We start from the raw sequence: 115,343 nt of genomic DNA, 5'->3' as shown, positions 1-115,343 counted from the left end.
CACTGAGGTCGGCATCCCGAGCGCGCGGCCGACGGCCTTCAGTTCCTGAAACACCTTGGCCGAAGCGTCGGTGAACACCGCCAGGTGCGTGAGCTTTTCGTCGTCGAGGAACTTCTTCGGTTTGGCGGGGTCGCGGGTGTCGATGTTGATCGCCACCACGTCGAAGTCCGGGCTGCCGAGCTTGGCCTGCAGATTGTCGAGCGCCGGCATCTCCTTGCGGCACGGCACGCACCAGGTCGCCCACAGATTGACCAGCACGGTGCGGCCACGGAAATCCGACAGCTTCTTGGGCTGGCCGGCGTCGTCCGTGAACATCAGATCAGGCAGCCGCAGCGGCGCCGTCGCCGGCGTCAGCGCCGCGACCTCGCCGCGCAGCAGCGGCTTGAGTTGCTGCGCCAGCGCCACCGCCGGCCGGCACACCGGATCGCCGCCCGCATTGCGTTGCAGCCCGGCAATCCCGTATACCCCGGCGGCGCCAGCGACGACGAGCACGGCAATCGTGGCCAGGATGATGGTCAGACGGCCGGCGCGGCGCGTCGGGGCAGGATTCGGCTGGGATTCAGTCATCGAGCAATCGAGGTCGGCAAGCCGTGCAGGTTCGCGGGCGGCTGCTGGTGATGAGATGTGATTGAGACGCGAGCATGATCGTGAGCGGCGACAAATGAGCAACAAGATGTGGGGCGGCCGATTCACCGATCGCCCCGACGCGATCATGGAAGAGATCAACGTCTCGATCGACGTCGATCGTCATCTGTATGCCCAGGACATCACGGCGTCCAAGGCTCATGCGGCCATGCTCGCCGCGCAGGGCATTATCACCGCGAACGATGCGAAAAATATCGGCAAGGGTCTAGACACGATCCTGTCAGAAATCGGCGCCGGTAAATTCACCTTCAAGCGTGCGCTCGAGGACATTCATATGAATGTCGAGAGCCGGCTCGCCGAACTGATCGGCCCTGCCGCCGGCCGGCTGCACACCGCGCGCTCGCGTAACGATCAGGTTGCCACCGATTTCCGGCTCTACGTCCGCGACGTGCTCGACGAGACCGATGCGGCGCTGGCGGCGCTGCAGCAGGCGCTGGCCGAGCGCGCGCTCGAGCAGGCCGATACCGTGATGCCCGGCTTCACCCATCTGCAGACCGCGCAGCCGGTGACGTTCGGCCATCACCTGATGGCCTATGTCGAGATGGTGGCGCGCGATCGCGGCCGGTTCCAGGACGCCCGCAAGCGGCTCAACGAAAGCCCGCTCGGCGCTGCAGCGCTGGCCGGCACCTCGTTCCCGATCGACCGCCACGCCACCGCTGCCAAACTCGGCTTCGACCGGCCGATGGCCAATTCGCTCGATGCGGTGTCGGACCGCGACTTCGTGCTGGAGACGCTGTCGGCGGCGTCGATCTGCGCGGTGCATCTGTCGCGCTTCGCCGAGGAGATCGTGATCTGGACTTCGCCGCTGGTCGGCCTGATCCGGCTGTCGGACAAGTTCACCACCGGCTCGTCGATCATGCCGCAGAAGCGCAATCCGGACGCGGCCGAACTGGTCCGCGCCAAGACCGGCCGGGTGATCGGTGCGCTGAACGGCCTGTTGATCGTGATGAAGGGCCTGCCGCTCGCCTATCAAAAGGACATGCAGGAAGACAAACAGGGCGCGATGGAAGGCTTCGCGGCGCTGTCGCTGGCGATCCGCGCGATCACCGGCATGGTCCGTGACCTGGAGCCCGAGCCGGAGCGGATGAAGGCGGCGGCCGGCGAGGGCTATGCCACCGCAACCGATCTGGCCGATTGGTTGGTGCGGACGCTGAAGATGCCGTTCCGCGAGGCGCATCACGTCACCGGCCGGATCGTCGGCCTTGCCGCCAAGAAGGGTGTGGCGCTGCACGAGCTGCCGCTCGCCGATATGCAGTCGGTGGAAAAGCGCATCACCAAGGACGTGCTGGCCGTTCTCAGCGTCGAATCCTCGGTGAAAAGCCGCACCTCCTACGGTGGCACCGCGCCGAAGAACGTTCGCAGCCAGGCCAAGGCCTGGCTCAAGCGGCTGGCCAAGGACCACAAATCTCGCTGAAGCGGCTGCCTCGGGTGATTTTCGGGGGCTCGCCAGCGCGGCGCAATCTCGGTATGGTGCCGCGCCAATTGGGGATATTCGACGTGAATCGCGTGACCAACCCATCGCGATGGGCGCTTCTGGTGATCGTGGCGGCGACGCTGGCTCTTGCAGGCTGCGGTCGTAAAGGCGGTCTGGATCTGCCGCCGGGCGCTGCCGACACGCCATCGGCCGCGCCGGCGAGTACGCCGGAGGCCAAGGGCGACGTGTTCGACTCGTCCTACGGCACCAACGCGCCGCCGTCCGCCGCCAAGGGGCGGAAGCGAACCACCATTCTCGATCCGCTGCTGGACTAAGCGCCAAGATGCGTCATTTCGACTATCGCGACGGCGTGCTGCACGCCGAAGGCGTCAGCCTTGCCTCGATCGCGCAAGACGTTGGCACGCCGTTCTACTGCTACTCGTCCGCCACGCTGGAGCGGCACTACCGGGTGTTCACCGAGGCTTTCGCCGGTACCGATGCACTGGTGTGCTACGCCATGAAGGCCAACTCCAACCAATCGGTGTTGCGCACGCTGGCCAAGCTCGGCGCCGGCGCCGACGTGGTGTCGGGCGGCGAATTGCAGCGCGCGCTGGCCGCGGGGATTCCGCCGAGCAAGATCGTGTTCTCCGGCGTCGGCAAGACCGAGGCCGAGCTGCGCGCCGCGCTCGCCCACGACATCAAGTGTCTCAACGTCGAATCCGAGCCCGAGCTCGAACTGCTGTCGCGGCTTGCGGTAGAGACCGGCCGCACCGCTCGGATCTCGCTGCGGGTCAATCCGGACGTCGATTCCGGCACCCACGCCAAGATCTCCACCGGCAAGTCCGAGAACAAGTTCGGCATCCCGATCCGCCACGCCCGCGAGGTCTATGCCCGCGCCGCCAGGCTGCCGGGCATCCAGGTCACCGGCGTCGACGTCCATATCGGCAGCCAGATCATCGACCTGGCGCCGATGGAAGCGGCGTTCCGCATCGTCGCTGAATTCATCCACGTCCTGCGCAGCGACGGCCATAATGTCAGCCACGTCGATTTCGGCGGCGGCCTCGGCATTCCTTACTACGAAGATCGCGAAGCGCCGCCGGAGCCGTTCGCCTATGCGGAGATGGTCAAGCGCGTCACCCACAATCTCGGCTGCACGCTGCTGTTCGAACCGGGCCGAATGATCGTCGGCAACGCCGGCATCCTGGTCGCCAAAGTGATCTACGTGAAGCACGGCGACGGCAAGACCTTCGTGATCATCGATGCGGCGATGAACGATCTGATCCGCCCCACTTTGTACGAAGCGTATCACGAGATCCTCGCCGTGCAGCAGCCGGCGCCCGGCGCAGCCACGATGGTGGCCGATGTGGTCGGCCCGGTTTGCGAGACCGGCGATTACCTCGCGCTCGATCGCAAGCTACCGGAGCTGAAATCCGGCGATCTGATCGCGATCATGACCTCGGGAGCCTACGGCGCGGTGCAGGCGTGTACTTACAATACGCGCGCGCTGGTGCCGGAAGTGCTGGTGAAGGAGGATCAGGTCGCGGTGGTGCGTCCACGCATCGAGGTCGAGCAACTGATCGCGATGGACAAGCCGGCGCCTTGGCTGTGAGCAGGTCCTTCCCCTGAGAAAGGGGGGGACCGCCAGACGCGGCGTACAAATTCCTGGCGGTCCCGGCCGCGCTTGAAATCCGTGGCCGTGAACATGCGGCTTCGCCGGCCACGCGCGCGACGGCCGACCGTAGCGTTCCGGCAGATCAGAGCAATTTGAAGTGCTTTTTAACCTAACCGATCAACCTTAACGGAGCAGCGCCGGCTCCGATTGGAGCGCGCTGGCTGCGCATCATCGGTGGCTACTGCGATGAATCAGCCTTAGTTCGGCCCTCAAGGCATCCCAACAGGGGGGCGGCGTGGCTACGTGCCGGATCGCCACCGACCCTCGGCGAGACCATACCACCATGACGGACCTGACTGCCGCGAATGTACCCACCGGGCCCGACAAGTACCCGGTCGTCCTCCGCATCCTGCATTGGCTGCGCGCGATTCTGATCCTTGGACTGATTGCCGCAGGCTGGACGATGACTTCGCTCGACGACGGCACCGAGGCGAAGTTTGCCCAGCTCTATCCACTGCACAAATCATTCGGCGTCCTGGTCTTCCTGATCGTGCTGGTTCAACTGGCGATTCGGAGTGCGGTGCGTCTGCCCTCAGAGCCGGTGCTGCCCGCACACGAGCGAGTACTGTCGCGCGTCGTTCACATCGCGATCTACGTGCTGCTGTTGGCCGTTCCACTGATGGGTTACGCGATGTCCAGCACCTATCCGGATAGCGACGGTGTGACACTGTTCGGCCTCCCTCTCCCCGAACTGCTACCCAAGAGCGAGTCGTGGTTCCGCGTGTTCCAATTCCTGCACAAGGTCTTTGCCTACAGCCTGCTGGGGCTGGTCGGATTGCACATCGCGGGCGCTTTGAAGCATCGCTTTGTCGATGCCGATCCGAACGCCGACGTGTTGCGGCGGATGTGGTAGGGCCTGCGCGCTCGCGCGGCGGCTGAGCAGGTTCGAGCCGGCAGTGGTCGGCACTGTGACGAGGTCCGCACGACGTCGTCACGTCTTTGTGTCGGGGCCGGTCTGTTCGGGCTCTGGCCTGCTGTGCCTCATTGCCGCCGTTGTGCTACGCTGCTGTGAGCAACAATCCGGAGAGATGGTTGAGCGGCAGCATTCCCGATCCGTCGCAGGCCCCGCACGATGAAGAGGCGGTCGCGCGGCTGCACCTGGACAAGGCGATCGGGCGCGCGACGCTGGCGATTGCCTGGGAACGGGCATGGCCGCATCTGGCGCGACTGATCAGCGTCGTCGGGCTGTTCCTGGCGCTGTCGTGGGCCGGCCTCTGGCTGGTGTTGCCGTTTTCCGGTCGCATCGTCGGCATGGTGCTGCTGGCCGCGCTCGCGCTCGCCGCCCTGATCCCCGCCATCAAGTTCCGATGGCCGAGTCGCGACGAGGCGCTCGCGCGGCTCGACCGGAACACCGGCCTTAAACACCGCCCGGCCACCGCTCTCGGCGATACGCTGGCGACCGGCGATCCGGTGGCGCGGGCGTTGTGGCAGGCACAGCGTGACCGCACCCTGGCGACGATCCGCGGGCTCAAGCCGGGGCTGCCGTCGCCGCGGCTGCCGCTCCACGATCCGTGGGGGCTGCGGGCTCTTGTGGTGATCCTGTTGGTCGCGACCTTCTTTGCGGCCGGTGAAGAACGGACCGCGCGGGTGATGGCGGCGTTCGACTGGAACGGCGCGATGGCGCCGTCCAACGTGCGGGTCGACGCCTGGGTCACGCCGCCGGTCTACACCAACAAGCCGCCGATCATTCTGACCTCCGCCTCCAACAAGGATCTCGCCACGCCGAGCAGCGGCGCGTTGGCAGTGCCGGTCGGCTCCACCTTGCTGGTCCGGTCGAGCGGCGGCGACCTCGATGTCGCTGTCAGCGGCGGTGTGGTCGAAATCAAGCCGGACAACGAAGTGCCGAAAGGCATCAACGAGCGGCATTTCCGCATCACCGGCGACGGCACCGCGCGCGTGCGCGCGCCGGCGAGCGAAGCCCCGTGGAGCTTCACCGCGACGCCGGACAAGCCGCCCGCAATCGCGCTCGCCAAGGAGCCGCAGCGCCAGGCGCGCGGCTCGTTGCAACTGTCATACAAGCTCGAAGACGACTATGGGGTCACCGAGGCCGAGGCGCAGTTCGCCGCCGCGCCCGCCAAGGCACCGGACGCTAAACCGGCGGATGCGCCGCGGCCGCTGTTCGAGCCGCCGCAGTTCAAGCTGGTGCTGCCGAATGCACGCACCCGTGCCGGTGTCGGCCAGACCGTCAAGGATTTCAGCGAAGATCCCTATGCGGGCGCCGAAGTGGAGCTGACGCTCACCGCCAAGGACGAAGCCGGCAACCAGGGACACAGTGAGCCGTTCGCAATGCGGCTGCCGGAGCGGCTGTTCACCAAGCCGCTGGCGCGCGCTTTGATCGAGCAACGCCGCATCCTGGCGCTCGACGCCAACGCCAACAAGAAGGTCCACACCGCGCTCGACGCGTTGATGATCGCCCCTGAGGCGTTCACCCCGAATGCTGGTCAGTATCTCGGGCTCTATACCATCGCCGATCAGCTCGAACGCGCCGGCACCGACGACCAGCTCCGCGACGTCGTGAGCAATCTGTGGTCGCTGGCGGTGTCGATCGAAGACGGTGATGCGTCGGATGTCGAGAAGGCATTGCGTGCCGCGCAGGACGCGCTGAAAGACGCGTTGGAGCGTGGCGCGCCGGACGAGGAGATCAAGCAGCTCACCGACAAGCTACGCGCGGCGCTCGACGCCTATATGCGCCAGCTCGCGCAGCAGCTTCGCAACAATCCGCAGCAGCTCGCCCGTCCGCTCGATCCGAACACCAAGGTGATGCGGCAGCAGGATCTCGACGCGATGATCCAGCGGATGGAGCGGCTGTCTCGCTCCGGCGACAAGGAGGCCGCCAAGCAACTGCTCGATCAGCTCGCGCAGATGCTCGAGAACCTGCAAATGGCGCAGCCCGGCCAGGGCGGCGACAACGACATGGAGCAGGCGCTCAACGAACTCGGCGACATGATCCGCAAGCAGCAGCAGCTCCGCGACAAGACTTACAAGCAGGGCCAGGACCAGCGTCGTGACCGAATGCGGGGCCAGGACGGCGAGCAGAATCTCGGCGATTTGCAGCAGGATCAGCAGAATCTGCACGACCGGCTGCGCAAGCTGCAGCAGGAGCTTGCCAAGCGTGGCCTCGGCCAAAACCAGCCCGGCGACAAGGGCGAACAAGGCCAGCAGGGTCAGCAAGGCGAGGGCGGTCTCGACCAGGCCGATTCGGCGATGGGCGATGCCGAAGGACGGCTCGGTGACGGCAACGCCGAGGGCGCGGTGGATTCGCAAGGCCGTGCGCTCGAAGCGCTGCGCCAGGGCGCGCAGAAACTCGCCGAAGCGATGCAGCAGGGCGACGGCGAGGGGCAGGGCGAAGGTCAGGGCAATCGCCCGGGCCGGCAGCAGAGCGGCGCCAACCAGACCGATCCGCTCGGCCGTCCGCTCCGCGGCCGCGATCTCGGCGACGATCTCACCGTCAAGATCCCCGGCGAAATCGACGTCCAGCGCGTCCGCCGTATTCTCGAAGAACTCCGCCGCCGCCTCGGCGATTCCGGACGTCCGCAGATCGAGCTCGACTACATCGAGCGGCTGCTGAAGGATTATTAGGGCGATTAGCTAACGACGAGCACCGCGCAACGGGTGAGGGCACTCCTCTCCGCGAGTCGCTGACTCTCTGCGCGCGTCGCCCTCACCCCAGCCCTCTCCCGCCGGCGGGAGAGGGGGCGCGCTGCGGCTTGGGGCGGGCGTTGATCGTCCCGCCGCGAGGGGATCAACTACTCTTCTTCGCCGCCAGAGCGTCCGCGACCGCGGTGCGGATGTCGGCCACCGAGAATGGCTTGGTGACGACGTCGTGGACGATGGCGTCGAGGCCGGAGGCGCGTTCGCGTTGATCGGCGAAGCCGGTCATCAGCAGGATCGTCAGCTCGGGGAAGTCGCGCGCCGCGGCGAGTGCCAGCGCGATGCCGTCCATGATCGGCATCTTGATGTCGGTCAGCAGCAGGTCGAACCTGCCGTTCTGGTTGGTGAGGATCTCCAGCGCTTCGCTGCCGTCTTCGGCTGTGACGGTTTCGTGGCCGTCCATGCCGATCGCGCGTGCGACCAGCAGGCGCATCGATTCTTCGTCGTCGGCGATCAGGATGCGCGCCATCGTTCTATTTCCCCGTCGCGGCCGGCGCTGGGCCGCGTGCAACTCGTCTCATCATGGCTTCAGGCGCCGCCCGCGGCAATGTCGCGCCGGTTGAAGAATCGCACGTCGATCGATCGCGCTTCGGCCGGCGGCGACGCCAGCCGCGTCCGGAACCAGGCGATCTCGCCGGGCCGCAGCGCCTGCTGCTCCAGCACCGCGTTCCAGGCGTAGATCTCGGTGCCCTTGCCGTCGCGCACCGAGAACCGCAGCCGCGGCACATCGACCGCGCGCTTGGCTTGGCCGACGATCACGCCTTCGATCACCAGCACCGGCTTGGATTCCACCGTCTCGCGGCTGATCTTGACGTCCTTGATCGCCAGCCCGCGCAGGTTCACGTCGAAGCCGATCATCTCATAGAACGCCGCCGTCTGCGGCATCAGTCTGACGATGTCGACGCGCCAGATCAGCAGGCCGAGCGCCACCGATCCGAACACCGCGATCGCAAGCTGCGCGTTGAGCAGCGATTTGACTGCCTTCATCGGCTCCTGCCGCAGTTCCGTCAGCCGATCCTTGATGCTGCGCGGCCGGCGCCTGGCGCCGAACGACGGCTTGCGCTTGCGTCGCCGCGGCAATGGCTCGTCGTCGTCGCCTGGCGCGGGCTCGTTGGCGAGCGCACGCACGAATGGATCGAAGTCGCCCTGCCCGGGCAGATCCGCGGTGATCGGCGGACTTTCGACGACGGGCGTGTCCTGCTCGTCCTCGGTCACGCCCCAAGCGGGATCATTGGCGAGATCATCGGTGGCCGGCTGCTGCTCTTCGACCGTCATTGCGGCGACACGGACGTCGCTCTGCACGTCCTCGGGTCGCGCCAGCCAGACTTCCTTGCACCGGGAACAGCGCACCGTCCGGCCGGCATCTCCCAGTTTGGCCGGATCGATTGCATAGGATGTCGTACAATGCGGGCAGACGATATGCATGGCGAATCGCTGGCTATAAGGTTCGTCCGATCGTACCGGCCTTCCGTTAACGAATCGGAAACCATAGCCGCCTCACAACGGGCGGCACGGGCAGATGGCGTGGCGTGCCCTTTCTCCCCGCGCCGATCGAAATCGGAGCTGAACGTGGTCCGCTTCGAAAATGTCGGCCTGCGCTATGGGCTTGGTCCGGAGATTCTCCGCGACCTCAACTTCGCAATTCCGGCCCACTCGTTTCAGTTCCTCACCGGGCCGTCCGGTGCGGGCAAGACCTCGCTGCTGAGGCTGCTGTTCCTGTCGCTGCGGCCGACCCGGGGGCTGGTCAATCTGTTCGGCAACGACGTGTCGCTGCTCGGCAAGGACGAGGTCGCGGCGCTGCGGCAGCGCATCGGCATCGTGCTGCAGGACTTCCGCCTCCTCGACCACATGACCACCTACGAGAATGTGGCGCTGCCGTTCAGGGTCACCGGGCGTGACGAGTCGAGCTATCGCAAGGAGGTCATCGACCTGTTGAAATGGGTCGGGCTCGGCGACCGGATGGATGCGCTGCCGCCGGTCCTGTCGGGTGGCGAGAAGCAGCGCGCCGCGATCGCCCGTGCGGTGATCGGCCGGCCGCATCTGCTGCTCGCCGACGAGCCGACCGGCAACGTCGACCCGACGCTCGGGCGCCGGTTGCTGCGGCTGTTCGTGGAATTGAACAAGACCGGGACCGCGGTGGTGATCGCGACACACGACATCAACCTGATGGATCAATACGAAGCGCGCCGGCTGGTGCTGCACCAGGGGCGGCTTCACGTTTATGAATAGGCTGGGGCCGGTGCGCAGAGCCGACGAACGCGACATCATGGTCGACCTCGGGCACGAGCGCCCGCAGGTGCCGCCGAAGGCGCGCAACGCCTCGCCGATCGTGCCGCGGGCTTCGATCTCCGGCCGCGCGCTGGTCGCCGTGGTGGCGATCATGACGTTCCTGGCGTCGATGACCACCGGCGTGGTGATGTTGATCAGCGCGTCGGCGGCGGAGTGGCAGTCGGAGGTCTCCAGCGAGCTGACCGTGCAAGTGCGCTCGGTGCGCGGCCGCGATCTCGATCGCGACGCCGAGCAGGTCGCCGAGGTGGTGCGCAGCCAGCCCGGGATGGTCGAGGTGCGGACTTTCACCAAGGAAGAATCCGCCAAACTTCTGGAGCCGTGGCTTGGAACCGGCCTGTCGCTCGACGACCTGCCGGTGCCGCGGGTGATCGTGGCGCGCACCGTCCCAGGCCGCGGTCTCGATTTGGCCGAACTGCGTCGCCGCGTCGCCGAAGCGGCGCCGAGCGCGACGGTCGACGATCATCGCGCCTGGATCGAACGGATGCGGTCGATGACCGGGGCGACGGTGTTCGCCGGGCTCGGCGTGCTCGGCCTCGTGATCGTCGCCACCATCATCTCGGTGTCGTTCGCCACTCGTGGCGCGATGGCGGCCAATCGGCCGATCGTCGAGGTGCTGCATTTCGTCGGCGCCAGCGATCGCTACATCGCCAACCGCTTCTTCCGCCACTTCCTGCTGCTCGGCCTGCAGGGCGGGCTGATCGGCGGCGGCGCGGCGATCTTCGTGTTCGGCTTTTCGGAATCGGTGGCGACGTGGTTCTCCGGCACCCCGGTCGGCGACCAGTTCGCGGCGCTGCTCGGCACCTTCTCGCTGCGCCCGACCGGCTATCTGGCGCTCGCCGGCATGGCGGTGTTGATCGCCGGGATCACCGCTCTGGCCTCGCGGCGCACGCTGTTCAGCACGCTGAATTCGATCGAATGAGCCGCCGATGACCGCCGATCTACCGCCGCACCGCTGCGGTCGTTCGACCATCCGGCGGACTCCCTTTCGCCCGAAATCGCATTAGAGTCCGGGCATCTTTCGCGGGTCGCCAACGGTGGCCGCGAAGCGCCCGCCAAACGAGGCCTATCGCACGTCCCATGCCGTCGTCGTCCGATCACAACCCGATCTCTTTGCCGTCTGACCGTCCGGTTCGGCGCGGCGGGCGGCTGCGTGCGACGATCGTGGCGATGCTGGCGCTGGGCTTCGTCGCGGTGGCGGGCGGCTTCGTGGTGTTTCTGGCGCAGTTGCACGGCGCTGAGCAGCGGCCGCGCCACAACGCCGACGGCATCGTGGTGCTGACCGGCGGCTCGTCGCGGGTCTCGGACGCGGTGGAGCTGTTAGCCGCAGGCTATGGCAAGCGGCTGCTGATCTCGGGCGTTCATCGCACCAATGGGGCCCGCGACATTTCGCGCTCGGTGCCGGAAAGCCGGGATTTGTTCAGTTGTTGCGTCGACCTCGACCGCTCCGCGGTCGATACCCGCAGCAACGCCGCCGAAACCCGGCGCTGGGTCCAGGAGCGCGGCTTCCGCTCGTTGATCGTGGTGACGTCGAATTACCATATGCCGCGTGCGATCGCCGAAATGTCGCACGCCATGCCGGACGTCGAATTGATTCCGTTCGCCGTGATCGGCGACAAGTGGCGCGACGAGCCGTGGTGGACCAGTAGCGGAACGCTGCGGCTGTTGCTATCGGAATACGCCAAATATCTCGCGGTCGAGCTGCGGGTGCGACTGTCGAAGTTCGGCATCGAGCTGATGCCCGAACCGGCCGAACAGGCTGAGCCGACCGGCGCCCGCAAGTCAGCGACAGCCGCCGTCAACTGATCGGACCGTTCCGATGTTCGTGATCTTTCTGCGTTCGCTGATTTTCAACGTGCTGTTTTACCTGTTGCTGGTGGGTTGGCTGATCGTGGCGATCCCGACCTTCCTGTTGCCGCGCCGGGCGCTCATCAAGGTCGCCAAGATGTGGGGCCAGAGCAGCATCTGGCTGATGCGCTTGGTGTGCGGCACACGGGTCGAATTTCGCGGACTGGAGAAGATCCCGCCGGGGCCGCTGATCGTCGCGCCGAAGCATCAGTCGATGTGGGAGACCTTCGCGCTGCTGCAGTTCTTCGATGCGCCGCTGTACATCCTCAAGCGCGAACTGACCTGGATTCCGGTGTTCGGCTGGCTGCTGGTCAAGGCGGACATGATCGCGATCAATCGCCGGAAGGGTGGTCGGATCCTGATGGAAATGGCGAAGAGCGCCAGCGAAGAGGTCAATCGCGGCCGTCAGTTGATCATCTTTCCGGAAGGCACCCGGACCCCGGTCGACGCGCCGCCGCACTACAAGGCCGGCGTCGCTCAGATCTATGCCGATTGCGACGTGCCGTGTCTGCCGGTCGCGCTGAACTCCGGGCTGTTCTGGCCGCGGCGCCAGTTCATGCGCTATCCCGGCACGATCGTGGTCGAGTTTCTCGATCCGCTGCCGGCCGGCCTGGAGCGGCGGGAATTCCTCACCCGCGTCAGTGCCGCGATCGAGACCGCCAGCAACCGGCTGATCGCGGAAGCGCGCAAGGAGCAGGCTGCACTGTTCGGCCGGGTGCCGAGCGTCAAGCCGCATCAGGCGAAGCCGGCGCCGAAGCCCGAACGCGGTCCGGCCGGCTGATCGCGCCTCGATCCGGCGTCAGCGCGGCGCCGGTGCGTCGTCGCGCAGCGCCTCGGCGAGCTGGTGCAATTGCGGATCGCGGCAGCCCTGCGCCTCCAATGATCGGACGGTCGCGATCACGTAATCGCGGTTCGGCCCGGAGCGGCCATGGCCCTGTCGGACGTGGCGGAGCTGTTCGGCAGGCGTCAGCCGCCCGGCATATTGCGCATGACCGCGATCGACCACGTAAGCCAGCGCGCTGACGCGGCGGCGGGCGTCGTCCTCGAGCCAGACCGATCGTTTGACCTCGCGATACACGCTGGTCACCTGCTCGCGCTCGCGCAGGTAGGCGACCGTCGCCATCCGCTGGGCATCGGCGATGCGGAACGCGATGCCGCGGCAGGCGCCGCCGCGATCGAGCCCGAGCACCAATCCCGGCTGCTCCGGCGTTCCGCGGTGCACGAAGGAGTATACGCACAGCGCCCGGTGTTCGCCGATCAGCCGTGCCGGCACCCGCTCGACGAAATCGAAGCCGGGGTGCCACATCAGTGAGCCATAGCCGAACACCCAGAGATCGCCCTCGGACAGTTCGGATTCGGTGAGAGTCTTGGCGGACATGGCGACGGGACTATCGTGCAAATGACAAATTCAGTCCTTACCGCATCGGGTTCGGAAACGTGAGCGGTTTGCTGCGCGAGCCGGCCACGTTTCCGGTATGAGCTGCGGCACCCGGTCGCGGATTCACTTTCCCGGCTTCTCCTTCTAAGTTGGCTCGATGGCAAATTCCCCGATCCCTCACCGTCGCCCGCTGTGGCCGCTTCTGGTGTTGCCCGGGCTGGTGGTGGTCGCCGCGCTCGGCTGGAGCGCGTTCTGGCTGTTTTCGGCCAGTCAGGTCGATCAGATCGTCGATCAATGGCGAGCCCGCGAAGCCAAGGCCGGCCGAAGTTATGATTGCGGCCAGCGCTCGGTCGCGGGCTTTCCGTTCCGGCTGGAAGTTCGCTGCGAGAACGCCAGCGTCGCGCTGACCTCGCAGACGGCCGAGCAGGTCGCCAGCCAAACCCCGATGACGGCGAAGCTCGGTGAAATCCTGGTGGTGGCTTCGCTGTATCAGCCGAGCCTTCTGATCGCCGAATTCAAGGGCCCGGCGACCTTTGCCGATCGTGGTCAGCCGGTGTCGATGGAGCTGAACTGGAAGACCGCCCGCAGCAGCGTCGCCGGACTGCCGGGCGCGCCGGAGCGCGTCGCCCTGGTGTTCGACGAGCCGGTGCTCGACGGATTGAGCGGTGCGACCCGCGTGCCGCTCGCCCGCGCCCGGCACGCCGAGCTGCATGGTCGTCAGCGCGAGGCCGCCGGCACCGAACCGCGCCAGCTCGAAGTCGATCTCAGCCTCGACGGCACCTCGGTGCAGAACCTGCATCCGCTGCTCTCCGATCCGTTCGACGCCCATCTGCGCTTGCTGCTCAGCGGCCTGAAGGATTTCCGCCCCAAGCCGTGGCCTCAGCGCTTTCGCGAGATCCAGGCTGCCGGCGGTCGTATCCAGTTCGAGCAGGCGCGGATTCAGCAGGGCGACATGGTGGCGGTCGCGACCGGCTCGCTCGGGCTGACGCCGCAGGGCTATGTCGACGGCGAATTGCAGATGGTGGCCACCGGGCTCGATAAGGTGATTCCCAAGCTCGGCATCGACAAGATGCTGGAGCAGGGCGTGTCGCAATCGACGCTCGACCGGCTGGCGCCCGGCGTTCGCGCCAACGCCGTCAACAACGTGCTCGGCGCCCTCGACCGCGCCATTCCGGGCCTCGGCCAGGTGGTGCGCAAGAACGCCAATGTCGCGGCCGTCGCCGGCATCGATGCACTCGGCCAGGAAACCACGCTGGAAGGCCGCCCCGCCCGCGCCTTCCCGCTGCGCTTCGTCGAAGGCGCCGTAATGCTGGGGCCGATGAAGGTGGGGCAGACGAAACCACTGTTCTGAGGAGACGCTTAGTAAGCGTCTCCCCGCGGGCCATTTGAAGTAAGCGTTCCCGCGATCCGCAGCGCGCTCCCTCTCCCGCAAGCGGGAGAGGTGACAGACGTGCTGCCCTGCCAATAACTAACTAGTTTAATGCAACCCCGGCGCCTCGTGGCCGGTGCGGGCGACGTATTCGGTGTAGCCGCCGCCGTATTTGTGGACGCCTTCGGGAGTCAGCTCCAGCACGCGGTTCGACAGCGCGGCGAGGAAGTGGCGATCGTGCGAGACGAACAGCATGGTGCCTTCGAAATCGGCGAGCGCCTTGATCAGCATTTCCTTGGTGGCGATGTCGAGGTGGTTGGTCGGCTCGTCGAGCACCAGAAAGTTCGGCGGATCGTACAGCATCTTGGCCATCACCAGCCGCGCCTTCTCGCCGCCGGACAGCACCCGGCAGCGCTTCTCGACGTCGTCGCCGGAGAAACCGAAGCAGCCGGCGAGCGCGCGCAATGAACCCTGGCCGGCCTGCGGAAACCATTCTTCCAGTGACTGAAACACGGTGAGTTCGCCGTCGATCAGATCCATCGCGTGCTGGGCGAAGTAACCCATCTTGACGCTGCCGCCGATCGTGACGCTGCCCTCGTCGGGCGCAGTGCTGCCAGCGACCAGCTTGAGCAGGGTCGATTTTCCGGCGCCGTTGATGCCCATCACGCACCAGCGCTCGCGGCGGCGGATCGCGAAATCCAGATCCTCGTAGATGACGTGATTGCCGTAGGCCTTGCGGACATGGCTGAGGCTGGCGACGTCTTCGCCCGAGCGCGGCGCCGGCAGGAAGTCGAACGCGATGATCTGGCGGCGGCGCGGCGGCTCGACCTTCTCGATCTTCTCCAGCTTCTTGACCCGGCTCTGTACCTGGGCTGCGTGTGAGGCGCGCGCCTTGAAGCGCTCGATGAACGCCACTTCCTTGGCCAGCATCGCCTGCTGCCGTTCGAACTGCGCCTGCTGCTGCTTGTCGGCGAGCGCGCGCTGGCCCTCGTAGAATTCGTAGTCGCCGGTGTAGCTGGTCAGCGTACCGGCATCGATCTCGACGATCTTGTTGACGATCCGGTTCATGAAAGCGCGGTCGTGCGAGGTCATCAGCAGTGCGCCCTCGAAGCCCTTGAGGAACTGCTCCAGCCAGATCAGGCTTTCGATGTCGAGGTGGTTCGACGGTTCGTCGAGCAGCATCACGTCGGGCCGCATCAACAGGATGCGGGCGAGCGCCACGCGCATCTTCCAGCCGCCCGACAGATTGCCGACGTCGCCGTCCATCATCTCCTGCGAGAACGAGAGACCCGCCAGCACCTCGCGGGCGCGGCCTTCGAGCGCATAGCCGTCGAGTTCCTCGAAACGGTGCTGGACCTCGCCGTAGCGTTCGAGGATCTGCTCCATTTCGTCGGCGCGGTCCGGATCGGCCAGCGCGTGCTCCAGCTCCTTGAGCTCGGCGGCGACCTCGCTGACCGGGCCGGCGCCCTCCATGGTCTCGGCGACCGCGCTGCGGCCGCTCATCTCGCCGACGTCCTGGCTGAAATAGCCGATGGTGAGGCCGCGATCGACCGACACCTGGCCCTCGTCGGGCTGTTCCTGGCCGGTGATCATCCGGAACAGCGTGGTCTTGCCGGAACCGTTCGGCCCGACCAGCCCGATCTTCTCGCCCCGCAGCAGCGTTGCGGAGGCTTCGATGTAGAGGATCTGGTGGCCGTTCTGCTTGGAGATGTTGTCGAGACGGATCATGGGCTCACGCGGGGGGAGAAATGCTGCGGCGCGTTTAGCCGATCGGAGGCCGCAGCGGAAGGGCTGGAAGGCAGGACGCGCCGCAGTGCGCTCCCTCTCCCCGTGCGCGGGGAGAGGTGAAGGAAGCTCACCCCTCCGGTAGCACGGCGTTGCTCGGCGTTACCCGGTCGGTGATCTGCATGCCGAACAGGCTGCCGAGCAGCTCGACCGCGACGCGGGCGGTGCGGCCGCGTTCGTCGAGGAACGGGTTGAGCTCGACGATGTCGACCGAGCGGACCAAGCCGGAGTCGTGCAGCAACTCCATCACCAGATGCGCTTCGCGATAGGTGGCGCCGCCCGGCACGGTGGTGCCGACGCCGGGCGCGACCGAGGGATCGAGCACGTCGACGTCGAACGACAGATGCAGCACGCCGCCGGCTTTGCTGACGCGGTCGATGACGCGGCGGATCAGCACGCCGACGCCGAACTCGTCGATCGCCCGCATGTCGACCACCGGGATCGCGCGCTGACGCACCAGCTCCTTTTCGAGCGGATCGATCGAGCGGATGCCGAACAGGTCGAGCCGGCTCGGTGGGACCGACACCCGCGGCTCGTCGCCGAGCAGATGATCGAGCCCCGGCTCGCCGCACAGGAACGCCGCCGACATGCCGTGCATGTTGGCGGTCAGCGTCGTGGCCGGCGTGTTGTAGTCGGCGTGGGCGTCGAACCACAGCACGAACAGCGGCTTGTCCTGGCACTGCCAATAGCGCGCGACACCGTTGACCGAGCCCATCGACAGGCTGTGATCGCCGCCCATGAACAGCGGCACCGCGCCGGACTGCGCCAGCTCGTAGGCGCGCGCCGAGATCGCCCCGACCCAGCTTCGCACCTCGCTGTAGTAATTGGCGTTGGCCGGCACCGGATCTTTGCCGCCGTCCAGCGCCGGGCGCGTCATGTCGCCGTGATCCTCGACCGCAAAGCCGAGCTGATCGAGCACGCGGCCGATGCCGGCGGTGCGCAGCGCCGCCGGCCCCATCAGCGTGCCGCGAAGTCCTGCGCCAATCTCGATCGGTACGCCGAGCAGCGCGACGCGGCGCACGGAATCGCTGTGAGCGACTTCGGTCTGCGACATGAGAGTGACGCCCCTTCAAATGCGCGCGTGACGCGCGCCGGAGCGCTGCGTCAACTCAGGCTTTGAAATAGGTGATCTGATGCGTGGTCGCCAGCAGCCGCCCGCTCGGCGACCACAATTCGCCGGTCTGATCGGAGAAGCTCTTGTGAAACACATTGGCGTCGGCGACGCCGAGCACCGCGGTGATCGGCTCGGCGGCGAGATCGGCGGCGTCAACGTGGAAATAGGTCGTCATCGACACCGTGCCGATCGGCAGCAGCTCGCCGCGGACGTGGAAGATTCGGGCAAAGAACGCATCCGCGATCGCCGACAGCGACAGCAGGTCAAGCGTGCGCGGCACGGCGTGGCCGATCCACGCTTTGGTGTGCGGGCTCGCCGGCTCCGGCAGCGGCCCGCCGCCGAAGTTCGGCTCGTTCTCGACGAAGCGAAACTCGAACTGCCGGATCCAGGATGCTGCGACACCGGCGCGCTCATAAACCGGCGCTTCGTCGTAGCCGGCGGTCTTCGGCATTTCGGCCGGTCGGTGCGTCCAGGTCTCGCGGCGCTGCGCGAACACCGCGGTGGCGAATGCTTCGACCCCGGCGTCGCCCTGGCTGACCTCGATGCCCCAATGCTGAGTCGAGCGGGTCGCCTTGATCAGGCGAGGCGTCAGCTCGAAGCTGCCGGCGTTGATCGGCGCGCAGAAGTTCACCGTGAAGGCGAGCGGATCGCCGGCGCGCTCCGGCTGCAGCATCAGCGCGCGCAGCAGCGTCGCGGCGGTGGCGCCGCCGAACTGGCCGACGAAGGCGTGGTAGTCGTCGCTGGTCGCGCCCTGCCAGCGTCCCCCGTCGACTTCCACCCGCGTCGCGGCGTCGAACGGATGCGGAGCGTGCTCGACTTTGGCGTCCATGGTGCGCTTCCCGTGTTGTTGTTGGTTTTGTGCGCCGCCAGCTTGCACCGCGGCGCAGCCGGGCGCAATGGCTGTCGATCATCATGTGATGAAAGGGCTGGGCCGGCCCGCGGCCCGCAAGCACGTCATTCCGGGGCGCGTGTGAAACGCGCGAGCCCGGAATCTCGCAGTTGATGGAAAAGAGTGCCCTGAACCTCGGGCTTCCGGGTTCGCGAGCTAACGCTCGCGCCCCGGAATGACGGGCTTGGGGAGACCGACCGTCGGTTATCCCGCCTGGCGTGCGGAGGAAGGCTGGGTCGCCGGCTTGGTCGGCACGTTCCAGATCTCTTCGGCGTATTCGCGGATGGTGCGGTCCGAGGAGAACCACGCCATCCGGGCAACGTTGAGGATGCCGGCGCGGGTCCAGGCCGGGCCGGCGCGCCAGCGTGCGTCGATGCCGCGCTGGGCCTCGTAGTAGCTGTCGAAATCGGCGCTGACCATGTAGTGGTCGAGGTGCCGCAGCGCATGCGCGACGGAGGCGAACCGCGCCCGGTCGTCGGGCGAGAATGCGCCGGAATCGATCGCGCGGATCGCGTTGGCGAGCGCCGGCGAGCGGTTGATGACGTCGGTGGCGTCGAGCCCCTGGGCGCGGCGCGCCACCACTTCGAGCGCTTCCATGCCGAAGATCGCGATGTTCTCCGCCCCCACCAGGTCGCGGATTTCGATATTGGCGCCGTCGAGCGTGCCGATCGTCAGCGCGCCGTTCAGCGCCAGCTTCATGTTGCCGGTGCCGGAGGCTTCCATGCCGGCGGTCGAGATCTGCTCCGACAGGTCGGCGGCCGGAATGATCACCTCGGCGAGGCTGACATTGTAGTCGGCGAGGAACACCACTTTCAGCTTGCCGCCGATCGAGGCGTCGTTGTTCACCACCTCGGCGACGTCGTTGATCAGCTTGATGATCAGTTTGGCGTAGCGATAGCTCGCCGCCGCTTTGCCGGCGAAAATCTTGACCCTCGGCACCCAGTCGCGGTTCGGATCGTCCTTGATCGCCTGATACAGCGCGATGGTCTCGAGCACGTTGAGCAGTTGTCGCTTGTATTCGTGAATGCGCTTGATCTGGACGTCGAACAGCGCGCTCGGGTCGATCCGGATGTTGTTGCGCTCGCCGATCAGCCGCGCCAGCGCCACCTTGTTGCGGTGCTTGACCGAGCGGAACTGCTGCTGAAACGCGCTGTCGCTGGCGAAGGCTTCGAGCCGTTCCAGCCGGGTCGGATCGTCCAGCACTTCGTCGCCGGCAACCGAGCGGATCAGGTCGGTCAGCCCCGGATTGGCCAGCGTCAGCCAGCGCCGGAAGGTGATGCCGTTGGTCTTGTTGGTGATGCGGCCGGGGTAGAGGAAGTTGAGATCGTGGAACACGGTCTCCTTCATCAGGTCGGAATGCATCGCCGAGACGCCGTTGATGCGGTGCGAGCCGATGAAGGCGAGGTGGCCCATTCGTACCCGGCGACCGGCCTTTTCGTCGATCAGCGACACCGAGGCGCGGAATTCGATGTCGCCGGGGCTGCGCGCCTCGGCGAGGCCGAGATGCGCCTCGTTGATCCGGTAGATGATTTCGAGGTGCCGCGGCAGCGTGCGCTGGAACAGATCGAGCGGCCAGGTCTCCAGCGCCTCGGGCAGCAGCGTGTGGTTGGTGTAGCTCAGCGTCGCGACCGTGATCTGCCAGGCATCGTCCCAGCGCAGCGCGTGGACGTCGACCAGGAGCCGCATCAGCTCGGCGACCGCCAGCGAAGGGTGGGTGTCGTTGAGCTGGATCGCCGCCTTCTTGGCGAGGTTGCGGATCTGGCCGTCGGAATCCAGGTGCCGCTTGATCAGATCCTGCAGCGAGGCGGAGACGAAGAAATACTCCTGGCGCAGCCGCAGCTCGCGGCCCGCCGGGCTTTCATCGTTGGGATAAAGGAACTTGCAGATCGCTTCGGCGCGCGCTTCGTGCGCGGTGGCGCCGAGATAGTCGCCGGTATTGAACACGTCGATCAGCAGCGGGTCCGGTGCGCGCGCCGACCACAGCCGCAGCGCGTTGACGTGCTGGCCGCGCCAGCCGACGATCGGGGTGTCGTAGGCGATCGCCTGCACGGTTTCGCCCGGCGTCCACACAGCGCGGGTGAAGCCCTTGGCGTCGGTGACCTGATCGACATGGCCGCCGAACTTGACCTGATACACCACCTCGGGCCGCTGCAATTCCCACGGGTTGCCGAAGCTCAGCCACTCGTCGGGGAATTCCTGCTGCCAGCCGTGATTGATGATCTGGCGGAACAGGCCGTAATCGTAGCGGATGCCGTAGCCGTAGGCCGGGATCTCCAGCGTCGCCATGCTCTCCATGAAGCAGGCCGCGAGCCGGCCGAGGCCGCCATTGCCGAGCGCTGCGTCCGGTTCGCATTTGCGCAAATCGTTGAGGCCGACGCCGAGGTCGCCGAGCGCGGCGGCGAATTGGGACAGCAGACCCATATTGTTCAGCGAATCGGTGAACAGCCGGCCGATCAGGAACTCGAGCGACAGGTAATACACCCGCTTGCGGCCAGCGTCGTAGCTCTCTTTCTCGGACACCAGCCAGCGGTGCACGATCCGGTCACGCAGCGCCAAGGCGGATGCCTTGTACCAGTCGTGCTTGGTCGCGTGCGCGGCTTCCTTGCCGATCGCCAGCGTCAGCTTGGCGAGGATCGCACTTTTGATCTCGGCGAGCGCCAACTCGTCGAGGGGCGCAGGCTGGGAGTTTTTTTCTGGTAGCGATTGCACGGGCAAGTGACCATTCCAAGCGGACGAGACCACGACCATACAAACAATAGTCCCGGATCGAAACCCGTGACGAGGGCATCGTTGCGGCGCGGTGCCCGGGTTTTGTGCAAAAAGCCGCGACTCCGAGTGCCTGCAAGCGTGGCGACCGCCTGATTTTGCGATCTGAGCGCCCGGATCGGAGGCCGGTCGGGCCGAATTGCGCGCGAGCCGAGGCAGGGTGTTGAGAACAAAATTAGAACATTATGCAAAGTCTTGAGTTATCATTCCGATTCGGCGCGCGGCGCCGTCTATATCTATCTGTTCAAGCTTTCGAGGACGAGATGTCCACCATCGCCTTCGACCAGACGGCGCTCACCCGGATCGCCGATTTCGCCCGCTCGCTGTCGCGGCTGCACCAGCTCGCCCGCCGCCAATGGGTCGATGACGACCAGCTCGACCGCGAGTTCAACGCGGTGTGCGTGTCGATCTGGGGGTACTGCCCGGACGATCTGGTCGACCAGATGTTCGATCCTGCCGATCTCGCCTGGCTGGATACGCTGGACGAGGCCACCGCGCGGATCTTCGCCGCCGAGCACGGCTACGATCTGGTCGACGACACCGGCATGCTCACCGACTGGTGGGGCTATTGCTGGATGATCCTGGCCGAAGCCCGCGGCCTGCTCACCCCCGAAAACCGCGCCGCCGCCCGCGCGCGCCTCGAAGAATGCTACCGCACCGCCCCGAACGTGATCGGCGTGATCGTCGGCCGGTAGGCGTACCGAGGCATTGCGGAGCAGAAGAGGCCTCAAGCCCCGGAATGACGGTGAGCCTCAATCGACCGCGGCGCGGCGACCGTGCGGGATCGGCTTGGGTGGTTGGATCGGCAGGGAGACATCGCCGCCGAGAGCCGGCGGCGCCTGCTCGGCGATCTGGTCGTGGACGGGGGCGACCTTCATCTCGCCGAGCCGGGCGCGCAGGCTGGCGGTCAGGCCGGGATAGTCGGCGACCGGGGTGAAGTCCGGCGTCTGCTCGACACCCAGTCGCACGCCCGTATAGGCGGCGAGGCCGTCGGCCGTCGCCACGATGTCGCCGGCGCGCAGCGAGGTGTCCTGCGACAGGTCGATCTGCGCGAGGCCCGCCGGGTCGCGGCCGTTGCAGGTGCAGTCCTGTTTCAGCGCCTTGCGATAGGCGAAGGCGTTCGGCGAATCGGCGTAGCGCTCGCCATTGGCCGCGCGGGCGCCGTCGATCTGGCTGCCGTAATACACCTTGGCGTTGCCGGCCGGGCAGAACGCCTGGCACATCTGGGCCGGGCTGGCGCCGCTCCGGAGTTGCAGCGGGAAGTACTTGCCGTCGCAGCTGCGCACGCAGAACGCCGGCCCACCGCCGGCGGACGCCTGGCGCTGCGGTTGTGGCTGCTGGGGCTCCTGATTGAGCCCGAACGGGTCGGCGAAGAAATTGGCCTGCGCCGGGGCTCCGCGCTGCTGCGGCCGTTGCGGGCCGGCGCCGCCGAACAGGAAATCCAACAGGTTCTGCGCCGAGGCGATGTCGGGCGCGGCGGTCAGCGAGATGGCGATCACGGCGCCGAGGGCGAGCGTGCGGCGCCGCAGGCGCGAACTGGTAAGCAAATGACGCAAACGCCCACTCCACCGACGCAACCACGCAGCGGCAACGCCGCTGTCGGTTGGACTTTAGGATGGGATGGTAAACGCCGGGTTTCCGCCGGCGCCGGCCGCACTCAGGCGTTGAGGAACTCGCTGGCCTTGTACAGCGACCGGAACGGCAGTCCGGCTGCGGCGAAGGCTTCGGTGGCGCCTTCTTCGCGGTCCACCATGGTCAGCACCAGCACGATCTCGGCGCCGGATTCCTTCACCGCCTCGACCGCCTTGATCGCCGAACCGCCGGTGGTGGTGACGTCTTCGACGATCACGCAGCGCTTGCCGGCCAGGCTCTCGCCCTTCGCCAGCCCTTCGACCGACAGCCGGGCGCCGTGCTCCTTCGGCTTCTTGCGCACGAAGAACGCCGCGATCGGATGGTTCTTCAGCCAGGACAGCTGGGCGATCGCGCCGGCCAGCGGCACCGCGCCCATCTCCAGCCCGCCGACATAATCGACCTTCTCGTCGCGCAGCGCCTCGTAGGTCAGCTCGGCCAGCAGCGCCGCACCCTCGGGGTCGAGCATCGTCGGCTTCAGATTGAAGTAGAAGTCGCTCTTGCGTCCCGACGCGAGCGTGATCTCCCCCCGGCCGAACGAACGGGTGCGGATGATGTCGGCAAGGCGGGCTCGGGCGGCGGATTTGGACACGGGCGATCTCTAGGCTGTTGGAAGCTGCCGCAATCTAGCCGCGCCAGCGCGCCGATGCCAGCGGCGCGGTAAGGTATCAACGAACGCATACAGCGCCCGTCGTTTGTCCGCAGCAGTGCCCCTGGCACAGCGCGCACCCTCTCCCGCAGGCGGGAGAGGGTGCGCGGCGCACGCTGCGGATCAGTGCGCCACAACGAAGGGCTGGCACTAATGCGCCTCGTCCCAATTGTCCGCCGCCCGTGCATCGACCTGCAGCGGCACATTCAGCAGCACCGCCGGGAACGGCGCGTCCTGCATCACCGCGCGGACCACCGGCAGCGTCGCTTCCACCTCGGCCTCCGGCACTTCGAAGATCAGTTCGTCGTGGACCTGCAGCAGCATCTGCGCAGAGAGCTTCTTCTCGGCGAGTGCGTCCTCCATCCGCACCATGGCGCGGCGGATGATGTCGGCGGCGGAGCCTTGCAGCCGGGCGTTGATCGCGGCGCGCTCGTTGAAGGCGCGGATCGACGGATTGGACGCCTTGATGTCCGGGTAGTGGCATTTGCGGCCGAACAGCGTGGTGACATAGCCGTGCGACCGGCAGAAATCCCGCGTCTCGTCCATATAGGCGCGGATGCCGGGGAAGCGCTCGAAGTAGCGCTTGATGTAGGCGCCGGCTTCCTCGCGCGGGATGCCGAGCTGATTGGCGAGGCCGAATGCCGAGATGCCGTAGATGATGCCGAAATTGATCGCTTTCGCCCGGCGGCGGATTTCCGACGGCATGCCCTCGACCGGCACGCCGAACATTTCGGACGCTGTCATCGCGTGAATGTCGATGCCGTCCTGGAACGCTTTTCGCAGCGCCGGCACGTCGGCGACTTCCGACAAGAGCCGCAGCTCGATCTGCGAGTAGTCGGCCGACACCAGCTTGTTGCCGGGCGTCGCCACGAAGGCGCGGCGGATCTTGCGGCCATCCTCGGTGCGCACCGGGATGTTCTGCAGGTTCGGCTCGTTCGACGACAGCCGACCGGTGGTGGTGGCGGCGAGCGCATAGGTGGTGTGAACGCGGTGGGTCTGCGGATGCACGTAATTCGGCAGCGCGTCGGTGTAGGTCGAGCGCAGCTTGCTGACCTGCCGCCAGTCCAAAATCTTGCGCGGGAATTCGTGGCCCTGTTCGGCGAGCTCGTCCAGCACCTGCGCCGAGGTTGACCACGCGCCGGTCTTGGTCTTGCTGCCCCCCGGCAGGCCCATCTTGCCGAACAGGATGTCGCCGAGCTGCTTCGGGCTGCCGATGTTGATGTCCTCGCCGGCGAGCTCGCGGATCTCGGCCTCGATCCGCGCCGCGGTCTGGGCGAAGTCGGCCGACAATCGCGACAGCACCTGGCGGTCGATCGAGATGCCGCGCCGCTCCATCCGCGCCAGCACGCCGACCAAGGGACGTTCGAGCGTCTCGTACACCGCGGTCATGCTGCCGGCGACGAGCCGCGGCTTCAGCACGCGCGCCAGCCGCAAGGCCACGTCGGCGCGTTCGGCCGCATAGGCGGTGGCGCGATCGATTGGCACCTGATCGAAGCCGATCTTGTTTTTGCCGGTGCCGATGAGTTCTTCCTGCGTGTGCAGGGTGTGGCCGAGATTGCTTTCCGACAGCGCTTCGATCTTGTGGCTGCCGCGGCCGGCATCGAGCGCGTAGGACATCAATTGCGGATCGTCGATGTTGCGCAGGGTCAGGCCGTGCTGCGCCAGCAGCACCGCGGCGAATTTGATCGTGAAGCCGACCTTGGCGACGCCGGCGGATTCCAGGATCGGCTTCAGCGCATCGAGCGCGTCGCGGGGGCCGATCTGGTCGGGCGCGAGGCCGGCGGCGAACAGCCCGTCACCGTCGCCGGCCTGCTTGTGGGCGAGCGGAATGTAGCAGGCGTCGTTCGGGCCGAGCGCCAGCGCCAGTCCGATCAGCTCCGCCTGCATCGGATCGATCGAGGTCGCGGCCGCCTCCAGCGCCACCACGCCGGTGTCGTGGATGCGGGCGATGAAAGCCTGCAGCTCGTCCAGGCTGCGCAGCGTCTTGTAGGCGGTGCGGTCGACCGGGATCTTGCGCGCGGCCTCGGCGCGTGCGGCGACCAGCGTTTCGGGCGACAGCACGACGCCCGGTTTGCCGTCGCGGCCGCGGCCCGCATTCAGCGGACCACCTTGCCCCGAACTCGGCGAGCTCCCTCCCCCGCTTGCGGGGGAGGGCTGGGGTGAGGGCTCTTGGCCCGAAAACAGATCGTCGCTCGGGGGCGCGCTCTTCGCCAGCGGCGGAACGGCAGACTTCAGCGCCGTCTCCGCCTCGATATCCGACGGATCGATCTGGGCATATTCGGCAACGCGCCGCGTCAGCGTGGTGAATTCCATCGCCTTGAGGAACGCCACCAGTTTTCGCGCGTCCGGCTCGTGCACCGCGAGCTCGGCGAGCGGCACCTCTAACTTCACATGGTCGTCGAGCAGCACCAGCTTGCGCGAGATCCGCGCCTTCTCGGCATTCTCGATCAGCGCCTCGCGCCGCTTCGGCTGCTTGATCTCAGCGGCGCGCGCCAGCAGCGTATCGAGGTCGCCATATTCATTGATCAGCTGTGCCGCGGTCTTGATGCCGATGCCCGGCACGCCCGGCACGTTGTCGACGCTGTCGCCGGCCAGCGCCTGGACTTCGACGACCTTCTCGGGCGGCACGCCGAACTTCTCGATCACCTCGGGCACGCCGATGCGGCGGTCCTTCATGGTGTCGTACATCACCACGCAGTCGGTCACGAGCTGCATCAAGTCCTTGTCGGACGACACGATCGTCGCCGTGGCGCCGGCCTCGCAGGCCTCGCGCACGTAAGTGGCGATCAGATCGTCGGCCTCGAAGCCGGACTGTTCCAGGCACGGCAGATCGAACGCCCGCACCGCCTCGCGGATCAGCGCGAATTGCGGGATCAGATCGTCCGGCGCCGGCGGCCGGTGCGCCTTGTATTCGGGGTACAGCTCATTGCGGAAGGTGACTTCCGACTTGTCGAAGATGATGGCCAGATGCGTCGGCCGGTTGTCCGGCGGCATGTCGCGGAGCAGCTTCCACAGCATGTTGCAGAAGCCGAGCACGGCATTGACCTGCAGCCCGTCCGACTTGCGGGTCAGCGGCGGCAGCGCGTGATAGGCGCGGAAGATGTACGACGAGCCGTCGACCAGAAAGATGTGGTCGCCCTTGCCGGGCGGCTTGACGCCGATGGGGGCAGGGGGCGTGGCGGAGGAAGCGGCAGGCGTCGCAGCGGCGGATTTGGAGCTTTTCGGCATGGCCGCAACTTAAGGGGTCTGGCGGGTTTTGGCACCCCTTTCCAGCCACCAGATCCGCCGGGGACGCCAACCAAAAAGGCCGGGCGAACCCGGCCATTTCAGCGAAAGCCTCTCGTCCGTCATTGCGAGGAGCGAAGCGACGAAGCAATCCAGCTCGGTGCTCGGAGCTGGATTGCTTCGCTTCGCTCGCAATGACGGTGTTGCGTACGCGGTGCCTTACGCGAACCCGTGCTTCTTCTTGCTCTCCAGTTCCTGCACCTTGAAGGCGTTGAAGCGGGGCAGGAACTTGTCCCAGTCGATGATGTGGGCGTCGATTTCCGGGCCGTCGATGCAGGCGTGCTTGCGCACCATCTTGCCGTCGATCGTCACCGGCACCATGCAGGCGCCGCACATGCCGGTGGCGTCGACCATGATCGAGTTGAGGCTCGCCACGGTCTTGACGCCATACGGTTTGGTGAGATCGGAGACCGCCCGCATCATCAGCGGCGGGCCGATCGCGATTACTTCGGCGATGCTGCGGCCTTTGCCTTCCTGGTTGGCTTTCATCATCTCCTCGAGCGGGCCGGTGACGAAGCCTTTGACGCCGTAGCTGCCGTCGTTCGTCGTGTAGATCAGCGATAGCTGGTCGCCGAACTCCTTCTTCAGCTTGCCGACGCGCTCGTCGTCGCCGGTCCAGAACAGGAACTCCTTGGCGCGGAAGCCGGAGATCAGCGTGACGTGGTTTCCGAGCCGCAGGTGCTCGCGCATGATCGGATACACCGGCGGCAGGCCAACGCCGCCGGCGCAGAACACCACGGTCTGGTTGCCATCGTAGCGATGCAGTTCCGAGGCGCGGCCGAGCGGGCCGGCGATGCCAGAGAACGCATCGCCGATCGCCATCCGGTTGATCTCCAGCGACGAGGTGCCCATGCCCTGCACGACGAGGTCGATGGTGCCTTTCTCGGCGTCCCAATCGGCCAGCGTCAGGGGGATCAGTTCGCCCTTCTCCCAGGGGAGCACGCGCACGAACTGGCCGGCTTTGGCCGAGCGCGCCACCATCGGGGCCCGCACGGTGAATTCGACGATGCCGCCGGCGAGCGGCACCTTGGCGACGATGGTCTGCTCGATCTGGCCGAGTTCGGTGTACTTCGCCGCGCGCGCGACGCGGTCCTTGATCTCGGCCGCGGTGAACGGAATCTCGCCGACGATCTCGCGTGCGGCCGCCTGGCCGTCGCCGGCCGCGCGGATCGCAGTGGAGCCGCCGCGCGCGGCGTCGCCGCCGGTGTAGACGTCCTTGATCGAGGTGCGCTGCGACCCCTGTTCGACCTCGATGGTGCCCCATTTGTTGGTCTTCAGGCCGGGTTCGGCGTCCTTCATGATCGGGTTGGCGGTGTTGCCCAGCGCCATGATCACGAGGTCGACCGGCACCCGTTCGAGCTCGCCGGTCGGCTTCGGGCTGCGGCGGCCGGACTTGTCCGGTTCGCCGAGCTCGTTGACGTCGAGCAGCGCGTGGGTGACGAAATGGGTGTGGTCGTCGCCGATGAATTCGCGCGGCGCCCGCAGCACCTTCAGGTTGATGCCTTCTTCGAGGGCGTGATGCAGCTCCTCGACGCGGGCCGGCATCTCGCTCTTGGTGCGTCGATACACGATGGTGACGTTGCCGCCGAGACGCTTGGCGGTGCGCGCCGCGTCCATCGCGGTGTTGCCGCCGCCGATCACGAACACGTTCTTGCCCTTCACTTCGGGCAGCGGCGTCTCGTAGCGATCATCCAGACCGCGCATCAGGTTGACGCGGGTCAGGAACTCGTTGGCCGACATCACACCTAACAGGTGCTCGCCCGGCACGTTCATGAAGGTCGGCAGGCCAGCGCCGGTGCCGACGAAGATCTTCCAGAAGCCTTCGGCCTTGAGGTCTTCGAGCGTCGCGGTCTTGCCGACCACGAAGTTCTTCACGAAGCGGCCGCCGAGCAGGATGATCTTCTCGACCACGTCGTCGATCAGGGTGTTGGGCAGGCGGAATTCAGGAATGCCGTAGCGCAGCACGCCGCCGAGGTCGTGGAACGCCTCGAAGATCGTGACCGGGAAGCCCTCGACCGCCAGCAAGTACGCGTTGATCAGACCCGACGGGCCGGAGCCGACCACCGCGATCGGCGGCTTCACGGCCGCAGCCCACGGCGAGATCCGGCCGGCGAAGCGCTCATTGGCGTTCGGGTTGGTGAGCTTCTGATGCTCGGGCAGGTACCATTCGAGCTGGCCGATCTCGATCGGCCGCTTGGTATGGGTGCAGACGCCCTGGCACTGCAGTTCCTGCGGGCAGACGCGGCCGGTGACGTTCGGCAGCGGGTTGCAGCTCTCGATCAGCTCCAAGGCTTCGCGATGCTTGCCGTTGCCGAGCAGGTCCAGCATCTCGGGGATGTGGATCTTCACCGGGCAGCCGCCCTTGGCTTCCTTCTTGCCCTGGATCAGCACGCCGAGCTCGCACGGCTTGTCGTCGCACTGCTTGTCGCGCATCACCTCGAGCCAGACGAACAGCTCACACTCGCGCACCGAGTAGCCGATCGACTGGTAGCCGAGATAGCCCTGGTTCACGAGTTCGAAGTCGATCGCGCGCTCTTCCGCCGGACGGATGTAGGGCGGGATGAACGCTTCGCCCGGCCAGCCTTCCGACAGATTCTCGAACATCGGGTAGCGACCGCGCAGATGCACGTCGATCGCCTTGATGAACTTGCGCTTGAACTTTAGCGGCAGCGCCCAGATGAAGCGCTGCAGGATGATCGACATGTCGTCGCCGCGGGCGAGCAGATTCCACAGCGTGGTGGTGAAGGCTTCACCCAGCTCCGGCTGCTGGAATTCCCAGACGATGGCCTGGGTGCCGTCCGCGATGAACATGTTGCGCAGCGACGCCGGGTCGTTGACCAGGCGCTTCTGCAGCAGCGCGAGCTGCTTCTGGAAGACGCCGACAGCCTCGCTGGCCTGCAGCTCTTCCAGTTCGCTCTTGGAGCTTTCCAGCGTGCTGCGCGCCTGCTGGTAGCGCAGCACGTCGCTGGAGACCGTTCCGGTGACGTCGCTCATCGAATGATCTCCGCATCGCAGTTGGCCGCCGCGCGGCTCAGTTTGGCCGACAGTTCAGGCGTGACCTTGAGCTTCCCGAACACGCCGGGGATGACGTGGGCGACGTCCTTCGGGGCGCCGTCGACGACGATCTTGGTGAGTTCGAACACTTCCGGCACGTCCTGGTAGCAGCTCTTGCAGTTGGTGCACTTGCCGAGATCCGCATCGTCGATGTGGATCGGCTCGGCGCCGTTGCCATTGGCGGTCTTGGCGCCGTTGGTCGGCGCCGCCGCCGGAGCTGCCGCGAAGCCGTTCATCAGCGCGCCGAAGCCACCGGCCGCCGGCGCGTTGGAGGAGGCCGCCAGCTCGCTCATGCCGCGCGCGATCTGATCGAGCGAGCTTTCGCGGGCCTTGACCTGTTCGTCGTACTGGTGCTGCAGCGCGGCCAGTTCGGCGCTGTGCGCTTCGTCGAGCGCCCGGACGTCGAAGCCGCCGAGATACTGCAGCGTGCGCCAGTACTTCCGCCGTTCTTCCACCAGCGCCACCACGGTCTCGCCGACCGACAGCTTGATCAGCTTCTTGTCGGCATCGGTGGCGTAGATGAACGGCGTCTTGCCGGCGCGGGCCGCCGGATCGAGCGCGACGTATTCGTCGATCGGCAGCGCGCCTTCGTCCTTCTTCAGCGGCTTGAATTGCTTGCGGAAGCGGACTTCGGTGTGGGCGAAGTCGGCCGGCGTTAGCTTGGCCTTGAGAAGCTGCGGTTTGCCGTCGGCGTCGACGTACTCGATCGTCTTGCTCGCCCAGTCCTGGTCGGCCTCGGGGTTGCCGTCGAGCGAGAACCAGTTGTTGAGCTTGCTGCCCTTGCGCGGGTCGTGGACGAACACCGGATTCATCCGGCTTTCGACCGCCAGACGCGCCTGGCGGTTGGCGACGGCGTCGCCGATGCCGTGCTCGGCCTGGCACGGCGTATAGACGTCGAGCACCGCCGGCGACGAGGTGTGGTTCAGGAACTCCATCACGTTCTTCAGGAAGTGACCCTGCAGCGCGGTCGCGGTCTGCACCACGAACACGCTCGGATGGAACGAGGCGATCAGGCCGAGTTCTTTGCGTGATTCCTGCTTGCCGTGCTGGGCGATGCCGAACCGCGACAGGTCGCTGTCCTGGCCGGTGAGGCTCGCGGTCGAGGTCTGGCCGCCGGTGTTGGAATAGGCACCGGTGTTCAGCACCACCACCTTGATCGGCGTCTTGGTGGCGAGCAGACGCGACAGCGCGCCGAAGCCGATGTCGTAGGTGGCGCCGTCGCCGCCCATGCTCAGCACAGTCGGCAGCATCGAGCGTTCTTCCGGCGTGAATTCGCTCCAGCCAAAATAGCGGAAGTAACCGTCGTGCTTGGCCGCATCATAGGCGTCGGCCAGTTCGAGCTTGGCGATGCGCAGCGCTCGGAAGTCCTCGGATGCCTTGGCGGTGAGACCTTCGAAGATGCCCTTGGCCACCGCGGGGGTGTCCTGGAACAGGCTGTTCACCCACGGATCGGTGTAGGGGTTGAACGGGAAGGTCGACGCATAGACGCTCGAACAGCCGGTGGCGTTGGCGATCACCATGCCGGACGGGCCGTTGCCGGTCGGGCCGCTCTCGTAGAGATACAGCCGCTTCTCCAGCGTCTTCAGGGTCTGGTCGATCCGGGCGGCGCGCGCGTCGTCGCCGGCCACCAGCGCCCGCTTGGCATTGAGCTGGTCGATCAGGGTCTCCAGCTCGCGAATGTGATCCTTGCGGCGCTTGTCGTGGATCGCGTGGTTGGTCGAGGTCACCAGACGGATCGCGGTGACTTCACCGCAGCCGCGGCAGGCGCCGTGGCCGCCGGTGGTCGCGTAGTAGTTGGCGCGATCGAGCATCAGCCGCTTGGTCTCGCCGCCCTCGCGCGTCGCGCTTTCGGTGAACCGCGCCGGGGTGTTCGGGGTGCGGCTCAAGAATTCGAACCGGGTCTGGAGCTGCTCCAGCATCGGCTCGTCCTGTTCACGATCGACCAGTGCGCCGGGGCCGCAGACGTCGATACACTCCAGACAGCCCGAGCACTTCCACGGATCGACGCTGACCGAGTACAGACCGCCGGTGCCCGGCTGGCTCTTCTCCATCGCGTCGAAGAACGGCCGGGTGCGGGCCACCGGATACACCGACAGCGCCGCCGACAGCTTGCCGAAGTTGCGGTTCAGGGTGGCATTGTCGAGTTTCAGCGCTTCGGCGGCCTGCGCCACGATGTCGTGGAACGGCTTATCGTCCTTGCCGGAGCGATACACGTCGCGGATCGCTTCGGTCAGCGCAGGCACCTTCTCGCGCAAGCTGTCTTGCTGAGCGGGCGCGATGTCGAGCTGCTTGATCGCGGTCAGCAGCAGTTCGTGGATGTCGTGCACGGCGTTCGGGATTGCGGCGTCGGGGCAGACCAGCGCGCATTCCATACAGCCGGTGCACAGATCAGCCTTGAACTCCGGCACGTTGCGGCGGAACAGGCCCTTGTCCTTGGCGGCCGCAGAGCCGGCCGGCATGAACATGCCGATGCCCGGCAGCACCGGCGCCTCCGCAATGGTGCCGTCGCGGAACGGCGCGGCCAGCACGTCGTCGTAATATTCAGGATCGAGGAAGCCAGCGGCCGAGGCCGGCGCCGCGACACGGCACATCGAGGCCGAGATCGAGGCGTCGCGCTTGGCCTTCGGCGCGGCCTTGATGGCGTCCTCGCTGAACTCCGGCGCGTCGACATCGACCTTGTGGGTGGCCTCTAAACCCTCGCGGATCACCGCCATGTTGCCCTCGACGATGTCGCCGCCCTTGGCGCCGAACTTCTTCGAGATCTGCTGGCGGATCTTGTTGAGCATCGCCTCCTGCGAGGCGTCTGCCACCACGCGGTCGACGTTGCCGCACACCGCGCCGATGAAGGCGATGCCCATCATCCGGGTTTCGAGTTCGGCGGTCGGCGCGTGCCGCTTGGCCACCGCAAACGCGTCGATCACGTAGAACTTTATCTTCTTGTCGCGGATGGTCTGTCGGGCCTTGGCCGGCATGTCACGCCAGACTTCGAGCGGCGTCAGATTGGTCTGCAGGATGAAGGTGCCGCCTTCGACCAGGCCGCGCAGCGGGTTGGTGTGCACGAACACCTTGTGGTCGGGCGAGATCACGATCTCGACGTCTTCCAGCTCGGCGTTGGTGATCTTCACCGGCTCGGGCGACAGCGTGATGTAGTAGTTGGTCGGTGCGCCGCTCTTTTCCGAGCCGTATTTCGGCGCCGACTTCGAATGCATGTCGAGCGCGCCGGCCAGGATGTCGGTCAGCAGCTTGCCCGACGCGATCGTGCCGTAGCCGCCGATCGAGTGGAAGCGGATGCGGAACGCGGACGGCGGCAGCAGGTTCGGGTTCGGCCCGGTCTCCAGCGCCATGTACTGGGTTTCGGGATACGCTTCCTTCAGCCGGTTCTGCCGGGCTTCCATTCGGGGCGAGGGATTCTCGGCGAAGAACTTGGTGCCGAGATACACGAACGGCGCGCTATCCTGCTTCTCCATGTTGGCGTAGCAGGCGATCATATCGCGCGGCTGCAGGTCGTGGCCGCCGAGACCGAAGATCGCGGTGGTGATCTTCGGCAGCTTGGCGAGCGCCGGGATGCCGGCATGACGCACGCCGCCGTCGCCGTTCTCGCGCGCCTTGCACAGCGCCTGGGTCACGAGCTGGGTCAGCGCGGTGACGTCCGAGCGCTCCAGTACGGTGACGGCGGTCTTGCCCTTCAGCGCCTCGACCAGCTCGGCTTCCGGGAACGGCTGCAGCATCTTGATCGACACCACGCCGACCTTCTTGCCCTGCGAGCGCAGATAAGCCGCGACCGCTTCGGCGTCGTCGGTGACCGAGCCGAGGCCGACCACGACGTGCTCGGCATCGTCGCACATGTAAGTCATCACCGGCTTGTATTCGCGGCCAGTGAGCGCAGCGTATTCGGCCATCGCTTCCTTGACGAAGCGCGGCACCGCATTGGCGAAGTGGGTGCGATGGTCGACCGCACCTGCCTGGAAGTCGGGCTGGTTCTGCACGCCGCCGGTCAGGCCGGGATTGTCGATGTCGACCAGCGCCGGCACGAGCTGCCGGGTGCCCTTCTCGGGTGCGTTGATCCACTGCCGCTTCCACTGGCCACGGAGCTCTTCCGGCACGTAAGCGAGGGTCTCGGCCACGATGGTGCCGGCGTTATCGGTCTCGATCGTGTCGGCGTTGTCGGTGAGGAATTTCTTGAGCGCCGCGAGCTCGGTCGGCATGAAGTCGGCTTCGTGCCGCAGCAGATATTGCTCGAGCTGGAACACGCGGCCCTTGGCGCCGAACAGCATGTCCTGCGCGACGGTCGGGCACTTGATGCGGCCGGCGGGGTCGCCGAGAAATTCGCGCAGCAGCTCCGGCTCCGGCATCAACGCCTCGGAGAGCATGTGCGAGGTGGCGAAGCCGTCCATCGCGTTGGCGACCGGGATCAGCGAGGTCGCGGCGACTTTATAAGAGATCGCAGCGAGGTCGGCGGCTTCCTGCGGATTGGAGCCGAACAGGATGGTGTAGCCCGACGACAGCAGCGCATAGACGTCGTCATGGCCGGCCATCACGTTCAGCGAGTGCTTGGACACCACGCGGGCGGCGACTTGCAGCACGAAGCCGCCGACCTTCTTGCCGACGGTGACGTAGTGCGACTCCAGGCCGTACAGGATGCCCTGGCTCGACGACGCGTTGGAGATGAACTTGCCGCCGGTCAGCGCCGCGCCGAGGGCGCCGGACTGCGCCGAGTGCTCGCCCTCCGGCTCGAAGAAGAACGGATGCTTGCCCCAGACGTTGCAGCCGCCGGACGAGCGGAACGCCTCATAGATTTCCGAAATCTCGGTCGAGGGCGTGATCGGGTAGCCGATGACGCCGCCGCAGACATGCCCCATCACCTGCGCCACTGCGCCGTTGCCGTGGATCACCGAAGGAATGCCGGGATATTTTGCGTTCATGGGGTCCGTCCGTTCTTGCGTGTCTTGCGTTGGATCGGCGGAGCGAACCCGCCGTGTTGCGTCGGCCATGTTTGGGAAAGGTGTATCGATGCCGGGCGGCTGCTGAGGCAGCGGTCGGGCAGAACCTCCTCGTGGCCTTTAGATTGACTACTCGCGAGGTATCAGGGCCTCGCCGGCAGAGATGTTGCGTTGTGTGCGGTGCAGTAGCACGCAGGGGGAACCCCCGATTTGACGCGCATCAAAGCGCAAAAAATATGCTTCGGAGAGCAATAAAATTACGCATCGCCTAAACAACGGGCGGTGCCAGTTGCACTTGCAGACGCGCCTTGCTCGCAGAATTTCCCTTGGTCCAAAAGCAGAATTCCTTCTGCGGCGAGATCGTTATATACTCGAATATATGACGATGGCGGGCGGCAGGGGTATCCACCCGCCGCTCGTGCTCTCTCGACAGCGGAGCGCCGTGGACCAGCGGCGATGGGCCGATGACCTTCGACTCGCAATGCGATCTGGCTGCGCTGGTCTATGAGCGCGGCGAAGACCCGGATCGGGTGCTCGGCGAATTCGCCGCTCACCTGAATTCACAGGGATACCGCGCGGTCGGTTTGGTGCAGGTCGGTCCCCGCGGCGACGAGGCCCGCGGGCTGTCAGCGCGGCTGGTGCATTCCGGCGAGCAGATCTCGCTGTATCAGGATCTCGGGCCGATGGCCGAAGGCTGTCGGCTCGATCCGAGCCGTTTGCTCGACGCCGGTGCGCGGGTCGCGTCCGCCCTGGCGCAGGGTGCCGATGTTCTGATCATCAACCGGTTCGGCCAGCAGGAGAGCGAGGGTAAGGGCCTGCTGCATCTGATCGTCGAGGCGCTGTCTGCCGACATTCCGCTGGTGATCGCGGTGCCGAGCCATCGCTTCGATGCCTGGATCAGGTTCGCCGACGGCATGAGCGTGCGGCTGAAGTGCGAGCGGCGCGCGCTCGATCAATGGTGGGAGAAACTGCACGGTCGCAGCTTCCGGCGTCCCGCCCACCCTCACGTCAGCGTCTGCGAGGCGCTGAAATGAAAGGTGGGCGCGACTTGGTGTCGCTCGGGCCGATTGCGGCGAGATCAGTCGACCGCGACCAGCACGTCGGAGGCCTTGATCACGGCCATCGCCGGCTGGCCCTTGGCGAGCTTCAGTTCTTCGGCGGATTCGTTGGTGATCGAAGCCGTTACGATTGCGCCGCCGCCGATGTCGATGCGGACATGAGAGGTGGTGGCGCCCTTGACGACTTCGACGATGGTGCCCTTGAGCTGATTGCGGGCGCTGATTTTCATGGCTCTGGTCTCCTTGAGTTGAGGTTGGCCGGGTTGGGTTTGTCGTTATATAGTTCCTGCACATGACGACCAGTCCGACCAAATGACGAGGCTGCCCCGGATGTCCATAGAGGCAACCGTCACACTGAAGACGAAGGAGATCTCTGGAGTCGGCCGCGATCGCATCCGGCTGCTCCAGGCGGTCGCGCGCGAGGGCAGCATCACGGCCGGCGCTAAGGCGGCAGGGCTCAGCTACAAGGCCGCCTGGGATGCGCTCGACGCGATGACCAATCTGTTCGGCCGTCCGCTGCTCGAAACCCGCACCGGCGGCAAGGCAGGCGGCGGCGCCCAGCTCACGCCGACCGGCGTCAAGGTGATCGAAGCCTTCGGCCGGCTCGAGGCCGAGATGGCGCGGGTGTTCCGCAATCTCGAACCCGAACTCGCCGGCAGCGGCATCACCCCGATCAATCTCGTCTCCGGATTTTTCATGAAGACCAGCGCCCGCAACGCCCTTCGCGGCGTCATCACGGACATCAGGGCCGACACGCTCAGCGCCGAAGTTGCCGTGACGGTGTCGCCCGAGACCACGATCTACGCGCTGCTGACGGCAGAGAGCGTGCGCGGCCTCGGCCTCGTGGTCGGCCGCGAGGCGATCGTGCTGATCAAGGCGCCGTTCGTGATGATCGCCCCCGGCCATCAGCCGCCGATGGTGTCGGCGCGCAATTGCGTGCGCGGCACCGTGCGCCGGGCCGACATCTCCGCCGTCAACGCCGAGATCGTGCTCGATATCGGCGGCGACAAGACGCTCGCTGCTTCGGTCACCGCGCGCAGCGCGGACGACCTCAACCTGTCACCCGGTGACCCGGCCTGCGCGGTGTTCGACGCCGCTCACGTCATCATCGCGATCGACTGACCGCGCGCATGACCTATCCGCCGTCATTGCGAGGAGGCGAAGCCGACGAAGCAATCCAGCGCCATGCACTGAGCTGGATTGCTTCGCTTCGCTCGCAATGACGAAAACCAAACGAGCAACTAACAGGAGTTATCCCTTGAAGACCATCCTTACTCTCAAGCTCGCGCTGCTCGGCGCCGTCGCCATCGGCCTGTCGGCGAGCCAGGCTCTCGCCGATTCCGCCAAGGTCGCGGTCGCCGCCAACTTCACCGAGCCGGTGAAGGAGATCGCCGCGGCGTTCAAGGCCAAGACCGGCCACGAGCTGGTGCTCTCGTTCGGCGCCAGCGGCCAGTTCTTCACCCAGATCTCCCAGGATGCGCCGTTCGAAGTGTTCCTGTCGGCCGACTCGGCGCGGCCGAAGAAGCTCGCCGATGAAGGCTTCGGCGTGAAGGGCACCGTGTTCACTTACGCCGTCGGCAAGCTGGTGCTGTGGAGCAAGTCGCCCGGCGTGGTGAAGGGCGAGGAAACGCTGAAGCAGGCGTCGATCGCCAAGGTGTCGATCTGCAATCCGGCCGCCGCGCCCTATGGCGCCGCCGCGGTTCAGACCATGCAGTCGCTGAAGCTGTACGACGATCTGAAGCCGAAGCTGGTCGAAGGCGCCAACATCACCCAGGCCTATCAGTTCGTGCAGACCGGCAACGCCGAGATCGGCTTCGTCGCGTTGTCGCAAGTGATCGCCGACAAGGACGGCTCGCGCTGGATGGTGCCGCAGGATCTGTACAAGCCGATCACTCAGGACGCGGTCTTGCTGAAGAAGGGCGAAAACAGCGCCGCCGCCAAGGCGTTCCTCGACTTCCTCAAGGGGCCGGAGGCGAGCGCGATCATCGAGAAGTTCGGCTACGAAGTTCCGAAGCCGAAGGCGAGCTGACGTTCGCAATGCGCTCTCTCCCGTCATTGCGAGCGCAGCGAAGCAATCCAGCTCCAAGCACGGGGCTGGATTGCTTCGTCGCTTCGCTCCTCGCAATGACGGTTGGATAGGCCATGACCAATCTCCCTCCCGATATCTGGCAGCCGGTGTGGCTCACCATCGAGCTGGCGGCGATGACCACGGTGATCCTGCTGATCGTCGGCACGCCGATCGCGTGGTGGTTGGCGCGGTCGAAGGCGTGGTGGAAGGAAGGCATCGCGGCGGTGGTGGCGCTGCCGCTGGTGCTGCCGCCGACCGTGCTCGGTTTCTATCTGTTGGTTCTGATGGGCCCCGACGGACCCGGCGGCGCGCTGGCGTCGCTGTGGGGTGGCCGTACCGTGGCTTTCACCTTCGGCGGCCTGGTGTTCGGCTCGGTGATCTACTCGATGCCGTTCGTGGTGCAGCCGATCCGCAACGCGTTCGATGCGATCGGCGATCGCCCGCTCGAAGTCGCCGCGACCCTGCGGGCCTCGCCGCTCAAAGCCTTCTGGACGGTGGCGCTGCCGCTGGCGCGGCCGGGCTTTCTGGCCGGGGCGGTGCTCGGCTTCGCCCATACGGTCGGCGAGTTCGGCATCGTGTTGATGATCGGCGGCAACATTCCGGGCAGCACCAAGGTGCTGTCGGTGGCGATCTACGATTACGTCGAGACCGCGCAATGGCGCGAGGCCAACATCCTCGCCGGCGGTATGGCGGCATTCGCCTTCGTGGTGATTCTCACGATGATGATGCTGGAGAAGCGAACCGCACGGATCAGGGCATGAGGGCGCTGTCACCTCCCACCATTCGCGCGGCGTTTCGCGGCCAGCTCGGCGGCTTCACCCTGGATGCCGCCTTCACGGTGCCGGCGACCGGCATCACCGGGCTGTTCGGCCCGTCCGGCTGCGGCAAGTCCAGCGTGCTGCGTTGTCTGGCGGGTCTGCAGCATCTGCCCGGCAGTAGCTGCGAAGTCGGCGGCGAAGTCTGGCAGGACGATACGACCTTCTTGAAACCGCATCACCGCCCGATCGGCTACGTGTTTCAGGAAGCCAGCCTGTTTCAGCACCTCTCGGTGAAGGCTAATCTACTGTACGGCGCGCCCCGCGAGTCCGGCGATCCCCGCGTCGATGCGGTCGGCTTCGACGAAGTGATCGAACTGTTGGGGCTGTCGAAGCTGCTGGCGCGTTCGCCGCGCAATCTGTCGGGCGGCGAGCGGCAACGCGTCGCGATCGGCCGGGCGCTGCTGTCGCAGCCGCGGCTGCTGCTGATGGACGAGCCGCTGTCGGCGCTCGATCGGCTCACCAAGGACGAGATCCTGCCGTTCCTGGAGCGGCTGCATGCGCGGCTGTCGCTGCCGGTGATCTATGTCAGTCACGACATTACCGAGATCGAACGGCTGGCCGATCATCTGGTGCTGATGCGGGCCGGCAAGGTGCTGGCGGTTGGTCCGCTTGCCGAGCTGCAGAGCGATCCCAAGCTGCCGCTGGCGATCGCGCGCGATGCCGCAGTCAACTTCGATGCCGAAGTGGAAAGTTACGACGCCGACTACGGCCTGGTGACGCTGCAGATCGACGGCGCACGGCTGCTGGTGCCGTCGGCTCCGGTCCCGCGCGGCGAACTCAGGCGCGTGCGGATCGGTGCCAGCGACGTCAGCCTGGCGCGCGAGTTGCCGCAGGCGAGCTCGATCCTCAATGCGGTCGCAGCGAGGATCGTGGCCACGTCGCCGATCGGCGCCAACGAAATGCTGGTGGTGCTGACTCTCGGCCGCGAGGGGAATGGCGGCCGTCTGCTTGCGCGGCTCAGCCGGCGGTCGTGGGATCAGTTGCGGCTCGCCGAAGGCGTCGACGTCTACGCACAGATCAAAGGTGTCGCCCTTGCACCGGGCCGCGACGGCCACGCGTAGTCGCGGCATCGAACGCCGAGGTGGCGGCACAAACTTCGCATTCTTGTCCTTGATCGCTGCAACGGCGGCGCTGGCTACTACGCGACTACCAGTCGTGTCGGGTCAACGACGCCTCATGTCCGCATCTCATGGAGGAGAATCGACAATGTCGTTTGAAAGCAATCAACTGATGCCGATCGCTGCGCTACGCGGCGGGCCGGGGACGCCGGCCGCCGATGTGCTCACCGCGTTCGCGCTGCGCCGCAAGGCCGAAGGGGTCGACGTCGTCGGCGTCATCGCCCCGCCCGAGGATGCCAGCCACGGTCATGGCGGCGGTCACGAAGGCTGCGAATGCCGCAGCGAGCTGATCGATATCGCGACCGGCGACCGCTATGCGATGCATCAGGATCTCGGCTCCGGATCGCAGGCCTGCAATCTCAACTCGTCGTCGCTGGCTTTGGCGGCGGGGGCGGTCGAACGCGCGGTAGCGCGCAAGCCGGCGCTGGTGGTGCTGAGCCGGTTCGGCGGCCAGGAGGCGGTGCGCGGCGGCTTGATGTCGGCGTTTCAGGCCGCGATCGCCGCCGGCGTGCCGGTAGCCTGTGTGGTGGCGCCGAAGGCCGAAAACGTCTGGAACGACTTTGCCCAGGGGCTGTCGGTTTCGCTGCCGCCGGAGGCCGATGCGCTGGAAGCGTGGTGGCGCGATCACGCTCGGGGACGGAACGCGGCGTGATCGGACCGGGTCGCGCCCTCCCGGGCGCGATACCAAGCTTCGAACAGGCTTGACGCATAGGTGCCTTCGTAGCGCCCGGTCAGATAGGCCGCCGCCGCTTCGAGGCTCTTGCGGCCTGTCCAGGCTGCCGGGGCTACGGCCCCGACCGGCGATAACTGCGGCGTCGCGGTCATCCGAATGGCTTCGGCGACGGCCGCCGGATTGGCTGAAAGCCCCGCATTGCGCTGCACGCTCAACAGCAACGCGGCAGCGCCCGCGACCAGCGCGGCCGCGACGTTCGGATTGCTCCGCTGCACGACCCGGCCCTCCAGGGCTGCGCCCGAAACGCTCGCTCCCGGAGCGGCAATCCCGAAGTCGCCCGAACTCTCGTCAGAACTTCCGAGGGGCTGCCCGGCGCCGTCGAGTCCTGCGACCGGCAGCAGATTCACCGCGCCGCAACGGCGCAGCAGCGTGCTGCAGCCCTGGCGGCCGGCGCCGGTGATGATCAGCACATTGCCGGCGTTGCATCGGGTGATCGCCCGCGCCAGCACACGGTCCGGATACCAAGGCTGTTCGAACAATCCGGCGCCGATCAAGATGACTTGCGCACCGTGATCAAGAGCCCGCGTCAGTGCGTCGGCGAGGTCGGCCTGCGCGCAGAGCGGCTGATCTTCGGTGAAGATCGGCGCGATCAGGCCTCGGCACAGCGGCGCAATGCCCTCGACCGCCCGGCAGGGCTGGCCGAAGATCAGGCTGGCGAGATGGGTGCCTTGCGCGGTGGACGGAGGGTCTTCATCGCTGCGCTGCATCACGGCGGTGTGGAGCGGCGTCAGCGGCGCGCCGACGAAACAATCGTGAGTTCGATCGACTGGACCGTCCAGCACCGCCACAATGATGTTGCGATCGCCACCGCCGAACGCAAACAGCAGCTCCTGGTGGAACTTGCTTCCGGAAACGCTAACCATAACCCCGCCCGCATCTTCCGCCGGCTTACATGCGAATTGATCGCATATGGTTGCCAGCAACCCCCGCTGCAACCGACGGTATACGTCCCGTTATTTCGCGATTTTTCAATCGGTCAAGAGACTTCTCGCATAATTCCTTATTGGGTCGGGTTCGGCGTCCTTATCGATGCAGGTTCTGCGTGAAAATGGCGTGATAGACGCGTGAAAAGTGCTATTTTGTCCAAAGAGGCAGGAAGGATGCGGGATGAAGGCGGCAAATTCGAAGCGGTACGCGCTTCGGTTGCTCGGACCTTTCGAGCTCACGGCGCCCAGCGGACGCCGGGTCGAGATCACCAGTAAGAAGGGCATCGCCGTCGTCGCCATGCTCGCGTTGTCGCGCGACGGCGGTCGTAGTCGCGGCTGGCTGCAGGATCGGCTTTGGGGCAGCCGCCGCAAGGTGGAGGCCGCCGGCAGCCTCCGCCGCGAACTGTCGAACCTGCGCAAGCTGCTGAATTCGGACACCGAAGAGCTGCTGCTCAGCGATCGGGATCGAATCCGGCTCCGTATCGATCTGATCGACGTCGACCTGCTCGCGGCGCGGCCTGGGCGTGCGGCCGGAGAATTCCTCGAAGGCCTCGACATTCCCAGCGAGCGCGGCTTCGTCGACTGGCTGCGAGAGCAGCGCGACGCGCTGGTGCCGCCGGCTAACGATGTGGCGGCGTTTGCCACGGCCGCTGGCGGCTCGCTGCCGGGCCACATCGTCGACATCTCGCTGCCGCCGCTCGGCTTTGCCGGTCGCCCGGCGGTCGCGGTGCTGCCCTTCGCCAACACGACCGGTGACGAGTTGCTGGATTATGTCGCCGAAGGCATCGGCGAAGAGCTCATCGTTGGCCTGTCGCGGGTTCGCTGGCTGCCGGTGATCTCGCGCAACTCCAGCTTCTCGTTCAGTGAAAGCGACGATCGCAAGCTGATCGGCCAGCGGCTCGGCGCGCACTATCTGGTCGAGGGCCGCCTGTACCGCGCCTACGACTCTTACGGCGTGTCGGCCTCTCTGGCGGAGGCGATCTCCGGCTATTCGCTGTGGTCGCGGCGGTTCACGCTGCAATTTCCCGCGGCGCACGACGAACTCGAGCAGTTCGTCAACGAACTGGTGGCGCAACTCGAGAGCCGGATCGAGCACGCCGAACAGATCCGCATCCGCGGCAAGCGCCAGGATCGGCTCGGCGTCAGCGATCTGATCTGGCGGGGGCGTTGGCATCTCAATCGACTGACGCGCGCCGACTCCGAAATGGCGCAGAAGCTGTTCGCCGAAGCGTTGTCGCTCGATCCGGATTCGCCCGAAGCGCTGATCCAGGCCACCGCGGCGCTGGCGTGGTCGATCTGGGCAGGCCGCCATCCGCAGGATCAGATCCTGCGGATGCGCAAGCTGGCGCAGCAGGCAATGCTGGCCGATCCCGACGACGGCCGCGGCTTCATGCTCGCCGGCATTGCCGAGATGTGGCTGCGGCACCCGCTCGAGGCGAAGAACCTGCTGAACCAGGCGATCGCGCTGACCCCGAGCCTGGCGCTGGCGCATGCGCAGCTCGGCGGTTGCTTCAATCTCGCCGGAGAGCCCGAACGGGCGATCGTTCAGCTCAAGATCGCGATGCGGTTGTCGTCCAACGACCCCAATATCTTCTATTCACTGGGCGAGTTGGCGCTCGCCCATACGATGCTCGGGCAGTGGCCGGAGGCGATCGAACACGCCACGCTCGCGCTGGCGCGGCGCCCGGCCTATTGGTATGCGCACGTCCTCAAGATCAACGCGCTGGCGCGGCTCGGCCAGCTCGATGCGGCGCGGATCGCTTGCGATGAGTTGCTGGCGATCAAGCCGAACTTCTCCAAACGTTTTCTGGACTGGCTGCCGTTCGTCGACCGCACCTGGGTCGATCACCTCGTTCAAGGGCTGAAGATGGTCCCTGGGCGTTCGCCGGATTGGCCGGAGCGGGACAACCAGGAGATCGCCGCGCAGTATCAGTCGGGTTGAACGCGGTGTTCTGCGGCAGATCGGGGCGCTGCGCGGTCGCCGTCAGATCTGTTGGGCGACCTGCTCGAGGCCCATGGCGCGGGCCAGCTTGCGTACTTCCTGTTTCTGATCCTCGCGCAACTGGAACAGCAGCGGCATCGCGGCGTATTTGAGCTGCTGCACCTCGGCGCTGTCGGGATCGATCATCGGCGCGCCGCTGTCGCGGGGCGACGTATGAAGCTTGCGGCCGATCGCGCGCAGAGCCTGCTCGACCGACGGCCAATAGTATTCCTGCAACGACGACAGATTGAGACGTGTCTTGATTTTCGCGATCTGGCCGTCGCTGAGCAGCGCTTCCTTCGCAGCCGGCTTTGGCTTCGGCTTGTGAATCGGTGCGGTGGCGATTACCGGCGGCAGCTTGGTGGTTGCTTTCGGAGCGGCGCTGATCGGTTCAGACTGGGCGGCTTCGGGGAGCGCTGTGATCGGCAGTTCGTCGGTCGCATAGGCGAGCTGCATCGGCTTGGCGGAGGCGGTTGGCTCGACGGCGGCAGTCGTGGTGGGGGCGTCGGCTGCCTGTTCCTGCACCGGGTCCGCCTCGGAGAAGTCCGGCTGCTGCAGCGCGACCTCGAGCTTATTGGCCTTCACGTCGCGGTTGGCGATCGGCAGTTCGATCGCGGCGACGCTGGCGGAACCAGCGGCCGGCACGCTGGCGCGTGCAAGGATGCTTGCCGCGGACGCACTCGCCAGGAGTACGCACGCCAACGCAGAAAGTATCACGGCCTTGGTCAAGCTGATCTCCGTCGTGGCGACGAACGGTTGCTCGTATCGCTCTAAAATGCAGAGGAAATATGGCTGTTAGTGCCAGCTATGAGCAGTTCCGCGGCGCGCTTGGTTCCCGTGCTCCGCGGGCCGACCGATCACGCGGCTGCGTACATCGGCATCTCGGCGAGCTCATACGCCTCCTGAATATCAGCGATGATCTCGGAGGCTTCCCACAGCGCGTCGGGTGCGACCGACTGGATGCTGATCGTCCAGTTGCCGCCCTTGCGGGTGCGCGGCGTCGCGACGATGTCGAAGCGTACGTCGCGGCACAGCGGATGGCGATGCAGCGCATGAGCGACCCGGACACGGAGTTCGTCGAGGGTCGCGGAGGTCTTTTGGACATACAGCATGGCGACGTCCACCTGGGCTGTGGTGTACGCCTACGATGCGGGATCGGTCATCGACGGAGCCCCGCGTCGCGGCAGCTCTATTGTCGGGCGAACATGGTTAATGCGGTGTTAAGCCGATTCTCGCGACCGGATCGCCTCGTCAAACACGCGGACTGATCCCCCGCGCTCGCATTCCAATCAGCTCACATTCCGATCAGCGCTGCTCGACGACCAGGTTCTGGACCGCGCGACCGAAGTAACCATGGGCGTCGGCGAGCTTCGACGAGGCAATGCCGGCGCCGTCCGGCCCCAGCCACATTTCGGAGTTCAGCAGCACCCAGTCGCCGATCGGCTGCCGGGCGAAGAACACGTTGAGGTCGGCGTTGATGAAGGTCCAGTGCTTGAAGTCGAGGATCGACGAGGTCGCGTTGCTGAAGTCGGAGGCGATCACCGCGCGCATCGCCTGCGAGGTCGGCTGCCCTTCGACCAGGGCGCGGTCGGCCCGATACCAGGTCGCGCCTGGACCGATCTCGCCGAAGCCGCCATAGACCTTGCGCAACGACATCCCGCGGACGAACGGGTTGCGGGTGAAGCCGGGGTCGAGGACCGGGCAGTCGTCGGGAGCAGGCACATCCAGCGGCGGATGTTCGATATCGTCGGGCAGATCGGGCGGCGCAACCCGGATCTTCAGCACGGTGGCGCCGACCACGACGACGCCCTTCGACAGCAGCCGCACGGCGCAGAGCTGGATCTTGCGGCCCTCGCGCAGCACTTCGGTCTGGTAGGTCAGTGGTCCCACCGGCACCGGGCGCAGCAGGTCGACGGTGACGCGCGCGATCTGCATCGGCGACGGCGCCGGGATCTGCTCGGCCAGATAGGTGACCAGCGCGGACGGCGGCGAGCCGTGCTGCATCGTCGGGTCCCACGGGCCCGCCGCGTTCGGGCTGGTTTCGATGTCGTTGCCGTCGATGCGGTAGATGGCGTCCATGAGGGGGCTTCCAGAACGGGCGAGGTCGGGACTTTGCCTCGTCATTGCGAGCGAAGCGAAGCAATCCAGTGCACGGTGCACCGAGCTGGATTGCTTCGTCGTTTCACTCCTCGCAATGAGCGGAGTGAGGAGGGAACGACAGTTGTCGCCTCACAGCGGCGGGTCGATCGCCTCGTCGTATTCCTTCTTGAAGCGGGCGATCAGTTCGCCGGCGGGCAGCACGGCGTCGATGCTGCCGATGCCCTGGCCGGCACCCCAGATTTCCTTCCAGGCCTTCGGCTTGGCGCGCTCGCCGGATTCGTCGGTGCCGAAATTCATCTTCGTGGGATCGGACTGTTCGAGATTGTCCGGGTCCATGCCGGCCGCGACGATCGACGGCTTCAAGTAGTTGCCGTGCACGCCGGTGAACAGGTTGGAATACACGATGTCGTCGGCGCCGGAGGTGGTGATCATCTCCTTGTAGCGGTCGATCGCGTTGGCTTCCTTGGTGGCGATGAAGGCCGATCCGATATAGGCGAAGTCGGCGCCGAGCATCCGGGCTGCGCGGATCGCCTTGCCGTTGGCGATCGCGCCGGACAGGGCGATCGGGCCGTTGTACCAGGCGCGCGTTTCGGTGACGAACGCGAACGGCGACTGCGTGCCGGCATGGCCGCCAGCGCCGGCCGCCACCAGGATCAGGCCGTCGGCGCCCTTCTCGACCGCCTTGTGGGCGAACCTCTGATTGATGACGTCGTGGAAGACGATGCCGCCCCAATTGTGCGCGGCCTGGTTCAGCTCTTCGCGGGCGCCGAGCGAGGTGATCAGCATCGGCACCTTGTGCTTCTCGCAAAGCGCCAAGTCGGCATCGAGCCGGTTGTTTGATTTGTGCACGATCTGGTTGACGGCGAACGGCGCCGACGGACGCTCCGGATGCGCCTTGTCGTAGGCGGCGAGCTCTTCCTTGATCTGGTGCAGCCACTCGTCGAGCAGCGCCGCGGGACGCGCGTTCAGCGCCGGAAACGACCCGACCACGCCGGCCTTGCATTGCGCGATCACCAGCTCGGGACCCGAAATAATGAACAGCGGTGAGCCGATCACCGGGACCGACAGGCGGCCCTTGAACAATGCAGGCATGGGCATTTCGAGTTTCTCCTTGTTTGTTGTGTTTGGCGGCGCACCGCGGCGACACAAAAGCAAGCGAGGAACCGACCTGCAAGCCGGGATTTGGCGAATTCGTAGCCTTTCGACGCAAGCGCGCGCTTCGTCGCAGCGATCAGGCGCTCTCTACTGGCACCATGCCCGCGTGACGAAATTTTCGGTGCGGCAATCGCCCGGCTGGCGTGGGCGCCCGGGGATCAGAACCTTGGCCGAGCACTTCTCGGTGGAGTCGACGCCGAGGCTCTTGCCGAGGCGGTAGCCCTTCGATCGGCACAAGATATCCGCGGCGGCCTGACAATCTGGTCCGCTGCCCTGCACCACCGGGCAGACCTGATGCCCGCTGACCACCTCCGGCACCATCGGCGACGATGGGGCGGGCGGAGAAGGGGGCGGCGCCGGTGATGCCGCTTGCGGTGGCGAGGCTGGTGGTGGGGGCGGAGGATTCGTGGGTGGAGCCGGCGCGTCCTTGCTGTCGCTCCCGAACGACGGCAGCAGCGACTTCGACGGTAACAGCGATGACGGCGTCTTCAGCAGCTTCTGAATTTCATCGACCAGGCCGGGATTGTCCGAGGGCGGCGGCACAGGTGGCGGCGGCTGATCGGTCGGCGGCGATGGAGGCGGCGAAGATTGCGCTGATGCAGGTGCGCCGAGCAGGACGATTGCGGCCATCGTGGCTACGACAGCGCCGACGCGCGGCGGCACGAGACACCGGCGCAACATGCGGTTCGGAACGGACATGGCTCAACCTACGCCGATGCGCCGGCAGAAAGAAGGCTGCTGGCCGCCGCTAGACCAGTTTGAGCGCGATGACGAAGCCCAGCACCAGCAGCACCGCGCCGATCGTCACCCACATCCCGAGTCGTTTTTCGATCTGCTCGCGGATCACCACGCCGTAGCGATTCAGCACCACCGCCACGATGAAGAACCGGCCGCCGCGGGCGATGATCGAGAACAGGATGAACAGCCAGATATCGTAGCCGGCGAAGCCCGACGTGATCGTCACCAGCTTGTAGGGGATCGGGGTGAGGCCCTTGAGCAGGATGATCCAGGCGCCCCATTCGGCGTAGCCGGCGCGGAACGCCTCGACCTTGTCGGCATAGCCGTAGAGCTGAATCAGCCAGTGCCCGACCGAGTCGTACAGCAGCGCGCCGATCGCGTAGCCGACCACTCCGCCCGCCACCGAGGTGACGGTGCACAGCGCGGCGTAGAACCAGGCGCGCTGAGGCCGCGCCAGCGACATCGGGATCAACATCACGTCCGGCGGGATCGGGAAGAACGAGCTCTCCGCGAACGACACCAGCCCGAGAATCCACAGGGCATAGGGTTTGTGGGCGGCGTCGATGCACCAGTCGTAGATTTTGCGCAGCATGGAGCGCGATCAACCATTCCGTCGCCGGTTTGTCCATGACGCAAATAGCACAGATGCTGAAGAACAGAGGTTGGAGGACGGCGGGCCGCAAACGGCTCCTCAGCGGCGCTTGCGCACCGCGCGGGCCTCTTGGGTCCCCACCGGGCGGCGGCTGGCGTGCTGGACCGGCGGATTGGCAATTTTGACCCGCGACTTCGGCAGCTTCTCGGCAATGCCGAGCAGAGTCTCGCGGCGTCGCATTTCGGCCCAGACATCATCCGGCCGGACTCCAGCCGAAGCCCACAGCACCGTGAGATTGTAGAGCAAGTCGGCGCTTTCGCGGACCACCGCCTCGCGGTTGCCGTTGACGGCGTCGATCACCACTTCGATCGCCTCTTCGGCGAGCTTCTTGGCCATCTTGCCTGAGCCGCGCTGAAACAAGCGAGCCGTCCGCGACGTCGCAGGATCGAGATCCCGCGCCGCGAGCACGGCCTGATAAAGGCGGTCGAGCGAATCAGCCATATTCAGAGCCTAGCTGATTTCGATGTCAGTCGTGTAAACGCAACTCAGGCGCGATGTTCGATCCGAGCGGAACGGTTCGCACCTGAGCGTCAATTCGGGTGTCTAGTAGCCGTAGTAGTACGGTCGCGGGCCATAAGGTGCGCCATAATAGCGCGGCCCCCCGTAATAACCCGGGCCCGGTCCGTAGTAGTAACGGTACCGGCTTTCATAGGCGTCGCGCTGCGCCTGGGCGGCGGCAATCGCGCCGATGGTGCCGACGATTCCGGCGAAGGCTGCCGCGGCAGCAGCGCCGCCGTTGCCGCCGCGGCGGACGTGGCGCCGCTTGCGCGCGCTGACGTCGGTCAGCGGTGCGGCTTCGGTCGCCGGACCTGCGGCCTGTAGCTTGCTGGGAGAGGCTGCGAATGCCGCAGCGGGTTCGAGCACCGGGGCGGCCAGCGCCACAGCAGTCACGAACGCGACGGCTCGGCCGCCCGACGACCACAAGGATTTACGCTTCTGCATCTGCATCCTCCGCCTGACGGGGTTGTGTCTGGGTGATCCGGAGTGACAACCTTTGTGGTTTAGCTAAGGTTCCGCCTTGGAAACACAAGGCCGGACTGCATGCGGCGCAGATTTGCGGTTCCGACCTGCGAAACGCAAATGGCCGGGGCGAACCCGGCCATTCAGAATCGTGGGAAGCTCAGCGGCTATGAGGCTGGCAATCAGCCCTTGGCGAGCTGCTGATCGAGGTCGTGAAGCACCTGGTAGCAGGGCAGCACCTGCGCGACGGAGGCGTTCGGTTCGCGGCCTTCGCGGATCGCGGCGAAGAACTCGCGGTCCTGCAGCTCGATGCCGTTCATCGAAACGTCGACCTTGGAGACGTCGATCTTCTCTTCCTTGCCGTTCACCAGATCGTCGTAACGCGCAATGTAGGTGCCGTTGTCGCAGATGTAGCGGAAGAAGGTGCCGAGCGGGCCGTCATTGTTGAACGACAGCGACAGCGTGCAGATCGCGCCGTTCGCCGCCTTGAGCTGGATCGACATGTCCATCGCGATTCCGAGGTCGGGATGGATCGGGCCCTGCACCGCATTGGCCTTCACGATCGGCGAGCCGGCCTGATAGGCGAACAGATCGACTGTGTGGGCGGCGTGGTGCCACAGCAGGTGATCGGTCCAGCTCCGCGGCTGGCCGAGCGCGTTCATGTTGGTGCGGCGGAAGAAGTAGGTCTGCACGTCCATCTGCTGGATGTTCAGCTCGCCGGCCTTGATCTTCTTGTGCACGTATTGATGGCTGGGATTGAAGCGGCGGGTGTGGCCGCACATTGCCACCAGGCCGGTCTGCTTCTGCAGATCGACCACCGCCTGCGCGTCCTTCAGCGAGTCCGCCAGCGGAATTTCGACCTGGACGTGCTTGCCGGCGCGCAGGCAGTCGATGCCCTGCTGCGCATGCATCTGGGTCGGGGTGCAGAGAATGACCGCATCAACCTCTTTGATCGCCAACGCGTCGGACAGCTCGGTCGAGACGTGACCGATGCCGTATTTGGTCGCGACCTCCTGGGTCTGTTCGAGCCTGCGGCCGATCAGCGACACCACCTCGACGCCGTCGATGTTCTTGATGCCGTCGAGATGCTTGATGCCGAACGCGCCCGCTCCCGCGAGCGCAACTTTGATCGTCTTTGCCATGTCAGGCGTTCTCCAGAATGAGGTGGCCGACCGCAGTGTTGCTGGCCGGGACGTGGTAGAAACGGTGGGCGACCTTGGGCTTGGGTCCGCCGGTGGCGTCGGCCATTGCGCCGCGCGCGATCAGCCACATCACCAGCTCGATGCCTTCGGAGCCCGCCTCGCGGACGTAGTCGATATGCGGCTTCTTCGACAGCCCATCCGGATCGCTGATGAGCTGGTCGAGGAAGGCGTTGTCCCACTCGCGATTGATCAGCCCGGCACGCGGGCCCTGGAGCTGGTGGCTCATGCCGCCGGTGCCCCAGATCTGCACGTTGAGATCCTCGTCGTAGGAGCGGATCGCCTTGCCGATCGCCTGGCCGAGCATGTAGCAGCGCCGGCCCGACGGCACCGGGTATTGCACGACGTTGACGGCGAATGGGATCACCGGGCACGGCCAGGCCTGCGGCTCGCCGCACATCAGGCTGAGCGGCACGGTGAGGCCGTGATCGACGTCCATCTTGTTGACGATGGTGAGGTCGAAATCGTCCTGGATCACCGACTGGGCGATGTGCGCGGCGAGACGCGGATGGCCGACCACCTTCGGCACCGGGCGTGGCCCCCAGCCTTCGTCGGCCGGCTGATATTCCGCCGCCGTGCCGATCGCGAAAGTCGGGATCAGGTCGAGACTGAAGGCGGTGGCGTGATCGTTGAAGACCAGGAAGATCACGTCCGGCTTCTCGGTCTTCAGCCACTCCTTGGAGAATTCGTAGCCCTTGAACACCGGCTGCCAATAGTCTTCGCCGGTCTTCTTCATGTCGATCGCGGCGCCGATCGCCGGGACGTGCGAAGTGTAAACGCTGGCGGTGATCCGGGCCATTATTTCTTCTCCCCGACGTAACGGTTGCCTTCGATCGGGCGGCCGCCGCCGACCATCATGTTGCGGTATTCATCTTCGGTCATCCCGGTCATCGAGCCGGCCATCTGCTGGAAGCTCTTGCCGTCGGTGGCGCCGATCTTGGCCAGAAAGTAGATGTTGCCGCCGAGCGCGATGCAGCGGTTGAGATCGCGGGCGAGCACCGCCTGTTTCTGGTCCTCGGTCATCGGCCACTCGTCGAGATAGGCGCGCTCGTCGGCCTTGAAGCGGGCGCGGTTCTCGGCCTTCATCAGCGACATGCAGAATTGGTTGAGATGATAGCCCTGGCGCGACATGTCGGCATCGAAGATCGTGGTGCCGGGCACGTCCTTATAGGGTTTGTCGAGGGGCATGGCGGGGTCTCCTCTGGAACTCGGTTATGATTCGTCATTGCGAGGAGCGAAGCGACGAAGCAATCCAGCTCAGTGCTGGTGACTTCTGGATTGCTTCGCTTCGCTCGCAATGACGGCAAAACGAATTACTTCTCCTCCGGCCAGTACAGCCGCATCGGATTGTCGACCAGTAGTTTACGTTGAAGTTCCGGCGTGGTTGCGATGTGGGGAATGAAGTCGACCAACAGGCCGTCGTCCGGCATGTGGTCCTTCAGGTTCGGATGCGGCCAGTCGGTTCCCCACAGCACGCGGTCCGGGAAGGTCTCGACGATACGGCGGGCGAACGGCACGACGTCGCGATAGGCGGATCGTTCGCCGTTCAGCGCCGGCGGGCCGGACACCGACAGCCGCTCCGGGCAGCTTACCTTCGACCAGACATTGGCATGCTCCCGCATGAACTTGACGAACAGCTCGAATTCGGGGCCGAGGACCGGCTTGGTGACGTCGGGGCGGCCCATGTGGTCGACCACGACAGTGGTCGGCAGGCTGGTGAAGAAATCCCACAGCTCCGGCAGATCGACCGCCTCGAAATAGATCACAACGTGCCAGCCGAACTGCTTGATCCGTTCGGCGATCTCGACCAGTTCGTCCTTCGGCGTGAAATCGACCAGCCGCTTGACGAAGTTGAAGCGGACACCCCGGACGCCGGCCTCGTGCATCGCCTGCAGTTCGGCATCGGTGACACTGCGCTTCACCGTGGCGACGCCGCGGGCTTTGCCGTCCGAATTCACCAGCGCGTCGACCATCGCCCGGTTGTCTGCACCGTGGCAGGTCGCTTGCACCACGACGTTGCGGGAGAAGCCGAGATGATCGCGCAGCGCATAAAGCTGCTGTTTCGACGCATCGCACGGCGTGTACTTGCGCTCCGGCGCGAACGGAAATTCGTCGCCCGGCCCGAACACGTGGCAATGCGCATCGACGGCGCCGGCCGGGACTTTGAAGGTCGGCTTCGAGGGGCCTTGGTACCAGTCGAGCCAGCCGGGGGTTTTCTCAAATTTCATTCGGTTACTCGTCTCAAGTCAGCGCTGGTTCAAATAAGCGCTCGTTGAAGTCAGCTTATGTTTCGCCTCGGCCTCTCATCTCCCCTCCCCTTGCGGGGAGGGGGCGGGGGTCCCCAAGCACTGCGACTCGTGGACCCCCACCCCGGCCTCCGCTTCGCTCGGCCGACCCTCCCCGCAAGGGGAGGGGTGCCATCAGCGCCGCGGCCAATTCCTCTGCCGTTCGCCGCCGTTCCTGCGGCGTTACGTCTTCGTCTCGTCCTTCACCTTCGCCAGAATTCGATCAGCCTCAGTCCGCCAATCGCTACTCCGCGCGAACGTCTTGTCGCCGCGCTTGCCGAACAGTCCCTCGTCGGCGAGGTCGGCCACCCAGGCCTGGCGCTCGGCGGTGCCTTGCGCCGACCACGGCGTCAGCCCGGCCTCGCGGACCGTCTCGGCGACTTCGCGGACTTCCTCCGCGCGGCGGCGGCCGTGTTCGATGACGCGCTGGAAGAAGTAGGCGCCCTGCTTCTCCCAATCGATGCTCGGGAAGGTCTCCTGCAGCGAGGCGATCACCGCGTCCTCGACGCCGTAGGCGCGCGCGGTGGTGAAACTCTCGATCACCATCGCCTCCAGCCCCTTGATCATGATGCTGCGGCACATCTTGGTGGCGGACGCGACGCCGAGCCGGTCGCTCGCCGGCTTGGCGGCGAAGCCGAGCGCATTGATCAGCGGCGCCAGCTCGGCCGCGTGCGGCCCGCCGAGCAGCAGCGGCACCTTGATCCGATAGGGCGGTACCGAGGTCATCACCGCGCCCTCGACATAGCGCCCTTGGGCGCCGTCGATCAGCGCCGCGGCGCGCTGCTTGGCGCCGGGCGAGGCCGAGTTGAAGTCGAGAAACCAGGTGCCCTGGTTGATCCCGCCAGCGCAGGCTTCCGCGACCGCGACGGTCTGGCTCGCCGTCACCGCGGAGATGATGAAGTCGCCGCGCCCGGCGAGCTCGGCATGCGAGGCGGTCAGCGTCACGCCATGCGCCGCGGCGTGGTCGCGCAGCGGACCGCCGCGGTCGTCGCCGAGCTTCAGATCGTAAGCCGCGACATGGATGTCTAGCGCGCGCAGATCCTCGGCGAGAATCTTGCCGACCTCGCCGTAGCCGACGATCCCGATGCGCCACTGTTTCGGATCGCTGCTCATCAGTCGATGTACTTCAGTCCGGCTTTTTCGAGCGGCTCGCGCATCTTGTACATGTCGAGGCCGAGCACTCCGCTCGCGAGCTTGGCGCGCTTCTCGGCTTCGTTGGCCTCGCGGGCTTCGGCCGCATCGGCTGCCATCTGTGCGACTGCGGCCGGCACCACCACGACGCCGTCGTCATCGGCAATCACCACGTCACCGGGGGTGACATGGGCGCCGGCCGCGACCACCGGGATGTTGACCGAGCCGAGCGTCGCTTTCACCGTGCCCTTGGCGTGGATCGCCTTCGACCACACCGGGAACTTCATCTCGGTGAGATCGCGGACGTCGCGGACGCCGGCGTCGATGATCAGGCCGAGCGCGCCGCGGGCGCGGAAGCTTGTCGCCAAAAGATCGCCGAAGAAGCCATCGGTGGAGTCCGCCGTGCAGGCCGCGACCACGACGTCGCCGGGCTGAATTTGCTCGGCGACCACATGCATCATCCAGTTGTCGCCCGGCTGCAGGAGCACGGTGACGGCGGTGCCGCAGATATGCGCGCCGGAGTAGATCGGCCGCATATACGGCGCCATCAGGCCGACGCGGCCCATCGCCTCGTGCACGGTGGCGACGCCGAACCGCGACAGTTTTTCGACCGCAGCCTTGTCGGCGCGGCCGATGTTGCGCTTGACGATGCCGAGATCGTTCATCCGCACGGTCATTGTTACTTACCCTTCGCCTTGAGCGCGGCATCGAGCCGCGGATAGACGCGGCGGGCGTTGCCTTCGTAGATCTGCTGCTTCTCTTCCGGCGTCAGGATCGTCGACGCCTCGATGTAGCGCTTGGTGTCGTCGTAGTAGAAACCGGTTTTGGGATCGATGCCGCGCACCGCTCCGATCATCTCCGAGGCGAACAACACGTTTTCGACCGGAATCACTGTGTTGAGCAGGTCGATGCCGGGTTGGTGATAGACGCAGGTGTCGAAGAAGATGTTGTTGAGGACGTGGTCCTCGAGCAGCGGCTTCTTCATTTCCTGTGCGAGGCCGCGGAACCGGCCCCAGTGATACGGCACCGCGCCGCCGCCGTGCGGGATCACGAATTTCAGCTCCGGGAAATCCTTGAACAGGTCGCCGGTGACGCACTGCATGAAGGCGGTGGTATCGGCGTTGAGATAATGTGCGCCGGTGGTGTGGAAGCAGGCGTTGCAACTGGTCGAGACGTGGATCATCGCCGGAATCTCCAGCTCGACCATCTTCTCGTAGATCGGATACCAGATCCGGTCGGTCAGCGGCGGCGAGGTCCAGTGCCCGCCCGACGGATCGGGATTGAGGTTGATAGCGACGAAGCCGTATTCCTTGACGCACTTTTCCAGCTCGGGAATGCACGTCTTCGGATCGACGCCGGGCGATTGCGGCAGCATTGCCGCGCCGATGAAGTTGTCGGGGAAGAGCTGCGAGACGCGGTAGCACAGCTCGTTGCAGATCGCCGCCCAGGTCGACGAGACGTTGAAGTCGCCGATGTGGTGCGCCATGAACGAGGCGCGCGGCGAGAACACCGTCAGGTCGCTGCCGCGCTCCTGCATCTTCTTGAGCTGGTTCTCGATGATCGAAGCGCGCAGCTCGTCGTCCGAAATCTTCAGCTCGGACACTTTCGGCATCGCGGACGGATCCTTGATGCCGGCGATCTGCCGGTTGCGCCAATCCTCCAGCGCCTTCGGCGCTGTGGTGTAGTGGCCGTGGATGTCGATGATCATCGGGTGTCCTCGAGTAGTTTGTTCTCTGTCATTGCCGGGCTCGACCCGGCAATCCATCGTTCTTCGGATGATGGATGCGCGGGTCAAGCCCGCGTATGACGTCGGTTATGTGGTTGCCCGCTCGCTAACTCAGCGAGCATCGATACGCGTTCCAGTTTCGTCGTTGTTTCACCCCGCGCGCCGCAGCGCTGTATCGCTGGTCTGCTTGCCGTCCCACACCGTGCCCGGCACCATCGCTTCGCCGCGCATGATCAGGCGGGCGGTACGCAGCAAGGCGGCGCGGGTGACGGTCTGCGGATTGGCCGGATCGACTTCGATCTCGACCGAGAATTCGCCGGTCGGGTGCTCCACCGAGATCTGCTTCACATTTCCATCCGGCACCTGGGCGATGCCGTCGGTGACGCTGCCTTTCAGCACGCAGGCGGTCGCCACCGTGACGGCGGCGAGCACGCCGATCGCGTCGTGGCAGACGTGCGGGATGAAACTGCGGGTCGAAATGCTGCCGCCGGCACGCGGCGCCGAGATCAGCGTCATCTTCGGGTAGTTCTTCGACGTCACGTCGCCGAGCTGCATGGCGTGGCCGCAGGCGATCCGCAGTTTTTCCAGCCGTGCCTTGAGATCGGTGTCGGCATTGAGCTGCGCGACGCCCTCATAGCCGGTGCGGCCGACGGCCTCGGCCCGAAACATCACCAGCGGCATTCCATTGTCGATGCAGGTGACCTCGACGCCGTCGATGACGTCGCGGACATTGCCGGTTGGCAACAGACCAGGGGCGACCGAGCCTGCGGTATCGAGGAAGTTGATCTTGATCGGCGCCGAGGTGCCGGGTGCGCCGTCGATCCGCGCGTCGCCGTCGTAGGAGACGTGTCCGTCCGGCGTCTGCACGGTGATGTCGCACTGCATGTCGGTGTTGAGCGTCAGCACGCGCAGCGTCGTGGTAGCGCTCTGCGCTTCCACCATGCCGGTCTCCAGTGCGAACGGCACCACGGCTGCCAGCATGTTGCCGCAGTTCGGTGTGGTATCGACGGTGTCCTTGTCGGGCTGAAGCTGGGCGAACAGGAAGTCGAGATCGACGCCGGGCTTCGATCCTTTGGACACGATGCCGACCTTGCTGGTGAGCGGATGCGCGCCGCCAAGGCCGTCGATCTGGCGGCGGTCGGGCGAGCCCATCACCGCAAGCAGCACCTTGTCGCGGGTCGCGATGTCGCTCGGCAGATCGGCAGCGTTGAAGAAGGGGCCGCGTGAGGTCCCGCCGCGCATGAACAGGCAGGGAATAGCGGTTTGCATTCGTTTCCTTCCGAATTGTTATTGCTATTGTGGCCGGGCGGCCTGAACGACGCCACCGCGGGTGGTCTATAACAGCTATCGGCTTCCGGCATGGCAAGTGCGGAAATCGATGCCGAAACTGTGAGCCGAGATCAGGTCGGCAGGCCTTTGACCAGCTCGGTCAGCAGTCGCATCGCGTGCTGCGCCAGCGGCGTCGGCCGCCGCGTCGCCGGAACCACCAGGCACAGCGCGCTCGCCGGTGCCGGGTCGATCAACGGGCGCATCACCAGCTCGGCGGCGCGCGGCGTGGCGGCGACGCCGCTGCGCGTCAGCACCGCATGTCCGTAACCGGCGCAGACCAGCTCGATGATCGACGGTACACTTGATACCTCCCAGGCGATGTCGAGCTTGACCCCGGCCAGTGCGGCTTCGTTCTCCAGCAGCCGGCGCATCGCGTGGACCCGTTCGGGAACGATCAGCGGATATTTCGACAGTTCCTTGAACGGAAGCGGCGCCGCCGCGGCGCGGCGTTTGCCGGCGGGCGCGTAGCTGACCAGCCCGAGCGGCTCCTGCAACAACGGCGTGATCTCGATGCCGGACTGCGCGTCCGGATTGTAGACGAGGCCGACATCGGCGCGGCCGGTGGTGACCCATTCGATGACATGCGACGACAGGCCTTCGACGATCGCCAGTCGCGCCGCCGGCAACGTCCGCTTGACGTGATCGATCAGCGGCAGCGTCAGTTGTCGCGCGATCGATGGCGGCAGGCCGATGGTGACGCGGCCGACCGGTGCGTCGCGGCTGGCGCCGAGGTCCTCGCGGGCGTGGGCGACCATCTGCATGATCGCGACCGAGTGGTCGAACAGCCGTCGCCCCGCCTCGGTCAGCGCGACGCCGCGGCCGTTACGCAGAAACAATTGCTGACGCAGTTCGGTCTCCAGCCCGCGCACCTGCCGGCTGAGCGCCGGCTGGGCCACATCCAGCACCATCGCCGCCTTGCTGAAGGAGCCGAGCTCGGCGACGTGCATGAAGTATTCGAGCTGCTTGAGATTCATCGCTGGATTGCGGGGCCGCCGCTATTGCCGCTCGATCCCGGCCTGCTCGATCACGGCGCGCCATTTGTCGATATCTGCGCGCAGCCGGGCCGCCAACTGCTCAGGGGTCGAGGGTTTGGCGTCGATGCCGAGTTCGAGCATCTTCTTCTTGAGCACGGGATCGACGAGAATCTCCTGCAGCGCCGTGTTCAAGGCGCCGATCACCGCGGGCGGTGTGCCGGCCGGCGCGAACAGCCCGTTCCAGGACTCGATGCTGGCCTCGATGCCGCTTTCGCGCAGCGTCGGGATGTCGGGCGTGATCTTGGAGCGCAGCGGTCCGGTCGCCGCCAACGCCCGGAGCTTGCCGTCGGCGAGATTGCCCTTCAGCGCCGAATAGCTGTCGATCGTCAGATCGACGCTGTCCTGCAGCAGTGCCACTAGCACCTCCGGTGTTCCGCGAAACGGAACGATCACGAAGTCGACGCCGGCCGCGGTCTTGAACAGTTCGGCGGCGAGGTTCTGCGTACTGCCGGTGTTGATGGTGCCGACATTGAGCGCGCCGGGCTTCTGCTTCGCCGCCTTGACGACGTCTTCCAGCGTCTTGAACTTGGAGTCGGCGCGGACCGCGAACAGGAAATCGAACGTTCCCAGGCTGGAGATCGGCGCGAAATCCTTCACCGGATCGAACGGCAGCTTCTTGAACAGTGACACGCTGATCGCGGTGCCGTTCGACAGCAGCGCCAGCGTCGTGCCGTCAGGCTGCGCCGAGATCACCGTGCGCGCCGCGCTGATGCCGCCGGCGCCCGGCTGGTTCTCGACATAGAACCGCTGGCCAAGCTTGGTGCCGAGCTGATCGGCGATCAGCCGCGCGGTGATGTCGGCGACGCCGCCGGCCGCGAACGGCAGCACGATCCGCACCGGTCGGGTCGGATACAGGCCCTGGGCGTGCGCCAGGGGTATCGTGCGTGCAGCCGCAAAGGCTACGACGGCGGAGGTCAGGACGGCCCGGCGGGACAAAACAGTACGACGGATCAAGCTCATGACGGGACGATAGTCCAAATGAATCGGATTTCACAGCGACCACTGGCGATTGACCTGATCCGCCGGGGTCGTCAGAGTCCGGTCAACCAACAGGACGGGTCGGCGGAGCTGCCGCCGATTTCAGTCCGACCGAAGAAACCACCGAGGAACGTTGTCCCGATGTCGCAGCCGCCGCTGTTTCGCCCTTTCACTCTGCGTGGCGTCACCGCCAAGAACCGCATCCTGGTCTCGCCGATGTGCCAGTATTCCGCGGTCGACGGCGTGGCCAACGACTGGCACCTGGTGCATCTCGGCAAGTTCGCGCAAGGCGGCGCCGGCATCGTGATGGTGGAGGCGACGGCCGTTACCGCCAATGGCCGCATCACCCATGGCGATCTCGGGCTGTGGAACGACGACCAGGTCCGGCCGCTGGAGCGGATCGCCGCTTTCCTGCGCGACAACGGCGCGGTGCCGGCGATTCAGCTCGCTCATGCCGGCCGCAAGGCGAGCATGCAGCGGCCGTGGTACGGCAACGCGGCGCTGACCGCAGAGGACGCAGCACGCGGCGACCAACCGTGGGACATCGTCGCGCCGAGCTCGATCCCGATGGACGAAGGCTGGCTGACGCCGCAGGAGCTGACCGACGACGATCTCGATCATTTGCTCGATCATTGGCGCAGCGCGACGCTGCGGGCGGTCGAGGCCGGGTTCGAGATGCTCGAAGTGCACTGCGCCCACGGCTATCTGCTGCATTCGTTCCTGTCGCCGCTGTCGAACAAGCGCACCGACGCCTATGGCGGCGATCGCGCGGGGCGGATGCGGTTTCCGTTGGAGGTGATCGAGACGGTGCGCGCCGTCTGGCCCGACAATTTGCCGCTGGCGGTACGGGTATCCTCGGTCGACGGCGTCGACGGTGGCATCGAGCTTGCCGACTCGGTGGTGTTCGCGCGCGAGTCTAAAGCCCGCGGCGCCGATATCATCGATTGCTCGTCGGGCGGTCTGATGGGCTCGGCGACGGCCAACCGGATTCCGCGCGGCTATGGCTTCCAGGTGCCGTTCGCCGAAACGATCCGAACCGAGGCCGAGATTCCGACGATCGCGGTGGGGCTGATCGTTCATCCGGATCAGGCCGAGAAGATCGTCGAGCAGGGCCAAGCCGATCTGATCGCGATCGGCCGCGAGGTGCTGTTCGATCCGAACTGGGCGCTGCACGCCCAGCTCGAACTCACCGAGGGCGACGAGGTGTTTGCCGACTGGCCGAAACAATACGGCTGGTGGCTGGAGCGCCGCGAGCCGGGCCTGCGTCGGCTCGACGGACGGAAGCTGCCGTACCGGCGGAGCTGAGAAATCAGCCGCGGAGATTGACACGCGGATGGCCGGGACACAGCCCGGCCATGACGAATCCGTTCGAAGCGCGACTAATTCGAAGGGCGACGAAGATGCGGGGCGGTAGGATGGGTTGAGCGCAAGCGAAACCCATCGAACCGTTCGATGCCTCCGGATGGGTTTCGCAAGAGCTCAACCCATCCTACGATGTTAACGAGGCGTTACCAGCCGCAACCGCCGCAGCGCGGGCGAACCGGCGCGTAGTAGCTGTAGCCCGGCGACACCATTTCGACGCGTTCGCGGGTGGCGTATTGCGGCGGAATGCGCTCATAGGCGACGCCGCCCGGCGAGACCATCACGGTCTTCGGCACCATCACGGTGCGATACTGCGGCGCGACGCGATGGGCGACGACGCGGCCCGGATTGACCATCACCGTCTCTTCGACAGTGCGGTACTCCGGCGCAACGTATTGCTGCTGGTAGCAACTGTAGCACGGCGGCGGGGCGCAGCCGTAACAAGCGGAAGCGGCGGTCGGCAGCGCAACGGCGGCGCCGGCGACCACGGCGGAAGCGAGCAGAGCAGCGGACAAGCGAGACATGGGCGATCCTCAGCGCCAGAGATGACTATCGCCGCATGATTGGTGGTGATCCCGACATCCGTCAACGATCGAGCGAAATCAACCTTTACGAAGATCATTAACGGTACGTGGTGATAACGCCGAGGACATCGATCGCCCGCAGCGGTCGCGCCGTCAGGCCGCGCGTACCGTGCCCAGGAAACGGCTGACCTCGTCCTTGAGCCGGGTGCTGTCGTGCGCCAGCGACTGCGCTGCCGACAGCACTTCGACGGACGCCGAGCCGGTGGCGGAGGCGCCGCGCTGGACCTCGACGATGTTGACGGCGACCTGCTGCGTCCCTTCGGCGGCATGATGGACGTTGCGCGAGATCTCCTGGGTCGCGGCGCCTTGCTCTTCCACCGCGGAGGCGATCGTCGCGGCGATCTCCGACATTCGCCCGATGGTATCGCCGATCTGGCGGATCGCGCCGACCGACTGATCTGTCGCGTTCTGGATGCCGCCGACCTGCTGGCTGATCTGCTCGGTCGCCTTCGCAGTCTGTTCGGCGAGTTGTTTGACCTCCGCGGCCACCACGGCGAAGCCGCGTCCGGCATCGCCGGCGCGGGCGGCCTCGATGGTGGCGTTGAGCGCCAGGAGGTTGGTCTGTGCAGCGATCGCGTTGATCAACTCGACGACGTCGCCGATGCGCGCTGCGGCTTCGGAGAGATAGCCGACCCGTTCGTTGGTGGTTTGCGCCTGCGCGACCGCCTCGGCGGCGATCCGGGCGGCTTCCTGGACCTGGCGGCTGATCTCGTTGACCGACGACGCCATCTCCTCGCTCGCCGAGGCGACCGATTGCACGTTGGCGGACGCCTCTTCGGACGCGGCCGCCACCAGCGTGGTGAACTGCTGGGCGTGATCGGCGGTCGAGGTCAGGGTCGTTGCCGAGGCTTCGAGCTCGGTCGAGGCCGACGACACCGTTTGGACAATTTCGCCGACTGCCCCTTCGAATTTGTCGGCGAGTACGATCATGTCGCGCTTGCGTTGCTCGGCTGCCAGCCGCTCCTGCGCGGCCTGTGCGGCGGCCTCGGCCGCGGCGCGCTCCTGCGCCTTCAGCTTGCAGGATTCCACGGCCCGCGCCATGTCGCCGATTTCGTCGCTGCGCTGCAGGCCCGGCAGCACTAGGTCCAGTTCGCCATCGCCGAGGCGCCGGATGCCGACGTTCAGTCCGCCCAGCGGCTTGGTGATCGAGCGGGCGATCCAGATGCCGAGCACCATCACGGCCAGGATGATGGCGATGATCGCGATCTGCATCCGGTGTTCGGTCGTCTGCCGCGCGGTCGCCGCCATCGCCTTGGCGTGCTCGGCCTGCTGCCTCACCGTGCTGAACAATTCGTCGAGCGCCGGCTGCAGCGACCGATAGGTCGTCACCATGTCCTTCTCGGCGCGGCCCGAGGCGAGCGCTCCCTCCATCCAGGCCGAGAAGTCGCGTTGGTAGGCGTTGAGTTTCTGGGTGACCTCGGCCTTTGCGGTGTCCGGCAGAGCGGAAGCTGCCAGCACCTCGGCAAATTCGGCGGCGCGCTTCTTCATCTCGTCGCCGTATTTCGGATTGCGGCGGAGCATGAAATCCTTTTCGTGACGGCGCATCATCAGCATCTTCACCATCAGCGCCGGCGCGTCGAACTGGCCGATCGCCTTCTCGATGGCGTGCACTGAAGTCCGCAGGCCCCCTTCGAGGCCGAGCTCTTCTTTGAGGCCGAGCTTGATGCTGGCCTCGGCGAGCCGGCCGAACTGGCGTTGGTAGTTGTCGAATCCCGTCTGCACCGACACCAGGCTGCGCGTCAGTTCGCTCTGGCCGGACGACTCGGTCTGCCGGATCATGTCGGCGAGCGTCTCCGCCGCGACCCGGCCGCTTTGCTGAAACAGCCCGAGATATTGCTCGTCCTTGCGCAGCATGAAGTTCTTTTCGGCGCGGCGCTGTTCGAGCAGGGCAATCTGCAATCGCTCATTGCTGTCGCCGAGCGCGCGGGCGTGTTCGTCGATCAGCCTCGCAGCATCCTGCGAGGACGTTCCGATCATGTGCAGCGCGCCCAAGGCGAGAACGCCGGCGATGCCGACCACGGCGATGGAATTGATTTTGGGCGATAGACCGAGACGAAGAGCCATTGAGGATCCCGAAGAGCCGGAGCGGAGCGCTTGCACTCACTGCGGTGGTGCGGTGGCCAGTGCACGGCAGGAGACCGGTTTGCTGTCCGAACGTGCGATGAATTCGACTGCGATCCCGGCAGGACAGCTTCGAATGTCGCCGATTTGCAGCGAACTAAGCGTGGACCGGCCAGTGCTAAGTTTGCCTTAAGTTCACGCGAGACTCGGCTGTCCTGGTAGTTGCCCGAAGCGGATCGATGAGTTGTCGCGAAGCCCTGCAAACGAGCGACGGTCTGCTGGCGTACATCGCATATGGATCCAAACGAGGCCTGTTGCGAACAGGATCTGTCGCGCGGCTTTGCGTCACGAACTGTGCGGATCGGAGTAGGGTGGTCGGAGCAAGGTGTTGCGCCGTCACCGACCGAGACCGGAGGTCCTGCCGACGAAACTCGATGCCAGCAGATGTCAGGGTCGATGGTGTGCGAGGCGGTGGTGCCACGCAGAACCGGCCGGCGGTGGAACCGATCCGCCTGTCGCGCGAGCCGGCGGGCTGCGCTGTTTCAGTTTGGGACCTTGCAAATCGGCAGTGCATCCTGCGGGCAACACTCGATTTGAAATTGGTCCGAGGCCCGCTGTCGATCTGGACAAAGCCCCGATCGGAAATCACCCTGGCACTGTTTCGAGGTCGCGCCGTGTGCGGTCTCGCGGCGGGGATCGTTGGGGGAGCCATGAGACTGATCACGGGGATGCTCGCGGCCGTGCTGCTGGTCGCCGGCGTGGCGTCGAGCCAGGCGATGGTGCGAATCGCCGACGATCGTGGTGGCCGGATCGGAACCTACGTCGATAAGTACCAGTCGCTGCGAAGCTCCGGTGAGACGGTGATGATCGACGGCCTCTGCGCCTCTGCCTGCACAATCGTGCTCGGTGCGGTCCCGCACGATAAGATCTGTGTGACCTCGCGGGCCAATCTCGGTTTTCATGCCGCATGGGATCTCGGCTCGAACGGCCGGGCCATCACCAACGCCGAAGCCACCCAGATGCTGTACACGATGTATCCGGTCAGCATCCGCCGCTGGATCGCCAAGCGCGGCGGCCTGACCCGGCACATGATTTTCCTGCGCGGCAAGCAACTGCTGTCGATGTACCGCCCCTGTTACATGGACGCGCAAGCCCAAGCGGGGCGCTGACGCCGCGGATACGGCGGCCCGCCATCTCCGGATGACGTGATCGGTATGACGGCGGCACGGCTTGCCGGCTGTAGCCCGCCGCTCTATTGGGCAGCAGTGCGGTTCATCCGCACGTCGAACCGGCCTTGCGGAAATCTCGCCGCATCGGCCGCTCCGAGCTCTCGAGGACTCCGCCGATGCCTGCAGAAGCCAAATCCATCCGTCCGCTCGTCGTCGTCGCCGCCTTCGCCGGCAGCCTGATCGTCGGTCTTGTGGTGGTGCTGTGGCTGCTCGGCGGTCTGCAGAAGATTTCGGCACCGGCGACGATCGGAGGGCCGTTCCGGCTGACCGATCAGAACGGCCAGATCGTCACCGAGCAAAACATGAAGGGGAAGCCGACGCTGATCTTCTTCGGCTTCACCCGCTGCCCAGACGTCTGCCCAACGTCGCTGTTCGAATTGTCGCAGGTGCTGGCGGCGCTCGGCCCCGACGCCGATCGGGTCAACGCCTATTTCGTTTCGGTCGATCCCGAACGCGACACGCCAGCCTCGATGAAGGACTATCTGTCGAGCTTCGATCCGCATCTGAAGGGGCTGGTCGGAACGCCGGAGGCGACCGCGAAGATCGAGAAGGGCTATCGGGTCTACGCCAAGAAGGTTCCGCTCAAGGACGGCGATTACACGATGGATCACACCGCGCTGATCTATCTGATGGACAAGTTCGGCAATTTCGTCGCTCCCTTCAACATCAAGCGCAAGCCCGAGGACGCCGCGGCTGATCTGAAGCGCTATCTGTAGCATCAGTGTAGCGGCGCCGGCGCCGTTGCAGGGGCGCTTGCTCGGGCGCGGCCGAATGAGCGCGACGGGCGATGCCGTGTTGGGTCTTCTCCCAGCGATAAGGGCACCAGACGTAGTGCATCAGCGCCCGCCACGCCGCCAGCGACAGGCATAGCCAGTAAATCGGCGTCAGCGCCAGGGCGCCGGCATGGCGCCATTGTCGCCGCCGCGCCAGACCAAGCAGGCCGACCACTGCGGTCGAGGTCACGCCGGCTGCAATCGTCAACCAATGCAGCGCTGTCGGTCTGTCCGGCGCGAGCCAGGACGGTAGCAGCGCCGCCCAATCGGCCACCGCCAACAGAATTAATGCCAGGAGTAGCGGGTAAGCCAGTGCGGACAGGACGTTGCCGCCGACCACCAGGTTGAGGGCGACAAAGCCCCCCGGGCCGGTCTCGCGCCACAGCCGGAGTGGGCGACGCATGTGCACCTCCCAGGTCTGAATCCAACCCTTCATCCAGCGGGAGCGTTGGCGCAGCCAGTTGCCGAAGGCGAGCGGTGCCTCTTCGTAGGTGGTCGACCGGATGGTGACGCTGCGGTAGCCGAATCGGGCCAGCCGGAAGCCGAGGTCGGCGTCCTCGGTCACGTTGTGTGGATCCCAGGCGCCGAGCGCGCGCAGTACGTCGGTGCGAAAATGGTTCGACGTGCCGCCGAGCGGCAGCGGCAGCCCGAGCGCGGCAAGGCCCGGCAGGAACAGGTCGAACTGGCCGGCATATTCGGCCAGGAAGGTGCGCGACAGCCAGTTGTGCGTCAGATTGTCGATGCACAGGCTGGCCTGCACGCAGGCGGTTTCGGGACTCGCCGCGTCGAACGCAGCCAAGGCCGCCCGCAACTGGCCGGGGTCGGGCCGGTCTTCGGCGTCGAACACCGCGATGAAGCTGCCGCGGGCGAAGGCCAGAGCGTAGTTCAGCGCCTTCGGCTTGGTCTTCGGCGCGACCGCGGGCGCGATCAGGATTCGCAGATGCGGCCGATGTCTCAGCCGCGCCAGCGCGGCGCGGGTGGCGAGATCGTCGGGCTCGATCACCAGAATCAGGTCGAGCTTTTCCCGCGGGTAGTCGAGCGCGTCGAGTGCCTCGACCAGCGACCCGACCGAATCGGCCTCGCGATACAGCGCCGCCACCACCGTATAGACCGGCAACTCTCCGTCCGGTCGGCGTCGCGTTGGCGATGGGGGTGGATGTCGCCACAGGCTGGCGAGCAGCCGCAGTCCGGCGAAGCCGATGAACCACAGGGCGAGCACCGTGGTGGTGACCTCGCGGTCCGGGAAGAACGGCAACATCACCAGCGCGGCCACGCAGACGCCGCGCTGGAGACGCTGGCGCCACAGCGGGCCGGCGTGTCGCGTCGCTGCCGACAGGATCGGAAACCGATGGTGCAGGTCCGAGCTGGCCGCATCGGCGAGCGCCGGGGCAGCGTGGCGTGCAAGGAAGCCTTCCAGGGCGAAGGACGTGGTGAGCCGCAGCCGGGGCCGGATCGCCGGGAATTCATCCAGCAATAAGCACAGTCTGCGGCAAGCCAGCCGCTGCGGCGCGATTACCCAGGTCAGTTCGCCGTTCAGGTAGAGCGGAACGATCCCGGTTGCGGTCGCGGCGGTGATCTGCGCGTCGTTCAGCGGGCAGTCGGAGCGATCGACCTGATCGAAATGCTCGAAGCCGATCCGGAGCGCGCCACAAAGACGATGCAGATACGCCTGTTCGTCGATCAGCCCCTGGTGGATCAGCACACGGTCCGCGCCGACCTGAAGCTCCCGGCTGCGACGCGCGGCCGCATGCAGCAGTGCCGGCGCAAGCACGCCGCGCAGGCAGTCGAGTTCCGGGACGGTGTGCTTCTCGGGCCGCGGGGCCGCGACGGTGGAACGGTCGGGCGGACGCCGATTGTCATTGCCGACATCCACCGGCCAGAACGCGAGAAAGCCCGGACGTTCGGGCCATGAGGGCTCTGCCTCATCATCGCCGCGCCGCTCCGCCACCGTATCGTGCAATCCGGCGCGATCGGTCACCACCATGGCACGCCCCAACGCAAACGACACTCGCCTCCCGCCCCGGATGGTCTATAAGACCGCCGGTGCGGAACCCCTGACAATGCAACCACAGATTGTTTTTTTCGGCAATGCCCGACTCGCCGCATGGCGCGTGAGCGTCGTGGCGCTGGCTTGTGCCTTCGCGGCGGCACCGGTGCGCGCAGCCGAGACCAGTCCGGAGGCGAAAGCGGTCGCCGCAGCCACCGCCCATGCGGTGCCTGGATTCTGGGATCCGCGTCGCCGGCCGGAGCGGCCCGACCTGTCGCGCCTGACGATGATCCGGTTCCTGACCGAGGTCGACTATCCGCCGTTCAACTTCACCGGCGCCGACGGCAATCCGGCCGGCTTCAACGTCGATCTGGCGCGGGCGCTGTGCGAGGAGATCAAGGTCACCTGCACCATCCAGATGCGCAAGTTCGAGACGTTGCTCGACGCGCTGAGCAGTAACCGCGGCGATGCGATCATCGCGTCGTTGGCGGTGATGCCGCAAACTCGCGCCAAGCTCGACTTCACCGATCCGTACTACCGCACGCCTGCGCGGTTCGTCGCCCGCAAGGATGCGGTGATGGCCGAGATGCGGCCGGAATATCTCGAAGGCCGCAAGGTCGGCGCGATCGCAGGGTCGGCTCACGAGGCCTATTTGAAGGCGATGTTCACCGACGCCGAGCTGCACTCCTATCCGAATGCCGAGGCGTTGCGCGCGGCGCTGAAGCGCGGCGAAGTCGACTTCATCTTCGGCGATGCGATTTCGCTGGCGTTTTGGATCAACGGCACCGATTCGGAGAATTGCTGCGCGTTTTCCGGCGCCCCGTTCCTGGAGAGCCGTTATTTCGGCGAGGGTGTCGGCATCGCGGTGCGCAAGGGCAACGACACGTTGCGCCAGGCCCTGAATTGGGCGCTGTTCCGGATCTGGGACAAGGGCCAGTACACTGATCTTTGGCTGCGGTACTTCTCCGTCAGCCCGTTTTGAAAGACCCGCCTTCACTGGCGGCCGGAGACCTGAATGACCACGATCGACCTTCCGAACGCTTCCGAGCTGCGTACCCTCGCCGAACAATCCAACGCCTGGCCGTTCGAGCAGGCGCGCGCGCTGGTGAACCGGCTGAAAAAGCATCCGAAGGACGAGGTGCTGTTCGAGACCGGCTATGGTCCGTCCGGACTGCCGCACATCGGCACGTTCGGCGAAGTCGCGCGCACCACGATGGTGCGCCACGCCTTCCGCGTGCTGACCGACGACAAGATCAAGACCAAGCTGCTGGCGTTCTCCGACGACATGGACGGCCTGCGCAAGGTGCCGGACAACGTCCCGAACAAGGAACTGCTGGAGAAGAATCTCGGCAAGTCGCTGACCAGCGTGCCGGACCCGTTCGGCACTCACGATTCGTTCGGCGCACACAACAACGCCCGGCTGCGCGCCTTCCTCGACACCTTCGGCTTCGACTACGAGTTCGCCTCGGCGACCGATTACTACAAGTCCGGCCGGTTCGACGCGACGCTGTTGAAGGTGCTGGAACGGCTCGACAAGGTGATGGCGATCATGCTGCCGTCCTTACGCGAGGAGCGCGCCGCCAGCTACTCGCCGTTCCTGCCAATCTGCCCGCGCACCGGCGTGGTGCTGCAGGTGCCGATCATCGCGCACGACGTCAAGGCCGGCACGGTGTCCTACGACGATCCGGAAACCAACGAGCGCGTCACCGTTCCGGTCACCGGCGGGCATTGCAAGCTGCAATGGAAGCCGGACTGGGCGATGCGCTGGACCGCGCTCGGCGTCGACTACGAAATGGCCGGCAAGGACCTGATCGACTCGGTGAAGCTGTCCGGCAAGATCGCCCAGGCGATCGGCGGCACGCCGCCGGAAGGCTTCAATTACGAACTGTTCCTCGACGACAAGGGCCAGAAGATTTCCAAGTCGAAGGGCAACGGCCTGACGATCGAGGAGTGGCTGCGCTACGCCTCGCCGGAATCGTTGTCGCTGTTCATGTATCGCGAACCGAAGGCGGCGAAGCGTCTGTATTTCGACGTTATCCCGCGCAATGTCGATGATTATCAGCAGTTCCTCGACGGCTATGCGCGGCAGGATCTGAAGCAGCGCCTCGCCAACCCGGTCTGGCACATCCATTCCGGCCAGCCGCCGAAGGCCGACATGCCGGTCACCTTCCAGCTCCTGCTGACGCTGGTGTCGTCGTCCAACGCCGAGAACGCCGATACGCTGTGGGGGTTCATCGGCCGCTACCGGCCGGGCGTCACACCAGAGACGCACCCCAAGCTCGACGCGATGGTCGGCTACGCGATCAATTACTATCGCGATTTCGTGGCGCCGACCAAGGTGTTCCGCGATCCGACCGATGCCGAGCGTGCCGCGCTGCAGGATCTGCGTGATGCGCTGTCGCAACTGCCGGCGGATGCGACCGCCGAGGCGATCCAGGATGTGGTCTACGAGATCGGCCGCCGCGAGCCGTTCCTCGATCACAAGAAGGCCGCCAAGGACGGCAAGCCGGGCGTGTCGCTCGACTGGTTCAACATGTTGTACCAAGTGCTGCTCGGCCAGGAGAAGGGGCCGCGCTTCGGCTCGTTCGTCGCCGTCTACGGCGTCGGCAATGCGGTGGCGATGATTGACGGCGCGCTGGCGCGGAGCGCGTAACTTACGGCCGTCAATCGGATTATCTATTGCGTTATTAGCGCGCTATTCACGATACTTATCGTGAGTGGCGCGCTGATACCTGCTTTCGACGTGATCGGCCCTGATTGCGTCCCCGCCGCGTTGAAATGACGCGGCCCTTTCGCGCTGCACTCTTGATTTGAAACAAGGTTTGCTGCGTCGCGTCTTTCGCACAGTTCACGCAACGATAATCCCTTCGCCGGTCGCCGCTCGAACGGCCCCGTCAGTTCGCTCGTCAACTCCAAAGGGAAAGACAGTGCCGTTTCTCACATCGGGTCTCATGGAGGAAGACAATGTCTGCACTGGCTGGACTGCCCTACGACGCCAACATGCCGGCGATCGTGTGGTCGATGTATCTCGTTGCTGCTGCGCTGTATTGCGCGCCGATGCTGATCGCGTTCGCGCGTAATGTCGAATACAAATGGGGTCTTTACGCCGGCAATCTGCTGCTCGGCTGGACTGGGATCGGCTGGGCCTACGCGCTGTACTACGCAGTGTTCGCCGACAAGGAACAGGCGCCGCGATCCAGGCTCTCCCTGATTCGATGACCCGCCACGGTCGCCATCGTCGCTGATTGCGACCGGCAGCAGCCGCAAAGCGCCTCGGTGATTACTTCGCCGAGGCGTCGGCGGACAGCACCGGCTTCACCGTGTCGCCCTCGCGGAGCTGCGCTCCGGCGCTTTCAACTACGATGTCGCCTTCCTTCAGACCGTTGCGAATTTCGACGTTGCCGCCGTTCATCAGGCCGATGTCGACGCGCCGGGTTTCGACGACCTGCCGCCGCACCACCTGCACGATGGTGCCGACCGGATTATAGATCACTGCGGTGAGGGGCACCGAAATGCCGCAGCTCTCGCCGGTCTTGATCGTTGCGCGGCCGGAGGCGTTGGCGAGCAGGCGTTTGTCGGAGCCGAGGCCGATAAACACGTTGCCGAGCTGGGTCTTGGGCTCCACCGTCGCAGAGACGCGGCGTACCTTGCCTTGCATCTCGCTCTTGTCGCCCACCACTTTCACCGTCGCCGATTGTCCGATCGAAAGTTGCGGCATGTCGCGGGTCGGCACCTGGCCGACCAGGTCGAATTCGCCGCGCGTCACGATAGTGAACAGCGCTTCGGCCTTGGACGATGCGGGGGCGCCGATCACGGCGGTCGATGCCGATACCAGACCCGCAACCGGCGCCTGCACGGTCGCGCCGCCCTCGAGCTTCGCCAGCGCCCGGCCTTGCGTGACGGTCTCGCCGGGGTCGACCAGCACATCGATCACCTTGGTGCCGGGCCGGTCCGGGCGCACCGAGACTTCGTCGCGCGGGATCAGGAAGCCGGACACTTCGACGGTCGCCGGGAAGCAGGCTTTGGCGGCCACGAACACCGAGACGGCCTGGGCGGCAGGGGCGCTTTCCTCCGCATGAAGCGGTTGCACCAGCGCGCTTGCCGCAGCCAGCGTTGCCAGCATGACCCGCCGGTGATACGGCGCGCCATCGCGAGCGCGGGCGATCGGCCTCATCATGTTCGATCCTCGCCTGGATACGGGGGCGACGTTACCTGCCGTCGTCGCACTGATCTTGGTTTCGCCGCACCGTTGCATCGATCGTCACCGTCCGAACAATTGCTTGATGAATGCGTCGACGGCCGCGCCGCTGTCTTGACTGGAATGGCCTGTGGCGCCCGAGTCGGCGCCGCCGTTGCCGAACAGACCACTGCCGATCTCGCGCAGGCGCCGGTATGCTGCATCTGGATCGTCGAGCACGCCGGCGATGTCTGGGTAGATTCGCGGCGCGACCCACGGGCCCTCGATCCGGACCGGAATGCCGAAGCCGATCGGCTCCACGTCCGGCGCCGAGATACCGCGTTCCGGCGCGCTTTGGCCCTGGGTGGTCGCAACCAGTTTGGGTTCAACCTTGAACGCCAGCGTTTTGGCCGGCAGGTCGATCGTGCCGGTGCCGGTCATCCGCACCAAGGGCCCGGCCAGCTTCAAGTCCGAGGTCTCGGCCTTGCCCTGCGTAATTTTGAACGAGGCCGTGAATTCGCTCAGATCGGTGGCGTCTGTCGGAGCGATCTGCCAGCCGTTCTGAATGTGCGTGGTCAGATTGCGGATCATCCGGACGACGTCGAGGCCCCGGATCGCGCCGTCGCGGAGACCGACAGCCGCGCTGCCTTCGAGGCCGGCCGCGATGGCGCGGGCGCTGCCGCCGCTGCTGCGCAGCGCCAGCTTCGCCTGCATCTTGCCATCGATCCGATCGAAATCGGCCAAGCCGTCGAGCAGCGGCAAAGCGTGAACGCCGGCGATGTCGCATCGCAGATCGAACGCGGGCGTGGCGCCGGAGGCGTCGATCACCAGCGTGCCGCTGGCTTCTCCCCCATAGGCACCGAGGCGCGCCGCCTGCAGCGACAGCACTCCGCCGGCCAGCTTGGCGTCGGCGGAGGCCGGCGCGATCCGCGCCGGGCCGATATTTAGCTCCTTGGCCGACAGCCTGACGTCGGCATCGACATAATTGAGGCCGATAAGGTCGAGCGGCGTCTCGCTCCACGGCGCGCCGGGCGGCGCCGAGCGAGTGATGGCGACGAGATCGAGGCGTTGAAAGTCGAGATCGAGTTTGACCCGCGGCTTGCCGTTGAAATCGACTGAGGCCCAGCCGTTCAAGGGCGCATCGCCGAGTTTGCCGCTGATGCCGTTGATCGCCAGCGCGGTGCCGCGCAGCCTCGCTTCCGCCTTTGCGTTGAGGCGCGACGTCAGCAGCCCCGGCGCGTCGATCGACAGGTCGACCAGGACCGGCTGCCCGTTGTCCGTGGGCGGCGTTGCGGTCAGTTCGAACGACAGCGGCGACCGGCCGAGCGTCGCTGAACCGCTGGCGGTGATCGGACCGACCGCATCGTCGCGCTCGATATCGGCCTGGATGCCGGCGATCCGCTGCTCGACGCGATCGGCCGCGCTGGTCATTACCACGGCGCCGTCCTGGATCACGATGCGTTCGATCTCGGCGAGTTCGGCGCCGGGCGGCGTGCGCGCTGGCGCCGGCTCGGCAGCCGAGGGCTCGTTCCGCCGCCTCAACGGCAGATGAAGCTCCGGCTTGATCAAGGTCAGCTCGGTGATCCGCGGCGTTGCCGAGATCACGCTGGTGAGCGGCAGTTCGGCGCGGACGGTCGCGATCCTGATCCGGTGATCGGCATCGCGCTTGCCCGGCAATTCGGCGGTGACGTCGTGTAAGGTCAGCGCCACCGCCGGGAACAGCCGGACCGTGCCGGCTCCGGCGATCGTCACCCGGTAACCCGTGTCGCGTTCGATCCGGCTCTGCATCGCGGCCGTCAGCGCACCAGCCGGAATCCCGACCGCCATCAGCAGGATCGCCGCCGCGACGAGCAGGGCGAAGACGGCGCCTGCGATCCTGATCGGTTTCATCTCGACTCCTCACGCATCCGGCAGGTCGCCCGGTCCCGTGCTCACTTAATCGCGCCAGAACGACGACTTTTTGGCGGGCGGCGTGGGTTCGGTTCCGGCCGATGGCGCCGCCGGCGCTGCCTCGGCTGCATCCCGCGAACTGCCGCTGAGCAGCCGTTTGCCGACCGCCCAGAAGCCGCGGCCGACGTCGTCCATCATCATGAACACCGCCGGCACGAAGATCAGCGACAGCACCGTGGAGAAGATCAGACCGCCGATCACCGCCAGCGCCATCGGCGAACGGAATTCGCCGCCGGCGCCGAATGCCAGCGCGCTCGGCGTCATGCCGGCCACCATCGCGATCGTCGTCATCACGATCGGACGGGCGCGTTTCTGGCCGGCGTCGATGATCGCCGCGTCACGGCTCTTGCCCTCGCGCATCGCCTCCATGGCGAATTCGATCAGCATGATTGCGTTCTTGGTCACGATGCCCATCAGCATCAGGATGCCGATCCAAACCGGCGTAGTGAGCTGCTTGCCGGTCAGCAGCAGCGCGCCGATCGCGCCGCCGATCGACAGCGGCAGCGAGAACAGGATGGTGATCGGCTGCAGGAAGGTGCCGAACAGCAGCACCAGCACCGCATACACCATCATCAGGCCGCCGCTGATCGCGGTGGCGAAGCCGTCGGACAGTTCGGCGAGGTTTTCGGCATCGCCCGAGGGGCTGACCTTGACGCCCTTCGGCAGCGACTTCATCACCGGCAGCTCGTTGATCTGCTTGGTGGCGTCGCCGAGCGCGGAATTGCCGACGAGGTCGGCCGCGACGGTGGCCTGGCGCAGCCGGTCGTAGCGATTGATGCTGGTCGGGCCCTGATCGAATTTGACGTCGGCGACCACCGACAGCGGCACCGCGCCGCGGCCGCCATAGATCGGCACCTGAAGCTGTTCGAGCGTGGCGAGCTCGCCGCGCGCCGAGTCTTCGAGCTGCACCCGGATCGGCACCAGCCGGTCGCCGGCGTCGAATTTGGCGAGCGCCGGGCCGACGTCGCCGATGGTGGCGACCCGGATCGTCTCGGACAGGCTCTCGGTCGAAACGCCGAGCCGGGCGGCGAGATCGGCGCGCGGGCGAATCCGCAATTCGGGCCGGTCCAGCGCCGTTTCGGAAATGACATTGGAGATCAGCGGAATCCGCTTCATCTGCGACGCCAGTTCCTGGGCGACGTTGTCGACCACGGCGCTGTCGTCGCCGGTCACCACCAGCGAGATCGCGCGCAGCCCGTTCTCGTCGAGGAACCAGTAGCGGATGTCCGGCACCTGATCGAGCTGCTTGCTGATCTCGTGTTCGAGTTCGCGCTGGGTGATCGAACGATCGTGCTTCGGCGTGTAGTTGATGATCAGCGAAGCGCGTCGCACTTCCTGGATGCCGGGTGGCACCCGGCCGCCGTCGACGAACACGCTTCTCACTTCGGGACGCTCGCGTAGCAGCTTGACGATCGCCTCGGTGGTCTTCTCGGTCGTGCCGATCTGGGTGCCGGGCGGCAACTGCATCGCCAGCACCGAGCGCGCGGTGTCCTGCGCCGGCAGGAAGCCTTGCGGCAGCAGCACGATGCTCCAGATCGAGGCGGCGAAGATGCCTAGCCCGATCAGCACCGTGATGTAATAGTGATGCACCGACCAGGTGACGATGCGGGTGTAGGCCCGCAACACGCGGCCCGGCGGCTTCTCGACGTGCGGATGGTCTTTCAGGAAATACGCCGCCAGCACCGGCGTCACGAACCGGGCCGCCAGCAGCGAGAAGAACACCTGGACCGAGACGGTGATGCCGAACTGCTTGAAGAATTGGCCGGCGATGCCCGACATGAAGCTGGCGGGCGCGAAGATCGCGATGATGGTCAGCGAGATCGCGATCACCGCGAGGCCGATCTCGTCGGCGGCCTCGATCGCCGCCTGATACGGTGATTTGCCCATCCGCATGTGGCGGACGATGTTCTCGATCTCGACGATGGCGTCGTCGACCAGGATGCCGGTCGACAGCGTGATCGCCAGAAAGCTGACGAGGTTCAGCGAGAACCCCAGCATGTCCATCGCCCAGAACGCCGGGAAGATCGACAGCGGCAGCGAGATCGCCGCGATGACGGTGGCACGGAAGTCGCGCAGGAACAGGAACACCACGATGACGGCGAGGATCGCGCCCTCGAACAGCGTCGAGATCGCCGCATCGTAATTGCCCTTGGTGTAGTCGACCGAGGTGTCGATCAGCTTCAGCTCGACGTCGGGATATTGCGCCTTCAGCGCATCGATCCGCTTCTGCACCGCTTCGGCGACCACGACGTCGCTGGCGCCTTTCGAGCGCTTGATGCCGAGCGCCACCACCGGCTCGCCGTTGAAGCGCGCGAAGGTGTGGCGCGCCGCGATGGTGTCTGTCACGGTGCCGAGATCGTCGAGCCGCACCTCGCCGCCGGCGTTTAGGCTGATCATGGTGCCGGCGAGGTCGTTCAGCGTTCGGGCACCGGCCAGGGTCCGGATCGCCTGATCGTTGTTGCCGATCTCGGCGCGGCCACCCGCGAGGTCGACATTGGTGCCGCGCAGCCGCCGCGACACGTCGAGCGCGGTCAGTCCCACCGCTCTCAGCCGGTCGGGATCGAGCGACACCAGGATCTCGCGCTCGACGCCGCCGATGCGCTCGACCTGGGCGACGCCGCGCACGCCCTGCAACGCGCGCTTGACGACGTCGTCGACGAACCAGGACAGTTGTTCGGGCGTCTTGCCGGGCGAGATCGCCGCATAGGTGACGATCGGCAGGCCGATCACGTCGACGCGCTGGATCAGCGGCTCGTTGATGTTCTGCGGCAGGTTGGCGCGGACCCGCGTCACCGCGTCCTTGACGTCGTTGAGGGCGCGGTCGGTGTTGGTTTCCAGCGCGAACTGGATCGTCGTCACCGAGAGCCCGTCGGTGATCGAGGAGGCGATGTGCCGCACGCCTTCGACGCCTGAAACGCCATCCTCGATGGTCTTGGTGACCTGCGCTTCCAGCTCGGCCGGCGCGGTGCCGAATTGCGACACCGCGACCGAGATCACCGGAATGTCAGCGCTCGGCAGCCGCGTCACCGCCAGCTTGGTGAAGCTGATCCAGCCCAGCGCCAGCAGAATGATCGAGAACACGATCGATGGCAGCGGGTGCCGGATCGACCAGGAGGAAACGTTGAGGCCCATCAGCGCGCTTTCGATCGCTCGGAATCGTCGGTGAATATCGGCTTGATGCGGTCGCCGTCGTGCAGCGAGGTGCCGGCGTCGGCCACCACGGTTTCGCCTTCGCGCACGCCGTCGACAATCTCGATTGCGCTGTCAGAGGTCAGCCCGACCTTGACCGAGCGGGTTTCTACCACGTTGTCCTTCACCACCTGCACGGAGGAATGGTCGATCGCCGAGCGCGGGATCGAGACGCCGCAGCTTCGCCGCGCGTCGATGGTGACGCGGACGAACATCCCGACCTTGAGGGCGGGCGATGCGGCGAGTGCAATTCGCACCTGGCCGAACTGGGTCTTGCGGTCGATCTGCGGCGCGCCGAGCCGTACCGTGCCGGTAAGCTCGATGCCGTCGTCCCGGCTAATCCTGGCGATGGCCCCTGGTCCGACCTTGAGCGCATGAATGCTCGGCACTTCGGCTTCCACTTCGAGTTCGTTGCCGACCGCGATCCGCAGCATCGGTCCGGCTAGCGGCGAGGCCGGCGCTCCGGCGATGGTCCGCACCTCGGTAATCAAACCCGCGGCTGGCGCCTTCAGCGTCCTGTTGCCGCCGGCGCCCGTGACGCGCACCAGATCCTGATTGTCGGTGACGATGTCGCCCTCGCGCACCAGCACGTCGGTGACGCGGCCGTCGCCGTCGGCGATCACAACCGCTTCCTTGCGCGGCACCACGAAGCCGGTAACCCTGACCTTGTCGGAGAAGCAGGCGTTGGTGGCTTTGGCGACCACGACCTGTACGCCCGCAGTGGTCGCGGGTTGATCAGCGTGCGCCGGCAGCAGCATGGCGAAACCGCCCCAGCAGCCGGCGGCGATCGCGGCGCCAGCCGGCAACAGATACGAACGGGTCCACGCGTTGATCATCTGTGCACTCGGCGAACTTTCGAGATTGGTGGCGCCCCCCGGTTCGATCGCCGGGCCGGCGGCATCGGAGCGCTGCCCTCTATACACGGCCCAATAGTGACGAAACAGCGAAGGCGTCCCGCACGGCGGAACGCCCTGAAGTCGTTCTGTGACCGGCCAAAGCGCCGATCATTTGGCAGAAGCGCTCTGGCCGGACATGTTGACCACCTGGACCCGGCGGTTGACGCCGCTGTCGGGATGAGCCGGATCTTTCAGCCGGCTTTCGCCGTAGCCGACAGTGACGAGGTCGGCACTTGCGATGCCGTATTTGTCGACCAACACCCGCTTGATAGTATCAGCGCGGCGCTCGGACAGTTCCTGATTGAACGAGTCGCCGCCGACGCTGTCGGTGTGGCCGGCAACCACGAAGGTGCCGCCTTTGAGATCCGGGCTGGACAGTGCCTTGCCGAGCGCCTCGACGGCGGGCGCTGCCTGACGGCTGATGGTCGCCGAATTGTACTCGAAGGTGATTTCGAGGTCGATGTTCGGCTTGTCCTTGGTGATTTCGGCGATCTGGGTGCGCTCACCGAGCGACAGCGACCGGGTCGGCCGGTTGCGCAGGCTGTCGACGAATTTCGTTTGGCCGGGATCGGTTGCTGCGGCCGGTTGTGCGGCCGACAGGCTGCGGGTCAGCGGTTTGTTCGGCGTCAGCGCTCGGACGATCTGGTCCGACGTGACCTCGCCGGCCTGGGCTGCGCCGAGCGGCAGCATCGCGCCAAGCCCCAGCATCAGCGCGCCGAGCTTGGCGCAGTACCGGGCTGCAGACATCCGGGTCATCTTGCGTCCTCCTGAGATCTGGCGATCGCTTCGCGTGCGAAGGATCGGCATCGCCTTGTCATTCTGATCGTCGCGCCATTGCGCCGACAGGTTCAACGCTCCCCACGAGGCGGCGCGGCCGCGACGCCTATTGCACGCCGTAGCCGGCGAATTCCTGGCCGATATTGGGGTCGAGCTTCTTGGCGGTGCTCAGGTCGATCTCGGCTTCCGACGCGAGCCCGATCCGTTTGCGCGCCAGCCCGCGGCCGTACAGCGACGAGGTCAGGCGCGGATTGATCTTGAGCGCGGCGTCGAAGTCGGCGATCGCCGCCTTGTCGCGGCCGCTCTTCAAATGCAGCAGGCCGCGGCTATCGAGCCCGTCGATGAAATTCGGCCGGAGCTGCAGCGCCTGGTCGCAGTCGGCGAGCGCACGTTCCAGCTCGCCGATCACGGTGCGGGCCCAACAGCGGTTGTTGTAAGCCTCGACGTCCTTGGCATTGAGGCGGATCGCCTCGTCGAAGTCCTTGATCGCAGCTCGATACGCGCCCTTGCTGGCGTAGACCTGACCTCGCCGGTAATACGCATTGCCGTCGGATGGGCGCTCCGCAATTCGCGCGGTGAGCGACTTCACAGTCGGATCGCTCGCGAGCGCCAGCACCAATTTGTCATCGCCACCGCTGTCGGAGGGCTTCGGTTGCGCTATCTGCGGCGGCTTGGTGTCGACGGCCGTTGCCGCGGGCTTTGTGGTTTCCGCCGTTGCCGGAGTTGCGGCCGGTTTGGCGGGCTCGACCGGCTTGTCGGATGGCTTGTCCGCGGCCTTGTTCACGGCCTTCGCGCCCGGCACGAAGACGAAGTCCTCGGCGAGCGACGACGAGATCCACGGCACCTGCTCGCCATGCGAGGCGCGGGTGACGGCGGTCCGGGTGCGGTTGAGCGCCTCTTCGGCGGAAACGCCTGGCTCCCGGATGTCAGCGATTAGTGCGCTGACGAACGGGCTGTGGTCGGCGTCATTGTCGGTCACGACCGCACTGAGCGCCGCAGCGTACATCACCAGCGATCCGCTCGGTGCGATGACCGGCGCCAGGCCGGCGGAGAAGCTGCGGAAGCGACGTTCGAACGGGTTGCGCCGCGAGGCGTCGATCAGTGCGACCTTGACCGCGGCGCCGCGGCTGTTCAGTTCGCCGAGCACGGCCTCGAGCGAGACGCCGTCGCGCCGGACATCCGGCTCGGTCCAGATCTGAGCATCGACCGGCACCAGATAGCTCTGCCGCCCGGATTGGATTCCGAAGCCGCTGAAGAACACCAGCGCCACCGACCCCGGCTTGACGCGCTGATACAGCCGGTCGAAGGCGCGCCGCATGGCATCGCCGCTCAGGTCTTCGCCCAGCTCCACATCGAAGCCCGCGCGCTGCAACTCCGCGGTCAGCGCACGGGCGTCGGCACCCGGCTGTCTCAACGGCCGGTCCGCATCCGGATATTTGCCGTTGCCGATCACCAGCGCGACGCGCGGTGCCGCACCATCGGCAGCGAACGAACGCGGCATGGCCGTGACGATGGTGAGCAGCAGAACGACCAGACCAAGGTGGATTTTCATGCGATGCCGGACCTGCGGTGAGAACGGTCCCGATCGTGTCGGGCGGTCAACTCGGACTTTGTGCGTCGCATCTCACCCCGTCGTGGTCGCGCCTGTCAATTGCCGCCAGCGGCGGCGCCCGTCGTCATAGCAACCGCATATTTCCGGACCGCGACGTGCTGCACCGAAAACGCGGCTATCCGACCGAAGCAGATGCCTTCGCTGGGGTCGTCTCGGAATGGTCGTGGCTCGCCTGAATCAGGTTCAGATGTCGCTCGATCTTGCCGAGCGCTGCGGCGAACTGTTCAAGTTCGCGGGGAGACAGGCAGGATAGGATGTCCTGCTCCTTGCGCTTCAGCCGCGGAACCAATTCGAGATACAGGGCTCGGCCCTTCTTGGTGAGGCGCAGCCGAAATTCGCGGCGGTCGTCTTCGTTTTCGACCCGTTCGATCAGTTCTCGCGCCAACAGCCCGGTGACGGCGCGGCTGATGGTCGATTTGTGCGTGCGTGTGCACTGCGCAATGAACTGGGCCGTGCAGGCGTCGTTGCGAAAGCCGAGCGTCGCGAGAATGCGCCAGCCGGGAATATCGAGCCCATAGCGCTGCTGATACTCCTCCGACAAAGCGGCGCTGACTTCCGCGGCCAGTCGGTTGAGCTGGAACGGCACGAACGAGAACAGATCGAGCTTCGGCAAAAATTTCTCCCGGGCCGGGTTGCGCGGCGCGACGACTGCGGCTTAGATAGTTGCAAATGAAACTATCACGCAGGAGGACGCCTTGACCAGCGCTTTGCACGGGCGGACGGGTCGGCGGGGCTAAGGCTGATGGCCCATCAGGAACATTTCCAGTTCGGCTATCGCCGTCATCCGGATCAGGATCGCCAGGATCCGGCGCGCCACCCGGTGGTGGTGGTCGGTGCCGGTCCGGTCGGATTGTCGCTGGCGATCGATCTGGCGCAACGCGGGCAGAACGTGGTGCTGCTCGACGACGCCGACAGGATCGGCGAGGGATCGCGGGCGATCTGTTTTTCCAAGCGTGCGCTCGAAGTCTGGGACCGGCTCGGTGTCGGTGCGCAGATGGTCGAAAAGGGCGTGGTCTGGCAAGTCGGCAAGATCTTTCGCCGCGACGAGATGGTGTACCGCTTCGATTTGCTGCCGGAGACCGGCCATAAAATGCCGGCCTTCATCAATCTGCAGCAATACTACGCCGAGGCGTTCCTGGTCGGCCGGGTGCAGCAACTGCCTCAGATCGATCTGCGCTGGCGCAACAAGGTGACGGCGCTCGCTCAGCACAATGATCATGCCGAACTGACGATCGAGACGCCGGACGGGACGTATCGTCTCGCCGCCGATTATGTCGTCGCCTGCGACGGCGCCCGCTCGGCCCTGCGCGGCATGGTCGGCGCTGAGTTCGCCGGCGAAGTGTTCGAAGATCAGTTCCTGATCGCCGACGTGAAGATGACAGCGGAGTTTCCAACCGAGCGCTGGTTCTGGTTCGATCCGCCGTTCCACTCCGGGCAGTCAGCACTGCTGCATCGCCAGCCCGACGACGTCTGGCGGATCGATCTACAGATCGGGGCTGAAGCCGACGCGGCGGTGGAGCGTCAGCCCGAACGAGTGCGGCCGCGGATCGAGCGGATGCTCGGCCATGGCGATTTCAGCTTCGAGTGGATCTCGATCTACAAATTCCAATGCCGGCGGATGCAGCGCTTCCTGCACGAGCGGGTGATTTTCGCCGGCGACTCGGCCCATCAAGTCTCGCCGTTCGGGGCGCGCGGTGCGAATTCCGGGCTCGAAGACGGCGAGAATCTCGCCTGGAAGCTCGACCTCGTCTTGCGGGGGCAGGCGCCGGCCAGCCTGCTCGACAGCTACGATGTTGAGCGCAGCCAGGCGGCCGACGACAATATTCGTCATTCGACTCGCTCGACCGATTTCATCGCGCCGCATTCGAAGCAGGAGCGGCGGCTGCGCGACGCGGTGCTGGCGCTGGCGCATGATGTCGAGTTCGCCAAGCGAATGGTCAATGCCGGCCGGCTGTCGACGCCCTCGGTGTACCAATCCTCGCTGTCGACGGATGATGTCGACATATGGAGTTCGGGCCCCGGGCCTGGCGCTGCGATGCGCGACGCGCCGCTGAAGGCGGCTGATGGCACGCCGGTCTACCTCACCGACGCGTTCATCCAGGCCGGCGGCGGTTTCGTGTTGCTGGAGCGAGCCAATGGCGCCGCCGCCCCGGCGCCGCAGGGCGTCCGCAGCATCCGGATCGGCGACGACGCGCCGCTGCGCGACGAGCAGGGCGCCTTCGCGCAGCGCTACGATGCCGCGCCGGGCTCGGCCTATCTGCTCCGCCCCGATGGCTACGTCGCCGCACGCTTTCGGCATCCGACGCAGGCTGCCGTCGACGCGGCCTTGGCGCGGGCGTGCGGACGATGAGGGGGGTGATGATAGCTGTCGTGACTCCGAGCTTCGAACGAGCATCGCAGCGCATGGTGCGGAGCCTCTCACCGCAGGCACGACCTAACCTCTCCCCGCGTGCGGGGAGAGGTCGGTCAGGATCGCGAGATGCGGACCGGGTGAGGGGGCGTCTCGACGAGGCCGAGACACCGTGCCCGCGTCGCCCCTCACCCCAACCCTCTCCTCGCAAGAGCGGGGCGAGGGGGCTCGCCGCAGCTGGGGAGAAGTCGATGTGCAGACCAGGGCGTTCGAAGGGGAGGGGAATCCGATGACCGTCGCGCTCTCCACCGCCAGCAATTTCGCCGATCCGGACGCCGCTTATCGGCTGATCGTCGAGGCGCATCGCGGACTCAGCGATGAACAGAGCGCGGCGCTCGATGCCGCGCTGGTACTGATCCTCGCCAACCACATCGGCGACCTCGATTTGCTGCGCGAGGCGACGGCGTTGGCGAAGCGGGGACTGGTGGAGGGGCAACGGGAGTGATTGACGTCAACGAAACCGTGCGGCGCAGGCGCGTCGCCCCAAGGTTCGTCATTCCGGGGCGCGCCGTCAGGCGCGAACCCGGAATCTCGAAGTGACCGGGCGAAGCGGCGGTCGCAGAACAGCTCGGGATTCCGGGTTCGCTCGCTGCGCGAGCGCCCCGGAATGACTAATCTTGACAACTAACAAGGATCCCACATGGCCAAAGGCTTCGCTTCCACCACTGACCTCGCCGAGAAGAAGGTGACGTTCTCCGAGATCGGTCCCGATCTCTATGCCTTCACGGCGGAGGGCGATCCGAATTCGGCGGTGATCGTTGGCGACGACGGCTGCTTGGTGTTCGACGCCCAGGCGACGCCGGCAATGGCCAATAAGGTGATCGAGCGCGTCCGCAGCGTCACCGACAAGCCGATCAAATACGTCGTGCTGTCGCATTATCACGCGGTGCGCGTGCTCGGCGCTTCGGCGTATCAGGCGCAAGGCATCATCGCGTCGCAGGAGACCTATCGGCTGATCGAGGAGCGAGGTCAGCAGGATTGGGATTCGGAATACGGCCGGTTTCCGCGGCTGTTCCAGGATGCCGAGAGCATCCCCGGCCTGACCTGGCCGACGCTGGCGTTTGACGGCGAGATGTCGGTCTTCCTGGGCAAGCGTGAGGTGCGGCTGATGCAGCTCGGCGCTGGCCACACCTCCGGCGATATCGTTGCCTGGGTGCCGGACGCGCAGGTGATGTTCACTGGCGACCTCGTCGAGTATCACTCGGCCTGCTATTGCGGCGATGCTTACTTGCGCGAATGGCCGGCGACTCTGAACGAGATCCGCGAGTTCAATCCGAAGGCGATCGCGCCCGGCCGCGGCGACGCGCTGAAGGGGCTGGAGACCACGCGCGAAGCGATCGCGATGACCCGCGACTTCGTCGGCACGTTGTACGGCGCCGCCGAGCTCTCGGTCGCCAAGGGCCGTAGCCTGAAGGAGACCTGGGACGCTACCCGCGAGATGATGGACCCGAAGTTTTCGTCCTTCGCGATCTACGAGCACTGCCTGCCGTTCAACGTCTCGCGTGCGTTCGACGAAGCCTCGGGCATCGACGATCCGGTGATCTGGACCGCCGAGCGCGACCGCGAAATGTGGGCCGCCCTGCAGGGCGGCTAGTCCGAACCGCGACCGCGGCTTCGGCCGCGTCCCTCGCCACCCGATCGGAGGACGACCATGAACATCAATGCCGCGCCGCAGATCCTCGGCCGCAGTTCGCAGGACATCACGCCGGGCTACATGTCCGGCTTCGGCAATTCGTTCGAGACCGAAGCGCTGCCCGGCGCACTGCCGGTTGGGCGCAATTCGCCGCAGCGCTGCGCGTACGGCCTCTATGCCGAGCAATTGTCCGGCTCGCCGTTCACGGCGCCGCGCGGCGCCAACGAGCGGAGTTGGCTGTATCGCATTCGCCCCTCGGTGAAGCACTCCGGCCGCTTCGCCAAGACCGACATGGGGCTGTGGCGCTCGGCGCCGTGCTTCGAGCACGATCTGCCGATCGCGCAACTGCGCTGGGATCCGCCGCAGATGCCGCAGGAGCAGCTCACCTTCCTGCAGGGCGTGCGGACGATGACGACGGCCGGCGACGTCAACACCCAGGCCGGGATGGCGACGCACCTGTATCTGATCACCCAATCGATGGTCGATCAGCACTTCTACAATGCCGACGGCGAGATGATGTTCGTGCCGCAGCAGGGCAGCCTGCGCCTCGTCACCGAGTTCGGAATCATCAGCATCGAGCCGGCCGAGATCGCGGTGATCCCGCGCGGCGTCAAGTTCCGGGTCGAACTGGTCGACGGCCCGGCGCGCGGTTATCTGTGCGAAAACTACGGCGGCGCCTTCACGCTGCCGGAGCGCGGCCCGATCGGCGCCAACTGCCTCGCGAATTCGCGCGACTTCCTCACCCCGGTCGCCGCCTACGAGGACAACGACACGCCGACCGAACTCTACGTGAAATGGGGCGGCTCGCTGTACGTGACCAAGTTGCCGCATTCGCCGATCGACGTCGTCGCCTGGCACGGCAACTACGCGCCCTACAAATACGATCTGCGCACCTATTCGCCGGTCGGCGCGATCGGCTTCGATCATCCCGATCCGTCGATCTTCACGGTGCTGACCTCGCCGTCGGAAACCCTCGGCACCGCCAATATCGACTTCGTGATCTTCCCCGAGCGCTGGATGGTGGCGGACAACACGTTTCGGCCGCCGTGGTATCACATGAACATCATGTCGGAGTTCATGGGCCTGATCTACGGCGTGTACGACGCCAAGCCGCAGGGCTTCGTGCCGGGCGGCGCCTCGCTGCACAACATGATGCTGCCGCACGGCCCTGATCGCGAGGCGTTCGACCATGCCAGCAACGGTGAGCTGAAGCCGGTGAAGCTGACCGGCACGATGGCGTTCATGTTCGAGACCCGCTACCCGCAGCGCGTCACCGAATACGCCGCGAACTCCGGCCTGTTGCAGGACGACTACGCCGATTGCTGGAACGGCCTCGAAAAGCGCTTTGATCCGAACCGGCCATGACCAGAGCTCAGGATCACGACGCCGCGGTGCTGTACGGCTATTTCCGTTCCTCCGCGGCCTATCGGGTCAGAATCGCGCTGAACCTGAAGAATATCATCGTGGCGCAGCGCTACGTGCATCTGCGCGACGGCGAGCAGAACCTCGAGGCGTTCCGCTGGATCAATCCCGCCGGCCTCGTGCCGTATTGGAGCGAGGGCGACTTCAACCTCGGCCAGTCGCTGGCGATCATCGAATATCTCGACGAGACCCATCCCGAACCGCCGCTGCTGCCGAAGGATCCGAAGGCCCGCGCCATCGTTCGCGAGATAGCCTATGCGGTGGCTTGCGACATTCATCCGATCGGCAATTTGCGAATCCTAAAACGGCTGAGCGAACTCGGCGTCGACGAGGCCGATCGCGCCCGCTGGTCGAAGGAGTGGATCGAGCAGGGCTTTGCGGCGATCGAGGCGCGATTGGCGCAGACGCCGGGGCCGTTCGCCTATGGCGACCGGCCGACGCTGGCCGACATCTGCATCGTGCCGCAGGTGTTCAACGCCCGCCGCTTCGACGCCGACCTCGCCCCGTTCGAACGCATCCGCCAGATCGAAGCCGAAGCGATGAAACTCGACGCCTTCGTCGCCGCAGAGCCGGGCCGGCAGCCGGATGCGGAGTAGTACCGTAGTCATTGCGAGGAGCGGAGCGAACGAGACGCCACAGGAAAGTTAGAGCGAACTAACCTCCGTCATGCCAGGGCTTGTCCCGGGCATCCACGTCTTCCAGCCGCGCGACAAGTAAGGCGTGGATGGCCGGGACGAGCCCGGCCATGACGACGCGCTTGTGAGCGGCTGCCTAACCAAACCAATCAGGACTAGACATGCATCCCAACGATCCGCGCCTGCGCTCCTTCGTCGATGTGAAACCGGAATCGGACTTTCCGATCCAGAACCTGCCGTACGGCGTATTCTCGACTGCCGACGATCCTGTTCCCCGCGTCGGTGTCGCGATCGGTGAGTTCGTGCTCGATCTTTCAGCATTGCAGGCTGCGAAGCTGCTCGATCTGCCGGAGGGCGTGTTCGCGCGAGGCTCGATCAACGCCTTCATGGCGCTCGGGCCGAACCTGTGGCGCAGCACGCGGGCGCGGATCAGTGCGCTGCTGCGGCACGACAATTCCGAACTGCGCGACGACGCGGCGCTTCGTAAGCAAGTGCTGATCCCGATGGAGGGGGTGAAGCTGCATCTGCCGCTGCGTGTCGAGGGCTTCACCGACTTCTACTCGTCGAAGGAACACGCCACCAATGTCGGTACCATGTTCCGCGACAAGACCAATCCGCTGCTGCCGAACTGGCTGCACATCCCGATCGGCTACAACGGCCGCGCCTCAACCGTCGTGGTCAGTGGCACTCAGATCCATCGCCCGCGCGGTCAGCTCAAGCCGCCGTCGGCGGAGCTGCCGAGTTTCGGACCCTGCAAGCGGCTCGATTTCGAACTCGAGATCGGCGTCGTGCTCGGCCAGTCGTCGGCGATGGGCTCGATGCTGACCGAACAGCAGGCCGAAGAGATGATCTTCGGCTTCACGCTACTCAACGATTGGAGCGCGCGCGACATCCAGCAGTGGGAGTACGTGCCGCTCGGGCCGTTCCAGGCCAAGGCGTTCGCGACCTCGATCAGCCCGTGGATCGTCACCCGCGAGGCACTGGAGTCGTTCCGCATTGCCGGGCCGCTGCAGGACCCGGCGCCGCTGCCGTATTTACAGCAGAAGGGGGCCAACAATTACGACATGCCGCTGGAAGTCGCCTTGCGAACGCCGGCGATGCAGCAGCCGGCGCGGATCAGTGCCACCAATTTCAAATACATGTACTGGTCGTCGGTGCAGCAGCTCGTGCACCATGCCTCCAGCGGCTGCGCGATGAGCGTTGGCGACCTGCTCGGCTCCGGCACGGTGTCGGGCCCGGACAAGGATCAGCTCGGCAGTCTGCTGGAATTGAGCTGGAACGGCACGCAGCCGGTGCAATTGCCCGGCGGCGAGACCCGCGGCTTCCTCGAAGACGGCGACAGCCTGGTGATGCGCGGCTGGTGCCAAGGCGACGGCTACCGCGTCGGCTTCGGCGAAGTCGAGGGGACGGTGCTGGCGGTGGAGTAATAGCCACCCGCGCCGTCATTCCGGGGCGCGCCGTCAGGCGCGAACCCGGAATCTCGAGGTGCTCTGAACTGCCGGATTCCGGGTTCGCTCGCTGCGCGAGCGCCCCGGAGTGACGTGGCGACTTGTTACTTCCCGCCCCAGGCCTTCACCACGTCGCCGATTTGCGAATGCACCGGCGGCCGCGCGGTGGACGGGGTGCGTGAGAAGCGCGGGGCGGGGGCCGGCTGGGTGTGGCCTTCGTGGTTGATGAACACCTCGCGCGCCACCATGTGCGGATGCTTGGTGGCTTCCGACATCGTCAGCACCGGTGCGAAGCAGACGTCGGTGCCTTCCATCAGCTTGCACCATTCGTCGCGGGTCTTGGTCTTGAACACCGCGGCGAGCTTCTGCTTCAGCGCCGGCCACTGCTTCTGGTCCATCTGCGCGTCGTAGTCGGCCTCGGTCAGGCCGGCGATCTGGCGCAGCAGCGCGTAGAACTGCGGTTCGATCGAGCCGATCGAGATGAACTGGCCGTCGGCGCATGCGTAGGTGCCGTAGAAGTGCGCGCCGCCGTCGAGCATGTTGCTCTCGCGGCCTTCCTTCCAGCGGCCGGCCGCGGTCATGTCGAAGAACATCGTGATTAGCGAGGCAGCGCCGTCGCACATCGCGGCATCGACCACCTGGCCCTTGCCGGACTTCGAGGCTTCGAGCAATGCGGCGAGGATGCCGACGACGAGATACAGCGAGCCGCCGCCGAAATCGCCGACCAGATTGAGCGGCGGCACCGGCTTCTCTGCCGGGCCGATCGCCGCGAGCGCGCCGGTGATCGAGATGTAGTTGATGTCGTGGCCGGCGGCCTGCGCCAGCGGGCCGGTCTGGCCCCAGCCGGTCATCCGCGCGTAGACCAGCTTCGGATTGCGCGCCATCACCACGTCGGGGCCGAGGCCGAGACGCTCCATCACGCCGGGGCGGTAGCCCTCGACCAGCGCATCGGCGCTATCCAGCAGCTTCAGCACGTCGGCGACCGACGCCTTGTCCTTCAGGTCGACGGTGACGACGGTGCGGCCGCGCGCCGCGGCGCCCTGCGGCTTCTGGCCGGCACGCACCAGCGTGATCACCTCGGCCCCCATGTCGGCGAGCAGCATCGAGCCGAACGGGCCGGGGCCGATGCCGGCGAATTCGACGATGCGGATGCCGGCGAGCGGGCCGCTGGCGTTGGCTTTCGTGGTTGGCTTGGAGGAGGCGGTCGCTGTGTCTTGCACCTTGGGTGTCCATTGTTGTTGTCCGCGCGCGGCGCGGAGCGGTTGTTGTCCGCGTCAATCATCATGCCCGGTGTGCTCGGAGCAAGTGACTTTTCGTCCCAGCGCCGCATGCCGCCATGCTGCGGCACTGCACAAAACAAAGCGGCGCGCAGAACTGCGCGCCGCTTGCCGTGCAATGGAATAACTCAGCCGGCGGCCTGCACCGCGCGTTGCGCCATCACCTTGATCAGGTTGGCCCGGTAATCGGAAGTGCCGTGAATGTCTTCGATCAGCCCTTCGTCCGACACCTTCACGCCGTCGAGCGCGGACGCCGACCAGTTCGCCTGCAGCGCCTGTTCGATCACCGGCACCCGCATCACGCCGTCCTGCGACGCGCCGGTCGCGGCGGCGCGAATCTCGCCGCTCTTCAGCTTGGCGACGAACACGCCGGTCAGCGCGAAGCGCGACGCCGGGTTGCGCATCTTGGCGTAGCCGGCCTTCTCGGGCACCGGAAACGAGATCGCCGTGATCATCTCGTTGTCCTCCAGCGCGGTCATGAACAGACCCTGGAAGAACTGATCGGCCGGGATCTCGCGCTTGTTGGTCTTCACCGTGGCGTTCAGCGCCAGGATCGCGGCCGGATAGTCCGCCGCCGGATCGTTGGTGGCGACCGATCCGCCGATCGTGCCGCGATGGCGCACCGCCGGGTCTCCCAGCACCGAGGTGAGGTGCGCGATCGCCGGGATCAGGCGCTTCACGTCGGCGTTGTGCATGATGTCGTAATAGGTGGTGGCCGCCTTGATGGTCAGCGTGTCGCCGCTGGCCTCGATTCCGATCAGCGCCGGAATTCTGGCGATGTCGATCAGATCGCCCGGAGCTGCGAGCCGCTGCTTCATCACCGGCAGCAGCGTATGGCCGCCCGCGAGGAACTTGGCATCGTTGCCCTTGGCGATCAGCGCCACGGCTTCGTCGACCGAGGAGGCGCGGTGATAGTTGGTGGAATACATGAATATCTCCTGTCAGAGATCGAACGCAGGTTTATTCGCAAAGATCTCCGTCATTGCGAGGAGCGAAGCGACGAAGCAATCCAGCTCCGGATGCGAAGCCTCTGGATTGCTTCGCTTCGCTCGCAATGACGATCTCATTCGGCCGCCTGTTGCAGTTGCATCGCGTGCCACACCCGGTCGGGCGTCGCCGGCATTTCCAGCCGGTTGTTGCCGATCGCGTCGGTGATGGCGTTGATCACCGCCGCCGAAGCCCCGATCGCACCGGCCTCGCCGCAGCCCTTGACGCCGAGCGGATTGCCCGGACACAGCGTCGTGGTGTGCGAGATCTGGAACGACGGCACGTCGTCGGCGCGCGGCATCGCGTAGTCCATGAACGACGCGGTGACGAGCTGGCCGTCCGCGTCGTAGATCGCGTGTTCCAGGATCGCCTGGCCGATGCCCTGCACCAGGCCGCCATGGACCTGGCCTTCGACGATCATCGGATTGATCAGTCGGCCGAAATCGTCGACCGCGACGAAGTTGACGAACGAGGTCTTGCCGGTGCCCGGATCGACCTCGACTTCGCAGATGTAGGAGCCGGCCGGGAAGGTGAAGTTGGTCGGATCGTAGAACGCGCTCTCCTTCAGGCCGGGCTCCATGCCGTCCGGCAGGTTGTGCGCCGTGTAGGCGGCGAGCGCGACCATCGGCAGAGCGATCGCCTTGTCGGTGCCCGTGACTTTGAACTCGCCGTTCTCGATGACGATGTCGTTCTCGCTCGCTTCGAGCTGATGCGCCGCGATCTTCTTGGCCTTGGCTTCGACCTTCTCCATCGCCTTGAAGATCGCCGACATGCCGACTGCGGCCGAGCGCGAGCCGTAAGTGCCCATGCCGAACTGCACCTTGTCGGTGTCGCCGTGGACGATCGAAACCTGGTTGATCGGGATGCCGAGCCGGTCCGCGACCAATTGGGCAAACGTGGTCTCGTGACCCTGGCCGTGGCTGTGCGAGCCGGTCAGGATCTCGATGGTGCCGACCGGGTTGACCCGCACTTCGGCGGACTCCCACAGCCCGACGCCGGCACCGAGCGAGCCGACCGCCTTCGACGGCGCGATGCCGCAGGCCTCGATGTAGCAGGACAGGCCGAGGCCGCGCAGCTTGCCTTCGCTCTTGGCCTTGGCCTTGCGGCCTGCGAAGCCGGCGTAGTCGATCGCCTTCAAGGCGGCGTCGAGCGACGCGTTGAAGTCGCCAGTGTCGTACGCCATGATCACCGGGGTCTGGTGCGGGAATTGAGTGATGAAGTTCTTCCGCCGCAGTTCGGCCGGATCGACCTTGAGTTGCCGCGCCGCGGTCTCGACCAGCCGCTCCAGCAGGTAGCAGGCCTCGGGGCGGCCGGCGCCGCGATAGGCGTCGACCGGCGTGGTGTTGGTATAGACGCCCACCACTTCGGTATAGATCGCCGGGATGTTGTACTGGCCGCTCAGCAGCGTGGCGTACAGATAGGTCGGCACCGACGACGAGAACAGCGACATGTAGGCGCCGAAATTGGCGTAGGTCTTCACCCGCAGCCCGAGCATCTTGTTGTCGGCATCGAATGCCATCTCGGCCTTCGACAGATGATCGCGGCCGTGCGCGTCGGTGACGAAGGCTTCGTTGCGGTCACCGGTCCATTTCACCGGGCGACCGGTTTTCTTCGAGGCCCACAGCGCCACCATCTCTTCCGGATAGATGAAGATCTTGGAGCCGAAGCCGCCACCGACATCGGGCGCCACCACCCGCAGCTTGTGCTCGGGGGCGATGTTGTAGAATGCCGACAGCACCAGGCGGGCGACATGCGGGTTCTGCGAGGTGGTGTAGAGCGTGAAGTGCTCTTCGGCCGGATTGTATTCGGCGAGCGCCGCCCGCGGCTCCATCGCGTTCGGCACCAGGCGGTTGTTGGTCAGTTCGATCGAGACGACATTGGCGGCCTTACTGAACGCCTCGTCGGTCGCCTTTTGGTCGCCGATCTCCCAGTCGTACACGATGTTGCCGGGCGCTTCGGGATGAAGCTGCGCTGCCCCATCGGCAATCGCCGCCTTGATGTTGGCGACCGCCGGCAGTTCCTCATAGTGCACCACCACGGCCTCGGCGGCGTCGCGGGCGAGGTTCTTGCTTTCGGCGATCACCACCGCGACCGCCTGGCCGACGAAGCGCACCGTCTCCGGCGCCATCGCCGGCCACGCGCCCATCTTCATCGCCGAGCCGTCCTTGGAGTGGATCGCCCAGCCGCAGATCAGATTGCCGACCTTGTCGTCGACGATCTGCTGACCGGTGAGTACGTCGACCACGCCCGGCATCGCCTTGGCGGCGTCGAGTTCGATGCCGGTGATCCTGGCGTGCGCGTGCGGGCTGCGCACGAAATGCGCATACGTCATGCCCTGCAGCTTGATGTCGTCGACATACCGGCCGCGGCCGGTGATGAAGCGGCGGTCCTCCTTGCGCGCGACGCGCGCGCCAATACCCTCGATGCCCATATGCATTCTCTCCCTTTGGACTGCTTCAGCCGCGCGGATTCGGAACGTCGCGGGTCGCAGCCATCATTCGAACGTGTGGTCGGCGACGAAACGGCGGGCGGGCAGGCCTATTCGGCGGCCTGCGCCATCTTCATGCGGGAGGCGGCGTCGAGCACCGACTTGACGATGTTATGATAGCCGGTGCACCGGCAGATGTTGCCTTCGAGCTCGTGCCGCACGGTGTCTTCGTCGAGGTCGCCGCCGTAGCGGTTGACGATGTCGATCGCCGACATGATCATTCCGGGCGTGCAGTAGCCGCACTGCAAACCGTGATTATCGCGAAACGCCGCCTGCATCGGGTGCAGCTCGTCGCCCTTGGCGATGCCTTCGATGGTGGTGATGTTGGCGCCGTCGGCCTGGCCGACCAGCGTCGTGCACGACTTCACCGCGCGGCCGTCGATATGCACCACGCAGCAGCCGCACTGGCTGGTATCGCAGCCGACATGGGTGCCGGTCAGGCCGAGGTGATCGCGCAGCAGATGGACAAGGAGCGTTCGATCTTCGACATCCGCCGTCACCAGCTTGCCGTTGACGGTCATAGAGACTTTGGACACGCGTCAGTCCTCCCGATGAATTTTTAATTGTTCCAATTAGAAGCGCGGCGGCCGGACTTTGCAACTGGGATTTTTCGCGGCTCGGAGGGCCGCGGAGTTCCAGACGCTGGAGCAGTGGGCGACGTCCGATCGCGGCCTGATGCCGGTGGAAAGCACCATCATGGTGGCGATCCCCGTGCGATGCACCGGCTGAGACTTCAGCCGGTGCATCTCTGCTTGGGTTGCAATCGATCAGGCGTTGTTAGCCGCGTGCAAAAGCGCACGCACCGAGGCGGTGGCGACGTCCGGATCGATCCCGGTCCCAAACACCGTGCGGCCGTCGGAGGTGCGGCATTCGACATAGGCGGCGGCCTGCGCGGCGGAGCCGGAGCCGATCGCGTGCTCCTGGTAGTCAGTAACGTCGAGCGCCGGACCGCCGGCGTCTTTCAGCGCTGCCACGACTCCGGAGATCAGGCCATTGCCTCGGCCCGACAGCGAACGAACCTCGCCGTCGATCGAGATCCGGCCAATGAACGTCCGTTGGCCCACCGGTCCGGTCTCCTTGTAGTCCACCAGCACGAACCGGTCGGTCGGCCGCTGCAGGTAGCAGCCTTCGAAGCAACGCCAGATGTCGGCGGAGTTCAGCTCGCGGCCGAGATCGTCGGCCAGCTTTTGGACGTGCCTGCTGAAATCCGCCTGCATCCGCTTGGGCAGCTTCAGCCCCTTGTCCTGTTCCAGCACCCAGGCGACGCCGCCTTTGCCGGACTGCGAATTGACGCGGATGACGGCTTCGTAGGTTTCGCCGATGTCCGCCGGATCGATCGGCAGATACGGCATCTCCCAGAGGCCATCGTTGCGCTGCGCATGCGCGGCAAAGCCCTTGCGGATGGCGTCCTGATGCGAGCCGGAGAAGGCCGTATGCACCAGGCCGCCGGCATAGGGATGCCGCGGATGAACCGGCAGTTCGGTGCAATGCTCGACCGTGTTCACCACCTCGCGCATTACCGGGAACGAAAGCCCCGGATCGATGCCCTGGGTGTAGAGATTCAGCGCCAAGGTCACGAGATCGACGTTGCCGGTCCGCTCGCCGTTACCGAACAGGCAGCCTTCGACCCGATCGGCGCCGGCGAGCAGGCCCAGCTCGGTAGCCGCAACTCCGGTGCCTCGGTCGTTATGCGGATGCAGGCTGATGACCACGGACTCGCGCCGCGAGATATGGCGGCAGAACCACTCGATCTGGTCGGCATAGACGTTCGGCATCGCGACTTCGACGGTCGCCGGCAGGTTCAGGATCGCCGGGCGCTCCGGGGTCGGCTGCCACACGTCGAGCACGCGCTCGCAGATCTCCAACGCGAAGTCGGGCTCGGTGAAGCAGAAGGTCTCGGGCGAATATTCGAAGGTCCAATCGGTGCCGGGGCGCTTCAGGCTCTCATCGAGCATCGCCGTGACGCCCGTGATCGCCAGATCGACGACGTCCCGCCGCTCCATGCCGAACACCACGCGCCGGAACAGCGGCGCTGTGGCATTGTACAGGTGCACGATGGCGCGCTGCGCACCCTCCAGCGACTCGAAGGTCCGGGCGATCAGGTCGGTGCGCGATTGGGTGAGAACCTGGATCGTGACGTCGTCGGGAATCCGGTCGTCGGTGATCAGGCTGCGGACGAAATCGAATTCGGTCTGCGAGGCCGACGGAAACGCCACCTCGATTTCCTTGAAGCCGATCGCGATCAGCATGTCGTAGAAGCGCTGCTTGCGCTCGACCCCCATCGGATTGGCCAGCGACTGATTGCCGTCGCGCAGGTCGGTGGACAGCCAGCGCGGGGCCGACGTCAAACGACGGGACGGCCATTGCCGGTCCGGCAAGTCGACCGGCGTGACAAAGGGACGATATTTGGTTTGCGGATTCTTCAACATGATCAATGTCCGTTGCGCGCGGAGGAAGGTCAAAACGGGCACGGCTGGATACGGCCGCCAGGCTGCCGTCAGTCCCGGCGACCGCCAGTAAGTCGAAGCGCAACGGACAGAAGTCGGTCGTGGTGAGCCGGCAGGGTGCGGGTGCTCGGACCGCACGTCTCGACAGCCGCCGAGACCGCGCAAAGCGGTCGGGCAGGGCTGGGGACGATATGGGCGATCGAGAACACGGGGGTATCCACGGACCTCTGTAGGACTGTCCCCTTACTTAAATCAAGACAAGCATGATAATCTCTCGCGGAGAGATCAATCTTCGTCGCGAAAGGATCAGGTGAGGCGATGCGAGCGCAGGTTGTCACCGATCATGTCGCCGTCGTCAGCCAGGATGCGCACCGCTTCGCAAGCCGCCGTCATTCCCATCCGCAGGCGCAGCTCATCTACGCCATCACGGGCGTGGTTTCTGTCACCACGGCTGATGGCACCTGGGTCGTCCCGCCGAGCCGTGCGGTCTGGGTGCCGGCCGGTATCGAGCACGACACCAGAAGTCGCTCAGTCGTCCAGTTCCGCTCGCTGTTGATCGACCCGGCCGAGGTCGAGGGACTGCCGGTGGTTTGCACCGCGATCGAGGTCACGCCCTTGCTTCGCGAACTGATCCTGCGGCTCGTTGCGATAGCTGGCGACTCAGACCGCACCGAGTTCAGTCGCGCGGTCACGCAGCTCCTGCTGATGGAGCTTGCAAGTTTACCAGTTGAGCCGCTCAGTCTGGCGACGCCTCAGCATCCGCAGCTCGCCCGGTTTTGCGACCAGATCCGCAGCGAACCCGCTGCTTCCGTGTCGCTCGAGCAGGCCGCTCGGGCTCTCCACATGAGCCGTGCCAGTTTCATGCGGTTGTTTCAGCGTGAAACAGGGATGAGCTTCCTGCGCTGGCGTCAGCAGGCCCGCCTGTTGCACGCTTTGTCGCTGCTGGCCGAGGGGCAATCGATCCTGAATGTGGCTCTGGCCTGCGGCTACGACAGCCCGAGTGCATTTTCGGCCATGTTCCGGCGCGTCCTCGGAAAACCACCAAGTGAGTACTTCGTGCCCTGAACTAAAGTCGAGGTCGCGATCCCCCGACTACGCGGTTTACGCAGCCTTAGATAATGCCGCGTAGTTTTCGAGTACCCGGTTCGGTTCCGGGATTGGCGCTTGGACGGGGTACATCAAGTGAACATGACGACTGCCGCCGCAGCGCGGGCCAAATCCGCGGCGCTGCCGGCTCTGCGTTTTCGTGGCAAAGTGACGCTCGGCTTTGCGGTGGTGCTCGGCATCACGGCGATCAGCATGGGGCTGGCTTATCTTGGATTTGAACGCGTTTCGGACGGCGTGGTCGCGTATCGCGACGGCGTCCGCCAGTCTGATCTCGCGCGGGACATCGACCGCGAGATGATCAGCTACGAGGCGCGGGCTCGGCATTACGTACTTACCGGCAAGGAGGACGATGCCAAGGCGGCGCGCGCGGCTGAAACCCGGCTCAAGGATGCGATCGACCGCTCGCTCCAGGCCGCGACCAAGCCGGCGCAACGCGAAGCCCTGGCCGGGCTGTCGAGCGAGTTCGCGACCTTCACTAAGCTGTTCGCCGAAATCGTCGCACTGAAGACCGACAGCGCCCTGGTGATTCAGAACGGGTTGACGCGCGGCGGCCTCAACCTGCGCTACAAGTTCGACGATCTGATGAGCTCGGCGAGCGACCGCGAAGATTCCAGCGCTGAACTCGGCTCCAAGCGAGCCTCTGACCAGTACGCAGCCGCCATGGCGCTGGTGAATACTTTCGCCATCAACTCCAGCATCCCGGTCGCCGACAATGCGTTGGCGCGGCTCAAATTCGTCGAGAATTCGCTGAACATCATCAAGTCGGGCGACGCCGAGCTTTCCGCAGCGGTGAAGGAGATCTTCACCATGCTGGGCGAGTACCGCCAGGCGCTGGTCAAGCTCAGCGACAACGTCAAGGCGATCGACGCCAAGGTCGCCACCATGGTCGGCTCGGCCTCGGCGATCGTGCGCAGTTCCGAAGCCATCAAGGCTGACCTGCTGGCCAATCAGCAGCGGCTCGAGCGCGAGTCCGACGCCACCGTCATGGCCACCGAACGGATGGTGGCGATGCTCGGCATCGGCGGCTTCCTGCTCGGCGCGGTGCTGGCGGTGCTGCTTGGCCGCGGCATCTCGCGTCCGATGCAGGCGATGTGCGCGGCGATGCGGCGGCTCGCCAGCGGCGACTTTAACGTGGTGCTGCCGGGACTCGGACGCCGCGACGAAATCGGCGAGATGGCTGCCGCAGTCGAGGAGTTCAAGGTCCAGGCGGCCCGCAAGGCCGAGCAGGACGCAGTCGCCCGCGAGCGCGAGGCGGAGGCAGGCCGCGAAGCCCGCCGTGCTGAGCTGATTGGGTTTGCCAGCGAGTTCGAAAGCGCGGTCGGCGCGATCGTGGCGCATGTCTCGGACGCTGCGTCACAGCTCGAAAGCGCCGCCGCCACACTGACCCGCACGGCGGAGACCACCCAGTCGTTGTCGGGACAGGTCGCAGGCGACTCGCAACAGGCTTCGTCCGGGATGCAGGCCGTCGCATCCGCCACCGAAGAGCTGTCGGCCTCGGTCGGAGAGATCGGGCGCCGGGTCGGGCAGTCGCGGGATATCGCCGAAGCGGCGGTGGAGCAGGCCCGCGAGACCGATGGACGGATCGGCAAACTGACCCAGGCAGCGCAACAGATCGGCGAGGTGATGCAGCTCATCACCGCGATCGCCGAGCAGACGAATTTGTTGGCGCTCAACGCGACCATCGAGGCCGCGCGTGCCGGTGACGCCGGCCGAGGCTTCGCCGTGGTCGCCGCCGAGGTCAAGTCGCTGGCGACGCAGACTGCGAAAGCGACCGACGAGATCTCCTCCCAGGTGGCCGAGATGCAGGAGGCGACCCGCGACTCGGTGACCTCCATCCAGAAAATCGGTAGCACGATCGCCGAGATCTCGACGATCTCCGCGTCGATCGCCGGCGCGGTGACGCAACAGGATGCAGCCACCCGGGAGATCGCCGGCAGCGTGCAGGGCGTCGCCCAGGGTACTCAGCGGGTCGCCGGCAACATCGCCGAAGTCAATCGCGGCGCCGCCGAGACCGGTGCCGCGTCGTCGCAGGTCCTGCAATCGGCGCGAAGCCTGTCGGCAGAGAGTGCGCGTCTGCGTACCGAGCTCGACCGGTTCATGGCGAACATCCGCGCCGCGTGATTTGCGGGCGGTCGTCCCAGCAGGTTCCGGCCGGAGGGAACCGATCCGGCGCGGTCTCGTTGGTTGAGGAAGATCGATCCATCCGATGGCGGTGGATCGCCACGTTCGGCGCTGGCGGCGTGGCACACCGCAGCCGGAGTTGGAGTTCATGGCCGACAGCGTCAGCGCCGCCATCACGGAACCGACGCCAGGACGGATGGGGCGTGTGGCGGATGACCGGGTCATCGAAACCGACGTTCCGGCCCGTCTCGACGGGCTGCGGTGGAGCGGGTTTCACACCCGGGTCGTTGTTGCGCTGGGCGTCACCTGGATTCTGGATGGACTCGAGGTCACGCTCGCCGGCGCGCTGGCGGGGGCGCTGAAGAACAGTCCGAGCTTGCAATTCTCAAATCTCGATGTCGGCCTGGCCAGCAGTGCTTATCTGGCCGGCGCCGTACTTGGCGCACTCGGGTTCGGCTGGCTGACCGATCGGATCGGGCGCAAGAAGCTGTTCTTCATCACGCTGTCGCTTTACCTCCTCGCCACGGCGGCGACGGCGCTGTCGTGGAGCGTCACCAGCTACGCACTGTTCCGGTTTCTCACCGGCGCCGGCATCGGCGGCGAATACACCGCGATCAATTCGACGATCCAGGAGCTGGTCCCGGCGCGCTATCGCGGTTGGACCGATCTGGTGATCAACGGCAGTTTCTGGATCGGCGCGGCGATCGGGGCGGTTGGGGCGATCGTGCTGCTCGATCCCGCGGTGATCGATCCCGACTACGGCTGGCGTCTGGCTTATCTGACCGGCGCAATCCTCGGATTGATCGTGTTCGCGATGCGCTGGTGGATTCCGGAGAGCCCGCGCTGGCTGATGATCCACGGCCGGCCGGAGCAGGCCGAAGCGATCGTTGAGGAGATCGAGCGCGGAGCGCGTCACGCGCCGGATCGTCCGGCGCGTTTGCCGCGGATCCGGCTGCGGATGCGGACTCACACTCCGCTGCTCGATGTGGCGCGGACGCTGTTTTCGACCTATCGGCAACGCTCGCTGGTCGGATTGACGCTGATGACGGCGCAGGCGTTCTTCTACAACGCGATCTTCTTCACCTACGCGTTGATCCTGACCGACTTCTTCGGCATCCCCGCCAACCATGTCGGTTGGTACATCCTGCCGTTCGCGGCCGGCAATTTCCTCGGGCCGCTGTTGCTCGGCCGGCTGTTCGACACGCTCGGCCGCCGCACCATGATCGGCTTCACCTACGCGGCGTCGGGAATTCTGCTGGCGTTGTCGGGCTATCTGTTTTCGATCGGCGCGCTCAGCGCGCAGAGTCAGACCATCGCCTGGATGGTGATCTTCTTCTTCGCCTCGCCGGCTGCGAGCGCGGCCTATCTCACAGTCAGCGAGACCTTTCCGCTCGAAGTGCGTGCGCTGGCGATCGCAATCTTCTACGCGATCGGCACCGGAGTCGGCGGGGTCGCGGGCCCGGCGCTGTTCGGTGTGCTGATCGATACGGGGTCGCGCGACAGCGTATTCGCAGGTTATCTGTTCGGATCTGCGTTGATGATGGCCGCAGCCGTCATCGGTTGGCGTTATGGTGCCGTGGCCGAGCGCCGTTCGCTCGAACAGGTGGCACGGCCGTTGGCCGCAACAGAGGACAATTGATGACAACTAAGCTCGTTCAACCGTTACATGCTGCGTCGGAGCCGGTTCCCATGCCCGGCGCGCTGGTGCCGCAGCTCGATCAATGTGCGCTGCTCCTGGATATCGATGGTACGTTGTTGGACATGGCGCCGACGCCGCGCGAAGTGTGGGTGCCGCCGGAGCTGGAACAAACGCTGAGGAATTTGCTGGTCAGGACCTCCGGCGCGCTCGCGCTGGTCAGTGGCCGTTCGATCAACGACATCGATCTGATTTTTGCGCCGATGCGATTGCCGGCGGTCGGCGGTCACGGCGCCGAGATGCGATTGTCAGGCGGCGGCGAAGCCGTTGCTACACATGCGCCGCCGCTCGATCCGGAACTCAAAAGCCGGCTGGCGGCGATCGCCCGCATCAGCCCTGGTATCCTGCTCGAGGACAAAGGCTATTCTCTGGCGCTGCATTATCGTCTGGCACCGCACACAGAAAAAGCGATCTACGAATCGGTTGCGGCGATTCGCGCGGAGAATCCGGATGCGCCGCTGGAAGTGCTGCCCGGCAAATCGGTGTGCGAGATCAAGCACTCGGGTTTCACCAAAGCGACCGGCGTGTTGGAACTGATGAAGCACGCGCCGTTCGAGGGGCGACGACCGGTCTTCATCGGCGACGACGTGACCGACGAGACCGTGTTTGCGATCATGCCGGAGCTCAACGGCGTGGCATTTTCGGTCGGACGTCACAGCGATCTCACCGCCGGCCGGTTCGATCAGCCGAGCGATGTTCGCGACTGGCTCTCGAGGCTGCTGACAACGACTGCGTAGTCGATGATTTGAGTACGGTTCCGGACAGAAAAACCCACCAAAACGCGCAGTTCCTGGAAAAGTTCCGGAGTTGCGATGGAACGATCTCGATGAATGGATGTTAATCTCCGGAGCGTCACACAGACGCACCAGTCAATGGGGAGCCGGAGGGAGACGTGAACCTGATCGTGGTTTCGAACCGAGTTGCCCGCGCGTCGGGCAACGAACCGATGACGGGAGGATTAGCGGCGGCGCTGCTGCCGGTAGTCGAAAAATCCGGTGCGATATGGGTCGGGTCGAGCGGGCGGGTCCGTGACGGTGTTCACCGCGAACCTTTCGCCGAAATCGAACCGCTCGGTGCCGGCGCGCTGGCGATGTTGGACCTGCCGGCAGCGCATTACGGCGGATACTACGAAGGCTTTGCCAATTCGGCGCTGTGGCCGGCTCTGCACTCCCGCCCGGATCTGATCCGGGTTTCCCACGACGATTATCATTCGTATCGCGAGGTCAACGGCTTCATGGCGCGGGCGCTGCTGCGTTTCCGCAAGCCGGGTGCCGCGTTCTGGGTGCAGGATTATCACTTCCTGGCGCTCGGCGCCGAACTTCGCCGGCTCGGCGTCGACCATCCGATCGGGTTCTTTCTGCATACGCCGTGGCCGTCGCGCGCCACGATCGGCTGCGTGCCGCATCATCGCGAACTGATCGAGGCGATGCTGGCCTACGATCTGATCGGTTTCCAGACCGAGGAGGATCGCGGCAATTTCCTCGGCTATGTCGAAACCGAACTCGGTCTGAAGGTCAGCGACGGGGTGGTTTCGACGGCGCACGGATCGGCCCGCTGCGAGGTGTTCGCGATCAGCATCGACGCCGGCGCATTCGCCCAACAAGCACAGAAGGCGATGACCCACCCCGAAGTCTCCCGCCTGCGAAAGAGTCTCAATGGCGAGAAGCTGGTAATCGGCGTCGACCGGCTGGACTACTCGAAGGGGCTGATCAACCGGGTCAAAGCGTTCGACAAAATGCTGTCCGACCGGCCTGCCTTGGAGCGGGCGGTTTCGCTGTTGCAGATCGCGACGCCGTCCCGCGGTACGATCGAGGCTTACGGCAATCTGCAGAGCGATCTCGCCAAGCTGGTCAGCGACGTCAACGGCCGGCTCGGCGAGGTCGATTGGACGCCGATCCGCTACCTCAACAAGGGCTATCGCCAGAGCGTGCTGGCCGGGCTGTACCGCTCGGCCCATGTCGGTTTGGTCACGCCGCTACAGGACGGCATGAATCTGGTGGCGAAAGAATATGTCGCGGCCCAGAACCCGGTCGACCCGGGCGTGCTGGTGCTGTCGAAGTTCGCCGGCGCCGCCAACGAGCTCGACACCGCCCTACAGGTCAATCCGCACGACATCGACGGCATGGCGCGGGTGATCGCCGCCGCTCTGGCGATGCCTCTGACCGAGCGCCGGCTGCGCTGGGAGGCGATGATGGAAAAGCTGCGCGCCAACAGCATTCAGCGCTGGTTCGCCGACTTCGTCGCGGCCCTTGAGCGCGCCCACGACAGCAATCAGAAGTCCGGCCCGATCGCCCTGCCGCCCTCGCCGCAGCCGTCGGCGATCAGGCTGACGGGCGGCTGGTCACGCCGGACGCCCCAGGCCGTCGGCGGGGCAGTGCTGCAGTAGGTTCCCCGGGCCAGGGTCAAGGAGGCCCCGGACATGCTGTCCGTCGACCTTTCGGCCCGGAGGGGTGGGCCGAAAGGTGTGATTCCGGCACGAATTTCCCCAGCCGGCAGCGCAATCCCTTGCCAAATCCGCCCGACGCGGTCATGAGAAGGCACCCGGAGAGGTGGCCGAGTGGTTGAAGGCGCACGCCTGGAACGCGTGTGTGCGGGAAACCGTACCGTGGGTTCGAATCCCACTCTCTCCGCCAGCTTGGCGTCTTTCCGCCAGCCAGCTCCTTTACACCACCGATTTTCCCCACCTCTATCGAGGGTGAAGGTCTTTGGGCCCCGCCAGCCGGCTTCCCACTCGCTGTTTAAGCTTGCTTACCCTCGGTGTCTCGATAATTTAAGCGAAGCAACGATCGCTTAAATAAAGGCGCAGCACCACGACGGCGGCTTGTCCCGAATCTGCTGCTGATCTTCGGTCGGCCCGCTTCATCGAGACCTTAAATTGCGGGCGAGATCGTGCGGCCTTTCAGGCTCGAAACCCAGCGTCAATCTGTGTATCATCACGACATGAAGTCCGCAGACTGTACCAGCAGCATCTCGCTTCCGCGTCTTTGACGTGAGGAGCGCTTGGCAGGCGGCTTCAGGGAGCTCCTGCCAGAGTTCACCTGCAGATGCGGGTGGCGCGTCGCCGCGTGCGTGGCTTGCTAATCTACGGTCCTTCCTATGGCTAATGTCTTTGAAAGCCCCTTCAGGGGCATCACTCTTGACCGCCTCGTCACCAATCCAAACATCCACGTTGGTCGCTACAGTTATTATTCCGGCTACTATCACGGGCACGGCTTCGACGAATGCGCACGCTTCCTGTTGCCGGACGAAGGTGTGGACAGGCTCATCATCGGTTCGTTCTGTTCGATTGGTTCAGGCACGGCCTTCATCATGGCTGGCAACCAGGGGCACAGAAGCGACTGGATCAGCACATTCCCGTTCTACTGGATGTCCGACGTTCCATCGTTCGCAGGGGCGGACAACGGGTTCCAGGCGGCCGGCGATACGGTCATCGGCAACGATGTCTGGATCGGGTCTGAGGCCATCATCATGCCGGGCGTTCGAGTCGGGGATGGCGCGGTCATCGGGACAAGGGCATTGGTCACAAGGGATGTCGAGCCCTACGCCATTGTGGGCGGTAATCCCGCCAAGGTCATCCGAATGCGATTTGACGGCTCCGACATCGACAAGCTGCTCGAACTTCGTTGGTGGGACTGGCAAGACGATCAATTGCAGCAGGTCATGCCAATCCTGACCAGCGGCGACATTGCGGCGCTTCATCGTTACTGGCGATCGGTGATCGAACCGGCGGAGTGACGGGCCTCTTACCATTCGTGTCGGCCCGTCCTCTTCGCGGAAGAGGACGGGCCGGTGTCCAATGATTCAGAGGCTAAAGCTGAGACGCCGTTTCGACGCGCGATGGGCCGCGTCGAGGTGTATTGGCAGCTTGAGCCCCGATCACAGCAGTGATCGCATCGCCATCTCGCACCCCAGCAGCAACAAACAGATCAGGAAGCCGCGACGAAAGGCGGTCGGACTGATCCGGTCACGAACGATCTGTCCGGCCCACATGCCGCCGAGTGCGGGCAGCGTGGCGAGCGCCGACACGGTCAGATGATCGGTATGGAAAGCGCCGTGAGCGCCGAGGCCGATTCCAAGCGCGATCGTGGATACGGTGAACGACAGGCCGAGTGCCTGCACGAGGTCGTCCTTGGCAAAGCCGAGCGACTGGATATAGGGGACGGCCGGAATGACGAATACGCCCGTTGCGCCCGTGACGATGCCTGTTGTTCCGCCGATCAGCGGCGACAGCCAGGGCTCGGCGCGTGGCGGAATGCTGATGGGACGGGCCAGCAGCGTGGAGCTCGCGTAGACGATCAGCGCGATACCGAGCATCGCGGTCGTCACCCGTGTGTCGCCGCTGGCGATCCATACCGATCCCAGCAGCGTTCCGGCGACGACGGCCGCCATCATCGGCCACAGCCTGCGTAGGAGTGGACCCAGGCTCGGGCCGGCGAGGAGTTGCCAGACATTGGTGACGAAGGACGGCACGAGCAGAAGGCTTGCGGCCGCGATCGGCGAGATCAACGCGCCGAGCACGCCCATCGCCACCGTCGGCAGCCCCATGCCGGTGACGCCCTTGACCAGGCCGGCGACGAAGAAGGTGGCGAAGACCGCAACCAGCAGCGATATCGAAACATCGGACATGGTGCATCACCACCGCTTCGCGAGGCTTCTGGCAATGCGGATGTGCCGATCCGTACCTTCGGCTATGCCGAAGGCTGATCGTCGGCTAGTCTCGGAAGATGCGCTTCGACCTCACCGATCTCGGCCTGTTCCTCGCCGTTATCGAAGCCGGCAGCATCACCCGCGGCGCGGCCGAAGCCGGTCTGTCACTGCCTGCCGCCAGCGAGCGGCTGCGCGACATGGAATCCGCCGGCGAAGTTCTGCTGCTGCATCGCGGCCGGCGAGGCGTCGTGCCGACCGAGGCGGGCGAGGCGCTCGCTCATCACGCCCGCACGATCCTGCACCAGATCGCCGAAATGCGCGGCGAACTCGGTCGTTACGCGAAGGGAGTGCGCGCGAGCGTCTGCATCCTGGCCAACACGGCGGCGATCACCGAGTATCTGCCTGAACGGCTGGCGACCTGGATGGCGCAGCATCCCAGGGTCGATGTGGATCTCAAAGAACGTCAGAGCTCCGATATCGCCAGAAGCGTGTCCGCCGGCTTCGCCGAAATCGGCATCCTGTCCGGTGCCGCCGCGACCGCCGGCCTGACATTGCGTCCCTTCGCCATCGACCGGCTGGTGGCCGTGCTGTCTTTGGGCCACGCTCTGGTGCGAAAGCCGCAGCTTCGCTTTTCCGAATTGCTCGACCACCACTTCGTTGGTCTGTCCGGCGGGGCACTGCAGCAGCATCTCGAGATGCAGGCGGCTCGTCTCGGGGCGAAGATCAAGCTCCGAGTTGCGCTTCGCAGCTTCGACGGGATCTGCCGTCTGGCGGGCGAAGGCGTCGGAATCGGCATCGTTCCGGAATCGGCCGCGCGGCGCTCGAAACGATCGGCCCGCATTGCCATCGCCCGGCTTCAGGACGATTGGGCGACGCGGCGGCTATCGGTCTGCGTCCGCAGCGAGCCGGATCTGACGCCGCTGGCGCGAAGCCTCTTTCAGCATCTCGCGACCCGGTCGTCCTAGTCGCTCCGATGAGGCTTTTCGGCCAACGAGGGTGTGCAGCAGCGCCGGTGTGATCCCAATCACCCTCAGCGCTGCCGCGGCCGCGCGTTACAGATTGCGCTGCACGAAGCTGTCGATCGCGGTGGCGATCAGGTCCTTGTCGTTGTCGATCGTCGCGACATGATAGGAGTTGTCCAGCCACAGCAGTTCGATCCGGCTGGAGCCGACGTGGTTCGCGATGACCGTCGCATTGGTCGGCGACAGCACATGGTCGACCCGCGAATTGATCACCAAGGTCGGGCACTTGATCTTGGGCAGCATCGCGCGGGCAGTGGCCGCCAGCCCCATCACCTGCTTGACGCAGGTTACCGGAACCTGGTCGTAGGCCAGCTCCTTGGTGGTGGTGTCCACCATGTCCGAGCCGATGCCTGGGACGAACTCCGGCAAGCCGCGCGCATAGGCGAGCCCGGCGAGGTCGGGCGACTCGATCTGCACTGCGGCATTGATCGGGATCACGCCGGCGACCTTGTCGGGATGCGAAGCGGCCAGATAAAGCGACAGCGTGCCGCCCATCGACAGCCCGGCCACGAAGGTCTTGTCGCATTTGGCCGAGAGCTCGAGCAGCGCGTCCTCGGCGCAATCGACCCAGTCGCTCGCGGTGGTCTTGGCCATTGCGGCCGGAGACACGCCGTGCCCCGGCAGCCGGGGGCCGAGAATCGAATAGCCGCGCTCGCCGAGCCGTTCGCCCAGATAGCGCATGCTCTGCGGACTGCCGGTAAATCCGTGAACCAGCAGGACGCCCGTCTTGCCGCCGTCGAACGCGAATGCCTCCGCGCCGACCATCACTGCGTCACCCATGTCGTCTCCCCCATGCTCCGGTGTCCGCCGCGCGCATCGCCCGGCTCAATCAACCGACTGTTTTGGTTCAGGTTTCTTATGTCCCAAAAAAGCCCCCGGACCGTCAAGCGAGGTGACGGCAGCGAGCGCTGCGGGGCGCTTGATGGTCAAACGGCCGCAGGTCCTGGAGGCCCGCGGACTGCTAAAGTATGAGAGCTCGGCCTCCGAAGCCATTTGGCGGCCAAATCGGGCCGATCTTCCGCTTCGGCTCTGATCTAAATCACAGCGGCCTTCGACTAATTGTGCAGAATTCGCGCCGCGTCGTCGTTTTTCCGGTAAGTAAATACAGGGCGGTGGCGTTCCGTATAAAAATTCCTTTGGTGGTACCAAGGAAAATGCAATTTCTCTTATGTGATCGATCGGCTCACAAGCTCCGCGCAACGGAGCCCGCGGAGCCAATTGGCCGCGCTGCGTTGTGGGGGAGTCATCATGGGTCAGGGCCAAACGCTTTCAGCCTTTTTGGATTCGTATGCGGTCGATCCGCAGCGGAAAGCGGTCGCCGAAGCGGTCGCCGCGATCGCCGCTGGGTCGATCGAAATCTCTGAACTGATCGGGCAGGGGGCTCTGGCCGGCATCACCGGCGCGGCGCACGGCGGCAGCAATGCCGACGGTGACGTGCAGAAGGATCTCGACGTCAAGGCCGACGAGATCATCGTCGCCTCGCTGAAGGACGTGCCCTTCGCGGCGCTGGCATCAGAAGAGTCCGATACGCTGCTCGACGGCGATCCGAACGCGCCGATCTCGATCGCCTATGATCCGCTCGACGGCTCGTCCAACATCGACACCAATATGACGGTGGGGACGATCTTCTCGATCATCCCGAACCAGCCGGGCGTTAAGCCGTTCACCGCGCCGGGCTCCTGCCAGATCGCCGCCGGCTTCGTGGTGTACGGGCCGCAGACCTCGCTGGTGCTGACGCTGGGCGACGGCGTCGATATCTTCACGCTGGATCGCAAGGCCAGAGTGTACCGGCTGATCCGCGAGCGGGTGACGGTGCCGGCCGACACTGCCGAATATGCCATCAACGCCTCGAACCATCGCCATTGGGAGCAGCCGATCCGCGACTTCGTCGACGAGTGCATCGCCGGCTCCGACGGCCCGCGCGCCAAGGACTTCAACATGCGCTGGATCGGCTCGCTGGTGGCCGAGGTCTATCGCATCCTCACCCGCGGCGGCGTGTTCCTGTATCCGGGCGACAATCGCGCGGGCTATGGCAACGGCCGGCTGCGGCTCCTGTACGAAACCCATCCGATGTCGTTCGTGATGGAGCAGGCCGGCGGCGCCGCCTCGACCGGGCGCGAGCGCGTGCTCGATCTCACCGCCAAGACGATCCATCAGCGCTCGCCGCTGATCATGGGGTCGATCGACAAGGTCAAGCGCATCGAACTGCTGCACACCGATCCGAGTGCGGCCTCGCGTTCGGCGCCGCTGTTCGCCCGCCGCGGCCTGTTCCGCGTCTGACGTCGTCTCCCCCGGTTGGAATTGGAAGTACCTCCTCATGTCCCGCAAGCATCCGATCATCTCCATCACCGGCTCCTCCGGCGCCGGCACGACCTCCGTGAAGAAGACCTTCGAGCAGATTTTCCGCCGCGAGAACGTCAACGCCGCGTTCATCGAAGGTGATGCGTTCCACCGCTACAATCGCGTCGACATGCGCAACAGGATGGCGGAGGAAGCCGAGAAGGGAAATAAGCACTTCTCGCATTTCAGCCCCGAGACCAATCTGTTCGAGGAGCTCGAGACCACGTTTCGCGATTACGCCAACACCGGCACCGGCAGAACCCGCACCTACGTCCATGACGACAAAGAAGCCGCGATCCACGGCGTGCCGCCCGGCAACTTCACCGACTGGCAAGACCTGCCGGCAAACTCCGATCTGCTGTTCTACGAGGGGCTGCACGGTGCTGTGATCACCGAGAAGGTCAACGTCGCGCAGCATGCCGACCTCAAGATCGGCGTGGTGCCGGTGATCAATCTGGAGTGGATCCAGAAGCTGCATCGCGACCGTGCCGACCGAGGCTACACCACCGAAGCGGTGACCGATACGATCCTGCGCCGGATGCCGGACTACGTGCACTGCATCGTGCCGCAGTTCGCCGAGACCGACATCAACTTCCAGCGGGTGCCGACCGTCGATACCTCGAACCCGTTCATCGCGCGCTGGATTCCCACCGCCGATGAATCGATGGTGGTGATCCGGTTCAAGAATCCGCGCGGCATCGACTTTGCGTATCTGCTGTCGATGATCCAGGGCAGCTTCATGTCGCGCGCCAACTCGATCGTGATCCACGGCGCCAAGCTGGATCTGGCGATGCAGCTCATCCTGACGCCGTTGATCATGCAACTGATCGACCGCAAGCGAAGCATGAAGTAATGCCCAACATCTGCAAGAATCTGGGGAGGCCGGTTTGAACGTTCCCGCACGCGATATCCACGACAAGGTCACGCTTCGCGACATGGCGAATGCGATTCGCTTTCTCGCCATCGACGGCGTCGAGAAGGCGAAGTCCGGTCACCCGGGCATGCCGATGGGCATGGCCGACGTCGCCACCGTGCTGTTCACCCGCTTTCTGAAGTTCGATCCGGCCGATCCCACCTGGGCCGATCGTGACCGGTTCGTGCTGTCGGCCGGCCACGGCTCGATGCTGCTGTACGCGCTGCTGCATCTGACCGGCTATCCGGACGTGACGATCGATCAGCTCAAGTCGTTCCGGCAGTGGGGTTCGAAGACCCCGGGTCATCCGGAATATGGCCACACCCAGGGCGTCGAAACCACCACCGGCCCGCTTGGCCAGGGACTCGCGACCTCGGTCGGCATGGCGCTCGCCGAGCGGATGATGAACGCGCGCTACGGCGACGCGCTGGTCGATCACCACACCTACGTCATTGCCGGCGACGGCTGCCTGATGGAAGGCGTCAGCCATGAGGCAATCTCGCTGGCCGGCCACCTCAAGCTCAACAAGCTGATCGTGCTGTGGGACGACAACCACATCTCGATCGACGGCGACACCTCGCTGTCGTGCTCGGACGATCAGCTCGCGCGCTTCGCCGCGTCGGGCTGGGCTACCACCCGCGTCGATGGTCATGATCCGGAAGCGGTCGCGGCCGCGATCGAGCAGGCCAAGACCAGCGACCGTCCGTCGCTGATCGCCTGCCGCACCACGATCGGCTTCGGCTCGCCGAAGGTGGCGGGCACCGAGAAGGCGCACGGCGCCCCGCTTGGCGCCGACGAGGTCGAGAAGACCCGCGCGGCACTGAACTGGCCGTATCCGCCGTTCGAAATTCCGGAAGCGATTTTGGCGCGCTGGCGTGAGGCTGGTGGCCGCGGCAAGGCCGCGCACGAAGCCTGGAGCCAGCGGCTGGCCGCTGCGGATGCCGCGACCCGCACCGGCTTCACCGATGCACTCGCCGGCAAGCTGTCGGCGGACTACGAAGGCGCGCTGCAGGGCCTGATCGCCAAGTTCGACGCCGATAAGCCGACCATTGCCACCCGGCAAGCGTCGCAGCTCACCATCGACGCCATCGTGCCGGCGTCGCCGAACATCCTCGGCGGCTCGGCCGACCTGACGCACTCCAACCTGACGCATGCCAAGGGCACCGCGTCGGTGAAGCCGGGCGCGTTCGGCGGGTCCTACCTGCACTACGGCATCCGCGAGTTTGGTATGGCGGCGGCGATGAACGGCATCGCACTGCACGGCGGCTTCGTGCCGTTCGGCGGCACCTTCCTGGTGTTCGCCGACTACAGCCGTCCGGCGATCCGCCTTGCGGCGCTGATGGGCGTGCGTGTCATCCATGTGATGACCCACGATTCGATCGGCCTCGGCGAGGACGGGCCGACCCATCAGCCGGTCGAGCACGTCGCCTCGCTGCGGGCGATCCCGAATCTCTTGGTGTTCCGCCCGGCCGACGCGATCGAGACCGCGCAGGCCTGGGACTGCGCGCTGAAGCAGACCTCGCGTCCGTCGGTGCTGGCGCTGTCGCGCCAGGGCCTGCCGGCGCTGCCGCGTCCGAACGGCGCGACCGGCAACCCGGTGGCGCGCGGCGCTTATGTCGTGGTCGATCCCGGCCAGCGCGACGTCACCCTGATCGCCACCGGCTCGGAAGTGTCGCTGGCGCTGGATGCGGCGTCCAAGCTGGAAGCCGAAGGCATCAAGGCGGCGGTGGTGTCGGCCCCGTGCTTCGAACTGTTCGCCGACCAGGACGACGCGTACCGCGCCAGCGTGCTCGGCACAGCGCCCCGCGTCGGCATCGAAGCGGCGCGCGACACCGACTGGCGCCGCTGGATCGGTGACACCGGCGCGTTCGTCGGCATGACCGGATTCGGTGCTTCGGCGCCGGCGCCGATCCTGTACCAGAAGTTCGGCATCACCGCGGAAGCGGTGGTGGACGCCGCCAAGGGCGCGATCGCCCGCGGTAAGCACTGAGCCCGATTTCGAACAACACGACGACGGTTGTCGTCATACGGATAGTATCTGAGGAGACATCATGGCGCGCATCACTCTGAGGCAATTGCTGGATCACGCCGCCGAGCACGGCTACGGCGTGCCCGCCTTCAACATCAACAACATGGAGCAGGGCCTGGCGATCATGGAGGCGGCGGCGATGGTCGACGCGCCGGTGATCATCCAGGCGTCGCGCGGCGCCCGCTCCTATGCCAACGACATCATGCTGGCGAAGATGATCGATGCGCTGGCCGAGATGTATCCGGACATCCCGCTGTGCATGCATCAGGACCACGGCAACGACGAAGCCACCTGCGCCACCGCGATCCGCTACGGCTTCACCTCGGTGATGATGGACGGCTCGCTCAAGGCCGACGCCAAGACCGCGGCGGATTATCAGTACAACGTCGACATCACCCGCCGCGTCGTCGACATGGCGCACTGGGTCGGCGCTTCGGTGGAAGGTGAGCTCGGCGTGCTCGGTTCGCTGGAGCACGGCGGCGGCGAGCAGGAAGACGGCCACGGCGTCGAGGGCAAGGTCAGCCGCGAACAGCTCCTGACCGATCCGGACCAGGCGGTCGAGTTCGTGCGCGCCACCAAGGTCGACGCGCTGGCGATCGCGATGGGAACCTCGCACGGCGCCTACAAGTTCAGCCGCAAGCCGGATGGCGACGTGCTGGCCATGAAGGTGGTCGAAGAGATCCACCGCCGGCTGCCGAACACGCACCTCGTGATGCACGGCTCGTCGTCGGTGCCGCAGGACCTGCAGGACATCTTCAACGAGTTCGGCGGCGCGATGCCGCAGACCTTCGGCGTGCCGGTCGAGGAAATCGTGCGTGGCATCAAGCACGGCGTCCGCAAGGTCAACATCGACACCGACTGCCGCCTAGCGATGACCGGCGTGTTCCGGAAAGTCGCCACTCAGAACAAGGCGGAGTTCGATCCGCGCAAGTTCCTGAAGCCGGCGATGGATGCGATGCGCGACGTCTGCAAGCTGCGTTTCGAGCAGTTCGGCACCGCCGGCAACGCCGGCAAGATCAAGGTCGTGCCGATGTCGGAAATGGCCAAGCGCTACAAGGCCGGCGCGCTCGATCCGCAGATCGGCCAAGTCGCCCGTGCGGCAGAGTAATTGAAATAGATCCGCGGCGGCCAGCGGGCCGCCGCGCCTCGCATTGCAGGAGATCACCATGGACCAGTCGAACCGCTACGCCAATCTCAACCTCAAAGAGAGCGAGCTGATCGCGGGCGGACGGCATGTGCTGTGCGCCTACATCATGAAGCCGAAGCCCGGCTTCGGCAACTTCATCCAGACTGCCGCGCACTTCGCCGCCGAATCTTCGACCGGCACCAACGTCGAAGTCTCCACCACCGACGACTTCACGCGGGGCGTCGATGCGCTGGTGTACGAAGTCGACGAGGCCAACAGCCTGATGAAGATCGCGTATCCGATCGAGCTGTTCGATCGCAACGTGATCGACGGCCGCGCCATGATCGCCTCGTTCCTGACGCTCACGATCGGCAACAACCAGGGCATGGGCGACGTCGAATACGCCAAGATGTACGACTTCTACGTGCCTCCGGTGTATCTCAAGCTGTTCGACGGCCCGTCGACCACGATCAAGGATCTGTGGCGCGTGCTCGGCCGGCCGGTGATCAACGGCGGCTTCATCGTCGGCACCATCATCAAGCCGAAGCTCGGTCTGCGTCCGCAGCCGTTTGCCAACGCCTGCTACGATTTCTGGCTGGGCGGCGACTTCATCAAGAACGACGAGCCGCAGGGCAACCAGGTGTTCGCGCCGTTCAAGGACACGGTACGCGCCGTCGCCGACGCGATGCGCCGGGCGCAGGACACCACCGGCGAGGCCAAGCTGTTCTCGTTCAACATCACCGCCGACGATCACTACGAGATGCTGGCGCGCGGCGAGTTCATCCTCGAGACCTTCGCCGACAACGCAGACCATATTGCGTTCCTGGTCGATGGTTACGTCGCCGGCCCGGCGGCGGTGACCACCGCCCGCCGTGCGTTCCCGAAGCAGTATCTGCATTACCACCGCGCCGGCCATGGCGCTGTGACGTCGCCGCAGTCCAAGCGCGGCTATACTGCCTTCGTGCTGTCCAAGATGGCACGTCTGCAGGGCGCGTCGGGTATCCACACCGGCACGATGGGATTCGGCAAGATGGAAGGCGAGGCGGCCGACCGCGCGATCGCCTACATGATCACCGAAGACGCCGCCGATGGTCCGTACTTCCATCAGGAGTGGCTCGGCATGAACCCGACCACCCCGATCATCTCTGGTGGCATGAACGCGCTGCGGATGCCGGGCTTCTTCGACAATCTCGGCCACTCCAACCTGATCATGACAGCAGGTGGCGGTGCGTTCGGCCACATCGACGGCGGCGCGGCAGGTGCCAAGTCGCTGCGGCAGGCCGAGCAGTGCTGGAAGCAGGGCGCCGATCCGGTCGAGTTCGCCAAGGACCACCGCGAATTCGCCCGCGCCTTCGAGAGCTTCGCGCACGATGCCGACAAGCTGTACCCGAACTGGCGTGCCAAACTGAAGCCGCAGGCGGCTTGAGCTTCCGACACTTTGATCGCAACGGCCTGCGTCGCGCACGCAGGCCGTTTTGCGTTTTGGGGCTCCGGTAATCCTCCGCGGGCTTGGCGCCGCTATTCGTGGACGGTCAACCGTCCGGCGAGACTGCGCTTGCGACCAACGCGTCCTGTGGCGCGTAATCGAATACCATTATTGCTGCGCTGCAATCGATGTGTTGCATCGGAACACCTCTCGTGCACTCCGGCGGGATGAGCCGAGCCCGAACGAGATCGATAGGTAGGTCAATCGGTTGATCCGTGAATCGTGCCGCTTTGGGTTGCTCGAAGGAGCCCGCGATGACACGTAGTCAGTAATTCTACGTGGTCCGGGCCTTAACACCCCTTCAAGGTAAATACCGCATTCTGGTTCCAAGACTCGTCCGCAATGTCGGTACGGTTCGACTGGGACGATCCTCAAGTGCAGCGACGCACGATTCTCCACCTTCCACCTCACGAGTATAAGTTCATGCTGTCCAGTCTCTCGATTCGCACCAAGATCATCGCGCTCGTCGCGTTGCTCCTCGTAGCCTTGTCGGGGGTCGGAGGTCTCGGTCTGCTCAAGATGCGGACCTTGAACCACTCCACCGTGGACATCGCGACCAACTGGCTTCCCAGCGTTCGCGCTCTCGGCGACATCCGCACCACCCTGGCGATGTACCGGGTGACGCTGCGGGCGCATGCAATGGAAGTCACTGCGGAAGGCAAGGCGACCGCAGCGAAGCGAATTGCTCGCGTCGAAGGCGCCCTCAACAAAGAGCTCGACAGCTACCGCAGGATGATTAGTTCGTCCGAAGAGAAGGCGCTTTATGAGGAGGTCAGCAAGGAGCTGAACGTCTATCTCGACGGCGCCAAAAAGGCAGTGGAGATGTCGCAGCAGAGTCTCGGTCAGTCGACCGCGGAACTCGGCGTGTACCTGACCAAGACCCTCGGGCCGATCGGCAGCCGGGTCGATGCCATCCTGCAGAAGAGCGTCGATCTCAACAACAAGGGCTCCGACGAGTCGACTGCAATGGCGGAAGCCACGTACAGCTCGGCATTGATGATCGTTGTCACCATTCTGGTGCTGACGATCGCGTTCGGTGCGATCGCGAGCTATCTGGTGATCCGCGACATCAGCCGTGGCATTGCCTCGATCATTGCGCCGATGCAGGCGCTCGGGCAGGGCGATCTGACGGCCGAGGTGCCGCATCGCGGCGAGGCCACCGAGATCGGCGCGATGGCGGATTCGCTGCAGATCTTTAAAGAGGCGCTGATCGCCAAACGTGATGCCGATCTGGCTGCGGCCCGCGAGGCCGAGGAGAAGATCGCGCGCGGACAGCGGGTCGACGCGGCCACCCGGAAGTTCGAAGCTGCGATCAGCGAAATCGTCGACACGGTGTCGTCGGCATCGACCGAATTGGAGGCGTCGGCCGGCACGCTGACCGCGACCGCGGACCGTTCGCAGGATCTGGCGACTTCGGTCGCCGCAGCCTCCGAAGAGGCCTCCACCAACGTCCAGTCGGTCGCCTCCGCGACCGAGGAGATGTCGTCGTCGATCACCGAGATCAGCCGTCAGGTGCAAGAATCGTCGCGCATCGCCTCCGAGGCGGTGGATCAGGCTCGCAAGACCAATGCCAGCGTCGGTGACCTGTCGGAAGCTGCAAGCCGGATTGGCGACGTGGTCGAGCTGATCAACACCATCGCCGGCCAGACCAATCTGCTCGCGCTCAACGCCACCATCGAGGCGGCGCGGGCCGGTGAGGCGGGGCGCGGCTTCGCGGTCGTGGCCGCCGAGGTCAAGGCGCTGGCGGAGCAGACCGCGAAAGCCACCGGCGAAATCAGCCAGCACATCTCCGGCATCCAGTCGGCCACCAACGAGTCGGTTCAGGCTATCCGCGAGATCGGTCTCACCATCGGCCGGATGTCGGATATCTCATCGGCGATCGCCGCTGCGGTCGAGGAGCAGGGCGCTGCGACTCAGGAAATCTCGCGGAACGTACAGCAGGCGGCGCACGGCACCCAGCAGGTGTCGGCGAACATCACCGACGTGCAGCGCGGCGCCACCGAGACGGGATCGGCTTCCGCCCAGGTGCTGTCGGCGGCGCAGTCGCTGTCACAGGAGTCCAGCCGGCTGAAGATCGAGGTCACCAGGTTCCTCGACACGGTGCGCGTGGCCTGATCGGTCACGCACATCACCGGCTTCCGCCGCGCTCGCAGATGTCCGGATCGTGGTCGCCTCAGGCGAACCGCTTGGCGATCAGCAGGCAGAGCAAGACCGATCCGGACGACGCCAGCACGGACGCCATATTGGTGAGGTTCTGGGTCAGCATCGTGAGCCACGAGCCACCAATGGTTGCGGCCGGCTTGCGTCGTTTCGCTTTCGAGGTCTTGGCGGACATGGTGCTTCCCGGTCGCGCGATGCGATCGTTGCTCGACCGCAGCCTACGTGCACGGTCGAGCCAGTTCCTGACCGTTCGCAGAGTATCGGATGCGGTATTGGCCGAAACCTTAATCACGGGCGGGTGAGGGCCAACGATCGGGTTCGATGGTTTACGGATCTTGCCGCGTGTCTATTCGGGTTGCTGCCGCTGATCGATCGAGGCGTGCAATGCGCGCCGAGATTGAGAGCGTGCGATGCCGCCCGGAATTTTGTGCCAAATCAAACCAATTTCCGGCGCTTTCTTGTTAGATGCGAATTGATAGCGCCTGTTACAATCGTTCTAAACTCCCGACGGCGCCGGCTTGAATCCCTTGACCTTCGCGGCGCCGATTGGAACAACGAGTAATGACCAAGAACCTCCATCACAACGGCCACAGCCATCACCAGCCGATCCTGCTGGGGAACGCGCGCCGAGGCTATCGCGGCGTGGTTCAGGCGATCGATCCGCACCGCGGAGCCTCGTCGCTGCAACCGGTCGAGTTGGAGAGCCGCCTGATCGAACTCGGGTTCGTCGAGGGGGCAAAGGTCGAAGTGCTGCACGAGGGGATCATTGGTCGGGACCCGATCGCGGTTCGGGTCGACAACATCACCATCGCGGTTCGTCGCCGCGAGGCGATGGCCGTCGTGCTGATGTGACGCGCGGATTGCAGTTTCTTGATTTGGCGATTGCGCGATGAGTTCGGTCGAATCCCATCCGTTCAACCTCGCTCTGGTTGGAACGCCCAATAGCGGCAAAACCTCGCTGTTCAACGCTCTGACGGGCAGTCGCCAAA

96 protein-coding genes and 1 tRNA gene (2 of these 97 running past the window's edge) are annotated in these 115,343 nt (G+C 65.5%); 46 read left to right on the top strand and 51 right to left on the bottom strand.

Annotated elements, in window-relative coordinates; all coding sequences use genetic code 11:
- Window positions 1–567: the 5' portion of a thiol:disulfide interchange protein TlpA gene (tlpA, locus tag M9H71_RS06160; RefSeq protein WP_455404188.1), read on the bottom strand. 120 nt of this gene lie to the left of the window's left edge; only the first 567 of its 687 coding nucleotides appear in the window; it begins with the start codon at window positions 565–567; the stop codon falls past the left edge of the window.
- Between the two features lie 94 nt (window positions 568–661).
- Here tlpA and argH point away from each other — a divergent pair, with 94 nt between their 5' ends.
- The 5 genes from argH (at window position 662) to M9H71_RS06135 (ending at window position 7,310) form a co-directional block, all read left to right on the top strand.
- Window positions 662–2,059, top strand: a complete 1,398-nt coding sequence (gene argH / locus M9H71_RS06155; protein WP_455404187.1) for an argininosuccinate lyase — start codon at window positions 662–664, stop codon at window positions 2,057–2,059.
- Window positions 2,060–2,112: 53 nt separating this feature from the next.
- Entirely contained in the window at window positions 2,113–2,394 is a 282-nt protein-coding gene (lptM, locus tag M9H71_RS06150; protein WP_455404186.1) for an LPS translocon maturation chaperone LptM, read from the top strand.
- Window positions 2,395–2,402: 8 nt separating this feature from the next.
- A complete protein-coding gene (gene lysA, locus M9H71_RS06145) occupies window positions 2,403–3,668 on the top strand; it encodes a diaminopimelate decarboxylase (protein WP_455404185.1) in 1,266 nt (421 codons plus the stop codon).
- Between the two features lie 346 nt (window positions 3,669–4,014).
- Window positions 4,015–4,584 carry a cytochrome b gene (locus M9H71_RS06140; RefSeq protein WP_455404184.1) on the top strand — a complete coding sequence of 190 codons (570 nt, stop codon included), beginning with the start codon at window positions 4,015–4,017 and terminating at the stop codon, window positions 4,582–4,584.
- Between the two features lie 179 nt (window positions 4,585–4,763).
- Window positions 4,764–7,310, top strand: a complete 2,547-nt coding sequence (locus M9H71_RS06135) for a TIGR02302 family protein (RefSeq protein ID WP_455404183.1) — start codon at window positions 4,764–4,766, stop codon at window positions 7,308–7,310.
- A gap of 163 nt (window positions 7,311–7,473) precedes the next feature.
- On the opposite strand, the gene M9H71_RS06130 is transcribed toward M9H71_RS06135, so the two are convergent.
- Together M9H71_RS06130 and M9H71_RS06125 are read right to left on the bottom strand one after the other, a co-directional pair.
- On the bottom strand, window positions 7,474–7,851 hold the full coding sequence (locus M9H71_RS06130; protein WP_455404182.1) for a response regulator: 378 nt from the start codon (window positions 7,849–7,851) through the stop codon (window positions 7,474–7,476).
- Between the two features lie 59 nt (window positions 7,852–7,910).
- Window positions 7,911–8,807, bottom strand: a complete 897-nt coding sequence (locus tag M9H71_RS06125) for an MJ0042-type zinc finger domain-containing protein (protein ID WP_455404181.1) — start codon at window positions 8,805–8,807, stop codon at window positions 7,911–7,913.
- A 144-nt stretch (window positions 8,808–8,951) separates the two neighbouring features.
- Here M9H71_RS06125 and ftsE point away from each other — a divergent pair, with 144 nt between their 5' ends.
- From ftsE to M9H71_RS06105, 4 genes are all read left to right on the top strand, one after another.
- Window positions 8,952–9,611, top strand: a complete 660-nt coding sequence (ftsE, locus tag M9H71_RS06120; protein ID WP_011160268.1) for a cell division ATP-binding protein FtsE — start codon at window positions 8,952–8,954, stop codon at window positions 9,609–9,611.
- Complete coding sequence (locus M9H71_RS06115; protein WP_455404180.1) at window positions 9,604–10,590, top strand: cell division protein FtsX; 987 nt, start codon at window positions 9,604–9,606, stop codon at window positions 10,588–10,590. The genes ftsE and M9H71_RS06115 overlap by 8 nt, the downstream gene beginning before the upstream one ends.
- A 158-nt stretch (window positions 10,591–10,748) precedes the next feature.
- A complete protein-coding gene (locus M9H71_RS06110) occupies window positions 10,749–11,474 on the top strand; it encodes a YdcF family protein (protein WP_455404179.1) in 726 nt (241 codons plus the stop codon).
- Between the two features lie 13 nt (window positions 11,475–11,487).
- Complete coding sequence (locus M9H71_RS06105) at window positions 11,488–12,297, top strand: lysophospholipid acyltransferase family protein (RefSeq protein WP_455404178.1); 810 nt, start codon at window positions 11,488–11,490, stop codon at window positions 12,295–12,297.
- Window positions 12,298–12,315: 18 nt separating this feature from the next.
- Here the strand turns inward: M9H71_RS06105 and M9H71_RS06100 are convergent, their stop codons facing one another.
- Window positions 12,316–12,894: a gamma-glutamylcyclotransferase gene (locus M9H71_RS06100; protein ID WP_455404177.1), complete on the bottom strand. Its 579-nt coding sequence runs from the start codon at window positions 12,892–12,894 to the stop codon at window positions 12,316–12,318.
- 157 nt (window positions 12,895–13,051) lie between these two features.
- Between M9H71_RS06100 and M9H71_RS06095 the strand changes: the two genes are divergently transcribed.
- Window positions 13,052–14,245, top strand: coding sequence for a DUF2125 domain-containing protein (locus tag M9H71_RS06095; RefSeq protein ID WP_455404176.1), 1,194 nt, complete (start codon window positions 13,052–13,054; stop codon window positions 14,243–14,245).
- Window positions 14,246–14,371: 126 nt separating this feature from the next.
- Here the strand turns inward: M9H71_RS06095 and M9H71_RS06090 are convergent, their stop codons facing one another.
- From M9H71_RS06090 to M9H71_RS06075, 4 genes are all read right to left on the bottom strand, one after another.
- On the bottom strand, window positions 14,372–15,991 hold the full coding sequence (locus M9H71_RS06090) for an ABC-F family ATP-binding cassette domain-containing protein (RefSeq protein ID WP_455404175.1): 1,620 nt from the start codon (window positions 15,989–15,991) through the stop codon (window positions 14,372–14,374).
- 127 nt (window positions 15,992–16,118) lie between these two features.
- Window positions 16,119–17,102 carry an arginase gene (gene rocF, locus M9H71_RS06085; protein ID WP_455404174.1) on the bottom strand — a complete coding sequence of 328 codons (984 nt, stop codon included), beginning with the start codon at window positions 17,100–17,102 and terminating at the stop codon, window positions 16,119–16,121.
- A gap of 55 nt (window positions 17,103–17,157) precedes the next feature.
- On the bottom strand, window positions 17,158–17,991 hold the full coding sequence (locus M9H71_RS06080; protein ID WP_455404173.1) for an acyl-CoA thioesterase: 834 nt from the start codon (window positions 17,989–17,991) through the stop codon (window positions 17,158–17,160).
- A gap of 264 nt (window positions 17,992–18,255) precedes the next feature.
- Entirely contained in the window at window positions 18,256–20,799 is a 2,544-nt protein-coding gene (locus tag M9H71_RS06075; protein ID WP_455404172.1) for a glycogen/starch/alpha-glucan phosphorylase, read from the bottom strand.
- 281 nt (window positions 20,800–21,080) lie between these two features.
- Between M9H71_RS06075 and M9H71_RS06070 the strand changes: the two genes are divergently transcribed.
- The gene (locus M9H71_RS06070; protein ID WP_455404171.1) at window positions 21,081–21,512 is read left to right on the top strand and encodes a hypothetical protein; all 432 of its coding nucleotides are present in this window, start codon (window positions 21,081–21,083) and stop codon (window positions 21,510–21,512) included.
- Between the two features lie 57 nt (window positions 21,513–21,569).
- Here the strand turns inward: M9H71_RS06070 and M9H71_RS06065 are convergent, their stop codons facing one another.
- From M9H71_RS06065 to M9H71_RS06045, 5 genes are all read right to left on the bottom strand, one after another.
- A complete protein-coding gene (locus M9H71_RS06065) occupies window positions 21,570–22,373 on the bottom strand; it encodes a DUF2865 domain-containing protein (protein ID WP_455404170.1) in 804 nt (267 codons plus the stop codon).
- 101 nt (window positions 22,374–22,474) lie between these two features.
- Window positions 22,475–23,038 (bottom strand): orotate phosphoribosyltransferase, encoded by a 564-nt coding sequence (gene pyrE, locus M9H71_RS06060; protein ID WP_455404169.1) that lies wholly within the window; start codon window positions 23,036–23,038, stop codon window positions 22,475–22,477.
- Between the two features lie 207 nt (window positions 23,039–23,245).
- The gene (gene polA, locus M9H71_RS06055) at window positions 23,246–26,323 is read right to left on the bottom strand and encodes a DNA polymerase I (RefSeq protein ID WP_455404168.1); all 3,078 of its coding nucleotides are present in this window, start codon (window positions 26,321–26,323) and stop codon (window positions 23,246–23,248) included.
- A gap of 216 nt (window positions 26,324–26,539) precedes the next feature.
- Entirely contained in the window at window positions 26,540–29,374 is a 2,835-nt protein-coding gene (locus M9H71_RS06050) for a sulfide/dihydroorotate dehydrogenase-like FAD/NAD-binding protein (protein ID WP_455404167.1), read from the bottom strand.
- A complete protein-coding gene (locus tag M9H71_RS06045; protein ID WP_455404166.1) occupies window positions 29,371–34,356 on the bottom strand; it encodes a 2-oxoacid:acceptor oxidoreductase family protein in 4,986 nt (1,661 codons plus the stop codon). The genes M9H71_RS06050 and M9H71_RS06045 overlap by 4 nt, the downstream gene beginning before the upstream one ends.
- A gap of 482 nt (window positions 34,357–34,838) precedes the next feature.
- On the opposite strand from M9H71_RS06045, the gene M9H71_RS06040 reads away from it, so the two are divergent.
- Window positions 34,839–35,408 (top strand): DUF2478 domain-containing protein, encoded by a 570-nt coding sequence (locus M9H71_RS06040; RefSeq protein WP_455404165.1) that lies wholly within the window; start codon window positions 34,839–34,841, stop codon window positions 35,406–35,408.
- Window positions 35,409–35,452: 44 nt separating this feature from the next.
- Here the strand turns inward: M9H71_RS06040 and M9H71_RS06035 are convergent, their stop codons facing one another.
- Window positions 35,453–35,662, bottom strand: a complete 210-nt coding sequence (locus M9H71_RS06035; protein WP_455404164.1) for a TOBE domain-containing protein — start codon at window positions 35,660–35,662, stop codon at window positions 35,453–35,455.
- Window positions 35,663–35,762: 100 nt separating this feature from the next.
- Between M9H71_RS06035 and M9H71_RS06030 the strand changes: the two genes are divergently transcribed.
- From M9H71_RS06030 to M9H71_RS06010, 5 genes are all read left to right on the top strand, one after another.
- The gene (locus M9H71_RS06030; protein ID WP_455404163.1) at window positions 35,763–36,554 is read left to right on the top strand and encodes a TOBE domain-containing protein; all 792 of its coding nucleotides are present in this window, start codon (window positions 35,763–35,765) and stop codon (window positions 36,552–36,554) included.
- 136 nt (window positions 36,555–36,690) lie between these two features.
- On the top strand, window positions 36,691–37,461 hold the full coding sequence (gene modA / locus M9H71_RS06025) for a molybdate ABC transporter substrate-binding protein (RefSeq protein ID WP_455404162.1): 771 nt from the start codon (window positions 36,691–36,693) through the stop codon (window positions 37,459–37,461).
- A gap of 113 nt (window positions 37,462–37,574) precedes the next feature.
- Window positions 37,575–38,261 carry a molybdate ABC transporter permease subunit gene (gene modB / locus M9H71_RS06020; RefSeq protein ID WP_455404161.1) on the top strand — a complete coding sequence of 229 codons (687 nt, stop codon included), beginning with the start codon at window positions 37,575–37,577 and terminating at the stop codon, window positions 38,259–38,261.
- On the top strand, window positions 38,258–39,379 hold the full coding sequence (gene modC, locus M9H71_RS06015; RefSeq protein WP_455404160.1) for a molybdenum ABC transporter ATP-binding protein: 1,122 nt from the start codon (window positions 38,258–38,260) through the stop codon (window positions 39,377–39,379). The genes modB and modC overlap by 4 nt, the downstream gene beginning before the upstream one ends.
- A gap of 145 nt (window positions 39,380–39,524) precedes the next feature.
- Entirely contained in the window at window positions 39,525–40,088 is a 564-nt protein-coding gene (locus M9H71_RS06010) for a DUF2478 domain-containing protein (RefSeq protein WP_455404159.1), read from the top strand.
- On the opposite strand, the gene M9H71_RS06005 is transcribed toward M9H71_RS06010, so the two are convergent.
- Window positions 40,061–41,032 carry a S8 family serine peptidase gene (locus M9H71_RS06005; protein WP_455404158.1) on the bottom strand — a complete coding sequence of 324 codons (972 nt, stop codon included), beginning with the start codon at window positions 41,030–41,032 and terminating at the stop codon, window positions 40,061–40,063. The genes M9H71_RS06010 and M9H71_RS06005 overlap by 28 nt on opposite strands.
- Before the next feature lie 244 nt (window positions 41,033–41,276).
- On the opposite strand from M9H71_RS06005, the gene M9H71_RS06000 reads away from it, so the two are divergent.
- Window positions 41,277–43,037 carry a tetratricopeptide repeat protein gene (locus tag M9H71_RS06000; RefSeq protein ID WP_455404157.1) on the top strand — a complete coding sequence of 587 codons (1,761 nt, stop codon included), beginning with the start codon at window positions 41,277–41,279 and terminating at the stop codon, window positions 43,035–43,037.
- Window positions 43,038–43,079: 42 nt separating this feature from the next.
- Here the strand turns inward: M9H71_RS06000 and M9H71_RS05995 are convergent, their stop codons facing one another.
- The 18 genes from M9H71_RS05995 to M9H71_RS05910 all read right to left on the bottom strand — a co-directional run bounded on the left by M9H71_RS05995 (window position 43,080) and on the right by M9H71_RS05910 (window position 58,345).
- Window positions 43,080–43,805 (bottom strand): hypothetical protein, encoded by a 726-nt coding sequence (locus M9H71_RS05995; RefSeq protein WP_455404156.1) that lies wholly within the window; start codon window positions 43,803–43,805, stop codon window positions 43,080–43,082.
- A gap of 128 nt (window positions 43,806–43,933) precedes the next feature.
- A complete protein-coding gene (locus M9H71_RS05990) occupies window positions 43,934–44,188 on the bottom strand; it encodes a hypothetical protein (protein WP_455404155.1) in 255 nt (84 codons plus the stop codon).
- Between the two features lie 193 nt (window positions 44,189–44,381).
- The gene (locus M9H71_RS05985) at window positions 44,382–45,155 is read right to left on the bottom strand and encodes a thioesterase family protein (protein ID WP_455404154.1); all 774 of its coding nucleotides are present in this window, start codon (window positions 45,153–45,155) and stop codon (window positions 44,382–44,384) included.
- Between the two features lie 150 nt (window positions 45,156–45,305).
- Window positions 45,306–46,274 (bottom strand): NAD(P)H-dependent flavin oxidoreductase, encoded by a 969-nt coding sequence (locus M9H71_RS05980; protein WP_455404153.1) that lies wholly within the window; start codon window positions 46,272–46,274, stop codon window positions 45,306–45,308.
- Window positions 46,275–46,418: 144 nt separating this feature from the next.
- A complete protein-coding gene (locus M9H71_RS05975; RefSeq protein WP_455404152.1) occupies window positions 46,419–46,961 on the bottom strand; it encodes a hypothetical protein in 543 nt (180 codons plus the stop codon).
- Window positions 46,962–47,079: 118 nt separating this feature from the next.
- On the bottom strand, window positions 47,080–47,661 hold the full coding sequence (locus M9H71_RS05970; protein WP_455404151.1) for a YqaA family protein: 582 nt from the start codon (window positions 47,659–47,661) through the stop codon (window positions 47,080–47,082).
- Window positions 47,662–47,760: 99 nt separating this feature from the next.
- The gene (gene hisE / locus M9H71_RS05965; RefSeq protein WP_455404150.1) at window positions 47,761–48,162 is read right to left on the bottom strand and encodes a phosphoribosyl-ATP diphosphatase; all 402 of its coding nucleotides are present in this window, start codon (window positions 48,160–48,162) and stop codon (window positions 47,761–47,763) included.
- 102 nt (window positions 48,163–48,264) lie between these two features.
- Window positions 48,265–48,663, bottom strand: a complete 399-nt coding sequence (locus tag M9H71_RS05960) for a hypothetical protein (protein WP_455404149.1) — start codon at window positions 48,661–48,663, stop codon at window positions 48,265–48,267.
- A 200-nt stretch (window positions 48,664–48,863) separates the two neighbouring features.
- The gene (locus M9H71_RS05955) at window positions 48,864–49,823 is read right to left on the bottom strand and encodes a Gfo/Idh/MocA family oxidoreductase (protein WP_455404148.1); all 960 of its coding nucleotides are present in this window, start codon (window positions 49,821–49,823) and stop codon (window positions 48,864–48,866) included.
- A gap of 1 nt (window position 49,824) precedes the next feature.
- The gene (locus M9H71_RS05950) at window positions 49,825–50,679 is read right to left on the bottom strand and encodes a class III extradiol dioxygenase subunit beta (protein WP_455404147.1); all 855 of its coding nucleotides are present in this window, start codon (window positions 50,677–50,679) and stop codon (window positions 49,825–49,827) included.
- Window positions 50,679–51,068: a protocatechuate 4,5-dioxygenase subunit alpha gene (ligA, locus tag M9H71_RS05945; protein WP_455404146.1), complete on the bottom strand. Its 390-nt coding sequence runs from the start codon at window positions 51,066–51,068 to the stop codon at window positions 50,679–50,681. Before ligA ends, M9H71_RS05950 begins: the two co-directional genes overlap by 1 nt.
- A 125-nt stretch (window positions 51,069–51,193) precedes the next feature.
- Window positions 51,194–52,108, bottom strand: a complete 915-nt coding sequence (locus M9H71_RS05940) for an amidohydrolase family protein (protein WP_455404145.1) — start codon at window positions 52,106–52,108, stop codon at window positions 51,194–51,196.
- A gap of 240 nt (window positions 52,109–52,348) precedes the next feature.
- Window positions 52,349–53,278 carry a DUF1932 domain-containing protein gene (locus M9H71_RS05935; protein WP_455404144.1) on the bottom strand — a complete coding sequence of 310 codons (930 nt, stop codon included), beginning with the start codon at window positions 53,276–53,278 and terminating at the stop codon, window positions 52,349–52,351.
- The gene (gene ligK, locus M9H71_RS05930) at window positions 53,278–53,973 is read right to left on the bottom strand and encodes a 4-carboxy-4-hydroxy-2-oxoadipate aldolase/oxaloacetate decarboxylase (protein ID WP_455404143.1); all 696 of its coding nucleotides are present in this window, start codon (window positions 53,971–53,973) and stop codon (window positions 53,278–53,280) included. The genes M9H71_RS05935 and ligK overlap by 1 nt, the downstream gene beginning before the upstream one ends.
- A gap of 2 nt (window positions 53,974–53,975) precedes the next feature.
- Window positions 53,976–55,004, bottom strand: a complete 1,029-nt coding sequence (locus M9H71_RS05925; RefSeq protein ID WP_455404142.1) for an amidohydrolase family protein — start codon at window positions 55,002–55,004, stop codon at window positions 53,976–53,978.
- Window positions 55,005–55,172: 168 nt separating this feature from the next.
- On the bottom strand, window positions 55,173–56,291 hold the full coding sequence (locus M9H71_RS05920; protein WP_455404141.1) for a 4-oxalomesaconate tautomerase: 1,119 nt from the start codon (window positions 56,289–56,291) through the stop codon (window positions 55,173–55,175).
- Between the two features lie 131 nt (window positions 56,292–56,422).
- On the bottom strand, window positions 56,423–57,325 hold the full coding sequence (locus tag M9H71_RS05915; RefSeq protein ID WP_455404140.1) for a LysR family transcriptional regulator: 903 nt from the start codon (window positions 57,323–57,325) through the stop codon (window positions 56,423–56,425).
- Window positions 57,326–57,346: 21 nt separating this feature from the next.
- Entirely contained in the window at window positions 57,347–58,345 is a 999-nt protein-coding gene (locus M9H71_RS05910; protein WP_455404139.1) for a Bug family tripartite tricarboxylate transporter substrate binding protein, read from the bottom strand.
- Between the two features lie 159 nt (window positions 58,346–58,504).
- On the opposite strand from M9H71_RS05910, the gene M9H71_RS05905 reads away from it, so the two are divergent.
- Window positions 58,505–59,668 (top strand): NADH:flavin oxidoreductase/NADH oxidase, encoded by a 1,164-nt coding sequence (locus M9H71_RS05905; protein ID WP_455404138.1) that lies wholly within the window; start codon window positions 58,505–58,507, stop codon window positions 59,666–59,668.
- Between the two features lie 203 nt (window positions 59,669–59,871).
- Here the strand turns inward: M9H71_RS05905 and M9H71_RS05900 are convergent, their stop codons facing one another.
- Complete coding sequence (locus M9H71_RS05900) at window positions 59,872–60,249, bottom strand: hypothetical protein (RefSeq protein WP_455404137.1); 378 nt, start codon at window positions 60,247–60,249, stop codon at window positions 59,872–59,874.
- A gap of 153 nt (window positions 60,250–60,402) precedes the next feature.
- Complete coding sequence (locus tag M9H71_RS05895; protein WP_455404136.1) at window positions 60,403–62,373, bottom strand: methyl-accepting chemotaxis protein; 1,971 nt, start codon at window positions 62,371–62,373, stop codon at window positions 60,403–60,405.
- 707 nt (window positions 62,374–63,080) lie between these two features.
- Between M9H71_RS05895 and M9H71_RS05890 the strand changes: the two genes are divergently transcribed.
- Together M9H71_RS05890 and M9H71_RS05885 are read left to right on the top strand one after the other, a co-directional pair.
- Entirely contained in the window at window positions 63,081–63,539 is a 459-nt protein-coding gene (locus M9H71_RS05890; protein WP_455404204.1) for a hypothetical protein, read from the top strand.
- A gap of 176 nt (window positions 63,540–63,715) precedes the next feature.
- Window positions 63,716–64,315 (top strand): SCO family protein, encoded by a 600-nt coding sequence (locus M9H71_RS05885; RefSeq protein WP_455404135.1) that lies wholly within the window; start codon window positions 63,716–63,718, stop codon window positions 64,313–64,315.
- Here M9H71_RS05885 and M9H71_RS05880 read toward each other — a convergent pair.
- On the bottom strand, window positions 64,266–66,356 hold the full coding sequence (locus M9H71_RS05880; RefSeq protein ID WP_455404134.1) for a glycosyltransferase family 2 protein: 2,091 nt from the start codon (window positions 66,354–66,356) through the stop codon (window positions 64,266–64,268). The genes M9H71_RS05885 and M9H71_RS05880 overlap by 50 nt on opposite strands.
- Before the next feature lie 76 nt (window positions 66,357–66,432).
- On the opposite strand from M9H71_RS05880, the gene M9H71_RS05875 reads away from it, so the two are divergent.
- The 3 genes from M9H71_RS05875 to M9H71_RS05865 all read left to right on the top strand — a co-directional run bounded on the left by M9H71_RS05875 (window position 66,433) and on the right by M9H71_RS05865 (window position 69,578).
- Window positions 66,433–67,341 (top strand): transporter substrate-binding domain-containing protein, encoded by a 909-nt coding sequence (locus M9H71_RS05875; RefSeq protein WP_455404133.1) that lies wholly within the window; start codon window positions 66,433–66,435, stop codon window positions 67,339–67,341.
- A 33-nt stretch (window positions 67,342–67,374) separates the two neighbouring features.
- Window positions 67,375–69,012: a lysine--tRNA ligase gene (locus M9H71_RS05870; RefSeq protein ID WP_455404132.1), complete on the top strand. Its 1,638-nt coding sequence runs from the start codon at window positions 67,375–67,377 to the stop codon at window positions 69,010–69,012.
- 311 nt (window positions 69,013–69,323) lie between these two features.
- The gene (locus M9H71_RS05865) at window positions 69,324–69,578 is read left to right on the top strand and encodes a superinfection immunity protein (protein ID WP_455404131.1); all 255 of its coding nucleotides are present in this window, start codon (window positions 69,324–69,326) and stop codon (window positions 69,576–69,578) included.
- Between the two features lie 61 nt (window positions 69,579–69,639).
- Here M9H71_RS05865 and M9H71_RS05860 read toward each other — a convergent pair whose 3' ends face one another.
- The 7 genes from M9H71_RS05860 to M9H71_RS05830 form a co-directional block, all read right to left on the bottom strand.
- Window positions 69,640–70,536 carry an efflux RND transporter periplasmic adaptor subunit gene (locus M9H71_RS05860; RefSeq protein ID WP_455404130.1) on the bottom strand — a complete coding sequence of 299 codons (897 nt, stop codon included), beginning with the start codon at window positions 70,534–70,536 and terminating at the stop codon, window positions 69,640–69,642.
- A gap of 84 nt (window positions 70,537–70,620) precedes the next feature.
- The gene (locus M9H71_RS05855) at window positions 70,621–72,426 is read right to left on the bottom strand and encodes an AsmA family protein (RefSeq protein ID WP_455404129.1); all 1,806 of its coding nucleotides are present in this window, start codon (window positions 72,424–72,426) and stop codon (window positions 70,621–70,623) included.
- 45 nt (window positions 72,427–72,471) lie between these two features.
- Window positions 72,472–75,618, bottom strand: a complete 3,147-nt coding sequence (locus M9H71_RS05850; protein ID WP_455404128.1) for an efflux RND transporter permease subunit — start codon at window positions 75,616–75,618, stop codon at window positions 72,472–72,474.
- Window positions 75,618–76,511, bottom strand: coding sequence for an efflux RND transporter periplasmic adaptor subunit (locus M9H71_RS05845; protein ID WP_455404127.1), 894 nt, complete (start codon window positions 76,509–76,511; stop codon window positions 75,618–75,620). Before M9H71_RS05845 ends, M9H71_RS05850 begins: the two co-directional genes overlap by 1 nt.
- 168 nt (window positions 76,512–76,679) lie before the next feature.
- On the bottom strand, window positions 76,680–77,327 hold the full coding sequence (locus M9H71_RS05840) for an OmpA family protein (RefSeq protein WP_455404126.1): 648 nt from the start codon (window positions 77,325–77,327) through the stop codon (window positions 76,680–76,682).
- A gap of 127 nt (window positions 77,328–77,454) precedes the next feature.
- Window positions 77,455–78,900, bottom strand: coding sequence for a caspase family protein (locus M9H71_RS05835; RefSeq protein WP_455404125.1), 1,446 nt, complete (start codon window positions 78,898–78,900; stop codon window positions 77,455–77,457).
- 175 nt (window positions 78,901–79,075) lie between these two features.
- Entirely contained in the window at window positions 79,076–79,573 is a 498-nt protein-coding gene (locus tag M9H71_RS05830; RefSeq protein ID WP_455404124.1) for a MarR family winged helix-turn-helix transcriptional regulator, read from the bottom strand.
- Window positions 79,574–79,702: 129 nt separating this feature from the next.
- Here M9H71_RS05830 and M9H71_RS05825 point away from each other — a divergent pair, with 129 nt between their 5' ends.
- The 6 genes from M9H71_RS05825 (at window position 79,703) to fahA (ending at window position 86,487) form a co-directional block, all read left to right on the top strand.
- A complete protein-coding gene (locus M9H71_RS05825) occupies window positions 79,703–81,310 on the top strand; it encodes an FAD-dependent oxidoreductase (protein ID WP_455404123.1) in 1,608 nt (535 codons plus the stop codon).
- A gap of 289 nt (window positions 81,311–81,599) precedes the next feature.
- A complete protein-coding gene (locus tag M9H71_RS05820) occupies window positions 81,600–81,815 on the top strand; it encodes a DUF2783 domain-containing protein (protein ID WP_455404122.1) in 216 nt (71 codons plus the stop codon).
- 195 nt (window positions 81,816–82,010) lie between these two features.
- A complete protein-coding gene (locus tag M9H71_RS05815; RefSeq protein WP_455404121.1) occupies window positions 82,011–82,964 on the top strand; it encodes an MBL fold metallo-hydrolase in 954 nt (317 codons plus the stop codon).
- Between the two features lie 57 nt (window positions 82,965–83,021).
- Window positions 83,022–84,368: a homogentisate 1,2-dioxygenase gene (gene hmgA, locus M9H71_RS05810; RefSeq protein WP_455404120.1), complete on the top strand. Its 1,347-nt coding sequence runs from the start codon at window positions 83,022–83,024 to the stop codon at window positions 84,366–84,368.
- Window positions 84,365–85,021 carry a maleylacetoacetate isomerase gene (gene maiA / locus M9H71_RS05805; protein ID WP_455404119.1) on the top strand — a complete coding sequence of 219 codons (657 nt, stop codon included), beginning with the start codon at window positions 84,365–84,367 and terminating at the stop codon, window positions 85,019–85,021. Before hmgA ends, maiA begins: the two co-directional genes overlap by 4 nt.
- Before the next feature lie 200 nt (window positions 85,022–85,221).
- A complete protein-coding gene (fahA, locus tag M9H71_RS05800) occupies window positions 85,222–86,487 on the top strand; it encodes a fumarylacetoacetase (protein ID WP_455404118.1) in 1,266 nt (421 codons plus the stop codon).
- 125 nt (window positions 86,488–86,612) lie between these two features.
- Here fahA and M9H71_RS05795 read toward each other — a convergent pair whose 3' ends face one another.
- From M9H71_RS05795 to leuA, 5 genes are all read right to left on the bottom strand, one after another.
- On the bottom strand, window positions 86,613–87,728 hold the full coding sequence (locus M9H71_RS05795; protein WP_455404117.1) for a CaiB/BaiF CoA transferase family protein: 1,116 nt from the start codon (window positions 87,726–87,728) through the stop codon (window positions 86,613–86,615).
- Between the two features lie 185 nt (window positions 87,729–87,913).
- Window positions 87,914–88,714 (bottom strand): FAD binding domain-containing protein, encoded by an 801-nt coding sequence (locus tag M9H71_RS05790; protein WP_455404116.1) that lies wholly within the window; start codon window positions 88,712–88,714, stop codon window positions 87,914–87,916.
- 134 nt (window positions 88,715–88,848) lie between these two features.
- On the bottom strand, window positions 88,849–91,203 hold the full coding sequence (locus M9H71_RS05785; protein ID WP_455404115.1) for a xanthine dehydrogenase family protein molybdopterin-binding subunit: 2,355 nt from the start codon (window positions 91,201–91,203) through the stop codon (window positions 88,849–88,851).
- 107 nt (window positions 91,204–91,310) lie between these two features.
- On the bottom strand, window positions 91,311–91,796 hold the full coding sequence (locus M9H71_RS05780) for a (2Fe-2S)-binding protein (protein WP_455404114.1): 486 nt from the start codon (window positions 91,794–91,796) through the stop codon (window positions 91,311–91,313).
- A gap of 231 nt (window positions 91,797–92,027) precedes the next feature.
- Window positions 92,028–93,689: a 2-isopropylmalate synthase gene (gene leuA, locus M9H71_RS05775; RefSeq protein ID WP_455404113.1), complete on the bottom strand. Its 1,662-nt coding sequence runs from the start codon at window positions 93,687–93,689 to the stop codon at window positions 92,028–92,030.
- 336 nt (window positions 93,690–94,025) lie between these two features.
- Between leuA and M9H71_RS05770 the strand changes: the two genes are divergently transcribed.
- The 7 genes from M9H71_RS05770 to catB all read left to right on the top strand — a co-directional run bounded on the left by M9H71_RS05770 (window position 94,026) and on the right by catB (window position 102,366).
- Window positions 94,026–94,772, top strand: coding sequence for an AraC family transcriptional regulator (locus tag M9H71_RS05770; protein WP_455404112.1), 747 nt, complete (start codon window positions 94,026–94,028; stop codon window positions 94,770–94,772).
- A gap of 123 nt (window positions 94,773–94,895) precedes the next feature.
- Window positions 94,896–96,935 carry a methyl-accepting chemotaxis protein gene (locus tag M9H71_RS05765; protein WP_455404111.1) on the top strand — a complete coding sequence of 680 codons (2,040 nt, stop codon included), beginning with the start codon at window positions 94,896–94,898 and terminating at the stop codon, window positions 96,933–96,935.
- Window positions 96,936–97,131: 196 nt separating this feature from the next.
- On the top strand, window positions 97,132–98,574 hold the full coding sequence (locus tag M9H71_RS05760; protein ID WP_455404203.1) for an MFS transporter: 1,443 nt from the start codon (window positions 97,132–97,134) through the stop codon (window positions 98,572–98,574).
- On the top strand, window positions 98,574–99,368 hold the full coding sequence (gene otsB / locus M9H71_RS05755; protein ID WP_455404110.1) for a trehalose-phosphatase: 795 nt from the start codon (window positions 98,574–98,576) through the stop codon (window positions 99,366–99,368). The genes M9H71_RS05760 and otsB overlap by 1 nt, the downstream gene beginning before the upstream one ends.
- A 155-nt stretch (window positions 99,369–99,523) precedes the next feature.
- Window positions 99,524–101,017, top strand: a complete 1,494-nt coding sequence (gene otsA, locus M9H71_RS05750; protein WP_455404109.1) for an alpha,alpha-trehalose-phosphate synthase (UDP-forming) — start codon at window positions 99,524–99,526, stop codon at window positions 101,015–101,017.
- Window positions 101,018–101,174: 157 nt separating this feature from the next.
- Window positions 101,175–101,264, top strand: a tRNA-Ser gene (locus M9H71_RS05745).
- A 463-nt stretch (window positions 101,265–101,727) separates the two neighbouring features.
- The gene (gene catB, locus M9H71_RS05740; RefSeq protein WP_455404108.1) at window positions 101,728–102,366 is read left to right on the top strand and encodes a type B chloramphenicol O-acetyltransferase; all 639 of its coding nucleotides are present in this window, start codon (window positions 101,728–101,730) and stop codon (window positions 102,364–102,366) included.
- Window positions 102,367–102,507: 141 nt separating this feature from the next.
- On the opposite strand, the gene M9H71_RS05735 is transcribed toward catB, so the two are convergent.
- Window positions 102,508–103,257, bottom strand: a complete 750-nt coding sequence (locus tag M9H71_RS05735; RefSeq protein WP_455404107.1) for a sulfite exporter TauE/SafE family protein — start codon at window positions 103,255–103,257, stop codon at window positions 102,508–102,510.
- 98 nt (window positions 103,258–103,355) lie between these two features.
- Here M9H71_RS05735 and M9H71_RS05730 point away from each other — a divergent pair, with 98 nt between their 5' ends.
- Window positions 103,356–104,243, top strand: coding sequence for a LysR family transcriptional regulator (locus M9H71_RS05730; protein ID WP_455404106.1), 888 nt, complete (start codon window positions 103,356–103,358; stop codon window positions 104,241–104,243).
- 87 nt (window positions 104,244–104,330) lie between these two features.
- On the opposite strand, the gene M9H71_RS05725 is transcribed toward M9H71_RS05730, so the two are convergent.
- Window positions 104,331–105,080, bottom strand: a complete 750-nt coding sequence (locus tag M9H71_RS05725; protein ID WP_455404105.1) for an alpha/beta hydrolase — start codon at window positions 105,078–105,080, stop codon at window positions 104,331–104,333.
- A gap of 468 nt (window positions 105,081–105,548) precedes the next feature.
- Here M9H71_RS05725 and M9H71_RS05720 point away from each other — a divergent pair, with 468 nt between their 5' ends.
- From M9H71_RS05720 to M9H71_RS05695, 6 genes are all read left to right on the top strand, one after another.
- Window positions 105,549–106,580: a class 1 fructose-bisphosphatase gene (locus M9H71_RS05720; RefSeq protein WP_455404104.1), complete on the top strand. Its 1,032-nt coding sequence runs from the start codon at window positions 105,549–105,551 to the stop codon at window positions 106,578–106,580.
- Between the two features lie 37 nt (window positions 106,581–106,617).
- Window positions 106,618–107,493, top strand: a complete 876-nt coding sequence (locus tag M9H71_RS05715) for a phosphoribulokinase (RefSeq protein ID WP_455404103.1) — start codon at window positions 106,618–106,620, stop codon at window positions 107,491–107,493.
- Between the two features lie 34 nt (window positions 107,494–107,527).
- Window positions 107,528–109,543, top strand: a complete 2,016-nt coding sequence (tkt, locus tag M9H71_RS05710) for a transketolase (protein WP_455404102.1) — start codon at window positions 107,528–107,530, stop codon at window positions 109,541–109,543.
- Between the two features lie 61 nt (window positions 109,544–109,604).
- A complete protein-coding gene (fba, locus tag M9H71_RS05705) occupies window positions 109,605–110,690 on the top strand; it encodes a class II fructose-bisphosphate aldolase (RefSeq protein ID WP_164603208.1) in 1,086 nt (361 codons plus the stop codon).
- 58 nt (window positions 110,691–110,748) lie between these two features.
- Window positions 110,749–112,134, top strand: a complete 1,386-nt coding sequence (locus M9H71_RS05700) for a ribulose-bisphosphate carboxylase (RefSeq protein ID WP_455404101.1) — start codon at window positions 110,749–110,751, stop codon at window positions 112,132–112,134.
- Between the two features lie 483 nt (window positions 112,135–112,617).
- Window positions 112,618–114,309: a methyl-accepting chemotaxis protein gene (locus tag M9H71_RS05695; RefSeq protein ID WP_455404100.1), complete on the top strand. Its 1,692-nt coding sequence runs from the start codon at window positions 112,618–112,620 to the stop codon at window positions 114,307–114,309.
- A 58-nt stretch (window positions 114,310–114,367) separates the two neighbouring features.
- Here M9H71_RS05695 and M9H71_RS05690 read toward each other — a convergent pair whose 3' ends face one another.
- A complete protein-coding gene (locus M9H71_RS05690; RefSeq protein WP_455404099.1) occupies window positions 114,368–114,529 on the bottom strand; it encodes a hypothetical protein in 162 nt (53 codons plus the stop codon).
- A 386-nt stretch (window positions 114,530–114,915) separates the two neighbouring features.
- On the opposite strand from M9H71_RS05690, the gene M9H71_RS05685 reads away from it, so the two are divergent.
- The gene (locus M9H71_RS05685; protein WP_455404098.1) at window positions 114,916–115,206 is read left to right on the top strand and encodes a FeoA family protein; all 291 of its coding nucleotides are present in this window, start codon (window positions 114,916–114,918) and stop codon (window positions 115,204–115,206) included.
- A 37-nt stretch (window positions 115,207–115,243) separates the two neighbouring features.
- Window positions 115,244–115,343, top strand: partial view of a ferrous iron transporter B gene (gene feoB / locus M9H71_RS05680; RefSeq protein ID WP_455404097.1) — the start only. 1,781 nt of this gene lie beyond the right edge of the window; the window shows 100 of its 1,881 coding nt (coding positions 1–100); its start codon is at window positions 115,244–115,246; its stop codon lies beyond the right edge, outside the window.

The sequence above is a fragment of the Rhodopseudomonas parapalustris genome (assembly GCF_053772255.1).
Note: the sequence above shows the minus strand (reverse complement) of the source record. Positions and strands in the feature narration are given on the sequence as shown.

Bases quoted from the DNA above. Each gene is read 5' to 3' on its own strand.
- leuA (WP_455404113.1), bottom strand. From the start codon at position 93,689: ATGTTGAAGAATCCGCAAACCAAATATCGTCCCTTTGTCACGCCGGTC.
- polA (WP_455404168.1), bottom strand. From the start codon at position 26,323: ATGCCGAAAAGCTCCAAATCCGCCGCTGCGACGCCTGCCGCTTCCTCC.
- M9H71_RS05735 (WP_455404107.1), bottom strand. From the start codon at position 103,257: ATGTCCGATGTTTCGATATCGCTGCTGGTTGCGGTCTTCGCCACCTTC.
- otsB (WP_455404110.1), top strand. From the start codon at position 98,574: ATGACAACTAAGCTCGTTCAACCGTTACATGCTGCGTCGGAGCCGGTT.
- M9H71_RS05845 (WP_455404127.1), bottom strand. From the start codon at position 76,511: ATGATCAACGCGTGGACCCGTTCGTATCTGTTGCCGGCTGGCGCCGCG.
- M9H71_RS05715 (WP_455404103.1), top strand. From the start codon at position 106,618: ATGTCCCGCAAGCATCCGATCATCTCCATCACCGGCTCCTCCGGCGCC.
- fba (WP_164603208.1), top strand. From the start codon at position 109,605: ATGGCGCGCATCACTCTGAGGCAATTGCTGGATCACGCCGCCGAGCAC.
- M9H71_RS05990 (WP_455404155.1), bottom strand. From the start codon at position 44,188: ATGCTGTATGTCCAAAAGACCTCCGCGACCCTCGACGAACTCCGTGTC.
- ligK (WP_455404143.1), bottom strand. From the start codon at position 53,973: ATGACCGTGCGGATGAACGATCTCGGCATCGTCAAGCGCAACATCGGC.
- catB (WP_455404108.1), top strand. From the start codon at position 101,728: ATGGCTAATGTCTTTGAAAGCCCCTTCAGGGGCATCACTCTTGACCGC.
- M9H71_RS05820 (WP_455404122.1), top strand. From the start codon at position 81,600: ATGACCGTCGCGCTCTCCACCGCCAGCAATTTCGCCGATCCGGACGCC.
- M9H71_RS05920 (WP_455404141.1), bottom strand. From the start codon at position 56,291: ATGCAAACCGCTATTCCCTGCCTGTTCATGCGCGGCGGGACCTCACGC.
- hisE (WP_455404150.1), bottom strand. From the start codon at position 48,162: ATGGCTGATTCGCTCGACCGCCTTTATCAGGCCGTGCTCGCGGCGCGG.
- M9H71_RS05765 (WP_455404111.1), top strand. From the start codon at position 94,896: ATGACGACTGCCGCCGCAGCGCGGGCCAAATCCGCGGCGCTGCCGGCT.
- M9H71_RS05975 (WP_455404152.1), bottom strand. From the start codon at position 46,961: ATGGCCGCAATCGTCCTGCTCGGCGCACCTGCATCAGCGCAATCTTCG.
- M9H71_RS05860 (WP_455404130.1), bottom strand. From the start codon at position 70,536: ATGATGAGGCCGATCGCCCGCGCTCGCGATGGCGCGCCGTATCACCGG.
- M9H71_RS05825 (WP_455404123.1), top strand. From the start codon at position 79,703: ATGGCCCATCAGGAACATTTCCAGTTCGGCTATCGCCGTCATCCGGAT.
- lptM (WP_455404186.1), top strand. From the start codon at position 2,113: ATGGTGCCGCGCCAATTGGGGATATTCGACGTGAATCGCGTGACCAAC.
- M9H71_RS06080 (WP_455404173.1), bottom strand. From the start codon at position 17,991: ATGGACGCCAAAGTCGAGCACGCTCCGCATCCGTTCGACGCCGCGACG.
- fahA (WP_455404118.1), top strand. From the start codon at position 85,222: ATGCATCCCAACGATCCGCGCCTGCGCTCCTTCGTCGATGTGAAACCG.
- M9H71_RS05770 (WP_455404112.1), top strand. From the start codon at position 94,026: ATGCGAGCGCAGGTTGTCACCGATCATGTCGCCGTCGTCAGCCAGGAT.
- M9H71_RS06045 (WP_455404166.1), bottom strand. From the start codon at position 34,356: ATGAACGCAAAATATCCCGGCATTCCTTCGGTGATCCACGGCAACGGC.
- M9H71_RS05840 (WP_455404126.1), bottom strand. From the start codon at position 77,327: ATGACCCGGATGTCTGCAGCCCGGTACTGCGCCAAGCTCGGCGCGCTG.
- M9H71_RS05700 (WP_455404101.1), top strand. From the start codon at position 110,749: ATGGACCAGTCGAACCGCTACGCCAATCTCAACCTCAAAGAGAGCGAG.
- M9H71_RS05725 (WP_455404105.1), bottom strand. From the start codon at position 105,080: ATGGGTGACGCAGTGATGGTCGGCGCGGAGGCATTCGCGTTCGACGGC.
- M9H71_RS05690 (WP_455404099.1), bottom strand. From the start codon at position 114,529: ATGTCCGCCAAGACCTCGAAAGCGAAACGACGCAAGCCGGCCGCAACC.
- M9H71_RS06000 (WP_455404157.1), top strand. From the start codon at position 41,277: ATGAAGGCGGCAAATTCGAAGCGGTACGCGCTTCGGTTGCTCGGACCT.
- M9H71_RS05935 (WP_455404144.1), bottom strand. From the start codon at position 53,278: ATGAGCAGCGATCCGAAACAGTGGCGCATCGGGATCGTCGGCTACGGC.
- M9H71_RS05905 (WP_455404138.1), top strand. From the start codon at position 58,505: ATGTCGCAGCCGCCGCTGTTTCGCCCTTTCACTCTGCGTGGCGTCACC.
- M9H71_RS06095 (WP_455404176.1), top strand. From the start codon at position 13,052: ATGGCAAATTCCCCGATCCCTCACCGTCGCCCGCTGTGGCCGCTTCTG.
- M9H71_RS05915 (WP_455404140.1), bottom strand. From the start codon at position 57,325: ATGAATCTCAAGCAGCTCGAATACTTCATGCACGTCGCCGAGCTCGGC.
- M9H71_RS06070 (WP_455404171.1), top strand. From the start codon at position 21,081: ATGTCCACCATCGCCTTCGACCAGACGGCGCTCACCCGGATCGCCGAT.
- ligA (WP_455404146.1), bottom strand. From the start codon at position 51,068: ATGCCCCTCGACAAACCCTATAAGGACGTGCCCGGCACCACGATCTTC.
- M9H71_RS05875 (WP_455404133.1), top strand. From the start codon at position 66,433: ATGCAACCACAGATTGTTTTTTTCGGCAATGCCCGACTCGCCGCATGG.
- M9H71_RS06130 (WP_455404182.1), bottom strand. From the start codon at position 7,851: ATGGCGCGCATCCTGATCGCCGACGACGAAGAATCGATGCGCCTGCTG.
- M9H71_RS05895 (WP_455404136.1), bottom strand. From the start codon at position 62,373: ATGGCTCTTCGTCTCGGTCTATCGCCCAAAATCAATTCCATCGCCGTG.
- M9H71_RS05960 (WP_455404149.1), bottom strand. From the start codon at position 48,663: ATGCAGAAGCGTAAATCCTTGTGGTCGTCGGGCGGCCGAGCCGTCGCG.
- modB (WP_455404161.1), top strand. From the start codon at position 37,575: ATGACCAATCTCCCTCCCGATATCTGGCAGCCGGTGTGGCTCACCATC.
- M9H71_RS05730 (WP_455404106.1), top strand. From the start codon at position 103,356: ATGCGCTTCGACCTCACCGATCTCGGCCTGTTCCTCGCCGTTATCGAA.
- M9H71_RS05815 (WP_455404121.1), top strand. From the start codon at position 82,011: ATGGCCAAAGGCTTCGCTTCCACCACTGACCTCGCCGAGAAGAAGGTG.
- M9H71_RS06050 (WP_455404167.1), bottom strand. From the start codon at position 29,374: ATGAGCGACGTCACCGGAACGGTCTCCAGCGACGTGCTGCGCTACCAG.
- M9H71_RS05685 (WP_455404098.1), top strand. From the start codon at position 114,916: ATGACCAAGAACCTCCATCACAACGGCCACAGCCATCACCAGCCGATC.
- M9H71_RS05890 (WP_455404204.1), top strand. From the start codon at position 63,081: ATGAGACTGATCACGGGGATGCTCGCGGCCGTGCTGCTGGTCGCCGGC.
- M9H71_RS05910 (WP_455404139.1), bottom strand. From the start codon at position 58,345: ATGAGCTTGATCCGTCGTACTGTTTTGTCCCGCCGGGCCGTCCTGACC.
- M9H71_RS05885 (WP_455404135.1), top strand. From the start codon at position 63,716: ATGCCTGCAGAAGCCAAATCCATCCGTCCGCTCGTCGTCGTCGCCGCC.
- M9H71_RS06100 (WP_455404177.1), bottom strand. From the start codon at position 12,894: ATGTCCGCCAAGACTCTCACCGAATCCGAACTGTCCGAGGGCGATCTC.
- M9H71_RS05970 (WP_455404151.1), bottom strand. From the start codon at position 47,661: ATGCTGCGCAAAATCTACGACTGGTGCATCGACGCCGCCCACAAACCC.
- M9H71_RS05760 (WP_455404203.1), top strand. From the start codon at position 97,132: ATGGGGCGTGTGGCGGATGACCGGGTCATCGAAACCGACGTTCCGGCC.
- M9H71_RS06090 (WP_455404175.1), bottom strand. From the start codon at position 15,991: ATGATCCGTCTCGACAACATCTCCAAGCAGAACGGCCACCAGATCCTC.
- M9H71_RS06040 (WP_455404165.1), top strand. From the start codon at position 34,839: ATGACCTTCGACTCGCAATGCGATCTGGCTGCGCTGGTCTATGAGCGC.
- argH (WP_455404187.1), top strand. From the start codon at position 662: ATGAGCAACAAGATGTGGGGCGGCCGATTCACCGATCGCCCCGACGCG.
- lysA (WP_455404185.1), top strand. From the start codon at position 2,403: ATGCGTCATTTCGACTATCGCGACGGCGTGCTGCACGCCGAAGGCGTC.
- M9H71_RS05855 (WP_455404129.1), bottom strand. From the start codon at position 72,426: ATGAAACCGATCAGGATCGCAGGCGCCGTCTTCGCCCTGCTCGTCGCG.
- M9H71_RS05695 (WP_455404100.1), top strand. From the start codon at position 112,618: ATGCTGTCCAGTCTCTCGATTCGCACCAAGATCATCGCGCTCGTCGCG.
- M9H71_RS05790 (WP_455404116.1), bottom strand. From the start codon at position 88,714: ATGTATTCCACCAACTATCACCGCGCCTCCTCGGTCGACGAAGCCGTG.
- rocF (WP_455404174.1), bottom strand. From the start codon at position 17,102: ATGTCGCAGACCGAAGTCGCTCACAGCGATTCCGTGCGCCGCGTCGCG.
- M9H71_RS05925 (WP_455404142.1), bottom strand. From the start codon at position 55,004: ATGATCATCGACATCCACGGCCACTACACCACAGCGCCGAAGGCGCTG.
- maiA (WP_455404119.1), top strand. From the start codon at position 84,365: ATGACCAGAGCTCAGGATCACGACGCCGCGGTGCTGTACGGCTATTTC.
- M9H71_RS05720 (WP_455404104.1), top strand. From the start codon at position 105,549: ATGGGTCAGGGCCAAACGCTTTCAGCCTTTTTGGATTCGTATGCGGTC.
- hmgA (WP_455404120.1), top strand. From the start codon at position 83,022: ATGAACATCAATGCCGCGCCGCAGATCCTCGGCCGCAGTTCGCAGGAC.
- M9H71_RS06005 (WP_455404158.1), bottom strand. From the start codon at position 41,032: ATGGTTAGCGTTTCCGGAAGCAAGTTCCACCAGGAGCTGCTGTTTGCG.
- M9H71_RS05785 (WP_455404115.1), bottom strand. From the start codon at position 91,203: ATGGGCATCGAGGGTATTGGCGCGCGCGTCGCGCGCAAGGAGGACCGC.
- modC (WP_455404160.1), top strand. From the start codon at position 38,258: ATGAGGGCGCTGTCACCTCCCACCATTCGCGCGGCGTTTCGCGGCCAG.
- M9H71_RS06115 (WP_455404180.1), top strand. From the start codon at position 9,604: ATGAATAGGCTGGGGCCGGTGCGCAGAGCCGACGAACGCGACATCATG.
- M9H71_RS05950 (WP_455404147.1), bottom strand. From the start codon at position 50,679: ATGGCCCGGATCACCGCCAGCGTTTACACTTCGCACGTCCCGGCGATC.
- M9H71_RS05835 (WP_455404125.1), bottom strand. From the start codon at position 78,900: ATGAAAATCCACCTTGGTCTGGTCGTTCTGCTGCTCACCATCGTCACG.
- M9H71_RS05850 (WP_455404128.1), bottom strand. From the start codon at position 75,618: ATGGGCCTCAACGTTTCCTCCTGGTCGATCCGGCACCCGCTGCCATCG.
- M9H71_RS06035 (WP_455404164.1), bottom strand. From the start codon at position 35,662: ATGAAAATCAGCGCCCGCAATCAGCTCAAGGGCACCATCGTCGAAGTC.
- M9H71_RS06010 (WP_455404159.1), top strand. From the start codon at position 39,525: ATGTCGTTTGAAAGCAATCAACTGATGCCGATCGCTGCGCTACGCGGC.
- M9H71_RS06125 (WP_455404181.1), bottom strand. From the start codon at position 8,807: ATGCATATCGTCTGCCCGCATTGTACGACATCCTATGCAATCGATCCG.
- M9H71_RS05980 (WP_455404153.1), bottom strand. From the start codon at position 46,274: ATGCCCATGCCTGCATTGTTCAAGGGCCGCCTGTCGGTCCCGGTGATC.
- M9H71_RS06075 (WP_455404172.1), bottom strand. From the start codon at position 20,799: ATGGTCGTGGTCTCGTCCGCTTGGAATGGTCACTTGCCCGTGCAATCG.
- M9H71_RS06140 (WP_455404184.1), top strand. From the start codon at position 4,015: ATGACGGACCTGACTGCCGCGAATGTACCCACCGGGCCCGACAAGTAC.
- M9H71_RS05940 (WP_455404145.1), bottom strand. From the start codon at position 52,108: ATGAAATTTGAGAAAACCCCCGGCTGGCTCGACTGGTACCAAGGCCCC.
- M9H71_RS06105 (WP_455404178.1), top strand. From the start codon at position 11,488: ATGTTCGTGATCTTTCTGCGTTCGCTGATTTTCAACGTGCTGTTTTAC.
- M9H71_RS05865 (WP_455404131.1), top strand. From the start codon at position 69,324: ATGTCTGCACTGGCTGGACTGCCCTACGACGCCAACATGCCGGCGATC.
- M9H71_RS05880 (WP_455404134.1), bottom strand. From the start codon at position 66,356: ATGGTGGTGACCGATCGCGCCGGATTGCACGATACGGTGGCGGAGCGG.
- M9H71_RS05955 (WP_455404148.1), bottom strand. From the start codon at position 49,823: ATGGCAAAGACGATCAAAGTTGCGCTCGCGGGAGCGGGCGCGTTCGGC.
- M9H71_RS05900 (WP_455404137.1), bottom strand. From the start codon at position 60,249: ATGTCTCGCTTGTCCGCTGCTCTGCTCGCTTCCGCCGTGGTCGCCGGC.
- M9H71_RS06030 (WP_455404163.1), top strand. From the start codon at position 35,763: ATGTCCATAGAGGCAACCGTCACACTGAAGACGAAGGAGATCTCTGGA.
- M9H71_RS06110 (WP_455404179.1), top strand. From the start codon at position 10,749: ATGCCGTCGTCGTCCGATCACAACCCGATCTCTTTGCCGTCTGACCGT.
- M9H71_RS05985 (WP_455404154.1), bottom strand. From the start codon at position 45,155: ATGGACGCCATCTACCGCATCGACGGCAACGACATCGAAACCAGCCCG.
- M9H71_RS05870 (WP_455404132.1), top strand. From the start codon at position 67,375: ATGACCACGATCGACCTTCCGAACGCTTCCGAGCTGCGTACCCTCGCC.